The following is a 111018-nucleotide window of genomic DNA, read 5'->3' on the forward strand; positions in this document are numbered from 1 at the left end:
AGCTTCAGTTTTTCTGTGTCTCCCATCTGTCGGAATCATCTCACCCGTCTCAGGATCTATCTTTCCGATAAGAGTACGCTTGGCCCGGCTCTGCTGTTTTTCTTTGTCCCAGTATGCCTTGGATTCGTAGACATAGGTTATTCCTGTTCGTTTATCAAGTTGTTTTATTATTCCCATGGGGGTGCTCCTTTCTGTAACATCGTTACGTTTATATTATATATCATAACGATGTAAAATGCAATAGAAAAACCCAAAAAAGTTAGATTTTTTCTGGGTTTTCTCAAATTTTCATATGTATTTTTATCGTTAGGTTAGAATGTCAAGTTAGGGTCTGAACAGTAACAAGAATCAAAATAAAGTTTGAATAAATAGTCAAATACAATTGACAAGTATATATTTGTCAGATAGACTGAAGAAGTAGTAAAAATCTAAAAGAAAGCGAGGTAGTCTTAATGTTTGCGATGAAATTTCATAACGTAACTGCATATAAGATGGCGACCTCGGTTTGCGATTATTAATTCCCTATGACATAGAAGTGCATCCATGCACTTTTTGACATGTTATTTCAACCGTGGCTGTATTGTCACGGTTTTTTCTATTTTTTCACAAGACCGGGTCTCCATCATCACAGCAAGAATGGAGAATAAGACATTGAATAACAATATTATCATCAGACCGGAAACCAAAGACGACTATTACAATACTGAACTCATGACCCTGCGAGCCTTTTGGAATATCCATGGGCCTGGCTGTAATGAGCATTATCTGGTGCACAGGCTCAGGGATTCAGAGGACTATCTGCCGCATCTTAGCAGGGTGGCAGAATTGGATGGCAGGATAGTGGGAGCTATATTCTACTCCAGAGCCAGAGTGGTAGGTGAGAGTGAGCATGAAGTCCTGACCTTTGGACCATTGGCGGTGGAGCCTACATGCTTTGCCATGGGTATAGGCTCCATGCTCCTTGAGGAGACTTTGGGCCTTGCAAGAGATGAGGGCTACAAGGGGATAGTCATCTGCGGAGAGCCGGATTATTATCCCAGGCACGGCTTTAAGACCTGTGATCATTACGGGATCATCCATCCGGGCTTTGGCCAGTCACCTGCCTTTATGGCATATCCCCTTAATGATGGCTTTGAAGATATACAGGGATATTTTTATGAGGCACCTGTATTTGAAGAGTGTGAGGATGAGGAGAAGGTGAGGGAGTTTACTGCTTCTTTTCCCTATTACAGGCCTCTTAAGCTCTCATGCCAGTGGCTCCATGAAGAGAAGCTGGGCAGGATATCAGAGGTCAGGAAGGGGAGCTATCTCATACGCTTTTGGGAGGAGGATATTCCTGCCAGGCTCAAAGGATGCTTCTATGACTGCGACGCCGGCGACCTTCCTGTAGTGGGAGATTATGTGACATTCAGATATAATAGGAGAGGTGAATCCCTGATACTATCTGTATGTGAGAGGAAAGGCCTGCTCCTTAGGCCTGATCAGTCAAAGACCGGAGTGATGCAATACATGGCTGCCAATGTGGACTATGTATTTATAGTGACATCACTTAATGATGATTACAGCTACAACAGGATAGCCAGGTATGTCAGCGCCGTGATATCAGGAGGCAGCATACCTGTGATCATCCTGACCAAGTCTGACCTTTGCGACGACGTGTGGACTTATATCATGGAGGCAGAGAGCATATCTGATAAGGCAAAGGTACATGCCATTTCAGCTATATATGGGACCGGTATGGATGAGCTGCAGGCATATATGACGCCCGGCAACACCATATGCCTCATGGGATCTTCCGGCGCAGGCAAGTCTACTCTGATCAACGCCCTGTGCGGAGAGGATATCATGAAGACGTCTGCTATCAGGGAGGATGATTCCAAGGGCAGGCATACTACCACTCACAGACAGCTGATAGAGCTGGATAACGGCGTATCTATCATAGACACCCCCGGCATGAGAGAACTGGGGATGGCAGGGATGGAAGAGGGTATAGACAATACCTTTGCTGATATCATAGAATTGGAGAGCAGATGCAGGTTTAGCAACTGCAGGCATGAGACCGAGCCCGGCTGTGCTATCAAGGCTGCCATAGAAAATGGTGAACTATCCGAGGAAAGATTCAGGCTTTATAAGAATCTGGGCAGCGAAAACAGTTATAATTATGCTAAGAAAAAAGAAATATCAAAATGGGCCAAGGCCTATAAGAAGCATAATAAGAGAACCGGCTGGGATGCCTAAAAGCTAAAGTCAAAGCTAAATCCAAAGTGGATATTTCGGATACAATTTAAATAATAATTGCTGGGGGTAAAGATGAAGGGGAATGAGCGTTATGAGCAGTATGATCTGATAAGGTGTGTTGCAATGTTTTTTGTACTGGGAGTACACTCATCTCCCACTTTATTCCCTGAAGAGAGCCTTGGCGCAGAGGTGATGCATTCCATTTTGTTTGCATGCAACGGTCTCTTCTTTATGCTAAGCGGCAGATTTGCCCTGAGCAAAAAGCTGGATGGACCAAAGGATATATTGTCTTTTTATTGGAGGAGGTTTGCGTCCCTCCTTCCTGCATTTTTTGTATTTTCCTTTGTGTCATATTATGTGGATTTCATCCTGGATGATGGGCCATTTGACTATATCATGTGGATAAAGGCTTCTTTTAGAGGTATACTCAAGGATCTGTCGGGCGGGTATCTATGGTTTGTATTTTATCTGGTAGGCCTGACGCTGGTAGCTCCCTTTCTGGGCCGTATGCTTCAGGCACTATCTGACATGGAGTTGAGGCTCCTGGTCATGATCTGCATGATATGGGCAGTGCTTGTAGTATACCTGGGAAAGGGCACAGGCTATGGTTTTGGCTATTCCCAGTTTATCTTCTATGGCTGGCCATTTTATTACATCCTGGGCTATTGCGAGAGTAGGATAGGGGACAGTATATCCTCTAAGCTATGGCTTGTAGCGACTCCTCTGGCTCTGATAGTGAATATTTTGCTGGCTTATTATGGCGGGGCGCACCTTGCAAGCAATGCCCATGATCTGGCACCTATATATACTATCTATATAGTAGGACTGTATATGATCCTGAGAAATGCACCTGCCTGGAGAATGCCCATATGGATTCGCAGTGCTGTAGCCTATATAGCATCCTGCTCCTACTATGTATATCTATCTCACAGAGTACCCAAGAAGCTGATAAAATGGGATGAAGAATTAATGGGGAGAGTCCCTGCCAATCTGATGTCATTTGTTTCTATGGCAGTGATATCCCTGATGATAGCAGCTGTATGCAAGATCGTATTTGGCGCTGTCACCAGATTTCTGGTAACCCGGGATCCTTTTAGAGAGAAAATGAAAAAAAGCTAAAGTATCAATTATTTCAATATATGAAGGAGATTTCTATGAACGAGAATATCATTAAGAGAAACAAGCTGCTGGCAACTACTGTTATCAAAGGCCTGGAATCCAGGAACATGAAGGGCTACTATGCGGAAAATAAAGAAGAGGCGCTGAAAAAAGCACTGGAGCTGATTCCTGCAGGCAGCAGTGTGACCATGGGCGGCGGTATGAGCGTACATGAGATAGGACTGGTGGAAGCACTTAAAAATGGTGATTATAAGTTCATAGACAGAGACGAATGTGAGGATAAGAGGGCAGCAATGCTCATGGCATATGATGCGGACTATTTTCTCTCAAGTGCCAATGCCATGACTCAGGATGGTGTCATTGTCAATATAGACGGTAACTCCAACAGGGTATCTGCAATTGCACAGGGCCCCAAACATGTACTCTTCATCGTGGGAATGAATAAGATCTGCGATGATGTGGACGGCGCAATGAAGAGAGCCAGAAATGTGGCTGCTCCCATTAACGCCCAGAGATTTGGCCTGTCTACACCCTGCTCCAAGACCGGTACCTGCATGAACTGCAAATCTCCTGATACTATCTGCTGTCAGTTCCTGATAACCAGATTCTCCAGGCACGAAGGAAGGATATCTGTGATATTGGTAGGCGAAGAGCTGGGCTTCTAAGACGGCCATAGCAAATTATTTACCAAAGGAATAGATCTTTATTACAGAGCATGAGCACAGCTTCGGTAAAATAGTAATCGCCATAGATTATTGGGAAGTTGTGCTCTTTGTCGTGGTAGGCAGCAGAGCAGTTCTCCAAAAGCTCATCATCTTCCGGAGACCAATTGCAGCGCTTGTCTGCCAGGGTATGCAGGAGGCATATAGCTGTTTCGTGATAGATGGCAGCTTTGTTTCCTGCGGCATATTGCTCCAGCTCCAGGAGTCCGCAGGCGATAATGGCAGCAGCTGTGGAGTCCTCGTATTCGCAGGACGCATCCTGACAGAAGTCCACAGGGATGATATAGTCATCGTTTATCTGAGATATGATATGGTCTGCAACCTTTATAGCAGTTTCAAGATATTCCTTTTTACCGCTGTGACGGTAGCTAAGGCTAAATCCGTACAGAGCCCAGGACTGACCTCTGGTCCAGGAGGAGCCTTCAGCCATTCCCTGGCCTCCCAGAGTCCCTTTGAATTCTCCGCTTGCAGGGTCGAATACGGCGATATGTGCTACTGAGCCGTCCTCTCTGATAAATACCCTGCTGGCAGTATCTGCATGTATGATAGCGATCTGGGCGAATCTGGGATCATTAGTCACTTCGCCTGCCCAGTAGAGTAGTGGCAGATTCATCATACAGTCTATGATAGCCCATCCTGCCCTTTCTCCGCTTCCGTCATCATCCCATGCTCTGATAAAGCCTCCTGCAGGATTGAGGCGTCCTGCCAGATCTGATGCTGCAAGGAGAGCTCTGTTTTTGGACCTGGCGCTGCCTGTCATTTTGAAATCAGCAACAGAAGTGAGCAGCCACTTAAAGCCGCTGTCATGATCCATTCCCATGTAGTCCATAAGGACTGCGTCCAGCTTGTCTTCTATATCGCAGGCAATCTTCTTAAAGCTTTCATCGCCAAAGGCGTTGTATAGTAACCAGAGCTGTCCTGCCCAGAAACCGTTGGTCCACCAGTTGATATCAGTTGTATGATCATCCCATACGCCTTCTTTGGCAGTATAGGGGATCTTTGATCTGTTGCGAACAGCTACGACCTTTTCTTTTTCATATATTCTCTGTGCTGTTTCCAGTGCCCAGTTTGTCTCTTCGTTTATGTCCCTCAATAATCTCTCTTCCATAAATAGATTCCCTTATACTTCTTGGCGAAGCTCTTTTACAAGCTCCAGGATCTCGCTATCCTTGCAGTCAGCATAGAAGAGCTCTTCAAAATGCTTACCGCTCAGTGCTCCCTTTACCAGCTCTCTGTCTGCTTCCTTCAGGATGCTGCAGATGTCCCGGTAAGTTACCTTTTTTAGTTCATCTAATATCTTCTTGTTTCTCTTTTCGGGAACTGCTCGCTCTCTTGGGTAACCCTGGCCGCTTTCTTCGAGGAAGAGCTTCTCAAATATATATTCCAGATTTAGGTCCCCTCCCCAGCCAAAGCCTTTGGCAAAGGGAATGGCTATGGCATTGCCGTCATTGATCTGGGCAAAGGTATAGGCATCAAGGGGATCCTCTACATGTCCGCATATCACTCCAGGAAAGGAGTTGCAGGCCAGCATGGCGCCTTCACCTGTACCGCAGCCTGTGATCACATAATCACAAGCGCCGGAATTAAGGAGCACTGCTGCTAGTATACCCACCTGCACATAGGTCAGCTGCTCATCATCCTCTGCTGAGTACATACCGTAGTTGACTACTGTATGTCCCATGGGTTCTACGACTTTACGAAGGGCAGCTTCAATGATAGTATTTTTGGCTGCCTGACTGTTTTCATTTATAAGTGCTATTTTCATTATCTTCCTCCGTAGATATTTAGTGATTTTAAAAGCTGCGATATTTCTATCTGACTTAAAAGTGAGGCGTGTTATGGCTGTCTTCCTATATAGGAGAGTATCCCGCCGTCTACATATAAGATGTGTCCATTTACAAAATCAGATGCCTCTGATGCCAGGAATACAGCTGGTCCCATCAGATCCTCGGGAGTGCCCCAGCGCTCTGCAGGCGTCTTGGATATGATGAAGCTGTCAAAGGGATGGCGACTCCCATCAGGCTGTGTCTCTCTAAGGGGAGCTGTCTGAGGAGTTGCTATATATCCGGGACCTATGCCGTTGCACTGGATATTGTATTTGCCATATTCCGAAGCTATGTTTTTGGTCAGCATCTTCAGACCGCCCTTGGCAGCAGCATAGGCTGATACAGTCTCTCTGCCCAGCTCGCTCATCATGGAACAGATATTGATGATCTTGCCATGGCCCTTTTCTATCATGTTGGGGATCACCGCTTTGGATACTATAAAGGTAGCCGTCAGATCTATGTCTACTACCTGGCGAAAATCTGCGGCGCTCATCTCTGTCATGGGGATGCGCTTTATAATGCCTGCATTGTTGACCAGTATATCTATGCTGCCCAGCTCTGTCTTGATATCAGCTATCATGCCTGCTACCTGCTCTTCACTGGTCACATCGCATATATATCCTTTGGCAGATATGCCATCGGCCTCATATGCCGCGAGCGCTTCCCTTAGATGCTCACTGCTCCTGCAGTTAAATGCGATACTGGCCCCGGCGCCTGCCAGAGCCTTTGCTATGGCATAACCTATGCCGTAGGCAGCTCCCGTTACCAGAGCAACCTTGCCTTCCAGGCTGAAAATGTCTCTATGATCCATAAGCTCATACTCCTTTTGATTGTTACAGATATGTGCGGCAAGTCTAAGAGATGCCGATGGAAAATATGTAACATAATAATTATGATATATTAAAAACGTTTTTATTCCACCCGTAAGGATGACCAAAATATAACTGTAGTTTTTGGGAAGAGTGAACAGTAGTCATCTGAATCTTTTCGGAGAGACATATTTATCCTCGGTAATTCAGACGATACGGAAGTACTGTGAATGTTTTTGAATAACAGCCTCAGTTTTATATTTCTTGACCAGGATTATTTTTTTCAAAGTCGCATGCCAAGCGACCACTTCTCCTTTTAGATTATGTATTCTTATCTCGTGGACAGGAAATACTGTTATAAACAGCAATATGAGTAGAGAGGAGAATTTATATGTACGGAGCGATTCTTGGAGATATGGTTGGAGCACCCTACGAATTTGACCAGGGAGATAAGAGCAAGGATTTTGAGATGTGGAACAGCAGCGTTCATTTTACGGATGATACTGTTATGACTATTGCGATCGCAGATGGAATAATGACTGCAGGCCTTGAAGCCCAGGAGACAGAGTTAAAAGAGTCGGTGGTAAATAAGATGCAGGCTTGGGGCAGACGTTATCTCGACGCCGGATATGGTGCAAGATTCATTCACTGGCTTGTAAGTAATAGGCCAATGCCCTATGGAAGCTACGGCAATGGCTCAGCCATGAGGGTATCACCGGTAGGTTGGTTGTACGAATCTCCTGAAAAGACAAGGGAAGTAGCCAGATGGACCGCTGAAGTTACTCACAATCATCCGGAAGGGATCAAAGGAGCTGAGGCAGTAGCATCAGTCATCTTTATGGCCAGGAATGGGGCGACTAAGGAAGAGATCAAGCAGTATGTGGTTGACGAATTTAATTATGATCTTAGCCGCAATTGTGACGAGATCAGACCATTTTATTATCATGATGAGTCCTGCCAGAAAACTGTACCTGAAGCGATCACAGCTTTTCTTGAAGGTGATGATTTTGAAGATGTGATAAGGACTGCAGTTTCTCTAGGCGGAGACTGCGATACGCTGACATGTATTGCCGGAGCTATGGCGGAAGCTTTTTACGGAGTACCTGTGGTGATGGTACAAAAGACAATGGAGAGACTTGAGGATGATATGTTGGAAGTAATAAGGAGTTTTAATAAAGCCAAAAAATATCACAAATGACCAAATACGAAAATATTATTATCAGTATATGAAACCTATAATGTTAGTAGAGTTATCTTGGCATATTATGTCGAAAAATGGGGGGACTAATATTGTCAATTACCCACGGTCTAAAGACCGATGGGCTTGCAACTACCCAGTAGTTCGCTAAAAGCTCCTACCTTTGATACGGTGTAACTTCCGTGGTGTCGCATTAACAGGGTGATTGACAACACCCTTTGTATAAGAGATATGCTCTTATACAACTGTATCAGGTACTAAACTTCCCATGCCGTACAGTCGGTAATGCCTGAGTATATTTTACGCTGTCGCAGGACATTTGACAGCAACCTCATATATACTTGCCAATGTTCAAAAAGAGTGCCTTTGGTCGATATGTAACCTCACAGATACATTTGCCTAACGGTTTTCTCTATAAGAATATTATACTACTAAAGGTGTGGGTTAACAATTTACAAGGCTCCTCCCACCTGCTAAAGCAAGTGGGTTTCCGCCTACGACAACCGAAAGGATTTTATTTATGAAAAAGAAGCTGATAACGCTACTAACTACAATGATCATTTTATCTACAGCTTGCGGGTCTGGAGCGTCAGGTATTGATGAAGAGGGCTCTGCTCAGGGGATAAGCGATACATCGGAAGAAACTGTATCTGCTGAAGATGCAGATTTGGATGCTACCGGTGAAGAGGCAGAAGCGGATACCACAGACTCTGCGGACGATCTTGTCTCCAACGATGCTGCGCCAGATCAGGAAGAGACAGAAGAAACAGAAGAGCCGGAAGACGAAGCTGATGAGACTGCAGATCTTCATGGCAAGGAGATCATAGTGTATTTTCCCAACTGGAAGCTGGGACAGCCCGGGGGCAATGTGGAGGATATACCCTGGGATTGTGTGACTATGATCAATCATGCTTTCTGGGAAGTGGCACCTGCAGGAGATGAGACGGAGTCATCATGGGATAGGCGTGATGCAGGGCTGGAGGCCAGGACTAAGTGGACTGTAAGGTCAACGCTGCCGGATGCAGATGAAGAGATATTTGAGGCTTACAAGGAATATCATGAGCAATACCCTGACGTGAAGATTCTGATATCAATAGGCGGCTGGTCCAGATGCGGCTTCTTTAGCGAGATGGCTTATACAGAAGAGGGCAGGAAGAGCTTCGTGGATGCATGCGTAGAACTCTTAAAGGATAATGACTGGATATCAGGTATAGATATAGATTGGGAGTATCCTTCGGGAAGTAATGATGGTGAGCGACTGCCGGAAGATGAGTCCGAGCAGGGCTGTCCCATATTTGGCACAGCTTTGGAGGACAGGTTTAATTTTCCATATCTCCTTAGAGATCTGAAAGAGGGACTGGATAATGCATTTGGAGCAGGCGAAAAGCTCCTGACAGCCTGTGCATCATCATCTACAGGCTGGACTCTTCCCAATCAGGATTGGAAGAGCGCAGGTGAATATCTGGACTACGTCAATATCATGACATATGACATGGCAGGTGACTGGGATAAGCAGCCCGGTCATGCATCTGGAGTAGCAGGTACCAAGGGTGCTATGGCATACTTTATTATAAACGGAGTTGACAAGACCAAGCTCAATATTGGTATCCCCTACTACGGCACCGGCTTTAAGCTTGCAGAGGCTACTAAAAACCCTGTAGGTGCAGAGATTGTAGTACCAAACGGGATCAGCAAGGATTTCCTCACTGTGCCTCAGGTCAAAGAGTTTGAATCAGAACTGGTAGAAGATGAAGAAGCCGGATGGCACAGGGGCTACAATGAGCAGGCAGGAGGCGCATATCTTTGGAATGATGATCCGGATTCCGAGTATTATTGCTGGTACGTATCCTATGAATGCACCGACGCCATCGATGGCAAGTTTGCTCTGATAGAGAAATATGATCTGGCAGGAGTCTTGATCTGGGAGATCACGGAAGATACGCCGGATCATGAGTATACGAAGTATATCGCAGATACTTTGAAATAGGAGTATTCATGATAAAAGATGAGATACTGGACAGATTATATAGCCTGCAGGATATCAAATACAGGGACTTTCAAAAGGGTCTGATACCTACTGTTGATCCGGATAGAGTGATAGGTGTCAGAACACCTGACCTTAGAAAATATGCAGCAGAGCTGTCAAAGAGAGATGATATAAAAGATTTCTTGTCTGATCTTCCTCATCAATATTTTGATGAGAATCAGCTTCATGCATTTATCATTTCAAGGATCAAAGATATGGATATCTGCCTTATGGAAGTTGACAGATTTCTTCCCTATGTGGATAACTGGGCGACCTGTGACCAGCTATCGCCTGCTGTATTTCGAAAGCACAAGGATGCTCTTTTGACGAGGATCAGAGAATGGATATCGTCAGAGGATACATATACTGTGCGATTTGCCATAGGGATGCTCATGCAGCATTTCCTTGAAGATGATTATGATCCCTGCTATCCTGAGATGGTAGCTGCGCTGAGATCAGATGAATACTATATCAATATGATGATCGCGTGGTATTTTGCTACGGCGCTGGCTAAGCGATATGATGAGATTGTGCCCTATATAGAAGAGCGCCGTCTGGACATTTGGACTCACAACAAGGCTATCCAGAAGTCTGTTGAGAGCTACAGGATCACTCCGGAGCAAAAGGCATATTTGAAAAGTCTGAAGATAAAAAGCAGGTAGAAGATGTGCGGAAGATTTACATATCGCGAAAAAACATCATATGAGATAGAAAAGGAGCTGATGCTTCCCCGGGCCTTTATCAGGGCGGCCAAGGGTGATATCTGCCCCGGTATGGATGCCTTGTCCTTTATAAAAGGCAGCTCAAAGGATGACCTGGCTTTAGAATGGATGTTTTGGGGAATCAAAAATGCTGATCAAAAGCTGATCATAAATGCAAGAGCTGAGACAATAACCCAAAAGGCCTCTTTTTCCCAGAGTATGGAGCATAGAAGATGCATCCTTCCCGCAGCAGCTTTCTATGAATGGAATAGGGACAAGACGAAGTATACATTTACAGAGATCAATGATAAACCTATTTATCTGGCAGGCTTTTATGATCTAAGCGATAACAGAGATAGCTTTGTGATAATCACTACTGCAGCTAATTCATCTATGCTCCCTGTTCATGACAGGATGCCTGTTATGATTGATAAAAAGAATGTCAGGGAATATCTTTATGATCATTCATCTGCTCTGGATATGATAAGAGAACCAATGCCTGAACTAAAGAGAAGCTGTGAATATGAACAGCTAAGTTTGTTTTAAAAGAGAATTATAGATAGAGCGGCAAGTCTGTCTGATGGCTTGTCGCTATTATTTTGTTCTCTATTAAGATGACGGTATAAGTGTCATTTTTTTATGCAATTAAATAATAGAGCATATGGACAAGATGGTTTATAATGTAACGGCACTTTATACGAAGGAAGAAATAATGTTGCAGTGCAAATAATATGGATTACCCGGAGGAAAGAATGAAAAAGGAGATCATAGCTATTATGAGCCTGATAGTGACAGCAGGGATTATGACGGCGTGTGGCAAGGTGAAGTACACTGATGAGAGCATCAGTAAGATGGAGGTGTCTCTGGATACCCCATCCGGCGTCAGAGTAGAGATGACAGATAATGGACAGGAGCTGACCTGGGACAGCGTAGAAGGCGCAGGCAGCTACGTGATCTATAAGGGCAGCAGCAGACTGTCTGATGATTTTGAGATAGTGGGTCAGACCACAGATGGAGAATCCTCATATCTGATCGATAGCAAGGAGACGGACCTGTATGACTACTATAAGGTAAGGGCATGCGGAGGTAAGGCTGTCAGCGACCTGTCGTCTGCAGCTTCCTATGAAAATACTCTTTTTGGAGACAACACATATATATATTCTCCCCAGGATGATCCTGAGGAAGTCAATACAGAGCTTAAACAGCTCTTCTACAGGCAGCAGATGGCGCAGTTTGAGGACAAGAGGTTTGCAGTCATGTTCAAGCCCGGCGAATATGATGAAGCCATAGATATGGAGATGGGCTTCTACATGGATGTAATGGGACTGGGGCTGCTTCCTACAGATACTGTGCTTCCCCATTTTAACTGCAGGGCTGAGTGGCTGGGTGATGATGGCAATCACAATGCTACCTGCAACTTCTGGAGAGGTGTATCCAATCTCACAGTAAATGATGATGTTATGTGGGCTGTATCCCAGGCTACATTTATGCGCAGGATGCAGATTAATGGCAATCTGGCACTTCATGACAATTACGGCTGGGCCAGCGGCGGCTTCCTGGCAGATTCAGTGATAGACGGTATCGCTGATTCCGGCAGTCAGCAGCAGTGGCTGTCCAGAAACTGTGACTGGAAGATGTGGACAGGTGATAACTGGAATATTGTATTTGCAGGTATTGCAGATGGCAAGGCTCCTACAGAGACATGGCCTTCCAAAGCCTATACAGACGCAGGCAATGTGACTGTAGAAGCAGAGAAGCCCTATCTGTATCTGGAAGATGGAAAGTACAAGGTCATGGTACCCGATGTGATGACCGATACCAAAGGCGTATCCTGGCTGGATGGTGTAAAGGGTAAGAGCCTGCCTCTTAGTGATTTCTATATAGCTCATCCGGAGATGGATACAGCTGCTTCCATTAATGAAGCACTCATATCGGGTAAGAATATATTCTTTACTCCCGGTATATATGAGCTGGACGAGGCTATCGTAGTAGACAGAGAGGATACTATCATCCTGGGCAGCGGTCTGGCATCTCTTCGTCCTATGAAGGGCAATGTCTGCATGGAAGTGGGAGATGTGGACGGCGTGAGGATCGCCGGACTTCTATTTGATGCATGGGAAGAAAAGAGCGAGACCCTCCTGAGAGTAGGTAGTGAGCATAATGATAATGACTATTCAGCTGATCCCGTGGTATTGAGCGACCTCTTTTTTAGAGTGGGCGGTGTGAGCAATAAGGCAACATCTGTGGATAACTGTGTGATCATCAACAGTAATGATGTCCTTGGTGACAACTTCTGGGTATGGCGTGCAGATCACGGCAGCGGCGTAGCCTGGGATATGAATACAGCAGCCAACGGTATCATCATAAACGGCGACAGAGTGAAGTTCTATGCACTGATGGTAGAGCATTTCAGAGAGTACCAGACCGTGTGGAACGGTGAGGATGGACTGACAGTATTCTATCAGAGTGAGCTCCCCTATGATGTACCCAGCCAGAATGAGTGGAGGAGCCATGACGGAGCTCTGGACGGCTATGCTTCCTATTATGTAGATGGTGAAGTGGAGAGACATACAGCTATCGGTATCGGCATCTATTCCTACAACAGAGATGCCAAGGTACAGGAGGTCTGCGTCATGGAAGCACCCAAGGTGGCCGGTATGGACCTGAGAAATGTATGCGCTGTCATGATCACAGGTAATCCCGGTATCACTCATGTAATAGATAATCTTGGCGCCAATTGCTATACCGCAGGCAGCAGGGCTATCATCACCGACTTCCAAAAGGAACTGGAAAAAGAGCAGGAAAGTAAATCAAAAGAATAAGTGGTATACTAAGTGATATAGGAGTCACAATCATCAATTCTGCATGCTCGCATGCAGAGAATTGATGATTGATGACCCTAACAAATATGAGGAAAAAAGGCATTTGCAAAGCAAATGACGATTTCCGAATATTTGTAGAATTGCGAGAGCTGTGAAACAGCGGAGCAATTCGTATATCACGTAATGTTTTACTGAGTCACAATCATCAATTCTGCATGCTCGCATGCAGAGAATTGATGATTGATGACCCTAACAAATATGAGGAAAAAAGGCATTTGCAAAGCAAATGACGATTTCCGAATTGATAACACACATTATGGAGGGAACATGAAAAATACCACAGTAAGAAAACTGCTTGCAAGCATGCTTATCGCCTCTCTAAGTGTATCCACATTGTCCGCCTGTTCGGGCACTGCTGCAAATAACAAAGATGCTGCATCTGACCAGGAAGCCTCTAAGGCAGAAGATGCTGCAGATCAGTCTGCCGACAGTTCAGACGCTGATCAGGAAGCAGCAGATGGCACAGCATCTGACAGCTCGGAATCTGCATCAGAAGCTGCAGTATCTGATACTTCTCCTGACAATGCAGTTGGTGAATGGGAATATGTATACACCCTGCACCATTCCGAATATGGAACGGAAGGGGAGTCCTATGACAGCTGCTATATGGCTGATGATCCCTACGGAACAGAATCAGAGATCCATATCAGCAAGGATGGGGATGACTACCTGGCAGATTACAAGTACTCTGAGTACGAGACCAATGACCGTTTCTACGGCGCCAAGATGCTCCTGAACCAGGCCCCTGCTGCTGACTTTTGTGATAACAAGGACTGGTATATGGAGTTTGATAATCCCTTTAATGACGACTATACCAGCAGGAGATTCACTCTCATAGATGGTGATACTCTTGTTTCTGTATTCGAAAACAAAGAAGGCGAGAAGGGGACAGAGGACTATTTTTACTACTATAATACAGACTACTATCTGAGAAAAGGTTCTGAGAGATTAAAGGACAGGGAGGGCCTGCGCTATTTCAAGACCGTTACTGTCAGCACCATAGAGGACCTGGTAAATAGTCTTGATAATAATACCAAGATCATATTAAAAGCCGGTACCTACGACTTTACACTCCTGGATCAGAGTAAGGAAAACAGCGAATTCTTAAAGACCAGGGATGAGCTTGAGGATACCTACAGGACCTATACTATTCAGGGCTTGTCTAATTGCTGCATTGAAGCAGAAGAGGGTGCTGAAGTATTTATCTATACAGATGAAGCCTATGATCCTGTAATGTATTTCTCTTCTGCCACAAATGTTACCTTGAGGGGTCTTACTATTGGACACAATGTGGAGCCCGGTTACTGCTCGGGCAGCGTTGTGGGATTTGAGTATTCCAATGGTATCACTATTGATAAGTGTAATCTCTTTGGCTGTGGTACCTATGGTATAGAAGGTAATAGCATTGAGAATCTCACCGTTACAGACAGTGATATATATGAATGTACTTACGGACTTCTTAGCTTTGACGGCTTATATACAGCTAATTTTGATCGTTGTACATTCAGGGACAGCAAGGACATGTCCCTGCTGGAGATCTATTCCGGATATGAGATCAATTTTAATGATTGTGAATTCAAGAATAACTATGTAGATTCCGGCTACGATTTTCTCTATTTCGTAAATCTGGGCGAGTATGCGGAAGTATCCTTTAATAAGTGCAGCTTTGAAGGCAATCAGTACGACAGATTCTCTAACCGCAAGGTGAAGCTGATAGACTGCACCATGAATGACAACGGAGATCCGGATCTGAGCAATGTGGCTGTATCCGAAGAGGACTATGAGTCAGGCGATGTGACCTATGACAGCCTCCATACTGCTTATGATGAAGCTTTGAAGCGCCAGAAAGAGATTGATGATACCCTGGCAGGAGATTCACTGCTGGATCAGCAGTCACTTAACGATCTGGCCAGTGAAGAGTATGAGCTCTGGGATGATCTACTTAATAAGATATGGGGATTCCTTAGCATGAGTCTGGATGAGGATACCATGGCCAGCCTCACTGCAGAGCAGAAGAAGTGGATCAGTGAAAAAGAGTCTGCAGCAAAGGAAGCTGCTTCCGGCTTTGAAGGGGGAAGCGCAGAACCCATGGTCAGAAACGGCAAGGCTGCAGAACTGACGAGGAGCCGTGTTGAATACTTAATAGAGAATTATCTTCCATAAAAATCTATGATATAGAATTGTCTTTGCCAGGAAGCATGGACAATTCTATATCTATGTGAAGGTGAAGTATTATAAATAAAGGAGTCATGATGGATAAGTTAAAACCAAAGCTTTTTTCGGTAATGAAGACCTATAGCAAGGAACAGTTTGCCAAAGACGTGGTGGCAGGTATCATAGTGGCGATCATAGCCCTGCCTCTGTCGATCGCTCTTGCTATCGCATCAGGGGTGGGCCCTGAAGCAGGTATATATACTGCTATAGTAGCAGGCTTTCTTGTCGCCTTCTTTGGAGGCAGCAGAGTGCAGATAGCTGGGCCTACTGCTGCATTTGCGACTATAGTAGCGGGGATTGTGGCCAAGGATGGTACAGAGGGTCTGATGGCAGCTACCATCATTGCGGGCCTGATCCTGATACTCATGGGCTTTTTCCGATTCGGTAACCTGTTAAAATATATACCCTACACCATTACAACAGGCTTCACTGCCGGTATCGCGCTGACTCTTTTCATTGGTCAGATCAAGGACTTTACAGGTATCAGCTATTTGCACGGTGAGAAGCCTATAGAGACCCTTGAGAAGCTGCAGGCACTTGCTGCCAATATTTCTACTATCAATTTTGCAGCGGTAGGAATAGGTGCCCTTGCTCTTGCCATACTGATCATATGGCCCATCTTCTTTAAGAAGATACCGGGATCTCTCATAGCAGTAGTTGTTACAGCTGCGGTGGTAAAGATCTTTAATCTTGATGTTAATACCATTGGCAGAGCTTTTACGGATATCAAGGCCGGGCTTCCCACATTTACTGTTAATGCTTCTATCCTGTCTATAGATATGCTCAGAAGCCAGATACCCAATGCTGTGACCATAGCTCTCCTGGCAGGCATCGAGTCACTGCTCTCAGCTGTGGTAGCAGATTCCATGATAGCTTCCAAGCACCGTTCCAATATGGAGCTTATAGCTCAGGGTATCGCCAACATCGGTTCAGCCTGCTTTGGCGGTATACCTGCTACAGGCGCTATTGCAAGGACAGCAGCCAATATCAAAAACGGCGGTCGTACTCCCATATCTGGAATGGTCCACTCTGTGACACTGCTCCTTGTGGTAGTATTCCTTATGCCCCTTGCAAAGCTCATCCCCATGCCCTGCATAGCTGCTATCCTGTTCCAGGTTGCATACAACATGAGCGGCTGGAGAGGCTTTGTGAAGCTGGTGAAGTCATCACCTGCAGAGGATATCCTGGTTCTGATGGTCACCTTTATCCTTACCGTAGTCTTTGACCTGGTAGTAGCTATTGAAGTGGGCATCATACTGGCAGCTATCCTCTTCATGAAGAAGATGAGCGAAGTGACTCAGGTAGAGGGCTGGAAGGAGATAGATGATGAGAATGATCCTGACAGTATCAGCCTCAGAGTCATCCCTGACTATACTGTAGTATATGAGATCTCAGGCCCTATGTTCTTTGCGGCAGCAGGCAAGATACTGGAGATAACCTTTAAAGAAGATACCAGATTCCTGGTAATCAGGATGAGAAGCGTAAATGCCATTGATGCTACAGCTCTCCACAGCCTGGAGCAGCTCTATGAGGATTGCAGGAAGAGAAATATCACTATCATCCTTTCTCATGTAAATGAACAGCCTATGCAGGCCTTTGCAAAGGCGGGCTTTGATCAGATGATCGGCAGGGACAACTTCTGTCCTCATATCGACGATGCCCTGAGTCGTGCCAAAGAGTTGGGAGGAAGATAATCGTTATGCCACACATCCTGAGCACGTGGCTGTGGCTGACTCCAAGGTGAGACCTTATACAGCCATCAGAAGCTGTCTGGATTTTGAACTATAAGAGTATAAAACAGAGTGTAAAAGCTTTTTGATTGTTGCAGTATAGAATGAAAATATAAAAGCCCTCCTGTAGCTACGGTAGTGAATTTAACATCTACCGGCGCTGCGGGAGGGCTTTTTTAATGCTATTACATCCACAGGATTCCAGCCAGTCTGACTATGAGCGGAATGGTGATGATGCACAGCAGGGTAGAAGCTGTTACTGTCTCTACTGCATAAGTGTAGTCCTTGTTATGGAGCTGAGCGTAGACAGCGATATTGGAGCCTACAGGACATGCTGAGCATATGAGCAGTGCATATCTCAGGTCGTCGTTGACGCCGGGCAGAAGAGAGAGCATCAGCAGGCTGATGAGGGGCACCAGGACGAGCCTGACTGCAGATACCAGGTAGAGCTCTTTCTTTTTGATCATCTTTCCCAGGTTGCACTGAGCCAGGTATACACCTACTGCAAACATGGCAAGAGGGGTATTGAGTCCTGCGCAGAAGCCCAGGGTACTGGTGATGATCTCCGGAGGTGTGATACCTGAGAAGAAGATGACAAGGCCTATGAATATAGCGATCATAAAGGGTGCTGTGACTATTTTCTTTAATTTGAGTCCAGTCTTTTGGCCTGTAAGTATTGATACGCCATATGACCATTGAAGGAGATTCAGGAATGCTATAAATGAAGCTACGTAAAAGGATGCTGCTGAGGATATCAGCGCTGCGATGATTGGGATACCAAAGAAGCCCGGGTTGGAAAAGGCTCCTGCAAAGGAAGCAATAGCATCCTTTCTGAATACCAGTCTTGATACTACTATCGATATAAGAAGGATCACTGCTGCCAGCAGTGCACTGATCGCCAGGTCCTTTATCTTATCCGGTGTTCTCTCTGTGATGAAGCCGTTTATGATGACTGACGGCAGAGATATGAATATCAGTATATTACCAATGTTTTTGCTGCCTTCATCAGTGATCTTTCCTCTCTTATAAGCGATATAGCCTACTGCCCCCAGCAGGAACATGATGATGACGCGGTTTAGCAGAATGATAGTTGTTTCCATTATTTCCCCCTAAATATATGTATTTTTATGCCAGTTTCCTTTATAAACTCTTTTGCCGGGGCTGTCAATTACGAGACACCGGGGACGAAAGAAAATGAGTCATTTTAGCAAAAATGAGGCATTTTGTTACGTCCCCAGTGACTCTAAATATACTTATGTGAAAAATCACATCTGCTTGTTGACAAAATGATATATCAATAGTTATGATGTATTAAATGATATATCATTTCGCTAGGGGTACTATTTTTTCAGAAGGTATTAACCAATACTATTCAATTCTGGGGGAAATCAACATGAAAAGAAAGTTAACAAAATGGATGTCTCTGTTATGCGTAGCATCGCTGACGATGACAGGCTGTGGTGCGCTGAACCCGGGTGGGGGCTGCAAGCCTCCGGTAGTGATCCCGGATGAGCCCGACGAACCGGACAATCCGGATCTTCCCGACGATCCTGATAACCCGGACAATCCCGATAATCCGGATAATCCGGACAACCCGGATAATCCCGACAATCCCGATAATCCTGACAATCCGGACAACCCGGATGACCCCGATAATCCTGATAACCCGGACAATCCTGATAATCCCGACCTTCCCGGTGTGATCAGGATCGAAATGGAGGATTATACCGAGGGAGAGGGTGTTAAGGTTCAGGACTGTGCAGAGGATGACGGTCAGGAATTATGCGGCATTGAAAACTATGGCTATACCATGTACGCCGATGTGGACTTTGACAGCGTTCCTTTCAAGTCTGCTGTATTCCGTGCAGGTGCATGGGGGCAGGGCGGCACTATTGAACTGCGTGCAGATGCTCTTGAAGGAGAAGATAGTATTCTCCTTGCCACATGCCAGGTTACATCTACAGGTGACTGGAGCAATTATGACTCCTTTGGCTGTGTACTGTCCGAGGAGCTGACAGGCAAGCATGATCTTTATCTGGTATATAGAGGCAGTAGCTGGCTTTTTAATCTCAACTGGTTTGAACTCTATAGGGAAGGTGAAGATAAGGTGACAGATGTATCATTCTCAGAACCTCTGACCGGTGAGCTGTTAGAGGCACAGGCTATGCCTGAGGAAGCAAAGGTAATTTTTACCTGGTATGTTGATGGCAAGTCAGTAGGAAACCAGCAGACCTATCGTCCTACTATGGAAGACTTGGGCAAAGATATCGTAGTCAAGGCAACAGGTTATGGTTCATATTCGGGAGAGGTAGAAAGCGCTCCAAAGACCGTTGTTTTAAATCCTTATTCTGATCTTGACTTTGATCAGATGGCCAGGGATGCATTTACCAGCTTCAATAACAAATACTACACTGTAAAAGACGGCGCCGGTAAATATTCAGATGGCTACTTCTGGGATTTTGCAGAGGAATATGAGATCGTAATCGATGCCTATGTTCACACCGGACTTTCCGTATATCGCAATATGATCGATGAAGTATATCGCGGATTTACAGCTACCTTTGGCACAGACTGGGCATCCAATGATTACAATGATGACATTATGTGGATGACCATTGCCTGCGCAAGAGCTTATGAAGCAACAGGCGATCAGGTATATCTGGATGAGGCTGTGCAGAACTTCCAGACTGTATATGGCCGCGGCTGGAGTGATGACCTGGATGGCGGTGTATGGTGGAAGACAGACAAGCAGTGCAAGAATGCCTGCATCAACTGCCCCGCTGCTATTGCTGCCTGCCTGCTGGCAGAAGCAACCGGTGATGACAGCTATTATGACAAGGCAATGGCTATGCTTGACTGGGTAGTAGATAAGCTTTACGATCCTGAAATTGGCTGCATCTATGATAACGTAGATATCACAGGCAAGAGGACAGATTGGCTCTTTACTTATAATCAGGGGACTTTTGTAGGTGCTGCAACACTCCTTGCAAAGCATTTTGAGGAATTGGATCCTGAGCTTTCTGCCAAGTATCTTGGATATGCCCGTAAGACTGTGAACTATACCATTTATGATAAGTATCACGGCGGCGTGATGAACGACGAAGGCGGTTCCGGAGATAAGGATGATGCTCAGGGCTTTAAGGGCATCCTGACCAGGTGGTTCTATCTCTATGCAGTAGAAAATAATGAGCCTCTGGTAATGGAATGGCTGCGCATGAATGCAGCAGTAGCATACAGCAATCGCAACTCTGAGGGCATCATCTGGACCAGATGGGGCGATAAGGCTGAAGAGAAGCGCTATTATGCTTTTGGAGCATCCACTGCTGTTGCAGTACTTCAGAACGTACTGCCTGCAGGCGATCTGGTAAAAGATGTTCGTGGCGGTTTAGAGGCAGAGGACTTTAATGACTGCCGCGGAATCACACTTTCTCAGGATGGCAGCAGAGTAGGCGGTATCAGAGAAGGCTATTATACACTCTATAAGAATGTTGACTTCGGATCTGCAGACGTGATCAGAGCAAGACTCATAGCTTCTTCTGCAATGGCAGGAGGCAAGGTAGAAATCCGTCTCGACGGACCTGATGGAGACCTTATTGGTACAGCAACTGTTACAGGTACAGGAAGCTTTAACAATACTCAGGAATTTATCTGCGAGATCGCTCCTACAAATGGAGTACATGATCTGTGTCTGGTATACAGAGGAGAAGGCAGATTCCTCTTTGAGCTTGACAATATCTCCTTTACCGATGAAGCTCTGGAGATCCCGGACTATGGCGATGACGGCACAGTATCTGCTTATGATCGCATAGAGATGGAGAGCTTTAGTGAGAAGCATTCCGGCGTAGGAACAGAAGGCAATGATATCGGCGGTGTATCGCTTGCAGGTATTTCAAACGGCTATTACACATTCTATGAGGATGTGGAATTTGGTGACGTAGGACCGGCGGCTGTACTGATCAGAGCATCTGCATGGGACGGCGGCAGAGTAGAGATCAGAGACGGCGGCGTAGACGGTGATCTTCTTGCAAGCTGCGAAATCGCTTCAACAGGTGACTGGATGCAGTATCGCACATTTAAGGCAGATATCACAGAGCCTATCACCGGCAGCCACGATCTGTGCCTTGTATTTGTGGGTAATGGCGCACTGTTTAATCTTGACTGGTTTGAATTCTGTGAACAGGACAAGAACCTGATCGATGAAGTCAGACTGACTACTGAGAGCATTACCGCAGGAGACCTCCTTACAGCAGAGATCAGTCCTGAGGACGCTACTGTAAATTATGAGTGGTATGTAGGCGGAGAGCTTAGGAGCTGTGATAGCAGCTACAGGGTAGCTCCTTCTGATGTCAAGAAGACTATTCAGCTCATCGTAACAGGCTACGGCGATTATGTAGGCAGCTACAACAGCAATACCACTTCCAGAGTACTGACAAAGGGCATGCCTGCTTATGAGAGGATCGAAGCTGAGACCTATGATGAAAAGGGCGGCAATTGCGGTTCCAATGATCATGAATTAAACGGAATCTACAAGTATGGATATGCTGCATACAAGAACCTTGATTTTGGCGATGTTAGTCCGAGGAGCTTCCTGGTAAGAGCAGCTACACCTCTTGAAGGCGGTACTATAGAAGTACGTGCTGATGCCCTTGAGGGAGATGAGAGCATACTTCTTGGAACATGCACAGTTACACTTACAGGCGACTGGGCGGCATACAGAGAATTTGGCTGCGAACTTACAGGTGAGCTGACAGGTCTTCATAACATCTATCTGGTATTCAGAGGTGATGATTATCTCTTCAACATAGACTGGTTTGAGTTCTCCACAGGAGAAAACGAAGGCGGTCAGGAAGAGGAAGAAGAGAAAACAGTAGACGCTTATAACAAAATCGAGGCTGAGAGCTTTGCAGAGAGCGGCGGAGTAGGACTGGAAGCCTGCGGCGACGAAGGCGGCGGCATCCACCTTGCAGGTATCAATACTTACGGCTTTGCAAAGTATACAGCTGTAGACTTTGGTGATGAGTCGGCACTGTCTGCACAGTTCAGAGCAGCATCTGATGGAAATGGTGGAGATATCAAGATATACCTGGATGAGATCGCAGATGAGCAGCTCATCGGAGTATGCTCTGTTCCTCCTACAGGCGGCTGGGGCAACTGGCAGGATTTCTCCTGCGAGCTGACTGCAGAGGCTACTGGAGTGCACACGGTATACCTGGTATTTGAAGGAGAGGGATACCTCTACAACTTCAACTGGTTTAGATTTGTAAGATAAGCGGTTTTTGTAAAAGGTCATAAGAGCGATTTGCTCTTATGACCTTTTTCTAAACATATTCAGTTTACTTAGTTCATGACCACCTGGTTCTTGCCGCTTTGCTTGCCCTTATATAGTTTGGCATCTGCAGAACTGATCCAGGAATCTATATCCATGCCCTGCTCAAATAGTGACATACCAATGGTCACGGTCACCTTGAAGCTGGTATTGTTATATTCACGACATAGAAGTGCATCCGTGCACTTCTGATCATGTCGGCATACATCCCTGTATACAAAAAGATAGCTTTCTACGGCTCTCCTTAAGCTGTCCAGGTATTGCCTTGCATTTTCTCCTGAGCCTTCGATCTTACTGATGAAGATGAATTCCTCGCCGCCCCATCTGCAGCATAGTACTTTCTTATCCCCGGCCAAAATATTGGCCACAGTCTTTAACACATAATCCCCGCAGTTGTGTCCGTAGCTGTCATTGATCCTCTTGAAATTGTCTATATCAGCAATGGCGATCCAGTAGTCCCCTAGCTGTCCTCGCTCCCGGATCTGATTTAAATAAGATGACATGTAGTAGCGGTTTGGGAGCTCAGTTAGCTTATCATGGGACATCTGATGCTCCAGCTTGTCATTGGATTTATATACGATCAGTACAAAGAACTCCAGCATAAAAAGGGTGATCGCAAATACAATAGCCCCCAGTATGATATTCATCCAAAATTCATACTCAGGAGGAATAGAGTATTTTGGCGGATTGTAATAAACATAAACATAGGAGAACAGATACAAAAACATTCCAAATATGCCAAAGGGCAGCATCCTTGCATATCTGAGCCTGAGCATACGACCCAGGTATTCACTGTAGAAGGCCAGGATGTTGATGCCTATTATGATGGTCTGAAAGCCGCTTCCCCAGCCCGTACATATTACTGCCAGACAGGCGTGTAAGACTACCTCCACGTAGACCAGGCAGGTATATAGCTGCAGGTAACCGGTATAAGCTACAAAGCATATGACTATATAAAATGGGATGCTGAAATAATTGAAGCATACCATTGGATATATGCCGGATTGTTTGAAGGTTATCAGAAAAAATATATGTATTAACAGAAAGCATATCGCCATGGCGATGGCTACAATCTTGGTACGTTTAAGGTTCATTATCATGATCGGATACTCCTAAGCAAGCGATTACACACATGTTATCACATAACTATTAGATTATGCTTGAATAATAGCTACAAGCTGTCCAATCTAAATATCGGATAAAAATATCTATTGACAAGGGAAACCAGGATTGTTATTATAGTTTTAATTTAATCCTTTAAACCGTTGAAGCGGAGATAACGGCAGGAAAGCCTTTACAGAGAACCCGTGGTGCTGAGAATCGGGTATGATACTACTTGTCAAATGGACCGCTGAGGGCGCAGTCAAATGTGGCTATCCACAGAGTATTCTGCGACGTTGCAGGCAGACGTATAAATGCCGGGGATATGCAGGTATCCTGCTAAGAGCACGCGTCATGGCGTGAAATCAAGGTGGCACCGCGGATAAAATATTATTCGTCCTTGACAGATACTACACGTATCTGCCAAGGACGTTTTTTTATTGATATAGGCGTCGTAATCAGCAATTCTGCATGCTTGCATGCAGAGAATTGCTGATTCACGACCCTAGGTAAAATTAGGAAAAAGGAGGACATCCATGATCATCAGACCTGAGAAAGAGGAGATAAAGCGTTACGCAGACCTGGGTCAGTACAACGTACTCCCTGTCAGCTGCGAGATCCTATCAGACTGCATTACCCCCATTGAGACCATGAGGATACTTAAGAATGTGTCCAGCCACTGCTACATGCTGGAGTCGGCAGCAGCCAATGAGAAATGGGGCAGATACACCTTTATGGGTTATGACCCCAAGATGGAGATTACCTGCAGGGACGGACATATGAAGGCCGGTAACCTCACATTTGAAACAGATGATCCTTCTGCATACCTCAGGCAGATCCTGTCTGAATACAAGAGTCCCAGTTTTAGCTATCTGCCCACATTTACAGGTGGCCTGGTGGGATATTTTTCCTACGACTATGTGACCTACTCAGAGCCCACCATCAGGTGTGATGTGGAAGATAGCGAGGACTTCAAGGATGTGGACCTGATGCTCTTTGACAAGGTGATAGCCTTTGACTCTGTGAAGCAGAAGATCATCCTCATGGTGAATATCCGCCTGGATGATTATGAGCAGGAGTACAACAGGGCAGTGCTGGAGCTGAGGCAGCTTGCAGACCTGTTGCAGCACGGAGTAAGGGCAGAGGACAAGCCTGGGAGACTGACAGGTCCTGTGACACCTCTTTTTGATGAGAAGAGCTATTGCGAGATGGTAGAAGAGGCCAAGGGTCACATAAGGGAGGGGGATATCTTCCAGATAGTACTTTCCAACAGACTGTCAGCACCCTTTGAGGGGAGCCTCTTTAATACTTACAGGATGCTCAGGACTATCAATCCTTCGCCCTATATGTTCTATTTCAGCGGCACAGATGTGGAGATAGCGGGCGCTTCTCCCGAGACGCTTGTGAAGCTGGAAGGGGACGTACTCCACACCTTCCCCCTGGCAGGTACCAGGAGGAGAGGATCGACAGAGGATGAGGACCTGTCCCTGGAGCAGGAGCTACTTGCGGATGAAAAAGAGCTTGCGGAGCACAATATGCTGGTGGACCTGGGACGAAATGACCTGGGCAAGATCAGCCGCTTTGGCAGTGTGGAAGTGGAAGAGCTAAGGAGCGTGGTGAGATACTCCCATGTAATGCATATAGGCTCCACAGTAAGGGGAGTGATCAGAGATGACAAGGATGCACTGGATGCCATAGAGGCAGTGCTCCCTGCCGGTACACTCTCCGGTGCTCCAAAGATCAGAGCATGTCAGCTCATAGGCGAGCTTGAGAATAATAAGAGAGGCGTATACGGTGGTGCCATAGGTTATATAGATTTTACCGGCAACATGGATACCTGTATCGCCATCAGGATAGCTTACAAGAAGAATGGCAAGGTCTTCGTCAGGAGCGGCGCGGGGATTGTGGCAGACTCTGATCCCCATTCGGAATTTACAGAATGTATGAACAAGGCCGGAGCTGTATTAAAAGCTCTTGAAATGGCAGAGACATTATAGAAGGGAGGTAGAGCTTTGACACTGCTAGTAGATAATTATGACAGCTTCTCCTACAACCTGTATCAGATGCTGGGAGAGATAGATCCGGATATCAGAGTGATCAGAAATGATGAGATGACAGTAGATGACATCATAGCCCTGGAGCCTCAGCGCATTATCCTCTCACCCGGGCCCGGGCGTCCTGAGGATGCGGGAGTGATAGTAGAGCTTGCAAAGAGAGTACCTGATAATATCCCGCTCCTGGGCGTATGCCTTGGTCATCAGGCCATATGCATGGCGCTGGGCGGAGTGGTTGGATATGCTTCAAGACTCATGCATGGCAAGCAGTCTGATACTGAGTTTGACCTTGGCTGTCCTATATTTGCAGGCTGCAGCCCTAGGGAAAAGGTAGCCAGATACCATTCTCTTGCAGCTGATGAGAAGAGCCTTCCGGAGTGCCTGAAGGTGACTGCCAGGACAGATGACGGGGAGGTCATGGCTGTCAGCCATAAGTCTAAACCTATATATGGCCTGCAGTTCCACCCGGAGTCCATCATGACTCCTCATGGCAGGCTGATGTTGGAGAACTTTATGAAACTATCCTGAGATATAGGATTATCACACGTACTACAAATAATAAATGACTCACAAAAAGGAGAGAAGATATGATCAAAGAAGCTATTGTGAAAATAGTAAACAAAGAAGACCTGACTTATGATGAAGCCTATGCAGTAATGAACGAGATCATGAGCGGAGAGACCAGCCCTACACAGAATGCAGCATTTCTGGCTGCTCTTTCTACCAAGAGCGCAAGAGCTGAGACTACAGATGAGATCGCAGGCTGCGCAGCTGCCATGAGAGAGCATGCTACCAGAGTAGATACAGGTATGGATATATTTGAGATAGTAGGTACAGGCGGAGACAATGCGCACAGCTTTAATATCTCCACCACATCAGCTATCGTAGCTGCTGCAGGTGGTATGAAGGTGGCCAAGCATGGTAACCGTGCTGCATCTTCCAAGTGCGGTACAGCAGACTGCCTGGAAGCTCTGGGAGTGAACATAGTCCAGGAGCCTGACAAGTGCATAGAGCTCCTTAATGAAGTGGGCATCTGCTTCTTCTTTGCTCAGCAGTATCACAAGTCCATGAAATATGTAGGATCTATCCGCAAGGAACTGGGCTTTAGAACAGTATTTAATATCCTGGGACCTCTGACCAATCCTGCAAGGCCTGCAATGCAGCTCCTGGGCGTCTATGATGAATATCTGGTAGAGCCTCTGGCTCATGTACTGTCTGAGCTGGGCGTAAAGCGCGGCATGGTAGTATATGGCAATGACAAGCTGGATGAGATATCCCTAAGCTCTACTACTACAGTATGCGAGATCAAGGATGGCTGGGTCAAAAAATATGTTATCAGCCCCGAGGACTTTGGCATGGAGCTTTGCAACAAGGAAGATCTGGTAGGCGGAAGCCCCAAGGAGAATGCAGAGATCACCAAATCTATCCTCAGGGGAGAAAAGGGTCATAAGAGAAATGCAGTACTCCTTAATGCAGGTGCAGCGCTTTATATCGGCGAGAAGGCAGCCAGCTTTAAAGAAGGCGTAGAGATGGCGGCAGAGCTCATCGATTCAGGCAAGGCTATGGAAGTACTGGATAAGTTTATCGAAGTCAGCAACAGGTGATGGTAGTTATCTTAAAAAGTATCTGTCACATGACCAATCGAGGAAACTGAACATCAGATTCAAAACAGAAAAGACAGAGTGATAAGCATATGAATAACGTGAATATATTATACAGATTGTCGGAAGGAGCCAGGAAGAGATGTAATGAAGCCATGAAGGTCATGTCTCTTGAGGATATCATAGACAAGGCCATGGCTCTTCCCACAGGGGATTTTGCATTTGAAAGGGCTCTTAGGAAAGATGACATAGCATTTATCTGCGAATGCAAGAAGGCATCACCATCAAAGGGCATCATAGCTGAGGAATATCCATACAGGGAGATAGCCATGGCTTATGAAGAAGCGGGCGCTGACTGCATCTCGGTCCTGACTGAGCCTGATTATTTCCTGGGGAGCCTTGAGCATCTAAAAAAGGTATGCAGCAGCGTATCTATCCCTGTCATCAGAAAAGACTTTACAGTAAATGAGTACATGATCTATGAAGCAAGGCTCTGCGGAGCTTCTGCAGTACTCCTTATCTGTTCTATCCTGGGCGAAGAGACTATAGCCAGGTATATAGAGATATGTGACAGTCTGGGTATGTCTGCTCTGGTGGAAGCTCATGATGAGCAGGAGGTGATGATAGCCCTGAATGCAGGAGCCAGGGTGATAGGCGTCAATAACAGGAATCTTAAGGACTTTACTGTGGATACCTCCAATAGCAGGAGGCTGAGAGAGCTGGTACCTGATAACGTGCTATTCGTATCAGAGAGCGGAGTAAAGACTGCTGAAGATGTAGAGCTCCTAAGGCAGAGCCGCTGCAATGCAGCTCTTGTTGGTGAGACTCTTATGAGGGCAGAGAACAAGAGTGCCAAGCTCGCAGAACTAAAGGGCAGGATAGCGACATATGGTTAAGATCAAGATGTGCGGCCTTAGCCGCAGGGAGGATATCCTGGCAGCCAATAGGGTAAAGCCTGATTATATAGGCTTTGTATTTGCCAAAGGGAGCAGGAGATATCTGGAGCCTGAGAGGGCATCTGAATTAAAGAGTCTCCTGGATCCAGCTATCAAGGCTGTGGGCGTATTTGTAAATGAGGAGATTGCTGTAGCAGCAGATCTTGCAAATAGAGGCATCATTGATATCATACAGCTCCACGGAGATGAAGATGAGGACTATATCAGAGAACTGAGAAAGTATACAAGTGCTAATATCATCAAGGCCTTTGTCATAGATGGCCCTGGGGACCTTAAAAGGGCAGAGGCTTCATCTGCAGATCATATTCTGCTTGATTCCGGTAAGGGCAGCGGCAAGGTCTTTGACTGGGAGCTGCTTCGGGATATGAAGAGGCCTTACTTTCTCGCGGGAGGCCTTGATAAAGACAAGGCGGTCATGGCGCTCACAAAATTGCGTCCCTATGCCATTGATGTCAGCTCGGGGATAGAGACAGATGGAGTCAAGGATCCTGCCAGAATGGCAGAGTTTATGGAAAGGATAAGTATTATGGCTGATAAAAAAGGACGATTTGGTATCCACGGAGGACAGTATATTCCTGAGACACTGATGAATGCAGTGATCGAACTGGAAGAAGCCTATGAGCATTACAAGAAGGACCCGGAATTTAACAGGGAGCTCACAGAGCTCTTTAACGATTATGCAGGCAGGCCTTCAAGGCTCTACTATGCTGAGAAGATGACTAGGGACCTGGGAGGTGCCAGAATCTATCTCAAGAGAGAGGACCTCAACCATACAGGCGCTCACAAGATCAATAACGTGCTGGGACAGGCTCTTCTGGCCAGGAAGATGGGCAAGACACGTCTCATAGCTGAGACAGGCGCAGGTCAGCATGGAGTGGCTACAGCCACTGCAGCAGCCCTGATGGGTATGGAGTGCGTGGTATTCATGGGCGAAGAGGATACCAAGCGCCAGGCTCTTAATGTATACAGGATGAAGCTCCTGGGGGCATCTGTAGTACCTGTTACATCAGGCACTGCCACACTTAAGGATGCTGTATCCGAAGCTATGAGAGAGTGGACGTCCAGGATAGATGATACTCATTACTGCCTGGGTTCTGTTATGGGACCACATCCGTTCCCTACCATAGTCCGTGATTTTCAGGCAGTGATCTCCAAGGAGATCAAAGAGCAGATACTGGAAAAAGAAGGAAGGCTCCCTGATGCGGTCATTGCCTGCGTAGGCGGCGGCTCCAATGCCATAGGATCCTTCTATCATTTCATAGAGGATGAAGATGTACAGCTCATAGGCTGTGAGGCAGCAGGCAGAGGCATAGATACCTTTGAGACTGCAGCAACCATTGCTACAGGAAAGCTGGGTATCTTCCATGGTATGAAATCTTATTTCTGCCAGGACGAGTATGGTCAGATAGCACCTGTGTATTCCATATCCGCAGGCCTGGATTATCCCGGCGTAGGCCCTGAGCACGCAGACCTTCATGACAGAGGAAGGGCGCAGTATGTGCCTGTTACAGATGATGAGGCTGTGGAAGCCTTTGAATACCTGGCCCGCACTGAGGGTATCATACCTGCTATCGAATCAGCCCATGCCATAGCCTATGCCAGAAAGCTGGCTCCTACCATGGACAAGGACCAGATCATAGTAGTGACGGTATCAGGTAGGGGCGACAAGGACTGCGCTGCCATCGCCAGATACAGAGGGGAGGATATCCATGAGTAAGATAAGAGAAGCTTTTGCAAAGGGCAAAGCCTTTATAGCATTTATAACCTGCGGTGATCCGGATCTGGAGACGACTGTATCTGTAGTCAAAGAAGCGGTCAAGAACGGCGCAGACCTTATAGAACTGGGGATCCCTTTTTCAGATCCCACTGCAGAGGGTCCTGTTATCCAGGGGGCCAATCTTCGTGCCCTTACAGGGGGAGTGACTACTGACAAGATATTTGACATGGTGGTAGAGCTGAGAAAGGAAGTATCCGTGCCTATGGTATTTATGACCTATGCCAATGTGGTCTTCTCCTATGGTATGGATAGGTTTGTCCAAAGGTGCGCTGAGATTGGCATGGATGGCCTTATACTGCCGGATCTTCCCTATGAAGAAAAAGAGGAATTTGCCCCCACCTGCAGGAAATACGGCATAGACCTCATATCCCTCATAGCTCCTACCTCAGAGGGCAGGATAGCTATGATCGCCAAAGAGGCAGAGGGCTTCCTCTACATAGTATCAAGCCTGGGTGTGACCGGCTCCAGGAGCCAGATTACTACAGACCTTTCATCAATGGTGAAGCTGGTCAGGGATAATACAGATATACCCTGTGCTATAGGCTTTGGTATATCCACGCCTGAGCAGGCAGAGCAGATGAGAGCAGTAGCAGACGGCGTAATCGTTGGCTCTGCTATTGTAAAGATCATTGCTGAGCACGGACGGGATGCGGCTCCTTATGTGGGAGAGTATGTAAAATCCATGGTATGAGCACAGGGCCTTTGTAAAATGAGAAGGCTTCGCTGTTTTCTTTAAAAGAATATAGATTGGCAATAAGGGCTGATAATGCAGGTAGCTACATAAGCAGGGCCACCTGCCAGTCCTTATTTTGCAAGGGCATATTGTATTATTTCATAATGATCAAATGCAAGTGCATCAGCTGACAAAGCTGATACATCTACCCAGCTGGCATAGAGCGCATCACTGTTGGCTATGGGCTTTACCAGTGTTTCATCAAGGGTGATCATATATGCGACGCTCAGGACCCAGCCTCTGGGATCGCGGCCCCTGGTAGATGTGACCTTTACCAGATTTTCCTCAGTTATATTGGCTGAAACAGAAGTCTCTTCCAGTAGCTCTCTTGTGGCAGCATATTCCAGCGTTTCATCTGTGGGCTGGTAAAAGCCGCCGGGCAGGGCCAGCTTATTTACATAAGGATGATCAGCTCTGTTGATCATTAGTATCTTTGACTTGTCCTTGTTGAAGACCAGAAGGTCAACGGCTACAGAGGGTGCGTCATAGGCTTTTCTGTCATACTTATCCAGATAGATCTCCTCACCCTTCTTGTCATTTAGCCATCGGTCAGACATTGCAAACATCTCTTTGACGCTGCGCTCGCTGTAGAAGAGAGGGATGATGCCATATAAATGTGCTGCACCGTAATCTGTGAGCATCAGGGTATCATCATCTATGAATTCCATAAGGCCGTTCTTTTCCAGGAAGGAGATCTGCGCCCCATATACTTTTCTGAAATTCTCATTAAACCTTTTCTCATAGGCTTTCATGGATATGAATCCAAAATAGAACATTACTGAGATCGCCTTGGCACGCACTTCTTCCCTGGGCATATCTGCAATGTCATTGATGGGGAGCCTGCCTTCATCAATTGCTGCAAAATAGCTATCCAGCTTATGATCTGCACAGCCAAGGTTATAGGCAAGATAATCACCTACAAATGACTGGGCGCCAAGGCCAAAGCCCACGTAAGATGTGGCATCTATGACACGTTTTGTCAGATAGGAAGAGGTACCCATATCGCCGGGAATCCTGCTGAAGGTGTTCTTGCCATTATTGGCAATATAGTCTGCTTCCTTGAGGAGCCTGTAAGCAATATCATACTGGCGATTGATCTTGTAAAGGGTCACGCCCTGGGATTCAGCCTCCAGCTTGGTTCCCTTATAACGATTACGGTATAAGGTGATAAATTCCGGTTTAAGTGCAATGGTATATTTTATGGTATTGGCAAAATCCTCGTCTGACTGATTGAGAAAGCCGTACATAAGATCGATGTTAAGTCTGTCAAAGCCTGCCTTGCGCACGTTTTCAACAGCTTTTTCATATATCGATTTGGAGCCTTCTCTGCCAAGTGATTCCAGAAGCTTTTCTGATACTGTCTGAAAGCCCATGGATATACGGTTATAACCAAGCTCTCTTATGGCTCTTATCTTCTCAGGATCATTGGCTGCTATGACAGGTGTGGTTTCCACACTCAGGTACATACCCTCTGACAGATTAAAGCTCTTTATGGCTTCTGTTATCTTTCTTATGTTTTCGGTAGACAAAAATGATGGAGTACCACCGCCAAGATCATATCCTACAATGGGCTTATCCTTGATGATAGCGCGGTAGAACTCAATCTCGCGGAGCAGATGCTCCACATATCTGTCAGGGTCAGATTCCTCCGGCTTATCTAGTACAACATATTCACAAAATTTGCACCTGGCCTGGCAGAAGGGCACATGAACATACAGACACAGCTCGTCCTGCGCTTCGATGTTCTTCTTTACCAGCTCATATATTTCTTTATCATCGTGGAGTTCATATTGCGCCAGAGAATTGGGGCGCAGCGGATATGCGGTATTGCAATAGTGATGAAATTTGATTCCCCTGTCAAAAATATCTTCACACTTCATGGCTATCTCCTTTGGGTTTGCTATCAGTTTTCGAAGTATTATATCATATCAAAATATCTTTGTTTGAATTGTCAATTTATTGTTCATAATTTTACTTTTTCAAGTATAATAGTTAGTAGCAAGACCTATGCCATGGGAGGGCAGCACTGCGGTATTGCTAATCAGCTTATTTCTAGTAAGAAAAAAGAGGAGATCCGCAATGAACAGTTTTCGCTATAATTCAAAGAAATTCTTTAAAAGATCCATTGCAGTGTTATCAGCTGCTTTTATCGCTATGTCAGGATATCATATTGATTCCTATGCTGAGGGGGATAAGTTAGAGTGGCCTTCAGACTTTAGTGGCGAAATCAATAAAGAATACGGTGACGATACAACGTTTATTATAACCGCATCCATAAATTCTGAAAGCATTGAAGGTGATATTTCTTATTCGACTAATGATAATGGAGGCGTTGCAACAGTTGAATCTACTACGGGTGAGGTTACATTGTTGAAATGTGGAGAAGCGGTAATTACGGCCAAAATTGATGGTCAATCCACCATATCTCCAATATCATATACAATTAAATATTCGAAGAAATCCTTGTCATTCGATTGGAATGGGCAGAAAGATTATGGCCCTAATGATGAGACTCCAAAACCGTCTATAGCGAATTTGGATGGAAGAGTAGTTGGGGATAATGAATCTGATATTAATATTTCAGTTAAGTATTATCTGGGAAATACTGAACAACAAGAGCCGTTGACTACTGCAGGCGAATATGTAGCTAAGGCTGAACTTACGGGATCCAAAAGTGATTTTTATCAGATTCCGGAAAATAAAAAAGAGTATTCTTTTAAGATAACAGCAGGAAAAGCAACTGTTGACCCTGCTCCTGTTGCAGCAAGTGGTCTTGTATATAGCGGGTCAGCTCAGGCATTGCTTTCATCAGCGGGAACTGCTACCGGTGGTTCCATGAAATACAGACTGGGAGAAAATGGTGAGTGGACTGATGCTATTCCTCAGGCAACTAATGCAGGGGATTATGAAGTGTATTATAAAGCAGTCGGTGATAATACTCATTCTGACTCTGATGTTGGGGGGCCTATATCGGTTTCCATTGCCAAAATTGATCTGTCAAAATGTGATGTGACTATTGATCATACTGTATTTGTATATGACGGATCTGAGCAGGGGCCGGAAGTATCAGTATCATATAAAGATACTCCAGTTCCGGAGGCTGTATATAAAGTAGAAGGTGATAGCGGGAAATCTGCCAAAAGCTACAAACTAAAATTATCTTCTAATGATAGTACTAACTGTACTGGATCTAAATCGATTTCTTGGAAAATAGTTCCTAAAGATTCAAAGATGGGATCTGATGGAGAAATCACTACTTATCTGACTTTAGGGTCAGATGTACCATCGGGTACCAAAATAAGTAGTGTGTCATCTGATAACGGTCTCTCAGGATTGACTGCATCTGAGAAAAACCTGGTTGAAGATGAGGACTACGAGATCAACTATTTTGTGACTTTGGAAAAACTTGACAGTTCAACTGAAGGAGCGAAGAAGGTATCGGCCGAAGGCGCTACTGGAGCAGCTTATTTCAAGGTTAGTTGCACAAAAGAAATTATAATAGATGGAGAATCTCAAGGGATTACTAGTTCCAAGGTACCTTCCGGATTATCTGTTACTATGCCAATATCATCGCTCTTCCCTGCGGTACAATCTGGCTATACACGTAAATATGCGATACTCGGAATTGATAATAATGAAAAGGAAGCATTAAGTACATCATCATCAAGTAATATTACAGCAACAGTTAAATCAAAATATATGCCAACTTTTGCTATAGCTTATCAGGATACCTCCAACACCACCTACAAAGTCACCTTCAGCATGGGCGGACATGGTACCGCTCCTGCAGCGCAGACTATAGCAAAGGGTGGCAAGGTTTCAAAGCCTACAGATCCTACAGAGACAGGATACACCTTTGGCGGATGGTATACAGATAGCGCCTGCACCAAGGCTTATGATTTCAATTCAGAGGTTACAGCTAATCTCACTCTCTATGCGAAGTGGACCAAGGTGATCAGTGCAGAAGAAGCTGCAAAGGCAGCGGCGGCAAGCGCAAATGTGCCAAAGACAGGAGATGAGCTACCTCTTGAACTTATGCTTCTGGTGTTGGTTGCAGGAGTATCATTTATTGCTATGGGACTAAAGTTTAGAACCGAGGTTAGAAAGAACGACGATCAGTGATAAATGCTCTATACATGACAAACTGGCTTAAAGAATCTGAACAGCAGGATTTTTCGGAAAGATATTGGATATATGAAGAAAAAATTTTTGACCAAAGCAGAGCTCATGATCTTCGCTGGAGCTACCATGCTCCTCTCTGTGATACTGGCAGTCTCCGGGACGCTCCAACATTATAAGAGGGAGCGGGAGATGTACGAGGAGGCCAGGAGGCTCTATCTGGTAGAGAGTGCCGAAGCCAGGGACTACGCCATGGGAGAAGTGGACATCAAGAGGTATTCATATACTGATGGACCTCGCGTGGCCGGAGCTTCCAGAGAGTATGTCAAAGAGAATGCATCCGGGGATGAGGACAGTGAAGAGGCAGATATGTTCGGTGTTCCCTGGTATGACATGGTGGAAGTGGACTTTGAGGACCTGATGGGGATCAACAGGGACATCTGCGGCTGGATATATTTTGAAAATGAGAAGATCAGTTATCCTCTTCTCTATTCCAAGGACAATATGAATTATCTGCGGACTGCCTATGATGGCAGGAGCGCCAGGTCGGGCTCCATATTCCTGGACGGCGGCTGTGAAATGGATCTCACAGGCAGGAATTCCATCATATACGGTCATAATATGCGAGACCTCAGCATGTTTGGAAGGCTACGTTATTACAGGACCAAGAAGGATTATTACGAGGATCATCAGTATTTCCAGATACTTAATGAGGATCATAAATACAGGTACAGGATATTCGCTTTCTATACTGTATCTGCAGAGGATGATCAGGGCCCCTTTGTTCGGAATTTTGATAGCAAAAAAGAATTTGATAGCTTTATACAAGATTCTATAAACAGGTCCCTCACTGATACTGATGTAGAGGTGGGGACCAGTGATCATCTGGTTACCTTATCAACTTGTGTAAATGATGATAGCAAGAGATTTGTGGTTCAGGCTGTTCTTGTGGATATGGATTAACTGCTTGCGATAGCGTCCAATGTACTTGTTATCCTGCTATCATGAGCCATATAACAGCTGTGGAAGCAGCTAAAAAGGAGATATGATGAAGAAGAATGATCTGATCCGTAGGGATAACCGTATACAGAAGATTATTAAGGGTGCAGCAGCACTGGTTCTCTCGATGGCACTGCTGGCGGCCTGCTCGGGAGCCGAGAGCGGAAGTGCTGATCCTGCTACTTCAGAGGTGGTGGAGGATAGCAGTGCATCTGAAGCTTCCACAGCTGATGAGGAAGCCTTGGATATAGATGATAGTGTTGATGCAGAGGAAGAGGATAAGGAGACTGATGCTGCTGAGGAAGAGGATGCCGAAGTAGACTCAGAAGAATATGAAGAGGATGAAGCGGCAAATCCCGAAGAATACATAGCAGCATACTCAGAACTTGCAAAGCAGCTTAGCGAAAGCGGCGAAGCAGATCTCTTCAGACCTGTATATGTTGATCAGGATGATATACCTGAGCTTGCAGCTATAAGCAGCGAGGGCTCCTGGGACAAGGATCAGGTATTCCTCTATACCTATTATGATGGCGAGGCCAGGCTCCTTGTGAGTGATATAGGCCCCGGTATGGAAGGACATTCTGTCAGCTTCTTCCCTCAGTGCAATATGATCATGAAGACCGGAGCAGCAGCGGGAGAGGCATACTCATTCTATTGCATAGGCTATGGCGAAGCTGAGGAATTCATGACTTTCTCCTCTCTTGTAAACTTTGACGAAGATGATAATGAACAGATTTCATATATGATAGACGGAGAGGAAGCATCTGAAGAAGAGTTTGAAGAACAGCTCGGTGAACTCCTGGCTACTGACGACGGTATCAAGCTCTGCGAAGTCGATGATATGGCCATGATCCAGAAGACCATGAGCTATAAGGATGGCGTCTATACGGAAGAAGAGAAGGGCAGAGCAGACTATTTCGACTATGATGAGCTCTTGGATGAATTGGAGATCTATAGGTGAGTCACCGGGGACGTAGCAAAATGACTCATGGCATTTAGGGTTATAATTAAATAGTATTTCCGTATGTGAACCTCTCCGACCTTCGGCAAAAGCCTTAGAGGTCGGAGCTTCTAAAGAAAGGCGGTAAATCCGCTTTTTCTTATTTAAGAAGTTTGGTATTTAAGTCTCCACCTGAAAATTCAGGCAACCCTTATTCTTATAGGCGTGTCCACATCGCCTCTACCGTATAGGATACTAAGATCCACAACGCTACTTTTACGCATGATATTTAATGCTCCATTAACATCGGCATTAAAACTAAAGCCACTGGCAGTCTTATACATCCCACGATGTATTCTTTTGCCACTGAACTGATACTCTTTTGGATTGTCATTATTGTAAACAGGAATATCATCTTTATCCCAAAATGATGCTTTTGATGTATAGCTTTCTTCCTGTTCAACATAAGTAATTCCATTTAGCTCACAAAGGTATGACAGCTTATCTCTTAATAATCCATAAGGGATATTAACAAAATTTTGATTACTCTGTTTGCCCATATGTGAACCTCTCTGGAATGTAACATTATATCCAGCTACAAGGGTTCCTATATCATTGACAACACAGTAATCTATAACCTTACGTGCAGCTTTGCTCATATAATCATTTATCTTATTATTTCGATCACGAGCTATGGCTTTCTGACGGTTCGTAGTCTTTTTGCCAGAATGCTGTTTATCTTTAATAGACTGCAGACGAGCATTTTCCTTATTAAACCACTGGTTTATGGATTTAAGCCTTCTTCCGTCAATTATAAATGACTTCCCAGTATTTGATACTGCGGTGACGAGATTATTTACACCAAAATCAAGGGCCAGTGCATTGTTTTTATTAAGATTCCTTTGAACATATTCAGCTTCGTAAGTGTACTGAATTTCAAAGAACCTGGCATGAGCTTTTGGTATAATACGTATCTCTTTGACGTTTTTATCAAGTAGGATTGGCGGTATTTTAATCTCAACAGGCTTATGGGTTTTCTTAAAGCTGTTTGAAAACGGAAGTATTAGCTTATTTCCATTAAGCCTTACAAATCCAATAACAAGGGTAGTATATCCGTCTTTTGGAAGGTAATTTGGAAGCTTACAGTCCTTGAAAGCATACTTACCCTGCTTGGCAAGTTTAAGTAGTCCAAAAAATGACTTAAAGCTACCATCTACTTCTTTAAGGATCTGCTGTGCCATATTTGAATTTAACGTCTTGTAATTAAAGCTATTCTTTAAAAGAGCGTAATTCTTCTCGTATTTCAAGAACTTGCCCTCAGTAAAGTAATACTGCCTTACATTATAAATAGCCTCATTAGCTAAATTTTTAGCAGCATGGCACAATTCTTTTATAGAACGATAATCTTCTTTGGACAGATGCTTTACCTGTTGCTTCACCGTAAGATACATATAATATTTTCCTTTCATAAGACTCGGATTGCTCCTGTATGTATATTGTATCATATATTTTACTGAAATTATAGTAATCTAGTAAAATACAGATATATTAAAATAGACTAATTGCCAAGCTATCAGTCTCTTGTGTTTTTCTTAAGTAACGCATTCATCCCCTACCTACGCTACGCTTAGAGGTAGGGGGGGTCTGCGAAATTTTTGATAAATGTGTACTTAAGGAGATTGGATCATGATCCGGTCTCCTTCTTTTTTGAAATGTGCATTGAGCTATATAAAAGCATTTGACTGTAGCTATACATATGATCATAATGAGCTTTGGATCATAGCGAAGAACTGTAACCGAACTTGATACAATTATCCAATGACCGGGATTAATGGAGCTAATGATGAAAAGATATTATACAGCGAAGATCAATTGGCTTTCTGAGCATGAAGGAGGAAGGAAAAATCCGCCTCCTGTTGGTACAAGATATTGCCCACTAATAAAGCTAGGAAATGGCGAATTGTGGAGCTCGGATTTTATATGTTCTGATTACCCTTCATCAGATACGATAACTATATCTATGTTAGTTGAAGGTGCGCCTTTTCATATGATTTATGAGGGGGAAACATACGAGTTATATGAGGGAGAACGATTGGTTGCTGTTGTTTATATCGAATCCGAGACTGAGTCAAAATGAAACGTCCCCGTGACTCAAAACATCCCCGTGACTCACTTGCGGTAAATACCCGCAAAGTTGTATCCTTTTGGTGTAAAGAAAGAGATATTTGGGAAGGAGAAAAGATCAATATGATGAAAAAGCTATGCATACTGCTGATGGGAATTGCCTTGTCAGTGGCGCTTGTGACAGGGTGCGCAAATGCAGAAGGACCTAAGGGAGCACAGCCTGTAGCTATAAATGCCGGCGAGGAGGAGTCCTCTGCCGAGGACGCAGCGGCTGATGAAGCTGATGAGGCTAAGGAAGAGGAGCAGGCTGAGAAAGCCGAGCAGCCGGAAGCTGATAGTAGTGAGGTTGCAGGATCAGAAGAGCCAGATGAGGAAACAGATGAGACTGCAGGCGAGGAGGCAGAAGAAGGAAGCGGGGAGACTATTGAGAATCCCGGCTATGACAAGGGTATCTACTGTGTCAGAGTCAACTGGTCATATTTTGAGTCTGATGAGGGAGAGAATGATGTATATGTTGAGCTGGCAGATGGCGCTTCCACTATTGACCTTAGCTCTGTGAGAAAAGAGTCTCAGGAGATCACAGATACCTATTATGCCAAGGTCAATGGTCAGGAAGAGAAGATCTATAGCTATTGCCTCAGTGAAGATGGCTATCATCTGGAGCTCTTTCGTGATGATATCAACTATTCCATATCCTGGCAGACCCTTAGCAATATGATAGAGACTGACTGCAAAGCGGTGATCACTGATGCTCAGGGCAATACAGAAGTCAGGGATCGTAATGACTATCTGATCAGGAGCTACACAGGTGCATGGTATTTTGGCATTTGCACTATCACAAACGGTAGACTTGGAGACTACGTGGCAGCAGGTGAATAAGGCCGAGCCCAAAAGCTATGTTCACCTGTGAATATAAAGCTAGTCAAAAAGATTGAGTGTTATTCCAAAAATATGTAATGTTTTTAACCCCGGTTAATCATTGATATGATTCCCGGGGCTTTGTTTTTTTGGCATATTCTTTTGGCGTACATTTCATATATCTTTTGAATATTTTGGTATAGTAGGCAGGGCTGTTAAAGCCCATTTCTCCGGCAATATGAGTAATGCTTTCTCCACGCCTCAGGAGGGAGAGGCTGTTCTGGATACGAAGTGACATCTGGTATTCGATTATGGTAGTATTCATATATTTCTTAAAGAAGCGGCAGCACTCTTCTTTGCATATATTCACGGAGCCTGCCACATCTACTATACTGATAGGCTGATCAAAGTTTTCCTGGATATATATGAGTATATTCCTTAGTCTGTCTATATGGCGGTTGACCCTCATATTATCTCCGGGAAGAGAAGAGTAGTAGTCATATAGTATCTGCCAGATCTGCATGCATAGCAGCTGTATTCTGAGTTCATAATCCGTAGGAGGCTGCTGGGACAGCCTGTGGATCTCTTTTATTTTATCCAGTATCTCAGCGTGGCGCTGCATATTGGGATCCAGCTTGATGGAATCCCAGGAGTCGTTCTTGATGATGAAATCCACATATTTGGTCTGCAGGATGCTCCCCTCATAGCCATAAAGGAAGCGGGGGTGAAACTTGATACGAAAGTAGTAGCAATTGTTCTCACCGTTTTGAAAGCCTGCATGGAGAGCATTGCTGTTTGCAAATAGTCCTTCACCCTCTTTTAGGATATACACATGCTCATTTACCCTGTATTCCATTTCTCCGGATACAATAAGTGTCAGCTCTATTTCCGGATGCCAGTGCCATAGGAACTTGCCATTCTCGTAGTCCAGTATGGTATCCAGATTGGTATCCACAGGAAAGCTGTAGTCATTTTTGGATGAAAGCTCTAATTGATATTCATTGGTAAGTATCTGCATTTCATATTCCCCCAAAAAGATAATCTCAATATCGTTATAAAAATACTCAGTATCTTAATTGTTTGGTCTGTATTTTCTCATTATCATTTAATTATTCTACAGCAAGCAAAAAAGATTGGCTAGTAACAGATTTGCAAATGGGGGGAATATCTGATGTTGGGAACTGGCAGGGGGAGCGCGAGAATACTGGCGTGTATCATATCAGCCGGCTTATTGCTGGAGAGCAATATGGATGTATATGCTCGGGAGATAGCAGAGGATGAAGAGTTAAAGCAGTACTATACCAGGGTATATGAAAGTATAGATTATAAGGACTACCTGGAAGGCTACACAAACGTGTCCCATCCTGAGCATCATATCGTGATCCCCGGCACAGATTACAGCGCAGCTGACTGCGCGGTCAACAGCTCTGACTGGTATGAGGGCAGGGAAAATGTACTCCTTACTCCCGAGGAAGGGAGTGTAAGCTGGGAGTGTGATATCCCGGAGGGCGGTCTCTACAAGATATTCATAGATTATTATCCCACGGAAGGAAAGGGCAATACCATTGAGAGGGAGCTGTATATCAATGGACAGATACCTTTTGAAGAAGCGGGGTATCTGGAATTTGTCAGAAACTGGACTTCGGAAAATCTGCAAAAAAATATAGCTATAGAGCAGGATCCCAGAGGTAATGATATAAAGCCCAGGCAGCTTGAAGAGCCTGTATGGAGAGAGCAGTGCCTGAAAGACATTGGCGGATATGTAAGTGAAGGCTTTGATTTTTATCTTCAAAAGGGAACTAATACCATCACTCTTAATTCTGTAAGAGAACCTATGGCTATAGCATCTCTCAGCATCTGTCAGGCTGATGATATTCCCACTTATGACGAATATATCCTGAATGCGTCAGGCGCAAATGACGCACATCAGACTATCAAGCTTCAGGGAGAGGACGCCAGGTACAAATCGGAGTCGGTATTGACCCCTGTAAATGACAGGACATCACCCAAAACTGAGCCCTATGATCCTTCCAAGATCAGGATGAACGCAATAGGCGGAAGCAACTGGAGCCGTGTGGGACAGTGGATAAGCTGGGAAATAGATGTACCTGAAGACGGCCTGTATGAAATAGCTATCAAATACAAGCAGGGTATAAAGCAGGGAGCGACAGTGTGCAGGTCCCTGAGGCTGGATGATAAGCTGCCCTTTAAGGAGGCAGGCGAAATAAGCTTTCATTACAAAAATGAATGGCAGATCATGAAGCTGGGCCGTGAAGATATTGATTATAAATTCTATCTGACAAAGGGCAGGCACAGCCTGAGCCTGGAGGTGACCCTGGGGCAAAAGCTCTCGGATATCCTGGATGATGCAGACAGCTCCATAGCTGAGCTTAATACCGCATACAGGCAGCTCCTTATGGTGATAGGCACATCTCCTGATGTTATGAGGGACTATCAGCTGGAACTAAAGTGCCCTGAGGCTCTGGATACCATAAGAGAGCAGTACGGGATCATAGGTGATCTCTCAAAGAGAGTAGAGGAATATGCCTGCGGCTCCAAAGCAGGTCAGACAGCAGTTCTGGATAATCTCAGCCTGCAGCTGGGCAATATGACTAAGGATCCTCAGACCATTCCCAAATACTGGTCATCCTTTAAGGATAATATCATTGCCCTGGCCTCCTGGTCGCTTAGCATGAAGGAACAGCCTCTTATGATCGATTATCTGATGCTGATGCAGCCCGGAGATAAGCTTCCGGAGAGCGCAGCAAATATAGGAGAGAAGATAGGCCATGAGGTGAGGGCCTTTGCATCAAGCTTTAGCGAAGACTATGAAAGCATAGGAGATGTATATGAGGGCGATCCCCTGGAAGTATGGCTCCTTGCTGATCCGGGAACCGTGGCCGGTAGCTCGGGAAGCGGCCGTGATCAGGCCTCTATCCTAAAGGACCTTGTAGATAACTATTTTGTAAGTCAAAAGGATATACCTGTTAATGTCAAGTTGGTAAACAGAGATAATCTCCTCTCAGCTACCCTTGCAGGCAGAGGGCCTGACCTGGCACTTAGTGTATGGAACAGAGAGCCTGTTAATTATGCTCTTAGAAATGCTGTTGAAGATCTGAGCAGCTATCCGGACTTTGAGCAGGTCAGGGGACGTTTTATTGACGGGGCTCTTGATATGTTTACCTACGATGGTGGCGTATATGCGCTGCCATACAGTACATCTTTTCCTGTCATGTTTTACCGGGCGGATATCTTAGAGGAGCTGGGACTAGAGGTACCGCAGACCTGGGACGACTTTTATGCATGCCTTGCAGTGATCCAAAAGAGCAATATGAATGTGGGTATCCTGCCGGACTATACCTCTTATGGAATGATGCTCTATCAATATGGTGGGGCGTATTACTCAGAGGACGGCAGTGCAAGCGGACTATCTTCCGAAGAGGCAGTCAGAGCCTTTAGTCAGTGGACAGGTAATTATGCAGATTACAAGATGCCTGTTTCCTATGACTTTGCCAACAGATTCAGAACAGGCGAGATGCCCCTGGGAATTGCAGACTATACTGTTTACTCTTATCTGTCTGTATTTGCACCCGAGATCAAGGGCTTATGGGGATTTACCATAGTGCCGGGACATGAGAGAGAAGATGGTAGTGTGGATCATTCTGTGATTGCAGGACAGATGGCATGCGTAGTCCTTAAGGATTCGGATCACAAGGATGAAGCCTGGGAGTTTCTCAAATGGTGGTCTTCCTGTGACATACAGACTCAGTATGCAACAGAAATAGAAAATGTACTGGGCGTAGCAGGGCGAGTTGCCACTCCCAATATGGAAGCACTAGAGAACCTGCCCTGGTCACACAAGGACTTAAAGCAGCTCCTGGCTCAGATGGGAGAGGTACATGTAGTCCCTGAAGTACCCGGTGGATATTTTACAGAGAGACATGTGAGAAATGCCTTTTATGAAGTATATAACGACAAAGAGGATCCCAGAGAGACTCTTGAAGAGTATGTAAAGACTATAAATAACGAGATCACAAGTAAGAGGATCGAGTTTGGACTGGATATAACAAAGTAGATCTAAGGCGTTGTGCGGGGGAAAAATGGAAGCGGAAAGAAGTAAGAAAAGTCTCTTTTATCTACTATTAGAAGATATTATGAGCAGATTATCTGTCACATGGAAGGAAGTCAAAAAAGCTAAGGTCTCTTATGCGTTTATTGCTCCTTTTTGCCTGATATTTATCATCTTTTATCTGGTACCTGTCCTGGTATCCATCGGCCTTAGCTTTACCTACTATAACATCCTGGAAGCGCCCAGGTTTATAGGCTGGCAGAATTATATCAATCTCTTTTTTGCAGATGATGTATTTCTCATTGCGGTGAAGAATACCTTCTTATTTGCCGTGATCACAGGACCTTTGGGATATTTTGCAGCCCTGATGATTGCCTGGATGATAAACGAGATCAAAAACCGCTTTATAAGGGCGCTTATGACCCTTGCCTTTTATGCGCCGACTATTTCCGGTCAGGCTTTTATTATCTGGAAATTCATCTTTTCCAGTGATGGTTATGGACTGGTCAATGGCTGGCTCATGAAGCTGGGGATCACCTATGAACCTATCCTTTGGTTTGAAGATGCCGGGTATATACAGCCGATCCTCATCATTGTAGTCCTATGGATGAGTATGGGTACAGGCTTTCTCTCATTTATAGCAGGTCTTCAGAATGTGGATAACAGCCTTTATGAAGCCGGTTATATAGACGGAGTCAGGAACCGTTTTCAGGAGCTGTGGTATATCACCCTTCCATCCATGAAGCCTCAGCTGATGTTCGGCGCGGTTATGACTATTACTTCATCATTTGCTATACATGATCAGCTGGCAGCACTTGCAGGCTTTCCCAGTGTGGATTATCAGGCCCATACCGTGGTATCTCACCTCATCGATTACGGCTCCATACGTTTTGAGATGGGATATGCATCAAGTATAGCTACCTTGTTGTTCTTTACCATGATCCTGTGCAACAAGCTGGTCCAGAGATTGATCAGAAAGGTTGGAGACTAATATGGCTGCAATGAAAAAGAAGAGAAAAGGCGTAAAGCCGTCCCATTCTCTTCTGGGTAATTTCTTTAACATTTTTATACTGGTCCTTTTGGGGCTCTTTATGGTAATGCCCCTTGTCCTGGCAGTCAGCAATTCCCTTAAACCCTTGGAAGAGCTCTTTGTTTTTCCTCCAAGACTCTTTGTCAGGAATCCTACACTGGAGAATTTTCATGATGTATTTGTGCTCTTGTCAGAGTCATGGATACCTTTTTCCAGATATATATTTAACACAGTATTTATCACAGTCATCGGTACACTGGGGCATCTTATTATAGCCAGTATGTGTGCCTACGCCCTTGCCAAGCACAGATTCCCCGGCAGGGATCTGATATTTGCGGTGATAGTAATGGCCCTTATGTTTGCAGGACAGGTTACAGCCATACCCAATTATCTGATCATGAGCAGGATAGGCTGGCTGGACAGCTATATGGCACTGATAGTGCCTGCCATAGGCAAGCCCATGGGACTCTTTCTTATGAAGCAGTTTATGGAACAGATCCCTGACAGCCTTTTGGAAGCAGCAAGGATAGATGGAGCAGGTGAAGCCAGGATATTCCTCACAATAGCCATGCCTCAGGTCAAGCCTGCCTGGCTGACTCTTATGATCTTCTCATTTCAGGATCTGTGGAATATGCAGGGCTCCAACTTTATATACAGCGAAGAATTAAAGACCATGCCCTACGCATTATCCCAGATAGCAGCCGGAGGAATATCAAGGGCCGGAGCCACCGCTGCCGTGACAGTGATCATGATGATAGTACCCATTAGTATATTTGTCATCAATCAGAGCAGCATTGTGGAAACCATGGCTTCCTCGGGCATAAAGGAGTGATGAAGATGACAAGCAGGATAAGCCTTTGGCCAAAATACATTATTACAGCAATAATGGCAGCAGTTTTTTGTTTGATCAGTATCAAAGCTAATGCCTCCACAATGCCATATGTTGCCTACAGTTATGATTGGTGGGGTGATCCGGTTCCGGAACCCTCCCCATATCTGTATGGGGCGACCATAGATAAGGGCAGGATAGGGCAGGCTCTGAACAATCCTCAGGACTTATTTGAAAAAAACGGAAAACTCTACATTGCAGATACAGATAACAACAGGATCCTCATAGTCACATCTGAGGGAGATTATGTCTCAGAGATATCTGATGGCCTTATGGCTCCCAAAGGGGTATTCGTGACAGATGAAGAACATATATATGTAGCTGATTCCGGTAATGAAAGAATACTGGAATATGATGATCAGCTAAAGCTCATCAGGGATATCCCAAGGCCCGTCACCAATCTGATAGGCGCTGATAAAGCCTATATCCCCACCAGGCTGGTAGTGGATAAGGCAGGACGTATATATACCATAGCATATGGGATCAATATGGGACTCTTGGAGCTTGATCCGGATGGCAATTTTCAGGGCTTTATGGGAGCTGCCAGGGTAAATGTATCACCCTGGGAATATATATGGAAAAACTATTTCTCCACAAGTGCTCAAAAACAGAGAATGGAGACCATAGTTCCCACTGAGTACAGCAATATATTCCTGGACGATGAAGGCTTTATATATGCCAGTATCAGTAATCTGTCAAATGAAGATCATATACAGGGCAAGGATGCTCTAAGGCGCCTTAATCCAACAGGCACAGACGTACTTAGAAGACTTGGCAATTTCCCTGTTACAGGGGACCTGTACAAGTATTATGACGGTGCAGAATGGTCTGAATTTGTTGATGTGGCTGCTACCGATTATGGTTGCTATTTTGCCCTGGACAGGGCCGGGGGAAAGGTCTTTGGCTACGACGGGGACGGGAATCTCCTCTTTGTATTTGGTGCAAAGGGCAGCAGGCAGGGCATGTTCTCCAGTGCTTCGTCACTGGTCCTAAGTGATGATCAAACAAGGTTGTATGTGCTGGATTCCCAGCTGGGTGCTATACAGACCTTTGAGATCACTGATTATGGCAGGAATCTCCTGGGGGCTCTAAAGTCCCACTACTACGGCGATTCACAGGGAGCTGACAGGCAGTGGGAGAAAGTGCTTAGCTACAACTCACAAAGTGAAGAAGCCTGCATCGGCCTTGGCAAGACCAGGCTCAGAAACGGTGATTACAAAGCTGCAATGAAGTATTTCAAACTGGGGAATTGCAGAAAGTATTACTCCAAAGCCTTTTGGTTTTACAGAAAAGAATATATGCAGAAGAACTTTGCCAGATATATTCTTCTCATCATTATTCCCTGCGGCATAGCTGCTGCTGTAACTATCATCAGGAGACTTAGGAAATGGGTAGGTGAAGTGAAGTGCAAAAATATCTAGATAGTCTGCTATTTGGCTTTCATGTAATATTTCATCCCTTTGACGGATTCTGGGATCTTAAAAGAGAAAAAAGAGGGACCCTTAAAGCTGCTCTGACCTTTATTGTCCTGACTATTTGCATGTATACGATAGAAAAGCAGAATACCGGTTTTCTGTTTAATACAAACCGTCTGGAGGAAGTGAATGTATTTGTTGATATCATCACCGTGGGTCTTATGTTTGTCCTTTGGTGTGTATCCAACTGGTGCCTGACTTCTCTTATGGACGGAGAAGGCAGGATGCGGGATATAGCTATATATACCGCATATGCTGTGATTCCTCTTCTTATCATACAGTTTCCCCTGGTCGGAGTGAGCCATTTCATCACCCTGGAAGAGGGCACCTTCTATTATGTTTTTAGAAATATCAGCTATATCTGGGCTTTGGCTCTGCTCCTTGCAGGAATGAGCCAGACTCATCAGTACAGCATGAAAAAGACCTTATTTACCACTCTTTTGACCTTGCTGGGAATGATGATAATCACCTTCATAGCACTGTTATTTTTCAGCGTATTGAACCAGATATTCGTATTTGTTTTATCCGTTTATAAAGAGATCAGATTCAGATAGGGGAGTGACCGGGCAATGATAGATAAGAGAAGGAATAGGATAATGAACTGCTGCATGGCCCTGATAATAGCAGGAAGTGGCCTTTTGGCAAATGCTATAAAGGCCTGTGCAGATGAGCCCCTTGGCACTTCTGACAGGCAGCAGGCAGAGGATGTCCTGTCTGATATGTCACTTGTGGCTTCTGACTCTGAGCTGGAGCTATATATAGATCCTGTCACAACAGCTCTTGCTGTGAGAGTGAAGGCCAGTGATGACTACTGGTTTTCCAATCCACCGGATTGTGATAATGACAGCCTGGCAGGCGAATATTACAAGGGACTGATGAAGTCCCAGCTTATTATCAATTACTTTAATGACAAGGTCCAGGAACAGACCATGGACAGCTATAACGACTCTACCTTTAAGGGCCAGTTCAGTATAGAAAATATCGAGGGCGGTGTCAGGGTCTTATATGAAATAGGAGAGCTGACTGACAGGTATGTGGTCCCTGGCATTATCAGCAAGGATCGTTTTGAAAGCTATCTGTCCAAAATGGATGAAAAAGCAGCCAAAAAAACAAAACGAAATTACTATTACCTGGACCTTGATGAAATGCATAGGGAGTCAGAAAAAAAGGAATACCTGGAAAAATATCCTGTTCTAAGTGAATACCCGGTATATGTTCTCAGCGAAGGCGTAAAGGATTACAAGCTGGAAGAGCTTACAGACTATTTTGAAGCTGCAGGCTATAGCAGAGAGGATATGCAAAATGATAATGCCACTAACGGATATATAAACGAAAATGATAAAGCGTTTTTTTCTATTCCTGTTGAATACCGTATAGAAGATGGGGATTTTATTGCAGAAATAATACCGGATGAAGTGGAATATGACAGTCAAAGCTTCTATTTGACTACTATTTCCCTGCTTCCATACTTTGGCGCTGCATCATCAGGGGAAGAGGGATATATCTTTGTCCCTGACGGATCGGGAGCACTTATTGATTTTGATAATGGCAAGCTATCCGGTACTGCGCCATACCTTGGCTATTGCTATGGAGAAGACAAGACTGAGCTGGCTGATGATAACAAAAAGTCAGAGCTTGATCAGAAGCTGTCAGTCAAAATGCCTGTATTTGGGATCAAAAAAGAGGATAAGGCATTTCTGGCGATCATAGAAAAGGGAGATGCAAATGCCACTATAAAGGCGGATATCTCAGGAAGAACAGATGATCAGAATAAGTGCTATGCGCTGTTTGACTATCTGACCTATGGAAGCGTCACCATGGATGAAGTCCTTGGAGCCAACAGCTTTCAGATCTATTCAAAGCCTGTTTTTCCGGAGAATTACAAGCTAAGATATGAATTTCTCTATGGGGAAGATGCTGATTATTCCGGCATGGCAAGGTGTTACCGTGACTATCTTTTAAACAGAGATATGTTGGGCTCAAAAGTGGATAAGGATACTGTGCCTCTGTATATCAGCTTTATAGGCGGGGCTAAGAAGTGGGAATCGGTGCTGGGACTAAAGCACAAAGCGCTGAAAAAGCTGACCACCTATGAAGCTGCAAAAAAAGCTGCGCAAGGTCTGATGGATAAAGGCGTAGATAATATCAAAATATCTTATCTTGGATGGACCGGGGGCGGTTATAAGGGGAGTTCCCCTGTAGCAGCCAAGGCAGCAGGGCTCCTTGAGAGCAAGGGATTATCTATAAAAGAGTTTGGACAGCAGATGAAAGAGCTTGATATCCCGCTATTTTGGGAAAGCGACTTTCAGTATGTATACAAGGACAAAATCCTGGATGGATATCAGGCAGAAAGACATAGTCCCAGATATTACGATAATACCATAGTGAATTCATATAAATACATGATCCCCAATAATATGCGGGATAAATCTGCTCCGGAAGCCCATATGATAAGCCCCTATTATCTGGAGGAGATCACAGGGGATTACATGAAGGCTACTGCCAAATATGCTCTGGACGGGCTTGGGATAGGTTATCTGGCTTCTGATCTATACGGTGATCACTATGAAGCGCATTACGTGGACCGGCAGAGCGCGGTCTATAGAAACAGCCAGGCTCTTGAAACGCTGTCTGAACAATACGAGGGCAGGCTCCTTGGCCAGAATGCCAATGCCTATGGCTTTAAATATCTGTCAGACATATTGGAAGCTCCTATGGACAGTAACAGGTGCCTGATCATTGACGAGGTGATCCCCTTTTATGAAATGGTCATACACGGATATATAAGCTACGCAGGTGATCCCATTAATCTGTCTGATGATATAGAGGGAAGCATATTGAAAAGTGTGGAGTGCGGAGCAGGCTTGTCATATTGCCTTATTACTGAAGACAGCTCTGTACTAAAGGATTCAGGCTTTGATGAGCTCTATTCCGTCAGCTTTGACGACTGGGAAGAAAAGATGGTGGATAGCTGGAGTCGTGCAAACTCTGTGCTGGAGCGGCTGATGGACAAGAAGATCTTAAAGCATGAAAAGCTCATGGATGGTCTCTACCGTACCAGCTACGAAAACGGAGCTTGTGTGCTGGTCAATTACAACAATACAGACCTGAATATAGACGGACAGACTGTCAAGGCCCGTGATTTTATTCTCGATGAGGGAAATAACTATGAATAAGAAAATGCTAATGCCAAAGAAGGAGACCATAGCAGGATACATGTTTATCCTTCCATTCCTCATAGGATTTTTTGCCTTCTTTGTGCCCATGCTCATAAAATCTGTGATCTACAGCTTCAGCAATATGACAGTGGAAAGCGGCGGTTATGTCCTGAGCGGTGCTGCATCTAACGGATTTGAACACTATATCAGAGCTCTTTTTATCGATCCGGATTATAACAGGGATCTATTAAAGGCTGTAAAGGACATGTTTTTAAATGTGCCTTTGGTGCTTATATTCAGCTTTTTTGCAGCTAATCTCCTTAATCAGAAATTCAGGGGAAGAGGGATAGCCAGGAGTATATTTTTCTTTCCTGTGATACTCACATCAGGAATACTGATGAGCATAGAAGCTTCTGACCTTCTCATATCCACGCTGGGGCCGGAAAATGCCTTATCCGCAGATGATGCCAATACTGTATTTAACGTGTCTCGTTTTTTGATCGAATATACAGGACTTCCCACAGCCCTTGTCATGTATCTCTCAAAGTCTGTGCTGGGGATATATGACATAGTAGTGGCTTCCGGTGTGCAGATCCTCATATTTCTGGCAGGACTCCAGGGTATATCACCCAGCCTCTTTGAAGCTTCCAATATGGAAGGGGCTACTGCCTGGGAAAACTTTTGGAAGATCACCTTCCCTATGATCAGCCCGCTAATACTGGTCAATTCCATCTATACCATCATAGATTCCTTTACCAGTGCGGGGAACGAGCTTATGACTGTCATAAAGAGGACCATATTTACGGATGTGAAATTTGGCTACGGCTCCGCCATGGCCTGGATCTACTTCCTGGTGATCGCCGTCCTTATCAGCTCCATAAGCGTAGTCGTAGCACGTAAAGTATTCTACATGGATTAAGAAGGTGCATGGTTATGAATAAATACAAAGTAAGAATCAGGCTGACACTGCCTGCTATGTCGCGTTTACTCTGGTCAATCGTGAGAGCGGTCATAGTTTTTGGGATATGCTTTGTGATCTTATATCCGCTATATCTCAAATTATCCGTTTCCTTTATGGATGAAAAAGACCTATATGATGCGACGGTACATTACGTTCCCAAAAACTTTACCCTGGATAATTACAAGAGGGTATTAGCTGGCCTTGAATATGGCAGAGCCTTTATAAATACTCTTGCGCTCTCTGCGCTGGTATCAGGCCTGCAGCTGTTTGCCTGCATGCTCACAGCATACGGTTTTGCAAGGTTTTACTTCCCTGGCAAAAATCTCTTGTTTGCATGCGTGATCTTCACCTTGATAGTACCGCCTCAGATAGTGATGCTGCCTATGTTCATGAATTTCAGATTCTTTGATCTCTTTGGTCTGTTTAAGAGGGCTATGGGACACAGTCTGAATCTCATAGACACTCCCTGGCCCCTGATCATACAGGCTATGACCTGCATGGGCTTTAAGAACGGGCTCTATATCTACATGCTGCGGCAGTATTTCAAGGGCCTGCCAAAAGAGCTGGAAGAGGCTGCCTTTGTGGATGGCTGCGGAAGATTTCGCACCTTTATCCAGATCATGCTCCCCAGCAGCGTGCCTATGATGGTCACAGTCTTCCTGTTTGGATTTGTATGGCAGTGGACCGACTCTTTCTACGTGGGTATGTATCTGCCAAAGGCCTGCCTCTTCTCCAATCAGCTCAGCTCCCTGGCTCAGGTCATGGCAAGGCAGTACCAGAATATGAGCGGCAGCATGAATTTCGTCAGTCCCGGCTTTGCATCAATGGTCAATAATACCGGTTCTATACTCATCATGCTTCCTCTTATCATATTGTATCTCTTTTGCCAGAGCTACTTCGTAGAGGGAATCGAACGCTCCGGCATCGTGGGATGAGTTGAGGCGCTCCCTCCCTGGGCAGCGCAGCAGGGAAGTGATGGCAGTTTATCGGTAACTATATAACGGGAGGGATTATGAAAAAGAGAGTAACAATTGTGGGAACAGCAATGCTATGTACCCTTTTCTTGGGGGCATGTGCAGGTATAAAGGAGAATGAAGTGGAAAACGAGATCAAATACGATTACGAAAACCTGAATTATGAGCTGGTATGGTCTGATGAGTTTGATTATGAAGGCAGGCCTGATCCTGAGAAATGGGGATATGAGACCGGCTATGTCAGAAATGATGAGCTCCAGTACTACACAGAGGGAGACAATGTCAAAGTCGAAGACGGTGTTATGAAGATAGAGCTCAGAAAGGAAGAAGATGGCAAAATCACCTCTGCAAGTGTCATGAGTCAGTACAAGGGCGACTGGAAGTATTGCAAGGTAGAGGTATCTGCAAAGCTTCCTCTGGGTCTTGGTACATGGCCTGCCATATGGATGATGCCCACTGATTCTGTATATGGCGAGTGGCCAAAGTCCGGAGAAATAGACATTTGTGAACATGTAGGCTGTGATCCCGGTGTGGTAGTGAGCACAGTACATACAGGCAAATACTGCGGAGACAGCAAAAAGAGTAATTGTATCAGGAAAAAGGATGTGAGCGAGGAGTTTCATCTTTACGGCCTGGAGTGGCTTCCTGACAAGATGATCTTTACAGTGGATGGCAAGGAAGTCCTTACATTTGACCCTCTGAAATATAATGACGGACTTACAAGCGATATATGGCCCTTTGATCAGCGCTTTTATCTCATACTGAATCTGGCATACGGGGGAAGCTGGGGCGGTATGAACGGAGTGGACGATTCATATTTTCCGGCTGAATATCAGATTGAATATGTTCGGGTATATCAGAGCCCGGAACTTCAAAAAAGATAATGAAAAAGTAGGGTTTTCATTATAAATCACACAAAAGAGAAAGGAAAAGAAGGTATGAAGAAGAAAATCGTGGCACTGGTGTTGTCCACCGCGCTAACGGCTTGTGCTGTGGCTTGCGGGGGCGAGGCAAAAAAGGATGAAGCAGCAAATTCAGGGGAGGAGTCGCTTGCTGCTAATGAAGCTATAGAAGAAGAGTCTTCTGAAACTCCTCAGGCTTCAGAACCGGAAGAGGAAGAAGAGACGGAAGAGACCTATGACTTTGGGGGAAGGGTTGTAAGGATCGGTTCGTATTATGACATGACTCCCGATCCCTCTCAGAATGAGTTTTCAAGAGCTTACTCAGAGAGGATCAAATATGTAGAGGACAACTATAACTGCAAGATCGAGTTTGTAAATCTTGGAGAGGATTACGAGAAGGCCTATATCACTTCTGTACTGTCAGGTACTCCTGTGTGTGATGCGGGATATATCCTGACCTACAGGCTCCTTCCTTCTCTTATAGAGGGAGGTATTGCATATCCTATAAGTGATCTGGGCGTGATAGATTTTACAGAACCTCAGTATTCCCAGCCTGTAACAGAGGCTTGCACATACAAGGGCAAGGTATATGCTCTGGCTCAGACAAGTGCAGAATGCCGTTACGGCATCTTCTATAACAAGACTCTCTTTGAAAGGTACAATCTTCCTGACCTTTATGAGCTTTATACCAAGGGTGAATGGAATTGGGACAAGTTCAAGGAGATAGCCCTGGCAGGCAATCAGGATCTGGACGGAGATGGCGAATATGATATCCACGGTTTCAATGAGAGACTGAGTCTGGCATGGAACTATATGGCTTCCAATAATGCAGATGCTGTTAAGAGCACAGATGCAGGTATTGAGCTGGCTCTTGAGACTCCTGAAGCTATGCAGGCTCTTGAAGCCTATGCTGATTTTATGCAGAATGTGCCTCACCTTAGCGGCTGGCTGGGCGACTGGCAGAGCCAGATCTGGGACTTTAGAGATGGCAATTCCTGCATGTGTCTCGAAGAGTGGTGGATCGCTCCCGAGTATCTGGATGAAATGGAAGATGATTGGAGCTTTGTTCCCTTCCCTATTGGACCAAACGGCAGCGAATATGTTTCCTATGGTAAAGAATCATCACCCCTTATGATTCTCAACGGAATAGAAAAGCCTGAAGAAGTGGCACAGATCATAGACCTGATCTATCAGAGCTTCGAAGATGAAGAAGATTGGAATGATGCTATCGAAGCAAAGTTTGAAGCAGATGCAGATGATGCAGGTGCTGTAGAAGTAGTAATGGATCTGAAGGATAAGATACAGATCTCACCTATCCTTGGCTTTTCAGAGCTGGATTCTATGGTAAATGAGATGCTGACCACTATTGAATATGGTGAAAATACACCTGCCAATGCGCTTGAGAGCTACAGATCATCTCTTGAGGCTGCGGTAGAAGATATTAAGACCCATGATTATTCCAATGATCTTCAGGAAGAGATATCTGAAGAGGAGGCTGCGGAATCTGAAGAGGATACATCAGAGTCCGATGACTGAGAGTAAGCTGTTGTAATGACATAAATTACACTAAAGGGCTTATAAGTGGAGGGGATGGTATTTCCAGCCCCTCCGTATTTTTGAAACGAGGACGGTGCAAAAGCAAATGATAGAGGCAAAGCTCAAAGAACTAATAGAAGATATGTCGGTGGAGGAAAAAGTCGGGCAGCTCGTGATGCTGGAAGGCTCCTATTTTGAAAAAGATGCTCTGGTGACGGGGAATATCAATGAAAATAACTGCGATACAGAATCGTTAAAAGCCTTTGCCGGCAGTACTATTGGGATATCCGGAGCGGAAACGGTTCGCTCCATCCAGAAAAAGCAAATGGAAGATCAGCCTCATCACATCCCCATGCTATTTATGCTGGATGTGATACATGGCTATCGCACCGTTTTTACCTGTCCTTTGGGACAAGGTGCATCCTTTGATCCTGAAATGTCCCGGAAATGTGCAGAGATTGCTGCCAGAGAGGCCGCTGCGTCCGGGATACACATTGTCTTTTCTCCCATGGCTGACCTGGTAAGGGATTCCAGGTGGGGAAGAGTCATGGAATCTACAGGCGAAGATGTATATCTAAACGGCAGGATGGCATCTGCCATGGTAAAGGGTTATCAGGGTGATAATGCAGGCGATCCTCTTAGAGTAGGTGCATGTGTAAAGCATTTTGCAGGCTATGGAGCTCCTGTAGCCGGCAGGGAATATTACAATGTGGAGTTGTCTGAGCATACCCTTAGAGAATATTATCTGCCTGCTTACCAAAAGGCAGTGGAAAGCGGCTGCGAGATGGTAATGAGTGCTTTTAATACCTGGAACGGTATCCCCTGCTCAGGCAACAGATGGCTGATGAAAGATGTACTAAGGGACGAGATGGGCTTTGATGGTGTAGTCATATCTGATTGGGGTGCTGTTGCAGAGATGACCATGCACGGCTTTTGTAGGGATAATAGGGAAGCTGCCGGGGCTGCACTTAAGGCCGGAGTGGATATTGATATGTGCGGCAATGCTTATGCGGAGCATCTTGCAGAGCTTGTGGCTAAAGGGGATATAGACAGCTCGCTACTGGACGAGGCGGTAATGAGAGTGCTAAGGCTCAAGAATAAGCTGGGGCTTTTTGAGAACCCTTATAAAGATGCGGATATCAGGCTGGAGAGAGAGATAATACTCTCTAAGGAGCATAGAGAACTGGCCAGGGAAATGGTGAGAAAATCTATAGTTCTATTGAAAAATGATAAATATGATGACGAAAATGTCCTTCCTTTGAAAAAGGGAAAGCTGGCATTTATCGGACCGTATGTGGATAATGCTGACATGGACAGCTCCTGGGCTGTAAATGGAGATGTCCTTGATCAGATCAGTATAAAAAAGGCTGCGCTGGAATTCTGGGATAAAGGTGACCTTCTCTTTGCAGATGGCTGCACAATGCTGGATAATCACACTGTCGGTGCCAGATACTACTATGAGGATGAGGCTTTTTGCAGCAAAAATGACTCTTTGTTAAAGCAGGCAGTGGAAGCGGCCAAATGCGCGGATACGCTCGTGTTGTGCCTGGGCGAACACAGGGCTCAAAGCGGCGAAGCATCCAGCAGGGCCCGGATAAAGCTTCCAAAGGTACAGCTTAATCTCCTTAGGGAACTGGCAAGGAGCGGCAAAACGATAATAACGCTTATATTCAGCGGAAGGCCTCTGGAACTTGAAGAGATATTAAAATATTCTCATGCCGTAATGATGGTTTGGCTCCCCGGCACAGAAGGTGGGCACGGGATAATGGATGTGCTTACAGGTAAGCACAATCCATCAGCCAAGCTCCCCATTAGTATTCCCTACAACGAGGGCCAGCTTCCCATCTCTTATGATCAGTATTCAACAGGACGCCCCCGCACAGGCATTCATACGGGGGAATATACCTCGGGCTATATTGATGTGCCCAACGAGCCGCTGCTTCCTTTTGGATATGGGCTTAGCTATACAGACTTTAATATATCTAAGGTGAGTCTATCCTCTGATCATATGCTTGAAGATGGTACGATAACTGCCACTGTCAGGATCTCTAATCAGGGAGATGTGGAGGGTACAGAGACTCTCCAGTTATACCTGCAGGATGTGGCAGCGAGCAGAGTCCGTCCTATCCTTCAGCTAAAGGGCTTTAAGAAGATCAGCCTGAAAGCAGGTGAGGAGAAGCTTGTAAGCTTTTGCATCAGCAAAGAGCAATTATCTTTTATCAGGGCTGATGGCAGCTACGGCTGTGAAGAAGGGATCTTTAGACTTTGGATAGATAATAGCAGCAAGGTAAAAGAGCCTGTGACCTTTGAGCTTATAAAGAAAGGCTGATACATAATTTGCCGCAAGGCTTAAAAGCTTTTGGCCCTGGCTAATTATGTAAGTCAAAAGATCCGATATACAGTATGAGATAGGTGTAAAAGTATCCTTTGGCACCTATTCATAGTGTATTTATTTGGAGCCTTATCTGTTATTTATCTCATAAGCAGTAATAGGAGGGCTTCACGTCGAAAAGGATTTCGGCGGGCACCATCAACAAGGAGGTGGATTATATGAGTTCTATACAAGGTCTATCTGCATATCAGCAGACCGGCAGATCCTGGCAGGCTGGAAGTACAGGCAAGGCAGGAAGCACTGCTGCGTCCTCGAAAGCGGCAGAAACAGCTTCCAAGACGGCTGTGGAGACAAAGCCCTGGACGCCGCTGGATAGCGCAAGTTCCCTGGTTCCCAGACAAACTGAATATGGTAATACCATAGGCGATGTACAGCTGTCTGATAAGGCAAAGTCTTATTATGAACAGCTCAAATCCAAGTATCACAACCTGGAATTCATTGCTGTGAGTGGGGCTGTCAAGGATCAGGTGCAGAAGAATGCTGCATCCTATGGTAATGCCAATAAGATGGTAGTCCTCATTGATGAGGAAAAGCTGGAGAAAATGGCAACAGATGAAGCCTTCCGTAAGAAATACGAGGGCATCATAGCCATGTCCTCAGCCAAAATCTCCCAGCTTGGCAAAAGCCTTCAGGGTAGCGGCTCACCTGTCACAAACTTTGGAATGTCTGTGGGAAGTGACGGAAGAGAGAGCTTCTTTGCCACAGTAGACAAGAGCTTTGAGGCTCAGAACAAGATGGCCGAAAAGCGCGCTGCCAAAAAGAAGGAAGAAAAGGCTAAAGAGAAAAAGCTGGAAGAGAAGAAAACGGCAGAAAAACGTCTGGAGAAGGCAAAAGAAAAGAAAGCTGGTGAAGCCGGTGAAGCTGATGATGATACAAAGGCTGAAGGTGTAGCAGAAGAAAGGGAGTACGGCATCATAGAGGCAGGTTCTGTGGATGAGCTTTTGTCCAAGGTACAGACCTATTCCTATAACAATTCCATGAACCATGTAATGGCTGATTCTGAGCGTATGCTTGGCGGACATGTGGATTTCAAGGGCTGAGCTTTATGAGCTCTTTATCAGAGCAGGGAGAATTTAGATGAATATCTCTTTTAATAATCTAAATTCATATATACCCTATAACGGGAATAATAATATCCCGGGCTCTTTAAATGCCCGGGACAGCTCTCTGCGGCAATTTCTGCCTGCAGCAAGAGGTGAAAATGCGGATAAGCAAAATGCCTTTAGCTCCATCACAGACAGAATAAAGAATGATAAGGAAAAAAACTCCAGGCAGATGAGAAATCTCATCAGGGATATTAAGAAAAGCCCTGCGGAACAGGCTAATCCCTATTCTGCCACTATAAAGGACAAAGAAAACGGCTTCCTGCAGCTATCTGGTGCTCCCGAAGCAGAAAATGAAGATGAAAATGATGAGCCCGTAAAATACAGCAGCAGGGAAGTAGAGAGTAAGATCCAGAGAGCCAAATCTTCTACCAGCGCAGGTCTTGCAGTGATAGCAGCAAAGCGTAAGGTAAGTGAAGTGAAGCGGCAGATGGCAAGAGGCGATGGCGACCCGGAAGAACTGCAGATGGCTCTGAATCATGCAAAGGGCATGGAGAGAGTAGCAAAGAAAAAGAAGCATCATCTGGAACTGGAAGAGCTGGTTGAGAATACAGGAAAGAGAGATGAGAAGCTCAGGGGGGAAGAACAGACAGCCTCTCAGCTGGAAAACATGGTGATCTCCGCTTGTGAAGATAAGCTTGCCAAAGCTGAAGAAGAACTGGCTGCTGAGCAGGAAGAAATGATATCTGCAGCCATTGAAGAGATGAAAGAGCAGGGCGAAGAGATCACGAAGGAAGCTCTGGCAGATTTGAATGATATGGTCTCTGAAATGACTAAAGAGACTATGGATGAGCTGGAAGAAAATATGGAGATCCTGGAGCTCATGGAAGTGGTAGATCCCCACATGAGTAAGGAAGACCTGGAAGATTTAAAGAGAAAGCATAGAGCCTCTGAAGAAAAAGAAATGGTAAAGCTTGATATGGACTATCTAAAGGCTATAACCAAGCATGAGCTTGAAAAAGCAGCAGAGGGCAGATCTCCTGCGAGCGGCAGCGGCACTCATCCCATGCCCGCTATGCCTTTTGGCTCATTTACCGGTGCAGTCGCAAGCTCCGGTTTTTCAGCAGGCAGCGGTGGCGCCGTGGATGTACAGGTATGAATGACATAGAAGTGCATCCATGCACTTCTGAGCATGTCAGAATACATCCGTGTATATGACATAGAAGTGCATCCATGCACTTCTGAGCATGTCAGAATACATCCGTGTATATGACATAAAAGTGCATACGCTTGCCTCAGCGCCTGCGTCACTTATTCCTTTTGCAACAGCCTCAGCCATTGCCTGAGTATTACCACTTCCGGTCCAGTAAACAACCTTGATATTTTTCATGCTTTTATATCCTTTCTGAAAATTAATATTAGCTGAATTTAACTCTTGAAACAGATGTTAGCTTATGCTAACATTGTGATCAATAAACGGTGATGATAACTTTTATCACGCACTGGAAGACTGCAGGATGACCCGTTTGGAGACGGGTATCTTTTTTAACCGGCAGTTAGATAAGACTAATACATTAAAAGGGAGGACTAGATGAGTGATGAGCAGATCATCGAGGCACTTAGACAAAGAGGAATGCGTATAACAAAACAGAGAAGGCTGGTAGCACGCATTATCGCGGATAATGACAGAGCAAGCTGCAAGGACATATGCTGCATGGTGAGAAGTAGAGATGGATCCGTTGGCATTGCTACAGTATATCGCATGATCAAGGATCTGGAGGATCTGGGTATAATAGAGAGAATTGATATGATCAAACTTAATTACTGATAGGTCCATATTCGATCTTGTGAAAGCATGGATCGATAAAATATGACAATTAGTCATATTTTGCACATTATAACTGCATATATCGGATATTAGAAATGACTCCCTGTCTGTAAGATTATTTATGGAAACCATTATCTTACGGGCCGGGAGCTTTTTGTTTGTTTTGGGCTGACCCTCCATCCCTTGCGGAAATGCCCGCTCCCGGTCTTGCGTGCTGATTTTGAGACGAGGAGAAAGGAAGTGGAGTAAGGTGAAATATGATGTACTTGTGGCAGGTGGCGGCCCTGCAGGTGTAGCAGCAGCTATAGCCAGTGCCAGGGAAGGGGCAAGGACACTGCTCATTGAAAAGGAAGCCTGTCTGGGCGGCATGGGTACTGTGGGAGGTGTTCCTGCATACGGGCCATTCTATGATGAGGACATTGAGCTGATAGGAGGCATAGGTCAGGAACTCCTTCATAAGCTCATGGAGGATGACCTTATCCCGGAAAAGGCCAGGAACACCAGGTGGTATGCCATTGATTCCGAGAGACTAAAAAGACTCCTGGATGAAATGGTGGCAGATAACGGTGTCGATATCCTCCTGCATACATATCTGACAGGAGTGACTGGGGAAGATGGCCATCTGCTGTCTGTAGAGTGTGTTAATAAATCAGGTAAATTCAATATAGAGGCGGATATATTTATTGACTGCACGGGAGACGGAGACCTGGCTGTTATGGCAGGGGCAGGATATGAATACGGTGATGAAGAGGGCAGAGTACAGGCGGGCACGCTATGCTTTAAGATAGCAGGCTTTGATACTGATGCTTTCCTGAAATATGCACAGGAGAGCGGAGAAGATGGGAACCTTAGCCTGGCAGTGGCCAGGGCCAAAAAGGATGGTGCTTTTGTCCCTAATGAAATGAGCGTCTGCGGCATTGGTATATATGCGGACGGGGTAGCCAGCTTTAATTTTGGCCATGTATATAATATCAGGCCTCTGGATAGCGACGGACTGACAAGGGCTGAGATGGAAGCAAGGGCTGCGCTCCCAAGGCTTATGGAATTTATCCGAAGATATGTGCCCGGAGCTGAAAATGCAGTACTTGCAGCCTCCGGCCCCTGTATAGGTATCAGGGAGAGCAGGAGAATAGTAGGAAGGGACAGGGTGACTCGGGCCGATTATGATAAAAGAGCCAAACATGCTGACGGTATAGCAGCCTACAACTATCCCATAGATCTCCATCCTCCTGTTCCTGCTTTGTGGGATGAGGATAAGAATAAGAGTCTCTATGTCACATCAAGATATAAACACGGCGAGTCCTATGATATACCCTACGGTTGTCTTCTTCCCGCAGGGCTGTCCAACGTTATGGTTGCAGGCAGGTGTATCAGCAGTGACAGAGCCATGAATGCTTCTGTCAGGTTGATGCCTATATGCTTTGGTACGGGCCAGGCAGCGGGAACGGCAGCTGCCCTGTGCACAGCGGAGGGCATAAAGCCCTGGGATCTGGATACGGACAGATTAAGGGATATGCTCATTGCCAATAAATGTATCATTGGCTGAGGTGATGATATATGATGAAATAAGAGCAATGATTTGATCGTATATATTCTTACGTCAAAAACTGAACATTACAGCGTCATTTGATGAATTTACCCCCGAGGATCATTTCAATACAATGAACTCATCAAACAACAACCGCTGTATATGGGAGGGCAGTAAATGAGAAGAAAAAAATTAACAGCACTGATAATGACTGGCACAATGCTGATGGGCCTGCTGACAGGATGTGGTCAGGACAGTAGCGAGGCTCAGACAGGAACTGAGATCAAGGCTGAGGAAACAGCCAAGGCTCAGGAAGAAAAAACTGCAACTAAGGACGAGGTCAAAGAAGAGGCAAAAGAAGAGTCAACGGGAGAAAAGACCACTATCACAGTCTGGACCAAGGATCGTCACGATGCGGAGTACATGCAAAGCAAGGTTGATGAGTACAATGCCACTAACACTGACAATATCGAGGTAGTATATGAGATCTACTCAGATAACTATCCTCAGGCGGTAGATATGGTATTTCAGAACGGTGATGCTCCGGATATCTTTGTATTCCAGGAGCAGATGTTCAGAAATTATGTCAATGCCGGCAAGTATGCGGATATCACTCCTTTTATGGATGATGAGTTCAAAGAGACCTTTGGCTGTAATCTTATTGATGATTACAATGTGATCGATGGTAAATGTTATTTTGTTCCTACGGCTGCTACGGTCTGCAGACTCTTCTACAACAAAGATATCTTTAAGAGAGTGGGCATTGATAAGGCGCCTGAGACTCTGGATGAGATGGTAGAAGATGCAAGGCTGATCACATCACAGCTCTCCGGAGAAGGAATCTATGGTTTTGCGGCTAATATGAAGGGTGCTCAGTCAGCACTGTCCAGATCACTTATGAAGCAAGGCGAAAGAGAACTGGGTATCAAGTTTGGATATGACTTTGGGACAGGAAGGTATGATTTTACAGGATATGAGAATCTGGTAAGCGCCTGGAGGACACTTATGTCTCCTGAATGCGCATTCCCCGGATGTGAGTCACTGGATATCGATCCCTTAAGGACTCAGTTTGCAGATGGCAAGATCGGTATGTATATCTCCTTTACCCATGCAGAGCCCGGTGTATATGCCAATCAGTTCCCCATGGAAGAGGAATGGGGCTGCGCACAGCTTCCTGTAACAGACGGCAAGGTTGTAGGCGCAGAGCACTATCAGCCTATGAACGGCTATCTCTTTAATGCAGAGAGCACTCATCTGGAAGAGGCCTGGAAGGTATACCGTGCTATATTCACCAATGTGGATGTACTTAGGGGATATTATGAAGGCGGCTTTGGCATATCAACAGTACCTGCAGTCATAGAGGGTGCTCAGCCTGCCCAGTACTATCTGGACAATCCCGACCTTCTCATCTGTGACACCGATGCAGTATATCCTTCCACACCTCAGGAAGCCAATGTGGACGCTGTGATCGTAGAAGGCATGAACATGTATGACAGCATGGCAGAACTGATTTGGGGAAATGGCGACATCGCGGCAGGTCTTCAGGATCTGACAGACAGATATAATACAGCCCTTGATGCAGGTATTGCAGAAGGCATTGGCAGCGAGATCAGGATTGACGGATTCGATCCTATGAATCCTTGATGACAAGTATATAAGGCCAATATTCAGGGGGATGCCGCAGCAAAATCCCGGTATCTCCCTTTTAATGGCCTTTTTTAACAAGGGAAAGGACAAAGCAAATGCATCAGAGCAATATAATATCTGCTTCGAAGAGAAAAAGGATCATCCTGGATAATCTTCGTTCATACAGTATGCTCCTGCCTAATCTCATCCTCTTCTTGGCTTTCTCGGTATATCCTGTCATATGGACTCTCAGGTTTGTATTTTACAGGTATGGCGGCTACGGAGCTTCTGTTCCGAAGTTTGTAGGCTTTGATAATCTGATCCGTGTATTTGGGGATCAGATATACTGGAAAGCGGTGAGAAATACCTTTGTATATGCGGGAGCCAAGATACTATTTATCATACCTGCAGCTTTTTTTCTTGCACTATTACTTAACAGGAAAAGAAAGGGCAACGGTCAGCTCCAGAGCATCATCTTCATGCCTACCATCATGAGCTCTGCTGTTATGGGACTGGTCTTCTATCTGCTCTTTAATGTTTATAACGGGCAGATCAACAGATATCTCATGGACTGGAATATTATAAGTGGACCCATTAACTGGCTGGGTAAGGATCATGCCATGAAGACCCTGGTCATTACAGCTGTCTGGGGCGGTGTGGGCAATTATATGGTCTATTTCATAGCCGGACTTCAGCAGATATCCCAGGAGGCACTGGAAAGCGCCAGGATAGACGGCGCAGGAAGACTACAGACTCTATGGTTTGTGACCATACCCATGCTGGGACCTATACTCAAGATCATCCTGATGCTATCTATAACAGCAGCATTTTCTGATATCAATACTGTAATGGTACTTACTGAGGGCGGACCTACAAATGCCACTATGGTAATGGCTCTTTATGGTTACCAGTTCTTCTTTCCGGTGTCTGCGGGCACGTCCATTACTCCGCAGTACGGCTACGGCGCTGCAGTCAGTACGGTATCAGCCCTTATTGCAGGGATAGTCACAGTGCTGTATCTGATACTGTCCAGAAAAATGGATGATGTTTATTAGGAAGGAGCAGGGATTTGAAAAAGACTAAGAATATGATCCTGGAGGCTGTAGCGAGCATATTTATCATAGCTATGGTCATATTTACCTTATATCCTGTTACATATACAGTCATTGGATCATTTAAGACCAACAGTGAGCTGACTCTGGGCGGGAGCTTTTTGCCCAAGGTCTGGCACCCTGAGAATTATGTGCAGGCCTTTATCCAGGCTGATTTTATAAAGTATACCTGGAACAGCGTGACACTTAGTATATCAGTCATGGCTCTTGCGACACTGACTGCATCACTGGCGGGCTTTGTATTTGCCAGAAGGGATTTTGCAGGTAAGAGATTCTGGCTAACCCTCTATACCTCGCTTATGTTCATAGCCCTGGGATCCGTAACCTTGTATCCTATCTACAATCTGCTGACAACCTTTCATCTGAATAAATCCATGCTGGGTCTCATACTGGCACTTGTCAGCGGTCAGGCATCCAATGTGCTCCTTACTATGGGCTTTGTAAAAGGGATACCAAAGGAACTGGATGAAGCTGCTATCATAGATGGATGCAGTCTGTACGGTATATTCTTTCGCATCATATTGCCTCTTATCAAGCCTATCATAGCTGTGGTCGCTCTCTTTGCCTTTAGACATGCCTGGAACGACTATATCACCACGCTGGTCATGACCATATCACTTCCCAGACTCAGGACTTTGACAGTGGCTGTAGTACAGCTAAAGTACGCAGTAAATGCTGCAGCGGAATGGCATATCATGCTGGCAGGAGCATCCATTGCCATACTTCCTATCATCATCGTATATGCCTTTTGCCACAAGCAGTTTATAGGCGGTTTGACACTGGGAGCTGTAAAAGGTTAAGATTCAAAGAAGAGGCGTGTTTGCAAGCAGGTAAAGGATTATTATGAAGGTATTTGGTAATCTGCGATTTCGTACTAAGCTTATCATAGTGTCTGTGATGATCCTTATCTTTAATAGTGTCATCAGCGGCGGTTTGTATTATAACAGAGCCTACGGGGATACTCTCAGGAATTATTATTCCAGCTCTGAAGATATGGTATCGCAGATGAAGATGCAGCTCTCTGGTGAAATGAGATCCATTACCGGCAGGGTCTACGCCATTGTTAATAATCTTTCTTTTTATACCCCCATGTCCCAATATCTTCAGAATCCTGACTCTATCAGTTATGTGAAGCTGATGGGCGAGATGTCTGATGTTATATCTGAATTTTATCAGGGAGACCGTTATGTCCACTCGGTGAGTATAGAGACCGAACACGGGAGCTTTGATAATTTCACCAGGATAAGGGAGCATGATTTTCATTTCATGGAATCCTTTATGCATGATTATTTCCTGGAGAATCCGGGGGAGACTATATGCAGGTATCCTGCCATGAAGTCGCCTATCTTCAAGGGGAGTGAGCTTGTGATACCTGTGGTATACAGATTCCGTATCAGCCAGCAGGATCTCTATATCGTAGTGAGCCTGCAGCAGTCGGAGATAGAAAAGTTCCTAAAGGACACCTATGACTCCTATGACAGCATATTTATCGCAGATGCAAAAGGGGAAAATGTGCTGGGCTATGATGAGGATAAGGCTGCTATCCTTGCGGGCTTTGAAGAGCTGGATGAGGAGATGAAAGCTCTGTGCAGGGAAGTGGAGTATAATGGCGAAAACTACCTTGCCACCTTAGCTGTGATGAGCGGCAGCGGCTGGAAGATATGTGCACTTAAAAAGGCAGACTCTCTGGTAGGTGATCTAAAGCAGCTAAGAATATTCATACTGATCCTGATGCTGGTATCTGTAGCTGTGAGCATAGTCCTGATAGTGATAGTGGTGCGGGGGATGACAGCGCCTCTGGGGAGACTCAGCGAACTTATGAACAGGGCCAGCAAAAGTGAGAACTTTGATAAACGCTTTGATTATCCCTATACGGATGAGATAGGAGCTCTTGGTCAAAGCTTTAACTATATGACAGATAAGATAGACCATCTCATTGGAGAACTTGGTGCCAATATAGAAGAGCTAAGGGAGGAGAAGGAAAGGGTAAAGCTGGTTGAGCTGCAAAAGAGGAAGGCAGAGCTAAAGGCTCTGCAGGCTCAGATCAATCCCCATTTTCTCTATAATACCCTTAATGCCATAACCTGGCAGGCTACGGATTCTGAGGTACCGGAGATAGCAGTGCTATCCAACTCCCTGGGTAAGTTCTATCGTGTGAGTCTTAGCGGCGGCAGAGAAGTGATCACCATAGGCGAAGAACTTGAGCATGTGAGAAATTATCTAAGGATCCAGGGGATACGTTACAAGGACAAGCTGCAGTACGAGATGGATATAGAAGATGGCGTGGAATCATTATACACCATCAAGCTGATCATACAGCCTCTGGTGGAAAATGCTATCTATCACGGCATCAAACCTAAAGAAGGTATAGGACATATAAAGATAAGTGTCAGGAGGCTTGTGCAGGCCGGAAAGAGGTTGCTGCAGATCCTGGTGGAAGACGACGGAGAAGGCATAAAAGAGGACAGGCTTATTGTGATAAGGCGGGGACTCACATCAGGCTATGCAGGGCAGGGAGACGGCTATGGCATCTACAATGTTAATGAGAGGCTGAAACTTGGCTATGGCGACGACTATGGACTGACTATTGATAGTGTATCCCATAAGGGTACAAGAGCGATCATCCTGATGCCCATCATGACCACCGAGGAAGGATGAGAGCTTAGGATATGCAGGATGGCTGCTTGATCACCTGCGCACATTGGCCCTGGGGATATATGATGACATGGAGGTATATATGGAGCATTACGATATAGTCATAGCTGATGATGAAGCATATGTTACGGAGCTTTTGGCCAAACAGCTCAATCAGGAAGGCAGCCCCTTCCATGTGGTGGGCAGAGCCCAAAATGGCCAAGAGGCACTGGAGATAATAGAAAAAGAGAGCCCCGATATCCTCCTGACAGATATCTGCATGCCGGTCATGGATGGACTGGAATTGATAAGAGAGCTGCACAGAAAAGGGATCAGGGTAAAGCCTGTGATCATAAGCGGCTATGACGATTTTGATTATGCAAGGCAGGCTATGTCACTGGGAGTTACAGATTATCTCTTAAAGCCTTTTTCCAAAGAAGAGGTAATTGAGGTACTAGAGAAGATTGCTGCAGACATAGACCATCAGGAGATGCTGATGAACAATATCCATCAGATGGAGCTGGCGCTGGAAGACTCAAGGCAGCTATATCTGGAGCAGTTCTTCAGAAGGATACTGGATGATAAGATATCTGCCTCTGAAATAGAAAAAGAGGCTCCGGGGCTGGGTCTTAATGGGAAGATCAGCCGTGTGGCTGCGGGGATCATACGTATGAGCGCTCCCGGGGGAAAACATGAGAAAGAGCTTACAGGTCTTTTGGATTCTGTAGGGGATAATATTTTTGGCGAGAAAGTATCTGTGTATTTCCTGAATATGGGCGGCAGGCAGATAGTGGCCGTATTCCTTGGGACCTGCAGCAATGATCTGAGCTTTAAAAGGGCCATCGCAGATGGCATGGGCTCTATAAGAGAGAGCCTTGCCAGATATTATGACTATCCCTTTGGCTGCGTGGTGGGAGGCATATATGAAGATATGTCCGGTCTGTCTCGCTCCTACAGGCAGGCTATGTCCGTATGGAAGACCATGCTGGATTACGAGCCCCTGCCTATATTTTATGATGATCTGGCAGGGGAAAAGGCTGATGAACAGTCATCTGCAAAGCGCCCTACAGAAGCGGAGGGGCAGCTCCTTCGCGCTATAGAGATGGGACAGGAAGACAAGGCGGGAGAGATCCTATATGAGATACTTCGCTATTATGAGGGGATCCATGTAGACCAGGGAGAGTTTGTCAGTGTATCATTGGCTGAAATGGTCTTTGATATATCCGATGCTCTGCAGAAAGCAGGCGGAGCTGATCCTCTATGGGAGGATGAGGAGCTGGTGAAATATCTTAAAGAGCATTTTGAATATGGAAGTCTTTGGGATACTCACAGGGCGCTCCAGCAGTATATATCCAGATGCTGTAGCCGTTTTGCCATGATAAACGAGAAGCAGGGTGATCGGATTGTATATCAGGTAAAAGAACTTATAGAACATAATATATCTAACGAAGAACTGAGCCTGGAAAGCGTCTCCGGAATGCTCTACTTTTCTCCCAATTATGTGAGACAGATCTTTAAGCAGATAACCGGGGAGAGCTTTATGACTTATCTCATACGAAGGAGAATGGAGACTGCAGGAGAACTTTTGCGTAATGAAGAGGTCATGATCCAGGATGTTGCTGCTATGACGGGGTATAGCAATCAGCGCTATTTTGCAAGCTGTTTCAAAAAATATTATGGAACTACACCAACAGACTATAGGAGGGGGAAAGATGGGAAAGATGTATCCGGGGCTGCATTCAAGCAGCGTGGTAAAGAGGTTTGAGGGAGGAAGGCCTATCCTTAGCAGTAAGGACATACCCTACGAAGCAGACTGCATATTTAATGCAGGAGTTGCCAAGTATCGAGGCAGATATGTGATGCTCTTTAGAAACGACTATCAGTTTGATGGCAAGGGCGCTTTTGGAAGGACTGTGATAGGACTTGCCTTTTCGGATGATGGCATCAAATGGAAGGTGGAGGATAAGCCCTTTCTGACTCTGGAGGATATGGGGGATGAAGAGATCACCAGAGTATATGATCCAAGGCTCACTGTGATAGAGGATAAGTGCTATATCTGCTTTGCAGTAGATACCAGGCATGGCCTTAGGGGCGGTATAGGTGTTACTGAGGATTTTAAGCATATGGAGCTTTTATCAATGACTGTACCCGATAACCGCAACATGGTCCTTTTCCCTGAGAAAATCGATGGTAAATTTGTACGTCTGGAAAGGCCCTTTCCTGTATATTCCAGAGGAGGTATAGACAGGTTTGATATATGGATGTCCAGGTCCTATGATATGAAATACTGGGGAGAATCAGAGCTTCTTATGGGGGTGGAGGATGTACCCTTTGCCAATGACAAGATAGGACCCGGCGCACCTCCTATCAGGACAGATGCAGGCTGGCTGACTCTCTTTCACACTGTGGATATAGACCATTCGAGGGGGAAGAATGGCTGGGAAGAGAGGTGGCAAAAGCGCTACTGCGCAGGAGTGATGCTTCTGGACCTTGAGGACCCTTCCAGGATCATAGGCATGAGCAAAGAGCCCCTTATTGCTCCGGAGACAGCCTATGAAACAGATGAGGGCTTTAGGACCAATGTGATCTTCCCGGGAGGTCTGATTCTTGAGGATGACAAAACAGTGAAGATCTACTACGGAGCATCGGATACCGTGGAGTGCCTTGCGACTGCCAGGGTAGAGGATCTGATAGAGTTATGTCATTGAATTGAAAACTTATATTGACTGTACCTGAAACGGCAGTGCTTCTTACCTTGTTTAAAGCTTGTAAGAGCACTGCCGCTTTATTAGTCTTTATATCTGTATATCCTGCATTCAAAGGGTCTTAGAAAGCCTCTGATATGGCCTTCTTTTTCATAATTGCACAGGACGAGCCTGGCTTTTTTGCCTATATATTTGTCGGGTCTTTTGAGCTTTACAGGAAGGCGCGAGAAAGAGCATATGATCAGATAGCTCTCATTATCCAGGCACCTGTCATATACATATAGCTGCCTGTCCTTTGGGAAATACTCTTTGTATTTGCCATAAATGAGAGTGTCTGAGCTCTTCCTTAGTTTCAGGCATTTGCGGTAGAAATTCAGTATGCTGCTCTCATCCTTTTCCTCACCTGCCACATTGATCTTTTTATAATTGGGATTTACATAAAACCAGGGGCGCACGGTGGAAAAGCCTGCATATTGGGAGTCATCCCACTGAACAGGCGTGCGGGCAGAATCTCTGCTGGATAGATGTATCCTCTTTAATCTTTTATCGGGGTCTTCCTTTTTGTGATAATTGTAATAGTTATTTTTGGAGGATATGTCCATGTAATGCTCTATGGAAGGCAGGCGGATATTGGTCATGCCGATTTCCTGGCCCTGATAGATAAAGGGAGTACCCTTTAGGAAGAGGTAGCAGGCGGCCAGCATCTTGCCGCTTTCCTTCCAGTAATAGTGACTTCCATAGCGACTGATGATCCTGGGATGGTCGTGGTTTTCCATATAGAGGGCATTCCAGCCCTTGCCCTCCAGAGCATACTGCCAGCTGGAAAAGGCTTTTTTGAGCTTGGGCAATGAGAAGGGCCTGTGCATGTACTCTGTATAAAAACAGTCAGCCATCATATGGTCAAAGGAGAACATCATATCCAGTGATTTGGTGGGACCTGTGAGATAATCCATGGCTGTCTTTATGGTAGTCATGGGTCCTTCGCCTACCTGGAAGCAGTCATATTCATTGCAGACCTGTCTGAATTCTGCAAGGTACTCGTGGATATGGGGACCGTCCTTGTAATGGGGCATTCCCTTGGCAGCAGGCAAAAAAGGCAGACCGTCAGGCAGTCCTTCTTTTTTGGAAATGAAATTGATGACATCTTCTCTAAAGCCGTCAACACCCATATCCAGCCAGAAGCGCATGATGGACTTTACTTCTTCTCTGACCTTTGGATTATCCATATTTAGGTCAGGCTGCTTTTTGGCAAAGATGTGCAGATAGTACTGGCCTCTCTCGGGAACATATTCCCAGGCCTTGCCTTCAAAGAGGGAATCCCAGTTATTGGGCTTATCCCGCCAGATATAGTAGTCGCTGTAGGGATTGTCAGCTCCTTTTTTGCTCTCGATAAACCAGGGATGCTCATCGGAGGTGTGATTGATGACCAGGTCCATGATGACCTTGAGGCCCAGCTCGTGGGCTTTATCAAGGACCTTCCTGAACTGATCCAGGTCACCGTAATCGGGATGGATATCCTTGTAATCGGAGATATCATAACCATAGTCGGCATTGGGAGAGGGGTATAGGGGCGAAAACCATATACCGTCTACGCCCAGGGACTTTATATATTCCAGCTTGTCATATACGCCGTACAAGTCACCTATACCGTCTCCGTCACCATCAGCAAAGCTTCTGATCCAGATCTGGTAGAAGCTCATCTTTTTGTACCAGTCACTCTTTGTCACTGTTTGTGAATTCATCAATCTTACCTCTGAATTTTTCAAAACCATCTTTGACGTCAGTTGTCAGATCTTCAAAATTCTCTCTGATATCGCTTCGCATCTCTTTGATGTTGTCTTTGATATCAGTTCGCATTGTGTCTATGTTGTCTTTGATATCAGTTCGCATGGACTCAAGGTTGTCTCTGATGCCGTTTGTGAGATCATCAAGGTTGCCCTTAAGATTATCTGTAAACTCCTGGAAGTTGTCCCTCATGCCTTCGTATATGGTCCTGGGCTGGTCTACAAACACCTTCCTGGTACCGTTTAGTACCATGGCTGCGGAGTTTGTCAGGTACTCCAGGCTCTGATGCTTTCTGTGACCAAAGTCTCCTCTAAGAGCCATCTCATGGATCTCTTCATAGCGTTTGTAAGCTATTCCTACAGCATCCTCCCAGGAGATGTATATCTCGTCCATGGCATGCATTCCCACATCCTTCATATGATCAGGATCTGCGGCCAGCCTTGTAAGGAGCTCTGCCATGGCCTTTGGCGTTTCATCTATGATAAAGCCGTTCCTGTCATGGCTGATGCCCTCGGCAGCACAGGAATCCTTGATAAGGACGCTTGCCAGGCCGCAGGCTGCAGCTTCTCTTACCACTATGCCGTTGGTGTCATATACGGAAGGGAAGAGGAAGAGGTCTGCTCTGGTATTCCAGGCTCTTAGCTTTTCTCTGTCATGCTCCGGACCTGTGAAGATGACCTTGTTATCTATATTGTACTCCTTGGCTAGCGTCTGCATCTCTTCCAGGTCTGCACCTCCTCCCACAAATACCATGCGGAAGTCTATGCCGTTATCATGAAGGAGCTTTAGTGCATCCAGTATCAGAGGCAGCCCCTTGTATTTCATGATCCTGCCTACGAAGAGGAACAAAGGGACGCCCTTTGGCAGGTCATAACCTTCGCTTGCCGCGGCAGCCTCCTTATCACTGACTTTGCCCTTTGGGAAATCCACTCCGTTTGGCATGACACGGTATTCTCCTTCAAAGCCAAGGGATTCCAGGTTCTTGCCGGCGCCTTTAGATACTACCCATACATCGTCGCAGGCTTCAATATTTTTGACCATGGTCTTTATGGTCTCTTTGCCCAATATGCCTTCGCCTACAGCTCTTGCAATATCCACATCGAATTTGGTGTGGTAGGTAAAGATGATGGGGCGACCGGTCTCTTTTCTTAGTATCCTGGCCAGGATAGTGGAGGAAGCAGGGCAGTGGCTGTGGATGATATCAGGGGAGCCGCCCACGATCTCAGCAATCTCTCTTATGGCAAGAGGATTACCGGTCCTGTAACCCTTGATAAAATCTGTGGTATCAAAGCTTGGGTAGTCTATTACCCGGTAAGGATATGAACCGTAATCGGTATCCGGATACCTGGGTGTGGCTACTGTCACATTTGCACCGTATTTATCAGTCAATACTTCCCCGTAGTTCATGACTACATTGGCTACGCCGTCTATTACCGGCGGGAAGGAATCGTTTAGTAAGCAGATATTCATATTGTGTCTCCTGACGATCATTATCTTTTGAGCTCACTCGCTGCCGTGGTCTAACCAGCGCTGCTGCAGAAGTTATTTCCCTCGTACACTGCGTGAAATAATCTTCTGCAGCAGCGCTGGTTTGATTCATGATAGCGAGTGAGCATCGTAAAGCTTATATGTTTCTTATAATGTTGATTATGATTTGTGATATCTATATCATATTAAGTATACGACATAGCCGATTTGGATAAAATGCTTGGGAAGGAAGTTTTGGTGGTGGATAAGAACAAGCGAATTGGAAAAAAGCTACTTAACTGTCTCGCAATGATCATTCTGGTGATCGCAGGCGTAGTAGCTGCTGCAAAGATATGGAATATATATACAGAAAGCAGGGATAAGGAACGTGCAGAAAGCAATGCTCTTAGTTATATAGAAAGGAAATACGGCTTCACTCCCGTTATCGTAAGCAGCAAGCGATATATCAGGCACGATTATGATTTTGGGCTGTTCATAAGCCATACATCCAAGGCTACTGATGAATACCGCGTTGATATGATGTATGATGACCGGGCTTTTAGTGTTTTTATCCCTTATACTCATGAGACAGATGAGGGAAGGGATGATTATCAGAGCGATGAGATATGCTCTGCCATAGAGGATGGAATCGCATCGTACTTTGACGGCGAGGTCCTGGCTGTGGATAATTACCAGGATAATAAGATATTGAGCAGGTATACTGTTTCTGAATATTATGATGGAACAAATATAGATGCCTTTACCGGGGAGTACAGAGATTATTATATCTATACTACAGGGGCTGACCTTGCAGATACTGAACTTTCCAAGCTTTCAGAAGACTTGGGGGCTGATAATATATATATCTTTGACTGCAGGTCCAAAGAGGCTTTTGGAGAATTGTATGAGCAGGATCCCTTTGAAATCCTGATACCTAAGATAGCAGACATATCCATAGACAGCTGCCTGCCCTATCTGGATGAGGTCCTGATAGGGAAAGGCGGCCCGGAGAAAGAGTATCAAAAGGTCCGGCTTGGAGAATATGGCGGATTTATCTATAGCGCTGACAAGGCAAGTGATATTACAATCAGTGAGACTTTAGACCTGGACCCTGTCAAATGGGATAAAGACTGGATAAAAGAAGCTGTGACAGAAAGCTGCTCTCTTTCAGCTGACGGTAAGCTCATAATATACTATCCAAAGGCAGCAGGAGCTGATGCCGGTCAAAAACTGACCCTTCTCTATACATATATTGATAAGGATGGCGCCCGAATATATAAGACCAGTCATGACAGTTCTGTATCTGATAGCTACTACATGTTTTATATAAGCGAAGAAGAAATAAATGGTCTGGTATTTGCAATGGCAAGCTATTAAGTCAGATGATATGGAATTAATGCTTGTAAGATACCGGGCTGGGTCCGGATCATATACGGCTGATCCACATTAGACATAAAAACGCGGGGAGGACTGGCAAATGAGGAAAAACGGCTGTGTGGAAGTAGGTAATACTGATATGTATTATGCGGCTTTTGGCGAAGGGGCAAAGATACTGGTTGTATTACCCGGTTTATCAGACGGCTTTTGGACCGTAAAGGGGAAAGCATGGCTCCTTGCAGGTTCATACAGGCGTTTCTTTAAAGACTATACAGTCTATATGTTCAGCAGGAAAAATGATCTTCCAAAGAAATATACAATAAAAGAGATGGCTGATGATCAGGCGCTGGCAATGAAAAGCCTGGGGATAGATAAGGCTATGGTCATGGGAGTATCCCAGGGCGGGATGGTGGCCCAGCTCCTGGCAGCAAATTATCCGGAACTGGTGGAGAAACTGATACTGGTGGTGACAGCTCCCTATGCCAATGACACTATAAAAAGCGTAGTTTCAAAGTGGATAGATATGACAAGTTCGGATACGCATGCGGCTCTCATGCTGGATACAGCTGATAAGGTATATACCAGGGAGTATAACGAGAAGAATGGTAAATACCTTTCTCTGGTAGCCGGATTAACAAAGCCTGCAAGCTATGACCGCTTTCTATCCAATGCTAATGCGATACTTTCTTTTGACGCGAGAGAAGAGCTGCCCAAAATAACATGTCCAACCCTTATCATGTCAGGAAACAGGGATGAAACAGTTGGAAATGATGCTCCATATGAACTGAATGCAGGTATTGCAGGCAGTGAACTGATGATCTTTGATGGCCTGGGACATGGCCTTTTTGAAGAAGATAGGGAATTCTATAATAAGGTATATGATTATTGTGAGTCTTATAGATAAAATGCTCCCCGGAGAAGGCATTATATAGTCTGCTCCGGGGAGTATTTTTGAAAGGAAAGAATCATTTGTACATTGACATATATTCGCCGTGAGCTTCTATGAGTTCATCCATCATCTTCTTCATATCAGAGATTGAGAGAGCGGCAGCGCATCTGGGCTCTAGCATTATGGCGCGGAGGATATCCTCTTTTCTCCTGGTTCGGGCAGCCTCTATGGTGAGGAGCTGGGCATTTATATTGGTCATGTTCATGGCTGCAAGTACAGGCGGTAGGCTTCCTATGCGGGTAGGGTGGATACCGTATGCGTCTACCAGGCAGGGCACTTCTACGCAGGCATTCTCAGGAAAGTCTGCTATAAGGTGTCCGGTATTAAGGACATTACCGCCTATGGAGTAGGGCTTTCCCGTTACAACAGCTTCCATGATGTAGGAGGCGTACTCGCCTGAACGCTCATGGCTGAGCTTATTGTCGGAGAGGAGCTCATTGCTCCTGCTCTCCCAGTCTTTTATCTGATTTATGCAGCGCCTTGGGTACTCATCCAGAGGGATGTTGAATTCATCAATAAGCTCCGGGTATTTCTCTTTGATATAAAAAGGATTGTATTCAGCGTTGTGCTCACTGGATTCAGTACAGTAGTAGCCAAGCTTATCTATATAATCATAGCGGACCATGTCATTATGCTTTTTTGTCTTATTTTTCTCCGCGGCCCTTCTTTTGATCTCGGGATAGAGGTCATTGCCGTACTTATCCTGTATAGACAAGAGCCAGGCCATATGGTTGATGCCTGCTATGAGCTCTTTTCTCCCTTCCAGCTTGTCCTCCATGTCAAGAGCGGATAGGAGTCCGTGGGAGCAGCACTGTACGCTATGGCAGAGGCCTACTGTCTTGATGCTGCTGTAGCGGCTGACATAGCCTGTGAGCATGGCCATGGGATTGGTGTAGTTCATAAAGAGGGCATTCGGGCATACCTCCTCCATGTCACGTGTAAAATCTTCCATGACAGGGATGGTACGAAGGGCACGCATGATGCCGCCTATACCCATGGTGTCGGCGATGGTCTGACGTATGCCGTATTTCTTAGGGATCTCAAAGTCAATGATGGTGCAGGGATCATAGCCGCCTACCTGTATGGTATTGACTACAAAGGTAGCATCTCTGAGAGCATCCTTTCGTTTGTTCGGGCCCAGGTAGGAGGATATCACAGCCTTGCCGTCATTGACGTTTTTGTTGAGAGTAGTGATCAGACGGTAGCTCTCCTCCAGCCTCTTGCCATCAATATCATAGAGGGCTATCTCGCAATCCTTTAGCGCAGGAGTAGATAATACGTCTCCTGCAACATTCTTGGTAAATACAGTGCTTCCGGCACCCATAAGGGTGATCTTGAGTTTCGGGCTCATAGGATCAATTAACCTCCGTTTGTAATATGACCTTGCTTTCATGCATATTTGACGCAGCAGATTGGGCATGAAAGAAGGTTGTTGGCCTTTCTTTGGTAAAAAGATTAAATTGCTGCTATTTGTATATATTTGATTCTTATATACTATTTGCTTTAAAGCTAAATAAATCATAACATATAGATGTATCAATTCTATTGGATAATGGAATCTATATTTGGTAATAGGGAAGATGCATCAGGCGAAAGGCGGGAAGGATGAATGTAAAGAGTAAGCACATTGTAAGAGAACAGATCATGGGACAGCGCTATGCAGGGCGTAGTATATACAACGACCTGCTACCTGTCATATATGGCTACGAAGCCTGCAAGCCAGGGCACAGCTTTGGACCGGCAGTGAGATCCCATTATCTATTGCATTATGTACTTGAGGGAGAGGGCGAGTTTATTAGAAGAGGAGAGACCTACAAGGTTCATAAGGGAGATATCTTCGTGATAGAGCCTGATGAAGTGACCACCTACAGGACTGGAAATATAAAGCCTTGGGAATATTCCTGGCTGGGCTTTGAATTTTTGGGAGGGCAGCATCCTGCCTGCCTTGATAGTCCCGTGATCCATAAGGCACCTGTAAGGCAGATATTTACTCAGATCAAAGAGCACCTTTCAGATGAGGAATATAACGAGAGGATATTCATACTCTGCTGCGAGCTTATGATGACCCTCTCTGCCCGCACAGGCAGTGGCAGCAGGGACAATGATTATGCGGAGTATACCAGGAACTATCTTGACAGAGTCTATATGCAGCATGTGACCATACAGGAGATCGCAGACTCCCTTTTTATAGACAGGAGATACCTCACAGCACTCTTTCATGACAGCTTTGGGCTATCACCCAAGGAGTATCTTACAGAACTAAGGCTAAGGAAAGCTACAGAGTTTCTGGAACTGGGCTACAGCGTCAGCGAGACAGCCATGATGACAGGCTTTGGGGATATAGCCAACTTCTCCAGAAAATACAAAGCCTACCACGGTGTCTCGCCCTCAAGGACCGGGAAAGGCAGGTAAGACATGTTTGTTCACTAGCTGGGAGAAAGGATAGATGCTGCTGCATAAGTTATTATCCACGTTCGCAGTACTTCAAATGGTGTTTTACTTTATTCTTCCGCAGCCTTCCTTTTAATGCGCCACACTCGAAAAAACTCCGGGCTTTCAGCCCGTTCAGACAATTTTCTCGTGGGCGCTTTGAAGGCTGCGTATGAAGAATAAGTAAAACCTATATTCTTGGATAAAGCTTCCAAGAATATAGTCCATTTGAAGTAAAGGCTCACTTTGTATAATAACTTATGCAGCAGCGTGCTGGCATTTTATACAGTGAGTGAACTTAAGTAAGTTTTTTCTTACCTGCTTAATATTTTCTGCGTACTTGATAAGAAAATTGTACTGCCTGTATCATAGATAGAGATGATTAATAGTTATAGCAATGAACTGCAGAGTGAAATATAGATTATTGTAAATGATTGTGATTTTAGGAGATGCTATGGATCTTTCATCAAATATCAGTTTGCCATTTATAACAGTTTTTATTCAGGGGCTTATCAGCTTCTTCTCTCCCTGTGTGCTGCCTCTTATCCCTATATATCTGGGATATCTCTCAGGTGGTACGGCCTCAAGGGATGAGGATGGGAGATATCATTATGACCGCAAAAAGGTCATGGTAAATACCATCTTTTTTGTTATAGGGATCAGCTTTGCTTTCTTTCTTCTGGGTATAGCTATGACAGGTATTGGCAGGTTCTTTAGTGGGAATCAGCTGCTCTTTGCGAGGATAGGAGGCGTCATAATATTTTTCTTTGGCCTCTATCAGCTAGGATTCTTTGGAGATAGCAGGCTCCTTAGTGCTGAGTACAAGCTGCCCATCAGGCTGGACGGTATGCAGATGTCTCCAGTGACAGCGCTTATAATGGGCTTTGTATTTAGCTTTGCCTGGACTCCCTGCGTGGGCCCTACTTTGTCCAGCGTGCTGATACTGGCTTCATCAGCCTCCAGGACTGCCACGGGCTTTATGCTCATAGGGGTGTATACACTGGGATATGTGATACCCTTTATAGCTATTGGCCTATTTACTTCCCAGCTCTTGGAATATCTGAGCAGACACAGGAATATTGTGAAATATACAGTGAAGATAGGCGGAGCATTGATGCTGCTCATAGGTCTGCTCATGTTCACAGGGACCATGAATGACATCAGCGGCTATATGACCAGGATCACAGCTTCGAATAGCGCTGGTATGGATGTGAAAGATACTGACTATGACAGCAGTGATGAATCAGAAGATGTTCAGTTTGATAATGATACAGCCACTCAGTCAGAGGATGCTATAGAAGATGTAGATACATCTGATGCAGCTAATGTGGATAGATCAGCTGATGATGATGCTGATACTGTTGCGGAGGAGGAACTGATCCCTGCTCCGGATTTTACTCTTACAGATCAGTATGGTGAAACCCATAGTCTGTCTGATTACAAGGGCAAGATCGTATTCATGAATTTCTGGGCGACCTGGTGCCCGCCATGCAGAGAAGAGTTGCCATATATCCAGGAGCTCTATGAGGAATATGCTTCCCTTGAGGATAGTGACGTGGTATTTCTGGGAGTGACCTTCCCGGATCTGGGGAGTGAGACCAGTGTCAGCGGCGTGACTGAGTTTATGGATGAGAATGGATATAGCTTCCCTGTACTTATGGATACTGAGCACGAGCTTATGGCGCCTTATTACATCACGTCCTTCCCCACTACCTTTATCATAGATCCTGATGGTAAGGTGCTGGGCTACATACCAGGAGGTATGACGAAGGATATCATGGAGGATGTGATCGCTCAGGCAAGGGATATAAGCGGATCATAAAATGGAATAAATATGTTTATTTTGCTGCTCTAAGTCTTCACTAAATGGGGCGCAGTCATTATACTATACTCTCGTAGTGATCATATGGCAGCAAATGCTGCAAAGGAGAGTGTGTAAATAATAATGATTGATGCTTATGAAACTGAAAGAAGAGAAAAAATCGTAACTGTATGGAATGTGATTACGGCGTTTGTGATGCTATCCCAGGTAGGGGCAATCATCTTAAGACATACAAATGTGATCAGCCCAAAGATCATGTTCATGCTGCTGGGTACCCTGCCGTGGATCAGATTTATATATGCACTGATCTTTTCAGATATAACAGTATGGAATGAATATAACAGGAGAAAAAGTGAGCACCAGGTAAGGAAGACCAAAGAGTGGAAAAGGACTCATATATGCTTTTTCACCGGCTATGCTTTTATAGTACAGGACATCATCTTCATCTATGATATCTTTGCAATGATGATGGAGATACAGATACACAAGGGTTATAAAGTCCTGCTTATGATCTGGCTGGCAGTACTTGTGCTGATGCTGCTCATAGGATATATGCGTATAAGCGATGATGAGAAGAAGCTGCAGATGGGCTATTATGGTGTTCTTATGGCAATATTTATAGGACTGACTGTTAATACCAGCTGCTACTATCTAAGCAGTGCTCCAAGGTACGAAAAATGCTCATATCTGTCCAGGTCTTATAGCAAATCCAGGAAGGGACCGGCCACATATTATGTGACTGTAGAGCTGGCAGATGGCAGTACAGCAGAGAGCGAGGTTAGTAGTAGCCTCTATAAGGCTGCTAGTTATACCGATCTGGTAGCCAGCATAAGTGATGGCCCTTTTGGCATCGAGTATCTTAGAGTACACGAATTAACCCCGCATTATGATTGGGGCGAAGTGCTAAAGAACAGGATTGAAAGTATCAAAAACGAGTGAATTGATATATTTGTCACTTGACATCCCTAAATATCCGGATAAAATAGGAAAGGTCGAGAGGCTGTGACGGTTAGTATATAACCGCATGGTAATAACTAAATAGTAGCGGGAGCTTGTATACAGGCTGAGAGGAAGGTGTGACCTTCGACCGAGAACCTGATTTGGATAATGCCAACGTAGGGATGCCTGTTTAGAGCATAGTGAATAGGAATAACACGTACGGAGTACCCTGTCGGGTGCTCCGCTTTTTTGATGCATTTTCAGGTGTATCAGAGTTTCCTGCTGACGGGAGGAGAAATATGAGAAAGTACAATTTGCTTCGAATGGTGATGATGGGAATGCTAATTGCAATAGGCGTGGTGATATCACCGCTCCTTAGAGTGGAAGGTATGTGCCCCATGGCTCATCTGATCAACATTACTGCAGCAGTGTTTCTGGGACCTGTAGATGCCTTTGTGGTAGCGCTTTGTATAGGCGTGATCAGGATGGCAGTGATGGGGATACCACCTCTTGCTCTTACGGGAGCAGTGTTTGGGGCAGGCCTCTCCGGGATATTGTACAAGCTGTCAAAGGGCAGGATCTGGGCTGCAGTAGTGGGAGAGATCATAGGTACAGGTATCATAGGTGCTATAGTGTCATATCCTGTTATGACCTATATCTGGGGAAAGACCGGCCTGACCTGGCTCTTCTACGTTCCTTCATTTATCTGCGGTACTCTGATAGGTGGCAGTATTGCTGCAATATTTCTGTACCAACTGCAGAGAATGGGAGCTCTTAGCGTTATAAGGCAGAGACTGGGATCATATAAAGAGACAGAAAGGAGAGCTGCATGATAGTGCATGAGGATTTATCCATAGCCGGGGATCACATAAAGGATATGCGCAGAAAACCTTTGATACACATTATTACCAATCCCATTGCAATGGCAAGATCAGCCGATGCTGTACTTGCAGTGGGAGGAAGGCCTATTATGGCAGAGCATCCCGGGGAAGTATCAGAGATCACAAAGACTTGTGATGCCCTTTTGCTCAATCTGGGCAACATATCCGATGTCAGGATGAAGGCGATGACACAAGCTGCGGAAACGGCAGATGAGACAGCTATACCCGTGGTAGTGGATGCTGTGGGTGTAGCATGCTCAAAGCTTAGGCTGGACTATATGAAGGGGCTTCTAAAAAAGCACAATATCACCGTGATCAAGGGTAACTATTCCGAGATCAAAAGTCTCTATGATGAGCAGTACAGATCTTCAGGAGTGGATGCGGCACCTGACCTTACTATCGAAGAGATAAGAGGCTGCGCCATTGAAATATCTGCAAGGTATGGAACGATCGTGGTGGCAACAGGTGAATGGGACCTTGTTGCTTGGGGCGATGAATGTGTGGAGCTGGCAGGAGGCAGCAGTCAGATGGGCAGCGTGACAGGCACGGGATGCATGCTGGGAGCTGTTATAGCAGCATATCTTGGTCTGTATGATCTGCCTGACTATTCCATGCGCAGACATATGGATACTGTGATCAGAGCCTGCAGCTTTTTTAAGAATTGCGGAGAAGAGGCTGAGACCGACAAGGGCGGCGGGAGCTTTTTGACTGCTCTGGCTGATGCCCTTGGAAGAGGACATACTGTATCCTCTGAAATAAGGACGGAGAGGAGAGCCTTGGATACCAGCATGTATCTTATCACTGACAGCAGCGGCTGCAATGAAGAGGAATTTCTGGAGAAGGTGGAGGATGCTCTTAAAGGCGGAGTGACCATGCTGCAGCTAAGGGAAAAGGATAGGAGCTGCGCAGACTATATAGATCTGGCGATCAAGGTCCATGATATAGCAGCGGCATATAATGTGCCCCTTATCATAGATGACAGAGTGGACGTGATGCTGGCAAGCGGAGCTGAAGGAGTGCATCTTGGAGCTGAGGATATGCCCCTTGAAATGGCCAGGAGGATCATAGGTCCCAAAAAGATCCTGGGTGCTACTGCCAAGACTGTAGAGGCAGCAATGGCAGCTGAGAAGGCAGGGGCGGATTATCTGGGAGTAGGTGCTATCTATCCTACTACAACCAAGGTAAAGACAGTGCTCACGCCTGTGGAGACACTAAAGGATATATGCGGATCGGTATCCATACCTGTCAATGCTATAGGAGGCCTTAATGCTGATAATCTCTCTGTGCTAAAGGACAGCGGAATAGCAGGAGTATGCGCCGTATCTGCTATCATGAAGGCGCCTAGCCCAAGAGAAGCGGTATCCGTAATGAAAGGAGCTGCATGGGCAATATGCGGGTAGTCCTGACAATAGCAGGAAGTGACAGCAGCGGCGGCGCCGGAGTGCAGGCAGATCTCAAGACTATGACAGCTATAGGTGTATATGGCATGACCGCCATCACTGCCCTGACAGCTCAGAATACCATGGGGATCAGCGGGATCATGGAGGTGAGTCCTGATTTTGTCACGGATCAGATAGATACATCCATAACTGATATACCACCTGATGCAGTGAAGATAGGTATGCTTCCCAGGAGAGAGCATGTGATAAGGGTGGCAGATGCAATTAAGCGATATAGCCTTAAGAATACTGTCCTGGACCCTGTGCTCTCATCTACTTCCGGAAGGAGTCTTACTGCTGACGGTGCCTTATCAGCAATGAAAGAATATCTTTTGCCTATAGTAAGCCTGATAACTCCCAATCTGCCTGAAGCAGAGCAGCTTACCGGTATGAAGATAGAGGATAGGGATGCCATGGAGAGAGCTGGGCGTTTCCTGACAAGCAGCTATGGATGTTCTGTACTGATAAAGGGAGGGCATCTAAAGGGGGATCCTTGGGATCTGCTATTTATAGATGACAGGATCATAAGCTATCCCGGGGAGAGGATCGACAATCCCAATACCCACGGGAGCGGCTGTACCCTGTCATCAGCCATAGCTTCATATCTGGCACTGGGCTTTGATATGCCATGTGCAGTTTCAAAGGCAAAAGAATATATTACAAGAGCAATAAGTGCAGGGCTTGATCTGGGTCGGGGGAACGGCCCGATGGATCATATGCTTGGCAGCAGGAATGACATATTATCAAAATAATGATCTATATACTTGATGAATAAGTAATATAGCTTGGCTAAATAATTGATCACAGAAAGGATAAATATGAGCTATACAACACAAATGGACGCAGCAAGGCAGGGCATAATAACTCCCGAGATGAAGACTGTGGCAGAGAAGGAATACAGAAGCGAAGAAGAGATAAGGGGACTTCTGGCAGCAGGCCAGATAGCTATACCGGCAAATAAGCATCATAAGTGTATCAATCCCGAAGGCGTGGGCAGCATGCTCAGGACCAAGATCAATGTAAATCTGGGAGTATCCAGGGATTGCAAGGATCATGACATAGAGATGGAGAAGGTAAAAGCGGCTGTGGGCATGGGAGCAGAAGCTATCATGGACCTGTCCAGCCACGGAAATACACAGCCTTTTCGCCGGAAGCTGGTGGCAGAATGTCCTGCAATGATAGGTACTGTTCCTGTATATGACAGCGTGATCCATTACAAGAGGGATCTGGCCAGCCTCACAGCCAGGGACTTTATAGATGTGGTAAGGCTCCATGCGGAGGATGGCGTGGATTTTGTGACGTTGCACTGCGGCATCAGCAGGAAGACCATAGAGCAGATCAAAAAGCATAAGCGCAAGATGAACATAGTCAGCAGAGGAGGGTCACTTATTTTTGCATGGATGACCATGACAGGACAAGAAAATCCTTTCTATGAGTATTACGATGAGATACTGGAGATATGCCGTGAGCATGATGTGACTATATCTCTGGGAGATGCCTGCCGACCGGGCTGCCTTGCAGATGCATCGGATGTGTGTCAGATTGAAGAGCTGGTACGCCTGGGAGAACTGACAAAGAGAGCCTGGGACAGGGATGTACAGGTCATGGTGGAGGGACCTGGACACATGCCTATGGATGAGATAGCTGCCAATATGAAGCTGCAGCAAAAAATCTGTATGGGAGCTCCCTTCTACGTACTGGGGCCTCTGGTTACAGATATCGCTCCGGGCTATGACCATATCACATCGGCAATAGGCGGCGCCATTGCTGCGCAAAACGGAGCTGCCTTTCTCTGTTATGTGACTCCTGCAGAGCACCTGGCACTGCCAAATGTGGAGGATGTTAAGCAGGGCATCATAGCTTCCAAGATAGCTGCTCATGCTGCAGATATTGCCAAGAAGATCCCTCATGCCATAGATATTGATAATGCCATGGCTGAAGCAAGACAGTGCTTTGACTGGGAGAGGCAGTGGGACTGCGCCATAGATCCCGAGACTGCAAGGGCCATAAGGGATGACCGCGCGCCTGAGTATGATGATACATGCTCTATGTGCGGCAAGTTCTGTGCTGTGCGCAGTATGAATAAGGCATTGAACGGGGAATATATAGATATTCTTTGACAATAATATATTGACAGGAAGTATATGCTGTCATACAATAGCGACAATTGAATCAATTCTTCAGGGCAGGGTGTGATTCCCTACCGGTGGTATAGCCCACGAGCCGCAAGGCATGATTCGGTGAGATTCCGAAGCCGACAGTATAGTCTGGATGAAAGAAGATATTAGTTTATTTATGTGACTATGTAAGCTCTGAGATATTTTATCTCAGAGCTTTTTTAAAACTAAATAAACTTATTTTGCCCCGGAGTGATCCGGGGCTTTTTTATTAGATCAGGCAGTGAGTGGTAATTGCTGCGGCTGGGAGAAGCATGGACCTGATGATGAAAATGGAGGAGTAGATGAAAGATATCGATTATATGAGACGGGCTCTGGAGCTTGCAAAGATGGGCGAGGGCTTTGTAAGTCCCAATCCTATGGTAGGCGCTGTGATAGTAAGGGACGGGATGATAATAGGCGAAGGCTATCATGAGTGCTACGGCGGCCTTCATGCAGAGCGAAATGCGCTCAAAGACTGCAGGGAAAAAGGCTATGATCCGGAAGGCGCTACCATGTATGTAAGTCTGGAGCCCTGCTGTCACTACGGAAAAACGCCTCCCTGTACAGAATCCATCATAGAAAGCAGGATAGCAAGGGTGGTCATAGCCTGTCTGGATGTGAACCCGCTGGTAGCAGGCAAAGGGGCAGAGATCCTAAGGAAAAATGGCATAGAGGTAGAAGTGGGGCTCATGGAAGAGGAAAGCAGCTACCTTAACCGTGTTTTTATCAAATATATGTCCACAAAGCTCCCTTATCTGGTCATGAAATATGCCATGACAGCTGATGGCAAGATAGCAACATCAAAAGGCGAGTCAAAGTGGATAACAGGGGATAAGGCAAGAGAAAGAGTACACGGCCTTAGGAAAAGCCTGTCAGGGATCATGGTCGGGGTATCTACAGTGATCGCAGATGATCCTTCTCTTGATTGCAGATTGCAGGAGGAAGCACGTGACCCTGTGAGGATCATATGTGACAGCAATTTACGGACTCCCCTTGATGCTAAAGTGGTGACAACTGCAAGGACTATCACAACAGTTATCGCTACTGCCGCTGATGACAGAGACAGGATCGCTGAATATGAAAACAGAGGCTGCAAGGTCCTGCAGCTTCCAAGGACTGATAAAGGCGTTGATCTAAAAGTGCTAATGGCAAAGCTTGGAGAAATGGGGATTGACAGCATCCTGCTGGAAGGAGGCGCAACTATCAACTACAGTGCCTTAGAGAGCAGGATAGTGGATGAAGTGCACATCCACATTGCCCCAAAGCTTTTTGGCGGAAGCGGTAAATCTCCTGTAGAGGGGGCAGGCATATCGGATATAAATGATGCAGTCAGATTAAAGCCTGCAGCAGCATATTGGGCTGGAGAAGATCTGATCATTGAGAATGAGGTGCTTTATTGATGTTTACAGGAATTATAGAGGAGCTTGGAAAGGTCAGGGAGCTAAACAGGGGCAGCAGGCAGCAAAGACTGACAGTTGAATGCAGTAAGATCCTTGAGGATATCCACATTGGAGACAGCATTGCGGTAAATGGCGTGTGCCTTACCGTGATAGACCATGATAAGAACAGCTTCCTGGTTGATGTGATGAATGAGACCTTTGTGCGATCAAGCCTTGGAAGTCTCCAAAAAGGCAGTAGTGTAAATCTGGAGAGAGCTATGCCATCCAATGGACGCTTTGGAGGACATATAGTCTCGGGACATATAGATGGCACAGGCAGGATAAGAGCAAGGCGGGAAGATGGAAATGCTGTATGGTTTGAGATTAAGGCTGGCCCTGAGATCATGAGATATATCGTGGAAAAGGGCTCTGTAGCAATTGACGGCATCAGTCTGACTGTGGCAAAGGCCACAGCTGTGAGCTTTTGGGTATCGATCATTCCCCATACGCTTGGAAATACGGTCCTGGGTGATCGTAGAGTGGGAGATACTGTGAATCTGGAAAATGACATAGTCGCAAAATATATAAATAAAGCGCTTGAAAAGGAGATGTTATGGAAAGAGCTATCATTGAACAGGCTATAAAAGACCTGAAAGAGGGCAGGGTCATCATGGTGATGGATGACGAGGGCCGGGAAAATGAAGGGGATTTTATCTGCGCTGCAGAATTTGCCACAAGAGAAAATGTTAATCTTATGGCATCAGTTGGAAAGGGCCTTATATGCATGCCCATGAGCGAGGAAATTGCTGCAAGGCTCTCGCTTCCGCCCATGGTAAGGCACAATACGGATAATCACGAAACTGCATTTACCATATCTATTGATCATGTTGATACGACTACGGGTATTTCTGCAAAAGAACGTGCTTTTACTGCCAGGAGCTGCGTCCTGGATGATGTAAAAGCCAGTGATTTTAGAAGACCCGGACACATGTTTCCCCTTGTGGCCAAAAAAGGCGGAGTCATAGAGCGTCCGGGACATACCGAGGCTACTGTGGATCTGATGAAGCTGGCAGGACTCAAAGAATGCGGTCTATGCTGCGAGATCATGGCTGATGATGGCAATATGATGCGAGGCGATGCACTGAGAAAGCTGGCAAAGGATATGGGCATTACATTTATCACCATTCCCCAGCTTGTGGAATACCGCAAGGTTTATGACGAGCTTGTAGAGTGCGTTTCCATTGCCAAGATGCCCACAAGGTACGGCGAATTCATGGCGCACTGCTATATCAACAAGATAACCAATGAGCATCATGTTGCTCTGGTAAAGGGTGAGGTTGGAGATGGTAAGGATCTGCTCTGCCGCGTACATTCCGAATGCCTCACAGGTGATGTATTTGGTTCTATGAGATGCGACTGCGGTCAGCAGTTTGATGCAGCCATGAAGGCTATCGCCAGAAAGGGCAGGGGAGTCCTCTTATATATGCGCCAGGAAGGCAGGGGGATAGGGCTTGTAAATAAGCTTAGGGCATATAAGCTGCAGGATGAAGGTATGGATACTCTTGATGCAAACATTGCCCTTGGTTTTCCGGGAGACCTGAGAGAGTATTACACAGGAGCACAGATACTTAGAGACCTGGGTATACATTCCCTTCTGCTGCTCACCAATAACCCTGACAAGGTATATCAGCTTGAGGATTATGGAATGGAAATATCAAGAAGGCTGCCTATTGAGATGGAAGCAAATACTTATGATATCAGATATTTGAAAACCAAGAAAATACGCATGGGACATATGTTGGAGGTGTAAAGAATGAAGACTTATGAAGGAAAGCTGGTTTCATCAGACATTAAAGTAGGAATTGTAGTAGCGAGGTTCAATGAATTCATAACCTCTAAATTATTGGGAGGAGCGATTGACGGACTAAAACGTGAAAATGTAAAAGATGAGGATATCGAAGTGGCATGGGTACCCGGTGCGTTTGAGATCCCTCTTATTGCCAAAAAGATGGCAGACAGCAAAAGGTACGATGCTATCATCTGTCTTGGCGCTGTGATCCGCGGTGCAACTTCTCACTATGATTATGTATGCGCAGAGGTATCAAAGGGTATAGCCCAGGTAAGCCTTAATGCTGATATCCCTGTGATGTTTGGGGTATTAACAACTGACACAATAGAACAGGCTGTTGAACGTGCAGGCACAAAGGCAGGAAATAAAGGCTTTGAGTGTGCCCAGGGAGCAATAGAGATGGTGAATCTCATTCGTTCGTTGGGATAAAATAATTATCATTAATTCGATAATTTCTTCTATATGTGATAAAATACTGAACTATGGGTTGGGTATTTTATATTGGGGTTTTAGGGAGGAATTGTCATGCCAAGAATAATCTATTTATTTGTAATGATGATCATGACTCTGATACTGGCGGCCTGCAGTAATAAGCCGGACGGATCCGCAGATCCTGGTGCTGAGGAAGCAGCTATGGCAGAAAACGGGTCAGATGCAGCCGATGATCAGTCGGGAGCTGGCGATGAAGTGGCTGGTGAAGACGAAGTGCTTCCTGAAGCCAGAGCTCTTAATGATGGCGAGGGCATAGCTCCTGATCTTGATATCAGCGGATGCGACACTTTTACACAGATAGTGGATCGTAAGCTGGAAGACGGGATGGGCTATGATAATGTCAGGATTGGCGAGGAAGATGTGCTCCTGGTATCAAGCGGATGTTTTGACAATGACGGCAATGGTCAGATGGCAGCGATAGATTCCACTATCTATATGTATACTGATGATTCCATAGTAATGATAGGTAAGGTCACCTGCGGAGGCACAGCATATCCCCTTTGCGTAAAGGATGGATATCTGATCTGCGGTGCTAACCACTGGATCAGCAAAAGTACTATAAAGGATGGTAAGCTCCTATTGGTAGATGAGTCCTGGGCAGAATTTTCCGAAGACGGAGAAGATGCTTATTATCATTATGATGTAGAAAAAGATGAGGTATCGGTAGTCAGCGAAGAAGAGTTCTGGAAGAGCTTTGATATTTTGGAAGATGCAGAACTTATTGAATACGCGGTGGTTCATAGGGATTGATATAGACTCAAGAAATAAAATGACATTTGTGCTATGATAAAAACAGTTAGACTAAGTTAATATAAGTTGTATTATTTTTAGAAAGGAGCATATATGAAAGATTATTTTGATCTCAAGGGACAGGTTGCTGTTGTAACCGGTGCGTCCACGGGACTTGGCGTTCAGATGGCAAAGGCGCTGGCTAACCAGGGAGCGAACATAGTATGTATGGCACGTCGTCAGAATCTCATTGATGAAGTTGCATCTGAGATCAGCAAGGAATATGGAGTAGAAGCCATAGGAGTTAGATGCGATATTACTGACACTGAGGCTGTCGAAAAGGCAGTGGATACTGTTATGGAAAAGTTTGGAAGAATAGACATTCTTATCAATAATGCAGGAACAGGTGCTGTAGCACCTGCTGAGGATATCACAGATGAGCAGTTTGCCAATGAAATGAATATTGATCTGTTTGGATCGTTTAAGGTAGCACGTTCTGTTGCAAAGAAAGCGATGATCCCAGCAGGTTATGGACGCGTGATAAATATTGCATCAATGTACGGCTTGGTAGGAAATAAGATAGCCGGTTCAGCACCTTATCATGCTGCCAAGGGCGGTGTAGTTAACCTCACCAGAGCACTTGCAGCAGAGTGGGGCAAGTATGGTATAACTGTTAATTCTATTTGTCCCGGATATTTCTATACACCACTTACACAGGAAACTCTTGATTCGGACTTTTTCCAGGCAAATGCTAAAACTATGATTCCTATGGAAAGATATGGAAATGAAGGCGAACTGGATTCCGCTGCCATTTTCCTTTCTTCTCCTACATCAAGTTATGTTACCGGTGTAATGCTTCCGGTTGATGGCGGATATACATGTATGTAATATAATATCTAAGGCTGTATTGTAGTAAAGGAATATGATATCATTATAAAAAGCAAAGGTGCTTACAGAAATGTAGGAGACCTTTGCTTTTTTTCTATTTATAGAAAACAGGTAGCAGGAGGAAGTGGCCATGGCAGCATTTGAAAGAATACTCTCCGGAATACCGGAAATGGACAAGGCTCTTGATAATATCAGGCTTGGAGACAATGTAGTATTCAGAGTTTCTGACCTTTCAGAGTTTAAGCTCTTTGTAGATCCCTATTTAGAGCAGGCCAAAAAGGACAGGCGAAATATCATTTATTTCAGATTTGCCACTCATGAGCCGCTGGTTGAGGATTGCCCTGAGGTAAAGACATACAATGTGCCTCTTACCCATCGCTTTGAGACCTTTACAGTAGATATCCATAATATTATTGCCAAAGAAGGTAAAGATGCTTTCTATGTATTTGACTGCCTGTCAGAGCTGCAGATACGATGGGCTACTGACCTTATGATGGGCAATTTCTTCAGAGTGACCTGCCCCTTTCTCTTTATACTGGATACTGTAGCTTTTTTTCCCATAATCAGGGGCAAGCATTCTTTTTACGCAATAAATAAGATCCTTAATACTACGCAGCTCTTTTTGGATGTGTATTCCGATTCAAAAAATGTATATGTGCGTCCTGAGAAAGTATGGAACAGAAATTCTGAGACCATGTTCCTTCCCCATATCTACAGGAAGGACAAGGGGAGCTTTGGGCCGATCCTGGACGGAGTCCAGTCCAGCCGATTCTATCAGCTTCTTGATAATTTTCAAAGGCCCGGAGAAGATCAGTATATTGATTTTTGGGATAAGTTTTTTAATAAAGCCAGGCTGCAATATGACAATGATATGGACATGACTGACTCCTGTAATGTGATGTGCAATATCATGATGACCAGAGATGAGAAGATGAGACTTATGGTCAAAAAGCATTTTAAGCCCGAGGACTATTTTACAGTCAGAAGCCATATGATAGGAACAGGGCTCATAGGGGGTAAGGCATGCGGCATGCTGCTGGCCAGGGCGATAATCCGTAATGATAGCCCGGAGATAAATGAGGTGCTTGAACCTCATGATTCATTCTTTGTGGGCTCGGATGTTTATTATACCTATATCGTCGACAATGAATTCTGGGATCTGCGCATTCGTCAGAGAACGGAGGAAGAGTATTTTGCCCTGGCGGATGAATTTGCAGACAAGCTCAGGCAGGGTTCATTTTCCGAGGATCTTCAGACTCAGTTTAAGCGTATTCTGGAATATTATGGCCAGGATCCCTTTATAGTACGCTCAAGCAGTATTCTGGAGGATGGATTTGGTAATGCCTTTGCAGGTAAGTATGAATCAGTTTTTTGTGCTAACAGGGGTAGCTTGGAAGAAAGGCTCGATGAATTTGAGAATGCTATAAGAACTGTTTATGCAAGTACAATGAGCCTTTCTGCGCTTGATTACAGAAAGAGAAGGGGACTAGACAAAAGAGATGAGCAGATGGCACTTCTGATCCAGAGAGTGTCAGGCTCTTATTACGGGCCATACTATATGCCCTGCGCCGCAGGAGTGGGCTATTCTTATAGTCCATATAAGTTTCTGGCCGGTATAGACCAAAAAGCAGGTATGTTAAGACTGGTCATGGGACTTGGAACATCAGCTGTGGACAGGACTATGGGCTCGTATCCAAGGCTTGTGAGTCTGGACATGCCCGAGCGCACTTCCTCTGTAACTGTGACGGAGAAACACCAGTTCTCCCAGAGGGCAGTGGAGGCTATGGATGTAAGTGATCATGTGCTTAAACGCCTGGAACTAAAGGATATTGAGAGTAAGCTCCCTATGTATCTGATGAACACTCTATTGGAACATGATATTGATGTGGAGAATTCACTTAAAGAGCGGGGGATATATCGTGATATAAGATTTATTTCCTGCCGGGGACTGGTAAAGAAGCAGGTCTTAATGTCTCAGATGCAGATGCTCATGCAGATAATCCAAAAGGAATATGAGCATCCGGTGGATATTGAGTTTACCATGAATCTCTCCGAGAACGGAGAATATTCTATAAATCTCTTACAATGCAGACCCCTTCAGGTAGCAAGGGATGCAGCAAATGTATCGGTGCCCGAAAATGTCAGTGAAGAGGATATCATCCTTGAAAGCATAGGTTCTTCAATGGGACTTTCAAGAAATATGCCTGTGGATCTTATAGTGTATGTGGATCCCAAGAGATATTACAATATGCCCTATGCTGACAAATCGCGAATTGCCAAGGTCATAGGTAGGGTGAACTGGGCGTTTAGAGATCAGGGAAGGCATATGATGCTGCTGGTACCGGGACGTATCGGGACTTCGTCTCCTGAGCTTGGTGTGCCCACATGCTTCTCTGATATCAGCGAATTTGAAGCGGTATGCGAGATAGAGGAAAAGGAAGCAGGCTACAATCCGGAGCTTTCTTATGGGAGCCACATATTCCAGGATCTGGTCGAGTCAGATATTCTATACACAGCTGTATTCTCGGGAGAGAAAACAGTTCATTTTGCACCGGATAAGCTTGAGGGGGACAGAAATATAACCCTGGAATTTACCGATACCAAGGGAGACGAAGAGATTGTAAAGGTATACGACATGAAGGACTCCGAATGCGTACTTTACTATGATCTGGAAAAGAATCATCTGCTTGTAAAGAAATAAGCCTCTAAAGCTGATTCATGACAGGAAAGTTGGTTAATGAGTCATAAAGTGGAATGACGTTATATCTGAATCTAAAACACTAAAACCCAATACATCTATCCACATAGACCAGTACTGACGCCAGTCGCTAGTGGTCTATTACTTTGCCCAAAACCAGGTGCGCAGGACAGGGGAAATGGACCACAAACCCCGTCCCTAGGTAAAACTGAGGGCCTCTTTATATATGGTATGTCAAAAGCCCTATGAAAAGTGAGAGTTTTTACAAAATAGCCTTAACATGGTAATATGTATTCTGCTTTGTTAGAGCTATTTTGGTGTTTGACAGCAAGGTAGTTTTGGTGATTTTTTTATGGGCAATGTTATGATTGGTAATTTGATCAAGTACAGCAAACAATTGAATAATAATGACGTGTTTATGAATGAAGCGTTGCAGATGGAAAAAGCAGCTAGTGTCGGCAAAAGAATTCGCCTGTTTTATCCCAAATATCATGTCGAGGAATGCCTTGCTCAAATCAGAGAATGTCTTGAAATTGGCTGGACAGGCAATGGCTTTAAAACTGAACAGTTTGAAGAGGTATGGATTAAATATACAGGGCAGAATAATGCACTGTTTCTGAATTCTTGTTCAGCTGCTTTGGAACTGGCACTAGATGTACTTAAGACAGAGTACGGATGGGATGATGGCGATGAGGTTATAACTACTCCAAACACTTTTGTATCCACAAATCATGCAATACTTCATAATGGGCTGAAACCGGTTTTTGCAGATATTGACGACACAAACTGCCTTGATCCTTTAGATGTTGAACGCAAGATGAGCCAGAAAACTCGTGCTGTTCTTTTTGTCGGAATAGGCGGAAATGCAGGCAGATATCTGGATATTGCAAAGATTTGCATGGAAAATGGTCTGAAGCTTATTCTGGATGCTTCTCATATGGTTGGTACAAAGATTAGGGGAGAGGTCGCCGGAAGGGAAGCAGATGCGGTCTGCTATTCGTTTCAGTCAGTAAAGAATCTTACGACTGCTGATAGTGGTATGCTCTGTTTTAACAAGCCGGAATTAGGTAAGCAAGCCAGAAAAAAAGCCTGGCTAGGGATTAACCAAGGAACCTATGAACGTAATTCTGAAAATGCTTATCGTTGGAATTATGATGTGGAATATATAGGTTATAAGTATCAAGGCAATTCTGTTATGGCAGCTATGGCTTTAGCCCAGTTTCAATTTCTTGATCAAGATAACGCTATAAGGGATAAAGTAGCATCATATTATGATGAAAAGCTTGCGCCATACAGAAATCTTGCAATTCCTGTCCGAATCCCCAACGATTGCAAGTCTTCTCATCATCTGTATCAGATACTTGTAGATGATCGGGATCGGATGATTGATAGAATGAATGAAGCGGGTATAGAATGCGGTGTTCACTATGTTTCCAACACCAGATACAGCATGTACAGTTACGCTAGAGGAACATGCCCTAGGGCTGAATACGTGTCAGATCATGTCATTTCATTGCCTATTCACGCAGCTCTGACAGATTCAGAAATACAATACATTATAAATACCCTTATTGGGATACTAAAAGAGGAATGAAAAATGAAAATAGGATTAATAAGCGAAGCATATCCACCTATGTCCGGCGGAGTTGCAACATCTGCTCAAAGAGTAGCCAGAAATCTTGTAAAAGCAGGAAATGATGTTACTGTTTTGACATTCGAGAATACACATGAAGTGACAGAGCAGGATTTGCTTATCAGGGAAGAAGATAAGGGTGTCACTGTATATCGGATCGGGCCGTTTTTTCTAAAAAATCCCACCATTCCTGCCGGAGGTGTATCTGAGAAATATAAGGCGGTATTAAGACGAAGAGCATTTAATCAGATGATCAGAATCCTAAAAGATGATATGCCGGATATACTGTTGTCATTTTATGTTATCAATGCAGGCTTCATCGCCCAGCTTGTGGCCAATGAATTAAAACTTCCGGTAGTTGCGGGGGTTAGAGGAAATGATATAGGACGAAATATATTTGATATCACTCGTTTTGCTCCTGTGTATTGGGTCATGGACAGTGCTGATGCTATCGTATGTGTTAACAATCATTTGAGAAATCGGCTTCTTATAGCGTATCCGGATATGTATAAAAAGAGTCTTGTAATAAAGAACTCGTATGATCTTGCTAGTCTTAGAAAGACAACTGACAAAACCGGCACAAGGGCTGATCTTGTTGAAAAATACAACTGGAATAAAGAGGACCTGATTCTGAATTTCACAGGATCTTTAAGAGAGAAAAAAGGTGTTGTGACGCTCTGCCATGCACTGGACATTATCAATGCTCAAGAAGACAAAGTGCGTCTTCTGGTTATAGGACCTGATCTGGGCAATGTTGAAAGGAAACTTATAGGGGATATTTGGGACAAACTGAAGGAGAAAAATATCATACAGGTGACTGGGCAATGCGACAGAGCTGAAGTACCTCGTCTTATAGCAGCTACCGACGCAGGATGCTTCCCGAGCAGTGATGACGGAATGGCAAACGGAGTTTTGGAAAACATGGCTTTAGGTATCCCGGTGATCGGAACTGAAATATTTGGAGATGTACTGACAAATTTACATGATGGGATAATTATACCCGTTGATGATAAACAGGCTCTTGTCGAAGCTATTCTTACCCTTTATGCTGACAGAAATCTGATCAGTATTATGGGAAAGAAAGCTGAAGATACGATAGCCCATGAGTTTACACCTGAGATTGAGGCAGAAGCATATATTAGACTATTTAATAAAATATTGAAAAGAAGATAAAAAGTAATGGGTATATGTATAAAATATGCAGATATAGTAATTACTACGGTTGCGGATAAGTTCATACCGCTTTGTACCGAAACACGCAAGCAGAATAGCAAGGCTTTTTTTTCCTCTCTGGAATCTGACAGCGCTAGTGAGCAATGGATAAGGGAGCACAGGTATGACCCAACAGATACGATTCTTGCGGTTACTACTGCAGATGATCAGTTCATAGGTACAATAGGATATACCGTGAATGGTGATAGTGCAGATATAGGAAGGCTTGCAATTTATCTGCCTGCTATGAAGGAGTTCATTTATAAGTATGGGAAAGAGAGAGCCTCAGTGATCATGAGAGATGCATGCCGTGCTGTGCTCGACTATGTATTTCTCAACTTTCGTGTTTCATATATCACGGCAAGCGTTTTGGAGACCAACTCTCTGTCTCGCAAGATATGTACAGATCTGGGCTGCACGGTATGGAAACATGAGAATGAAGGAAGTGATGAGGTCATTTTCAGAATGGACAGAGAACTCTTCCTAAAATCTCTTCGCAAGTATTGCCTTTTTTATCAGCACAATATCATAGAGAACACACATTATGCTGTTTCAGATGTGCTTTTGGCTTTGATGGAAGCAGGGGTAAGGTATGATTTTGCAGCAAAGACAGTGATGAAAAACGAGATCTACGCTGCTATGGGCAATCCTGATGTTATTACTCTTGATAAATTACCTTTTTACAAGGATTTTTATAAAAAATATAATTTGATACACGTTGTTTATGATGGTGAACCGGCACTGATGCTGTGCGCAGCAGCATATGTATACGGAATCCCTTATATTCTCTCTTTTCAGGGAGGAAATGATACCAATTCCAAGATATTTCAGCCTGCTCTTACAGAGAAGACTATAAATGTTTGTGATCATGCTGCAATGGTTACGGTTGTGTGCGAAAGCGACTGTAGGATACTGACTAGTCTGGGCTTTAAAGGAAGAATTGCTGTTTTTCCTCCGACCATAAGAAAAGACCACGAAAAAAAAGGAAATAAGGATAGGTATCGTATTGCTGTTGTGGGCAGGTTTATCCCCAAAAAAGGAATAGATATCGCCATCAAGGCTCTACGTTATATGCCGGAGCAATATAAGTTGGATATAATCGGGGAAGGTGAACTGGAAAAAGATCTTAAAGTGCTTGCAGAGCAATGCAACGTAAATGATCGCATAACCTGGCATGGCTTTCTTCCAATGAACGAAATGAAAGCGGTTCTGGATGAATGTGGTATACTCTGGCATCCTGCAAGAAAAGATATCACCGGAAATGCAGAAGGTATTCCGCAGATCCTTTTGAATGCCATGCAGGCTGAAACTTGTGTTGTCACCACAGCGAGCGGTCACATAACAGATCTTATATTGGATGGCATCAATGGAATAATTGTTCCGCCAGATGATCCTGAAGCGCTTGCTCATTCTACCATGACAAATATTGCTTGTATGGAGCGTTATATAAAGACAGCTGCCTGCAGTTTGGATGAGTATGATATCAAAAATGCCAGGGTGAGATGGACAGAGCTGTATCGTAATATAAAACTTATAAATAAAGGTGAGTTTGAGGGAATATGAAAGAAAACTGGGAAGAGTTTGTGACTTCGAAAAAGAATGATCCTCTAACGCAGGAATCACTTGAAGATGCTTTGGCGGTACTCACACTCTCTGAGGCTCCTACTCTGACTGCAGCCGGAGGCCAGGGTCTTCTTTATAAGGTGGAAATCGGTCATGCTCAGTATTTCATTAAGATACCATATTATTCCAGGCATAAAAGCATAGAAGTTGCAAGGCACAACATCCTGAAAGAAGCGATCGTACTTGAAAGACTAAATGAAAACGGAGACTATGAATATGTTCCCAAACTGCTGTGCTACTCAAGGAGGGGGAATTATCTTATCCGTGAGTATATTCCGGGAGCTATCTTAAATGATTGTATAAAGCATGCGTCTTATGACGAGAGAAAGAAACTTCTTGAGCAGGAATATGTGATGGCGCAGAGTTTATTCAAGACATTTCATGATCATAAAGAAGGAAGCATGGTTATTCGTGACTTCAAACCTGCCAATATCATATCTGGGGATGATGGAGGACTTGTGATAATAGATTTCGGCAGCGTAAAAAGAGAAGATGAGTTAAATTCTCATAAGCCCCAGAATATGAACAGGTTTCTCGGAACAGGTAAATATCTCCACTGGCCGCTTGAGCAGATGGTCGACAATGGGATAGACGCAGACCGCAGAGTGGATTATTTTGCCTTCGGAGTTATGGCTTTTTATACACTATTTATTGAATCTCCGTTTGACAATAAAGAACAGGATTATGACAAAGCTGCTGCAAAGTACAGGACACAGTACCATATGGCTGGAGAGAGACTGGATTCTCTGTGCAAATCTGACCCGGAAATAGATAAATGGAAGGACATCATAATGAGTGCCCTTGAAACAGATATTGATAAAAGGAAATTTCTATAATGGAAGAAAAAACGGGAATTGATCCGGAAGTTAAAAACAGATTGTTGAAACAGCTCGAAAATGGTTCAATAGGAGAGCTCATCAAAAAAACCGCTGAACTGTACGAAGAACGTGACGCATTTCTGGTCGTGACGTCTGAACTGGATATTCAGTTTGGAGTGTCGTACCGAGATTTCTGCGAAAACATTTATAGAATCGCCGGATTTATACGTGAGCGATTTTCCTCAAATAAGCATATTGCCTTAAAGGGTGCCAACTCTTTTGAGTGGGTCTGCTTGTATTTGGGAATCATTATAAGTGGTAATATTGCTGTTCTGCTTAATAAAGATGATGAAGGAGAGACCCTGGAAAAAGAGCTGAAGAAGACAGATAGTGATATTATGCTCACATCCGGTGAAAAGAATACAGGTTCCTCAATACCGGTATATCATTTTCGGGAATTCATTACAGAAGCGGTTGCCCATGATGAATTGATACCGGACCAGAAATGTGATTCTTCCAGAATCTGTACTTTGATAGGAACTTCGGGAACAACCGGAGAAAGAAAATATTGCATGCTGACCGAAAAAGGCATACTGCAGTCAGCTCTTAACCTCTGCCATGCTGTTCCTTCAGATGTACATGGGTATGCTATTTCGATTCTTCCGTTTTTTCACAGTTATAGCCTTTCATGTGGAATCATATACCAGCTTATTGAGGGCAACACAACAGTCATTGGAGTACCTGACAGTAGTCTGATGGCGGCAATTAACCATTTTTATCCTGCCTATCTAATCTTCGTCCCAAGTCTTCTTTTTGCGCTGAGGTTTTATCTGAACAGTCTTTCTAAGGAAGAGAGCAATCTGGTCAGGAATAATATTCGGACTGTATTTTGTGGCGGAGCGCCTCTGACTGCTGAGATGGCAGAATGGTATGCAGGTAATAAGATAGAACTTATCACCGGGTACGGAATGACAGAATGCGCCCCAATAATCGCGGTTCATTCTCGGACGAATTTTGATCCCTATTCTGTAGGCTGCATCTGCAAGGCGTTTGAATACAGGATAGTAGATGGAGAGCTTGAGGTCAGAGGGCCTCAGATCATGAAGGGATATTATGGAGATGAGAAGTCTACCCAGGCGGTTTTTCATGATGGATGGTTAAGAACAGGAGATCTGGTCAGACTGGACGCTCAGAATAGACTGATCATCACTGGCAGGAGAAAGAACATCATAGTGCTTTCTAACGGGGAGAATATTAGTCCGGAAGAAATCGAAAACATTTTGATGTCGAATCCCGGTATTGGCTATTGCAGGATATGGGGAAAAGAGAATAGTATAATTGTTGATATTTATTCAGGAGTTTACAGCGATGATGAAGTTTACAGGATAGTTTTAAAGGCAAACGGTCTGCTTCCGGCTTATAAAAGCATAAAGAGAATCAATATTCTTAAGACAATGCCGGATACCGTCGAACTTGGAAAGGTAAAAAGAATTGAGTATTGATGAGATTAGAGAAAAACTGATTCTGATAATTGAAAGAGGAAGTGGCAAAGCAGGTATTAGGCCTGACATGGATTTGATCCTGGACCTGGGACTTGATTCCATAGGTTATTTTATTCTCCTTGAAAACGTGGAAAGAGAATTTTCGGTAAAGTTTTCAAATCAGGATATTTTTACTGATGTGACGACTGTCGAAGAGTTGAGCTGTAAAATAAGGGATTTGATGAATGACTGAGAGCAAAGGCAGATTGTTTCTGGCAAGACATGGGGCCACTGAATGGACATCCCAACATAGATTGACCGGGTGGGAGGATCTCCCTATTTCGGAAATAGGAAAAGAAGAATCATACAACTGTGGCGCTTATTTGAAGAAACAGGGGATTGTATTTGATAGAGCATATACTTCTGACCTGCTCAGAGCGAGTCAGACTCTTGATATAATTTTAGATATCATAGGGCAGAAGAATTTGTCGATAATATCAAATAGTGCTTTAAGAGAACAGTTTTTTGGCTCCTCCCAAGGAGCAAGCCACATGGAAAGAAGAAGCACAGGCTTTCAAATGGATCCGGCAGCCGAGACGGCGGAAGATTTTAGAGAGAGGGTTCACAAGTTCTTCTACGATGAGATAAATCCGAAACTTGAGGAGGGAGAGATTGTTCTCGTTGTGACACATCAAAGAGTTATTCGCGAAATTGTTACATGTATCAGTGGAAACAATGGTGCATCGACTCCTGATTTCGAAAAGTGGGAAACCGGAGAAGTTCGCCAGGTGAATATATAGTTCATACAAAGACCTGCAGTATTCCGTTGTGTTTGTATTGGATTATTGATCGGTACAATCATTAGCTTTTCTATAGGATAAAAAATGAAAAAGCTGCTCTTATGCTATTGGATACTATGCAAAAGAAGGTTTTGAAGTTGTCTCAGAACTGTTTATGGAAGATGGTATCCCACATGTGAAGATGGAAAGATTAGTATTATATGAAGATTCGAAAAGATTGATAGAACGTTATATTCGAATATTTTCTTGACAACAAAGCTCGTTACCCAGTATAGTTGATGAAACAAAACAAACAGACGCCCATTGCTACCGAGTAGTGGGATTAACGTCATTTCTTTACCGTTAGGTCTTAGCAGGTAAGGAAATGGCGTATTTTATTTCCGCGAGCAATGAGGAAAATTAACATGCTTGCATAGACATTTGACGAATGCCGCGAGAGTCTGAAATTTTAATTTCAGACCTATGGAGGTTTCTATGAAGTGGATATATTGTTTTATTGCAGGTGCTCTTGAAATTACGTGGGCGGTAACTATGAAAATGTCCGATGGATTTACGCTACTGATTCCATCTATAATAACCGGCATCGGGTATATAGCCAGCGCTGTATTTCTTTCGATAGCGTTGAAGCAGCTACCGCTGGGAACAGCATATGCCATGTGGACCGGTATGGGAATTGTTGGAACCACGCTGTTGGGAATATTTCTTTTCCATGAAAAGCTTACAGTTCCACAGGTGATATGTGTTATTCTGATTGTAGTTGGAATAGCAGGACTTAAGATTTTGGCGAAAGAATGAGGTTGTTAAGGATGTTTAGAGAAATGCGTAGATTTAAACAGCAAGTGTCAGAAGCTGAGTGCATTGAAATTTTAAAAAGTACCAAGAGAGGTGTCTTATCTGTAATTGGAGATGATGGTTATCCATATGGAATGCCAATCAATCATTATTATTGTGAAGCTGATGGCAAGCTTTATTTTCATGGAGCCAAGGCTGGACATAAGATTGATGCCATCAAGGCTTGTAACAAGGCAAGCTATTGCGTTTACAACGACGGTTTTCGAAAGGAAGGGGATTGGGCTTTAAATATCACTAGCGTCATCATCTTTGGTAGAATTCATCTGGTAGAAGATGATGAGGTTGCCCTTAGAATATGCTCTGAGCTAACAAAGAAATTTACAGATGATCAAGAGTATCTGGACAAAGAGATTAAGAACTCATTTCGTAACGTTCAATGTTTGGAATTTGTACCAGAGCATATGACAGGAAAGTTGGTTAATGAGTCATAAAGTGGAATGACGTTATATCTGAATCTAAAACACCAAAACCAAATACATCTATCTTGATCGGTACAATCATTATCTTTTCCATTGGAGAAAAAATATGAAAAAGTGGTATGACGAAGAATATGAATTTACAGTAGAAGTAACAGGCTTTTTGCATGGAGACCATACGGAAAGATATTGCCGTAATGGTGAAGAGATTGGGGATGTATATAAATGTACCTATGGGTGTCCTGTCAATAGGGATGGTTATGGAATCTGTTCGAAGACAATGATGATGCTATTTCCTTTGATGGAAGCCGTTAGAAGCGGCGGGGATCTTACAAAAGTCGGCGGTGATGGAAAATACTCCAAAACTGTTGTGTGTCCGGACGGATGCGTGATATTCAAACTAACGGCAAAACCATTGGGGAATGAAAACTTTCATACAGGAGGTTTCTGGGATTATCCTGATGAAACATAGACCAGTATCTTTTGTAACAAGCTATATTGAGACCAGAGGTTCTTTATGGGGAAGCGTATAGCATTAAGAATGGAGAGATTGGAGGGGTAAACCATGTTAGAAATATTAAAAGCGAGGTTTCAGGATAATAAGAATCTTCATATGGAACTGAGTTGGCTTGACGTGGAGAAACGTTTACTTGAGCATCCGGGCTCCATGGATGTTTTGAGAAGGATGGAGGAGAGCGGAGGAGAACCGGATACCATCGGCTATGATGAAAAGACGGGAAAGCTAATTTTCTGCGACTGCGCAAAGGAGTCCCCTTCTGGGCGCAGAAGCCTGTGCTATGACGAAAAGGCATTACAGGGGCGTGCTAAAAACCCGCCATCAGGCAGCGCCGAATGGAAAGCAAAAGAAATCGGCGTTTTGATCATGACGGAGGAACTCTATCGCCGACTGCAAAGTCTCGGGGAATTTGATTTGAAAACGTCAAGTTGGATCACTACGCCGGATGATATTCGCGACAAGGGCGGTGCATTGTTTTGCGAACGACGTTACGGAAGGGTTTTCACATTCCATAACGGGGCGGATTCGTACTATTCCGTGCGCGGGTTCAGAGGCTATACGCTTATATAAATTCTGATTGTAGAGCGATTAAATACAGTAAAATGTTCCACTCGCCATGGTTCGTTATAGCGCAAGAGGTTGCGGGAAAAAGCAGGAGTTTGTTAATTCGTACAAATTCAGAGTAAATGCTAATGGTAAAAGCGTAGACATTTGGCTGATCTACCGTTGCAAGAAATGCAAGCATTCCAAAAACCTCACGATTTATGAGAGGACGCATCCTGGAAGGATTCCGACGGAATTGTTTGAATGCTTTATGAATAATGACATGGAGACTGCTATGGAATATGGCAGAAATATAGACTTTTTGAAGAAAAATAATGCTGAATTTAAGTAAATGACGGCTGGACTTAGGTCCGGCAGTTTCTAATTGGAAGGTAAATCCGTCCTGACATGGTAATATATATTCGCTGTGTCAGGACTATTTTTATGTCATAATAGATAAATGGTGCCCGGCGTGGTACTCGGTACAATAAGCTGAGATAACAAATGGCTTAAATAAAGCATTTTTAAAAGGAGATACATAAAAAATGAAACTAGGCATTGCTGCTTTTTTGATGATTGCAGAAAGACCAAACAAGTAGATAAATACAATAGGTAATGGTATTATTAAATAGAAGATTATTAGAAGAGGAAGTGCTATGAGCTATCAGAGAAGATTGATAAATTATACAGTTGCATGTGTTAATGAGTTTGCTGAAGCTTTTAATTTGAATGTTAAAGAAGCATATAGATATCTTCGAGATTTCAAGGGAATAGAGTTCCTGAAGGATTTCTACGAGGAAGAGCATCTTTTATCATTTGATAATGTGGTTGAAGATTTACAAGCTCTTTGCCGGAGAAATGGAGGAACTATATGATTCTTTATCATGGTAGTAATGTTGATATACAAAATATCAGCTTGTCAGCTTGCAGACCATATAAGGATTTTGGTAGGGGATTCTATTTAACAGATATTCCGGAACAGGCTGAGCGCATGGCAGAACGAGTTGCTAGGATTTACGGTGGTGAACCTGTACTCAATATTTATGAGATAGATGATTCTTTTTTGGATTCCTCTAGTCTTAGAATCAAAAATTTTGGTGAAGAAACAACGGAAGATTGGGCTCGTTTTGTAATGAATAATAGGAATAGAGGCTTTGAGAATTATTCAGATCCATTGTGCAATTTCGATTCTAAGTATGATATCGTAATTGGACCTGTTGCGGATGATAATATGGCAATGCTGTTTAGACAATATGAAGAAGAAGTTATAGATTTTGATACGCTTCTTAAAGGCATGATATATAAAAAGACATCTTCACAGTATTCATTCCATACACCTGCAGCTATTTCATTATTGAGGAAAATTAGTCATGAATGAGAAAAAGCAACTAATAGAGTATGCTATTCAGGATATTGTTGAAATGATCTCGAAAGATCAGAACGTAGAATATGACGAGGCTATGAACTTCTTTTATGAATCAGAGGTTTTTGATAAGCTTCAAGATGTAGAAACAGGGCTTTATCGTGAAAGCTCTGCTTATATTTATGATTTATATAAAGATGAGTTGAACTTCGGGCATATCGTTCAAGCTGAAATATAATAATCGCCAGAAATTTAGAAGCTGATTTGATGGATTTCACGTTTTTACAAATCCGTCCTGACATGGTAATATATATTCGCTGTGTCAGGGCTATTTTTTGTCGTAATACATAAATGGTACTCGTCGTGGCACTCGGTATGGTACTCGATATTCGGGAGACCTAGAAAAAATATCAACATTATTTCATTTGTAACAAGCTGTATTGAGACCCAGGTTAGCAGATAGATTACACAGCATCGGATAGTCAAATGTCCGGTGCTGTTTTTTTTACGCCATGCTTCTATTAGCCAAAAACGAAAAAATATTGAAAATGGCTAATAGGTATAAGATTCCGAATTTAAATGTAAATGATTTCTTATGCGGTTTAAGAAGCATCACCTTTGTTTTCGTTCCCTTGGTGAGCAAGTGCAAAGAGAGCCTTTAATTCATCGCCGCTTTCCTGCATACCGCGTTTGATCCATTCCAGCATCCATCCGTAAATGCCATATGCCCAAAAAGATTTCATATATGCTTCAAGGTTGGGCATTTCAGGCATTATCTGAATGGTGCTAATTATGGTTTCCATCATGATGGAGGACATACCTGCGTTACAGAGAATGGTATAAAATTCTCTATGATCACGGTAAAAATCGAATAATGAGGGGAACAAACTCTCCGGCGTTGATTCGGGGTTAGACTCATATAGCCTTCCCCATTCCTTAATGAGCCGGTCCGACTCTTCTTTCAGAATATCCTCTTTATTCTGGTAGTTGCGGTAAAAAGAGACGCGTCCGATTTCGGCTTTGCTTGTTAGTTCGCTGACAGAAATATCGGAGAGAGGCTTCTCCTTCAGAAGATCAAGAAGCGCAGTTAGGATCTGCTTTTTGACATATGTATTTTTTTGTTCATTGTTCATATTCATGCGATGAAACAAACCTCCCGAATATGTATCATTTTGCTGAAACACTTGTATCGTCGCCGGGTTTATGATACATTTGTTTCAACAGCTTGTCAAGGAGGATACCATGAAAAAGGTCATGAAAATTGTCGGCATTACTATAATTGCGGTTGCGGCGATTGCAGCGATTATTGTAGGAGTGATACTTAGCAAAACTGTTTTTGTCAAACATCCGGAGCTCAAAGGCGAACCGGAGATTGGCAAGTGGTATCGTATCACCCCGGAGGGGACAATATCTTCTGACGGAAGCGAATGGCATGGACTCATCAGACTCGGATCTGAGAATAAGGTCGTGGTATACTTTTTCGGCGGTGGTGCAAGCATCAACGGTTATACTTCCGAGCACGGTAAAGAATTTTTTGCTACGACAGCAAAAGTCCAGGATTTCGTTGCTTCCGGAGGAATAGGAAGCACTTCGGAAGAGAATCCTTTCCGTGATTGGACTTTTCTTGTTCTGCCATATGCCTCCGGAGATTTTCACAGCGGAACAGGCGAGTATCATTACATGGACGGCAGCAAAGAGAGGGTGGTATATCATAACGGATATAACAATTATTCGGCTTTCATGGATGCGGCTATGCCTTATGTTGGCAATCCAGACACTTTACTGGTAACTGGTTTTTCTGCGGGCGGATTTGCGACATCTCTTTTGGCGGACGATGTGATTGACAGGTTTCCTTCTGCGGAAAATATCACGGTATGTGTGGACAGTTCACTGCTTCTCTATGACGGATGGCATGAGACGGCTGACGGATTATGGAAAACACCAACAGTAATTGCCGATCGACTGGTTAGTGATAATCTGGTACTTGATAGTCTTATCGCTTTATACAACAAACGGGGTGATACCGTTAAAATCCTGTTTGACTGCTCCTATCGTGATGATACATTGCAGGAGTATCAGGCGTATATTAGGACCGGGATGATGACAAGAAGCAAGGAAAATGGAGACCTGTTCCAGAAGGATCTTGCAGAGATGGTTGATGGATTACAGGAGAACATCCCCGGTGTTGGCATATTTATTTGGAAATATGGTGAGGATCCGGAAACGCATAATACGCAGCATACTATCATATCCAGTAATGTATTTGACAAACTCGAGGACGAAGTCAGTGTGGCAGATTGGATTTATGCAGCTGTGAACGGGAATGTTCAAAGTCATGGATTAGAGCTCCTCAAATGATAGAAAACAGTAGGAGGTCGGAATGCGAAAGATCATGAAGATTGTATTGATTTTGCTGGGTGCCATACTCATCCTGCTTATAGCTGGATTTTTTTACATTAAATCGAAGCTTCCAAATGGGGGCGGAAATAATGACATCACGGAAGGGTATTATGAGCGCTTTCAGTCTGATGAACCACTGGAGATGCGGTACGCAAATCCGGGTTCATTTGAGACAAGCTACACCGAGTTTACCTCTGATAATGAATCCATCGGAAAGGTAAGAGTCTGGTATCCGACAGAATTGGAAGGCAGTGATAAAATTTGGCCGATGATCATGGTTGTTAATGCCAGCGGAACGCCTGCTTCATCCTATGAGCCATTCTTTCTGCGTCTTGCTTCATGGGGCTTTGTAGTGGTTGGCAATGAAGACGGGCAGACCGGAAACGGTCAGACAGCATCCATTACATTAGATTTCATGCTGAATGTTCCGTCTGACAGCGTTCTTGCAAGAAAAACAGATTACCATAACATGGGAATCATCGGATACTCCCAGGGAGGAGCCGGTGCAATCTGCGCAGTGACGAAATATGAAAATGGTGCGTATTACAAAGCTATGTTTACCGGAAGTGCTGCGTATCCAACACTTGCCAGAAACATGGGCTGGGAATATGACGCCTCTAAAGTGACGATCCCTTATTTAATGGTAGCTGGAACGGGAAAGTCGGACGATTCCGGGTCTGATCCTGAAACAAGCTATGGAGGAGTTTCCCCACTTTCAGCACTTACATCGAACTACAACAGTATCTCTGATGATGTGCAAAAGGTGCGTGCAAGAGCTGTTGGCGCTGAGCATGAGCAGATGCTGATGCGTTCGGATGGATATATGACAGCATGGATGCTGTATCAGCTTGCAGGAGATGAAGAGGCGGCTGCAGTCTTTGTTGGGGAAAATGCAGAAATCCTGCATAATAATAACTGGCAGGATGTGGAGAAGAATCAATGAACGACAAAAAGAAGAAAACGATTCGGAAAATATTGATCATATTTATAGTAATACTTGCGGTTCTGGCAGGAGGGATATTGTTTGTCCTGACACATACGCAGATCATTGTTGGTATGATTCAAAAGCTATCGGCAAGTACAGTGAATACGGCCAATCTCTATGAGCCGCTTGAAGAACCTATGGAAGGCTTAAAGGACAATGGACAGTATGTCATTACAGAGGTCAAGTATTCTGAAAACTATCCGAACAGCTACCTTGATATCACCTATCCAAGCAAGGATAGGGATGCATCAAATCCGACGCTTATATACTTTCATGGTGGTGGCTTTTTCGGTGGAAGCAAAAGTGTAGGAGATCCGCTTGCTGAGAGTGATGCTACGGCGCTGTTGGATGATATTTGCGCAGAAGGGTTTAATCTTGTAAATATTGACTACGTGTTGGTGCCGGAATATCATTTCCCGGATCCCTTGGTTCAGGCAAATGAAGCATTTCGATTTTTGATGGATCATTCGGAAGAATATCATTTGGATATGGACAGGGTGGTGATTATGGGATCATCTGCCGGCGCAATCATGACAAGCCAGCTGGGAAGTGTTGTTACTAATCCAGAATACGCTTATACTTTGGGAATTACTCCTGCATTAAAGCCGGAGCAGATCAAAGCGGTTGTTCTTGATGATGCCCCTCTTGCATATAACAAGTTTTCTTTAGGAACAAAGATCCTTGTCGGAAACTATGTAAAGGGTTCAATATTCCTTAATCGTGAGGAAGTAAACAGATATAACAACATTCTTTGGGTTGATTCTAATTATCCGCCTGCTGTTCTAATGGGAAGTGAATATTACGTGGATATGCGCGATATGGATAAGGCCCTGACAGAAGCAGGAGTAGTACATGAATTGATCGATCCTCTTGCAGAAAGAAATATGGAGATGCAGCATTGCTTTGTTGCTTCGGAACGAGTGAACGATGTTGCGAGGGATGCATTTGAAAGGATGATAGCGTTCATTAAAAGTCAGAAGAATTGATTTTAAAAAAGGTCATAAAACTGACATAGCAAACAAATTGTTGAGAAAGATCGGGAAACCGGTCTTTTTCTTTTACATAAAAACCTGCTCCGGAGAATACTGAACTGCTTTCGCAGAAGCACAGGCTCGTTCTTGCCTAACTTCGCATGGAGGACAGTTAAATAACAGCATCGGATAGTCAAATGTGCGGTGCTGTTTTTTTTATGCTATGCTTCTATTAGCCAAAAATGAAAAAATATTGAAAATGGCTAATAGATATAAGATTCCGAATTTAAATGTAAATGCTTGAGTGAAGATGTGAATTCCACTGTAAAGTTAAATTCCACAGTGAAGACTAAATTCCCATAAATCGTCACAATTGTCACTACACGTTTTTACAAATCCGTCCTGACATGGTAATATATATTCGCTGTGTCAGGACTATTTTTATGTCATAATAGATAAATGGTGCCCGGCGTGGCACTCGGTATAACAAGCTGAGATAACAAATGGCTTAAATAAAGCATTTTTTAGAAGGAGATATATAGAAAATGAAACTAGGGATCGTTATTTGAACGCCTTTTTCATATATCTCCATATAAAACATTAAATCTATTCAAAACCGCATAAATACTTCATTTGCGGAAATCCCAACTCTGATATAACTTGATAAAGATTCATATATTTTATAAAAAAATGGCACTCGTGTGGCACTTGGTGGCACTCGATATGGCACTCGATGGCACTCGTTTTTGGGTAGTCCTATGAGGGAATACTTCATGCCATTTTTGGTAACTTTCTAGTTTAAAAGTCCCAAATTAGCATTTAATAAATCAATTTTGAAAAATGGTATTTTTATCTGACCGGAAATATATCGAATCCATGTTGCTGATTAGTTTAAATTATGTACGATAATAGCAACAAACATGGTAAAAACATACATAAACTTAACCCGACAAGACAACTCTATGATGATAAGTTAAAAATATGTATAGAAATGCTATGTAATAGAGTAAAATACGACAAATAATTAACATCATGGAGCGAGTATATGAACTTATATTATGAACTGTTACAATATCCAATTTTTTCCATGAAAGAGGTTAATGGTCTGTATTCAAGTGAACGGACAGCAAGGATTGCATTAGGAAAGCTTCTGAAGGAAAATATGGTGCTGAAAATTCGAAATGGGTTATATACGTGTCTTAGCGGTGAAAATGGCGGACCAGTGGCTAACAGATTTCAAATTGCCAGTGTTATCACTCCATCTTCATATGTATCACATCATACAGCGTTTGAATATTATGGAACTGCCGATCAGGTTTTCTATGAGGTTTATGTTGGCTCAGAGACACGTTTTCACGACTTTGAATTTGATGGGTACACTTATCATTATGTAAAAGAACAGATGAAGGAAGGTATAGTTTTTCCGGAATTTGGCGGCGGCGTGAGGATTACAGATAAGGAGCGGACGATAACGGACTCCATAAAGGATATGAATCTCATTGCCGGGCTGGAAGAGGTGCTTTCATGTCTCGTGTCTGCGAACAGTATTGATGAAACAAAAATGTTAAAATATCGTAAGCGGTAAACAAAACGCGTCTTTGAACAGCCTTCCAAAATCATTAGTATTCTCTTAGAGAAACTATTGGTTTTGGAGGGCTTTTATTATGGACAAATTTGTGATGGATATTAGGCTTAAGCAATGGATCCCAATCCTTGAAGCTCAAGCCAGCAGCGGACTCGACAAGCAGACTTTTTGCAAACAGCATGGGATCAGCAGAGGTCTCTTCTTTAAATGGCAGAGGATTCTCCGCGAAAAGATGGCCGAAGGGTTTGATCCTGCTTCCATCTCGCTTCCTGCTATTACTGATAATGGCACTGGAGACATCAAAAATAACGAACCCGTGTTTTATGAGCTGTCTCCTACAGCCCCCTGCAGCCTGGCAGAAAACAGCAAGCCAGTTGAAAATCTCGCATCTGATGCTGGCTTTTTAGCTCCGAAGAATGCATCTGAAGTTACCATCTCTTATGGTGGCTTTTCAATAAATCTGTCAGGTGCCGTTGAAGAAGCCTCGCTCAAATCGATTCTCAGGGCGGTGAAGCATGCTTAACTCCAATGGACTGACATTCTCCAAGATAGTATTGCTGATTGGTAAATGTGACCTTCGCAAAGGAATAGATGGATTAAATTCAATCATCAAATATAAAT

At 44.5% G+C, this 111018-nt stretch carries 93 protein-coding genes, 1 pseudogene and 2 riboswitches; of the genes and pseudogenes, 81 read left to right on the forward strand and 13 right to left on the reverse strand.

What is annotated here, in order from left to right; all coding sequences use genetic code 11:
* The first annotated feature begins 636 nt into the window (after positions 1–636).
* From rsgA to G636_RS0109370, 3 genes are all read left to right on the forward strand, one after another.
* Positions 637–2238, forward strand: coding sequence for a ribosome small subunit-dependent GTPase A (gene rsgA, locus G636_RS19555; protein ID WP_196803072.1), 1602 nt, complete (start codon positions 637–639; stop codon positions 2236–2238).
* A gap of 72 nt (positions 2239–2310) precedes the next feature.
* On the forward strand, positions 2311–3357 hold the full coding sequence (locus tag G636_RS0109365; protein WP_026507838.1) for an acyltransferase: 1047 nt from the start codon (positions 2311–2313) through the stop codon (positions 3355–3357).
* Positions 3358–3392: 35 nt separating this feature from the next.
* Positions 3393–4022 (forward strand): lactate utilization protein, encoded by a 630-nt coding sequence (locus G636_RS0109370; protein WP_026507839.1) that lies wholly within the window; start codon positions 3393–3395, stop codon positions 4020–4022.
* Between the two features lie 19 nt (positions 4023–4041).
* Here G636_RS0109370 and G636_RS0109375 read toward each other — a convergent pair whose 3' ends face one another.
* The 3 genes from G636_RS0109375 to G636_RS0109385 all read right to left on the reverse strand — a co-directional run bounded on the left by G636_RS0109375 (position 4042) and on the right by G636_RS0109385 (position 6716).
* Positions 4042–5187, reverse strand: a complete 1146-nt coding sequence (locus G636_RS0109375; protein ID WP_026507840.1) for a glycoside hydrolase family 88 protein — start codon at positions 5185–5187, stop codon at positions 4042–4044.
* Between the two features lie 12 nt (positions 5188–5199).
* On the reverse strand, positions 5200–5844 hold the full coding sequence (locus G636_RS0109380; RefSeq protein WP_026507841.1) for an RpiB/LacA/LacB family sugar-phosphate isomerase: 645 nt from the start codon (positions 5842–5844) through the stop codon (positions 5200–5202).
* A gap of 71 nt (positions 5845–5915) precedes the next feature.
* A complete protein-coding gene (locus G636_RS0109385; protein ID WP_026507842.1) occupies positions 5916–6716 on the reverse strand; it encodes a gluconate 5-dehydrogenase in 801 nt (266 codons plus the stop codon).
* Between the two features lie 389 nt (positions 6717–7105).
* Here G636_RS0109385 and G636_RS0109390 point away from each other — a divergent pair, with 389 nt between their 5' ends.
* The 7 genes from G636_RS0109390 to G636_RS0109420 all read left to right on the forward strand — a co-directional run bounded on the left by G636_RS0109390 (position 7106) and on the right by G636_RS0109420 (position 17429).
* Entirely contained in the window at positions 7106–7912 is an 807-nt protein-coding gene (locus G636_RS0109390) for an ADP-ribosylglycohydrolase family protein (RefSeq protein ID WP_026507843.1), read from the forward strand.
* Positions 7913–8432: 520 nt separating this feature from the next.
* Positions 8433–9899, forward strand: a complete 1467-nt coding sequence (locus G636_RS0109395; RefSeq protein WP_026507844.1) for a glycoside hydrolase family 18 protein — start codon at positions 8433–8435, stop codon at positions 9897–9899.
* Between the two features lie 8 nt (positions 9900–9907).
* Entirely contained in the window at positions 9908–10600 is a 693-nt protein-coding gene (locus tag G636_RS0109400) for a DNA alkylation repair protein (protein ID WP_026507845.1), read from the forward strand.
* A gap of 3 nt (positions 10601–10603) precedes the next feature.
* Complete coding sequence (locus G636_RS0109405; protein ID WP_026507846.1) at positions 10604–11185, forward strand: SOS response-associated peptidase; 582 nt, start codon at positions 10604–10606, stop codon at positions 11183–11185.
* Positions 11186–11391: 206 nt separating this feature from the next.
* Positions 11392–13461, forward strand: a complete 2070-nt coding sequence (locus tag G636_RS18025; protein ID WP_051226819.1) for a hypothetical protein — start codon at positions 11392–11394, stop codon at positions 13459–13461.
* A gap of 327 nt (positions 13462–13788) precedes the next feature.
* Complete coding sequence (locus G636_RS0109415) at positions 13789–15684, forward strand: lysozyme inhibitor LprI family protein (RefSeq protein ID WP_026507847.1); 1896 nt, start codon at positions 13789–13791, stop codon at positions 15682–15684.
* 89 nt (positions 15685–15773) lie between these two features.
* Entirely contained in the window at positions 15774–17429 is a 1656-nt protein-coding gene (locus G636_RS0109420; RefSeq protein ID WP_026507848.1) for a SulP family inorganic anion transporter, read from the forward strand.
* A 221-nt stretch (positions 17430–17650) separates the two neighbouring features.
* Here G636_RS0109420 and G636_RS0109425 read toward each other — a convergent pair whose 3' ends face one another.
* Positions 17651–18565, reverse strand: coding sequence for an AEC family transporter (locus tag G636_RS0109425; protein ID WP_026507849.1), 915 nt, complete (start codon positions 18563–18565; stop codon positions 17651–17653).
* 293 nt (positions 18566–18858) lie between these two features.
* Between G636_RS0109425 and G636_RS19560 the strand changes: the two genes are divergently transcribed.
* Positions 18859–22734, forward strand: coding sequence for a carbohydrate-binding protein (locus G636_RS19560; RefSeq protein ID WP_051226821.1), 3876 nt, complete (start codon positions 18859–18861; stop codon positions 22732–22734).
* Between the two features lie 68 nt (positions 22735–22802).
* Here the strand turns inward: G636_RS19560 and G636_RS0109435 are convergent, their stop codons facing one another.
* A complete protein-coding gene (locus tag G636_RS0109435; protein WP_196803075.1) occupies positions 22803–23684 on the reverse strand; it encodes a GGDEF domain-containing protein in 882 nt (293 codons plus the stop codon).
* Between the two features lie 744 nt (positions 23685–24428).
* Between G636_RS0109435 and G636_RS0109440 the strand changes: the two genes are divergently transcribed.
* The 7 genes and pseudogenes from G636_RS0109440 (at position 24429) to trpA (ending at position 30971) form a co-directional block, all read left to right on the forward strand.
* Positions 24429–25889 (forward strand): anthranilate synthase component I family protein, encoded by a 1461-nt coding sequence (locus G636_RS0109440; protein ID WP_026507851.1) that lies wholly within the window; start codon positions 24429–24431, stop codon positions 25887–25889.
* 15 nt (positions 25890–25904) lie between these two features.
* Positions 25905–26474 carry an anthranilate synthase component II gene (locus tag G636_RS0109445; RefSeq protein ID WP_026507852.1) on the forward strand — a complete coding sequence of 190 codons (570 nt, stop codon included), beginning with the start codon at positions 25905–25907 and terminating at the stop codon, positions 26472–26474.
* 59 nt (positions 26475–26533) lie between these two features.
* Positions 26534–27550 carry an anthranilate phosphoribosyltransferase gene (trpD, locus tag G636_RS0109450; RefSeq protein ID WP_026507853.1) on the forward strand — a complete coding sequence of 339 codons (1017 nt, stop codon included), beginning with the start codon at positions 26534–26536 and terminating at the stop codon, positions 27548–27550.
* A 98-nt stretch (positions 27551–27648) separates the two neighbouring features.
* On the forward strand, positions 27649–28443 hold the full coding sequence (gene trpC, locus G636_RS0109455; RefSeq protein WP_026507854.1) for an indole-3-glycerol phosphate synthase TrpC: 795 nt from the start codon (positions 27649–27651) through the stop codon (positions 28441–28443).
* A gap of 7 nt (positions 28444–28450) precedes the next feature.
* Positions 28451–29005 (forward strand): annotated as a pseudogene (locus tag G636_RS21185) (phosphoribosylanthranilate isomerase); the annotation flags it as partial.
* 24 nt (positions 29006–29029) lie between these two features.
* Positions 29030–30220, forward strand: coding sequence for a tryptophan synthase subunit beta (gene trpB / locus G636_RS0109460; protein ID WP_026507855.1), 1191 nt, complete (start codon positions 29030–29032; stop codon positions 30218–30220).
* A complete protein-coding gene (gene trpA, locus G636_RS0109465; RefSeq protein WP_026507856.1) occupies positions 30213–30971 on the forward strand; it encodes a tryptophan synthase subunit alpha in 759 nt (252 codons plus the stop codon). Before trpB ends, trpA begins: the two co-directional genes overlap by 8 nt.
* 113 nt (positions 30972–31084) lie before the next feature.
* Here the strand turns inward: trpA and G636_RS0109470 are convergent, their stop codons facing one another.
* A complete protein-coding gene (locus G636_RS0109470; protein WP_026507857.1) occupies positions 31085–32893 on the reverse strand; it encodes a radical SAM protein in 1809 nt (602 codons plus the stop codon).
* Between the two features lie 199 nt (positions 32894–33092).
* Here G636_RS0109470 and G636_RS20875 point away from each other — a divergent pair, with 199 nt between their 5' ends.
* From G636_RS20875 to G636_RS0109485, 3 genes are all read left to right on the forward strand, one after another.
* The gene (locus tag G636_RS20875; RefSeq protein WP_026507858.1) at positions 33093–35135 is read left to right on the forward strand and encodes an InlB B-repeat-containing protein; all 2043 of its coding nucleotides are present in this window, start codon (positions 33093–33095) and stop codon (positions 35133–35135) included.
* 72 nt (positions 35136–35207) lie between these two features.
* Positions 35208–36095, forward strand: coding sequence for a class B sortase (srtB, locus tag G636_RS18035; RefSeq protein WP_051226822.1), 888 nt, complete (start codon positions 35208–35210; stop codon positions 36093–36095).
* 85 nt (positions 36096–36180) lie between these two features.
* Positions 36181–37092, forward strand: a complete 912-nt coding sequence (locus G636_RS0109485; RefSeq protein ID WP_026507859.1) for a hypothetical protein — start codon at positions 36181–36183, stop codon at positions 37090–37092.
* A gap of 179 nt (positions 37093–37271) precedes the next feature.
* Here G636_RS0109485 and G636_RS0109490 read toward each other — a convergent pair whose 3' ends face one another.
* Positions 37272–38540, reverse strand: a complete 1269-nt coding sequence (locus tag G636_RS0109490) for an RNA-guided endonuclease InsQ/TnpB family protein (protein ID WP_330363949.1) — start codon at positions 38538–38540, stop codon at positions 37272–37274.
* Between the two features lie 374 nt (positions 38541–38914).
* Here G636_RS0109490 and G636_RS0109495 point away from each other — a divergent pair, with 374 nt between their 5' ends.
* The gene (locus G636_RS0109495) at positions 38915–39208 is read left to right on the forward strand and encodes a hypothetical protein (protein ID WP_026507861.1); all 294 of its coding nucleotides are present in this window, start codon (positions 38915–38917) and stop codon (positions 39206–39208) included.
* 110 nt (positions 39209–39318) lie between these two features.
* On the forward strand, positions 39319–40074 hold the full coding sequence (locus G636_RS0109500; protein ID WP_026507862.1) for a hypothetical protein: 756 nt from the start codon (positions 39319–39321) through the stop codon (positions 40072–40074).
* A 97-nt stretch (positions 40075–40171) separates the two neighbouring features.
* Here the strand turns inward: G636_RS0109500 and G636_RS0109505 are convergent, their stop codons facing one another.
* A complete protein-coding gene (locus G636_RS0109505; protein ID WP_026507863.1) occupies positions 40172–41071 on the reverse strand; it encodes an AraC family transcriptional regulator in 900 nt (299 codons plus the stop codon).
* 153 nt (positions 41072–41224) lie between these two features.
* Between G636_RS0109505 and G636_RS0109510 the strand changes: the two genes are divergently transcribed.
* The 13 genes from G636_RS0109510 (at position 41225) to G636_RS0109570 (ending at position 59641) form a co-directional block, all read left to right on the forward strand.
* Complete coding sequence (locus G636_RS0109510) at positions 41225–44128, forward strand: extracellular solute-binding protein (protein WP_026507864.1); 2904 nt, start codon at positions 41225–41227, stop codon at positions 44126–44128.
* A gap of 25 nt (positions 44129–44153) precedes the next feature.
* Complete coding sequence (locus G636_RS0109515; protein WP_026507865.1) at positions 44154–45113, forward strand: carbohydrate ABC transporter permease; 960 nt, start codon at positions 44154–44156, stop codon at positions 45111–45113.
* A gap of 1 nt (position 45114) precedes the next feature.
* The gene (locus G636_RS0109520) at positions 45115–45984 is read left to right on the forward strand and encodes a carbohydrate ABC transporter permease (RefSeq protein WP_026507866.1); all 870 of its coding nucleotides are present in this window, start codon (positions 45115–45117) and stop codon (positions 45982–45984) included.
* Between the two features lie 71 nt (positions 45985–46055).
* Complete coding sequence (locus tag G636_RS0109525; RefSeq protein ID WP_196803076.1) at positions 46056–47462, forward strand: hypothetical protein; 1407 nt, start codon at positions 46056–46058, stop codon at positions 47460–47462.
* Positions 47447–48070 carry a YIP1 family protein gene (locus tag G636_RS0109530; protein ID WP_051226823.1) on the forward strand — a complete coding sequence of 208 codons (624 nt, stop codon included), beginning with the start codon at positions 47447–47449 and terminating at the stop codon, positions 48068–48070. Before G636_RS0109525 ends, G636_RS0109530 begins: the two co-directional genes overlap by 16 nt.
* A 15-nt stretch (positions 48071–48085) precedes the next feature.
* Positions 48086–50692, forward strand: a complete 2607-nt coding sequence (locus G636_RS0109535; RefSeq protein ID WP_155832368.1) for a DUF5696 domain-containing protein — start codon at positions 48086–48088, stop codon at positions 50690–50692.
* Positions 50685–51593, forward strand: coding sequence for a carbohydrate ABC transporter permease (locus tag G636_RS0109540; protein WP_051226825.1), 909 nt, complete (start codon positions 50685–50687; stop codon positions 51591–51593). The genes G636_RS0109535 and G636_RS0109540 overlap by 8 nt, the downstream gene beginning before the upstream one ends.
* Positions 51594–51607: 14 nt before the next feature.
* The gene (locus G636_RS0109545; protein WP_026507871.1) at positions 51608–52570 is read left to right on the forward strand and encodes a carbohydrate ABC transporter permease; all 963 of its coding nucleotides are present in this window, start codon (positions 51608–51610) and stop codon (positions 52568–52570) included.
* A 77-nt stretch (positions 52571–52647) separates the two neighbouring features.
* Entirely contained in the window at positions 52648–53493 is an 846-nt protein-coding gene (locus G636_RS0109550; RefSeq protein WP_026507872.1) for a glycoside hydrolase family 16 protein, read from the forward strand.
* Between the two features lie 54 nt (positions 53494–53547).
* Entirely contained in the window at positions 53548–55047 is a 1500-nt protein-coding gene (locus G636_RS0109555) for an ABC transporter substrate-binding protein (RefSeq protein ID WP_026507873.1), read from the forward strand.
* Positions 55048–55153: 106 nt separating this feature from the next.
* On the forward strand, positions 55154–57376 hold the full coding sequence (locus tag G636_RS0109560; protein WP_026507874.1) for a glycoside hydrolase family 3 N-terminal domain-containing protein: 2223 nt from the start codon (positions 55154–55156) through the stop codon (positions 57374–57376).
* 221 nt (positions 57377–57597) lie between these two features.
* On the forward strand, positions 57598–58479 hold the full coding sequence (locus tag G636_RS18040; RefSeq protein WP_051226826.1) for a DUF6033 family protein: 882 nt from the start codon (positions 57598–57600) through the stop codon (positions 58477–58479).
* A gap of 37 nt (positions 58480–58516) precedes the next feature.
* Positions 58517–59641, forward strand: a complete 1125-nt coding sequence (locus G636_RS0109570; RefSeq protein ID WP_026507875.1) for a hypothetical protein — start codon at positions 58517–58519, stop codon at positions 59639–59641.
* A 36-nt stretch (positions 59642–59677) separates the two neighbouring features.
* On the opposite strand, the gene G636_RS20990 is transcribed toward G636_RS0109570, so the two are convergent.
* A complete protein-coding gene (locus G636_RS20990; protein WP_026507876.1) occupies positions 59678–59872 on the reverse strand; it encodes a flavodoxin domain-containing protein in 195 nt (64 codons plus the stop codon).
* Between the two features lie 201 nt (positions 59873–60073).
* Here G636_RS20990 and G636_RS0109580 point away from each other — a divergent pair, with 201 nt between their 5' ends.
* From G636_RS0109580 to G636_RS0109615, 8 genes are all read left to right on the forward strand, one after another.
* On the forward strand, positions 60074–60310 hold the full coding sequence (locus tag G636_RS0109580) for a Fur family transcriptional regulator (protein WP_026507877.1): 237 nt from the start codon (positions 60074–60076) through the stop codon (positions 60308–60310).
* Positions 60311–60530: 220 nt separating this feature from the next.
* Positions 60531–61856: an FAD-dependent oxidoreductase gene (locus tag G636_RS0109585; protein ID WP_026507878.1), complete on the forward strand. Its 1326-nt coding sequence runs from the start codon at positions 60531–60533 to the stop codon at positions 61854–61856.
* 159 nt (positions 61857–62015) lie between these two features.
* Entirely contained in the window at positions 62016–63482 is a 1467-nt protein-coding gene (locus tag G636_RS18045) for an ABC transporter substrate-binding protein (protein WP_051226830.1), read from the forward strand.
* Positions 63483–63580: 98 nt separating this feature from the next.
* Complete coding sequence (locus G636_RS0109595) at positions 63581–64519, forward strand: carbohydrate ABC transporter permease (RefSeq protein ID WP_035779389.1); 939 nt, start codon at positions 63581–63583, stop codon at positions 64517–64519.
* 14 nt (positions 64520–64533) lie between these two features.
* Positions 64534–65376, forward strand: a complete 843-nt coding sequence (locus G636_RS0109600) for a carbohydrate ABC transporter permease (RefSeq protein ID WP_026507880.1) — start codon at positions 64534–64536, stop codon at positions 65374–65376.
* A 43-nt stretch (positions 65377–65419) separates the two neighbouring features.
* Positions 65420–67234: a sensor histidine kinase gene (locus G636_RS19565; RefSeq protein ID WP_051226832.1), complete on the forward strand. Its 1815-nt coding sequence runs from the start codon at positions 65420–65422 to the stop codon at positions 67232–67234.
* Between the two features lie 79 nt (positions 67235–67313).
* Positions 67314–68975 carry a response regulator gene (locus tag G636_RS0109610; protein WP_196803077.1) on the forward strand — a complete coding sequence of 554 codons (1662 nt, stop codon included), beginning with the start codon at positions 67314–67316 and terminating at the stop codon, positions 68973–68975.
* Positions 68923–69918, forward strand: a complete 996-nt coding sequence (locus G636_RS0109615; RefSeq protein WP_026507882.1) for a glycoside hydrolase family 130 protein — start codon at positions 68923–68925, stop codon at positions 69916–69918. Before G636_RS0109610 ends, G636_RS0109615 begins: the two co-directional genes overlap by 53 nt.
* Positions 69919–69998: 80 nt before the next feature.
* Here G636_RS0109615 and G636_RS0109620 read toward each other — a convergent pair whose 3' ends face one another.
* A complete protein-coding gene (locus G636_RS0109620) occupies positions 69999–71657 on the reverse strand; it encodes an alpha-glucosidase (RefSeq protein ID WP_026507883.1) in 1659 nt (552 codons plus the stop codon).
* Positions 71629–73170 (reverse strand): glycosyltransferase, encoded by a 1542-nt coding sequence (locus tag G636_RS18055; protein WP_051226834.1) that lies wholly within the window; start codon positions 73168–73170, stop codon positions 71629–71631. The genes G636_RS0109620 and G636_RS18055 overlap by 29 nt, the downstream gene beginning before the upstream one ends.
* 234 nt (positions 73171–73404) lie before the next feature.
* Here G636_RS18055 and G636_RS0109630 point away from each other — a divergent pair, with 234 nt between their 5' ends.
* The gene (locus G636_RS0109630; RefSeq protein ID WP_196803078.1) at positions 73405–74544 is read left to right on the forward strand and encodes a hypothetical protein; all 1140 of its coding nucleotides are present in this window, start codon (positions 73405–73407) and stop codon (positions 74542–74544) included.
* Positions 74545–74644: 100 nt separating this feature from the next.
* Positions 74645–75448, forward strand: coding sequence for an alpha/beta fold hydrolase (locus tag G636_RS0109635; protein ID WP_026507885.1), 804 nt, complete (start codon positions 74645–74647; stop codon positions 75446–75448).
* Positions 75449–75509: 61 nt separating this feature from the next.
* Here G636_RS0109635 and G636_RS0109640 read toward each other — a convergent pair whose 3' ends face one another.
* Entirely contained in the window at positions 75510–76844 is a 1335-nt protein-coding gene (locus tag G636_RS0109640) for an alpha-glucosidase/alpha-galactosidase (RefSeq protein ID WP_035779392.1), read from the reverse strand.
* 254 nt (positions 76845–77098) lie between these two features.
* Between G636_RS0109640 and G636_RS18060 the strand changes: the two genes are divergently transcribed.
* From G636_RS18060 to G636_RS0109790, 30 genes are all read left to right on the forward strand, one after another.
* The gene (locus G636_RS18060) at positions 77099–77905 is read left to right on the forward strand and encodes an AraC family ligand binding domain-containing protein (protein WP_035779394.1); all 807 of its coding nucleotides are present in this window, start codon (positions 77099–77101) and stop codon (positions 77903–77905) included.
* 472 nt (positions 77906–78377) lie between these two features.
* A complete protein-coding gene (locus tag G636_RS0109650) occupies positions 78378–79745 on the forward strand; it encodes a redoxin domain-containing protein (protein WP_026507887.1) in 1368 nt (455 codons plus the stop codon).
* 123 nt (positions 79746–79868) lie between these two features.
* Complete coding sequence (locus tag G636_RS0109655; RefSeq protein WP_026507888.1) at positions 79869–80684, forward strand: hypothetical protein; 816 nt, start codon at positions 79869–79871, stop codon at positions 80682–80684.
* 95 nt (positions 80685–80779) lie between these two features.
* A riboswitch (TPP riboswitch) is annotated at positions 80780–80884 on the forward strand.
* A gap of 99 nt (positions 80885–80983) precedes the next feature.
* A complete protein-coding gene (gene thiW, locus G636_RS0109660) occupies positions 80984–81517 on the forward strand; it encodes an energy coupling factor transporter S component ThiW (protein WP_026507889.1) in 534 nt (177 codons plus the stop codon).
* A complete protein-coding gene (gene thiM, locus G636_RS21080; RefSeq protein WP_081668356.1) occupies positions 81514–82965 on the forward strand; it encodes a hydroxyethylthiazole kinase in 1452 nt (483 codons plus the stop codon). Before thiW ends, thiM begins: the two co-directional genes overlap by 4 nt.
* On the forward strand, positions 82956–83756 hold the full coding sequence (gene thiD / locus G636_RS0109670; RefSeq protein WP_026507891.1) for a bifunctional hydroxymethylpyrimidine kinase/phosphomethylpyrimidine kinase: 801 nt from the start codon (positions 82956–82958) through the stop codon (positions 83754–83756). The genes thiM and thiD overlap by 10 nt, the downstream gene beginning before the upstream one ends.
* A gap of 66 nt (positions 83757–83822) precedes the next feature.
* Positions 83823–85124: a phosphomethylpyrimidine synthase ThiC gene (thiC, locus tag G636_RS0109675; protein ID WP_051226836.1), complete on the forward strand. Its 1302-nt coding sequence runs from the start codon at positions 83823–83825 to the stop codon at positions 85122–85124.
* Between the two features lie 52 nt (positions 85125–85176).
* Positions 85177–85291: riboswitch (FMN riboswitch) on the forward strand.
* Positions 85292–85465: 174 nt separating this feature from the next.
* Complete coding sequence (gene ribD, locus G636_RS0109680; RefSeq protein ID WP_026507893.1) at positions 85466–86563, forward strand: bifunctional diaminohydroxyphosphoribosylaminopyrimidine deaminase/5-amino-6-(5-phosphoribosylamino)uracil reductase RibD; 1098 nt, start codon at positions 85466–85468, stop codon at positions 86561–86563.
* Positions 86563–87186 (forward strand): riboflavin synthase, encoded by a 624-nt coding sequence (gene ribE, locus G636_RS18065; protein ID WP_035779396.1) that lies wholly within the window; start codon positions 86563–86565, stop codon positions 87184–87186. Before ribD ends, ribE begins: the two co-directional genes overlap by 1 nt.
* Positions 87156–88352, forward strand: a complete 1197-nt coding sequence (locus G636_RS0109690) for a bifunctional 3,4-dihydroxy-2-butanone-4-phosphate synthase/GTP cyclohydrolase II (protein ID WP_026507894.1) — start codon at positions 87156–87158, stop codon at positions 88350–88352. Before ribE ends, G636_RS0109690 begins: the two co-directional genes overlap by 31 nt.
* A 3-nt stretch (positions 88353–88355) precedes the next feature.
* On the forward strand, positions 88356–88820 hold the full coding sequence (ribH, locus tag G636_RS0109695; protein WP_026507895.1) for a 6,7-dimethyl-8-ribityllumazine synthase: 465 nt from the start codon (positions 88356–88358) through the stop codon (positions 88818–88820).
* 96 nt (positions 88821–88916) lie between these two features.
* Entirely contained in the window at positions 88917–89633 is a 717-nt protein-coding gene (locus G636_RS0109700; protein WP_026507896.1) for a hypothetical protein, read from the forward strand.
* A 93-nt stretch (positions 89634–89726) separates the two neighbouring features.
* Positions 89727–90500, forward strand: coding sequence for an SDR family NAD(P)-dependent oxidoreductase (locus G636_RS0109705; protein WP_026507897.1), 774 nt, complete (start codon positions 89727–89729; stop codon positions 90498–90500).
* Between the two features lie 130 nt (positions 90501–90630).
* Complete coding sequence (locus G636_RS0109710) at positions 90631–93201, forward strand: PEP/pyruvate-binding domain-containing protein (RefSeq protein ID WP_026507898.1); 2571 nt, start codon at positions 90631–90633, stop codon at positions 93199–93201.
* Between the two features lie 349 nt (positions 93202–93550).
* Entirely contained in the window at positions 93551–94792 is a 1242-nt protein-coding gene (locus G636_RS0109715) for a DegT/DnrJ/EryC1/StrS family aminotransferase (protein WP_242826951.1), read from the forward strand.
* Between the two features lie 3 nt (positions 94793–94795).
* Positions 94796–96004: a glycosyltransferase family 4 protein gene (locus G636_RS0109720; RefSeq protein ID WP_026507900.1), complete on the forward strand. Its 1209-nt coding sequence runs from the start codon at positions 94796–94798 to the stop codon at positions 96002–96004.
* 6 nt (positions 96005–96010) lie between these two features.
* Positions 96011–97606: a GNAT family N-acetyltransferase gene (locus G636_RS19570; protein WP_026507901.1), complete on the forward strand. Its 1596-nt coding sequence runs from the start codon at positions 96011–96013 to the stop codon at positions 97604–97606.
* Positions 97603–98502 (forward strand): protein kinase domain-containing protein, encoded by a 900-nt coding sequence (locus G636_RS0109730; RefSeq protein ID WP_026507902.1) that lies wholly within the window; start codon positions 97603–97605, stop codon positions 98500–98502. Before G636_RS19570 ends, G636_RS0109730 begins: the two co-directional genes overlap by 4 nt.
* Positions 98502–99986 (forward strand): AMP-binding protein, encoded by a 1485-nt coding sequence (locus G636_RS0109735; RefSeq protein WP_026507903.1) that lies wholly within the window; start codon positions 98502–98504, stop codon positions 99984–99986. Before G636_RS0109730 ends, G636_RS0109735 begins: the two co-directional genes overlap by 1 nt.
* Positions 99976–100218, forward strand: coding sequence for an acyl carrier protein (locus G636_RS0109740; protein WP_026507904.1), 243 nt, complete (start codon positions 99976–99978; stop codon positions 100216–100218). Before G636_RS0109735 ends, G636_RS0109740 begins: the two co-directional genes overlap by 11 nt.
* Entirely contained in the window at positions 100211–100765 is a 555-nt protein-coding gene (locus G636_RS19575; protein ID WP_051226838.1) for a histidine phosphatase family protein, read from the forward strand. Before G636_RS0109740 ends, G636_RS19575 begins: the two co-directional genes overlap by 8 nt.
* 106 nt (positions 100766–100871) lie before the next feature.
* Complete coding sequence (locus tag G636_RS21280) at positions 100872–101015, forward strand: hypothetical protein (protein ID WP_081668357.1); 144 nt, start codon at positions 100872–100874, stop codon at positions 101013–101015.
* A gap of 224 nt (positions 101016–101239) precedes the next feature.
* Positions 101240–101560, forward strand: coding sequence for a DMT family transporter (locus G636_RS0109750; protein WP_026507905.1), 321 nt, complete (start codon positions 101240–101242; stop codon positions 101558–101560).
* Between the two features lie 11 nt (positions 101561–101571).
* Positions 101572–102048: a pyridoxamine 5'-phosphate oxidase family protein gene (locus G636_RS0109755; protein ID WP_026507906.1), complete on the forward strand. Its 477-nt coding sequence runs from the start codon at positions 101572–101574 to the stop codon at positions 102046–102048.
* A 94-nt stretch (positions 102049–102142) separates the two neighbouring features.
* The gene (locus tag G636_RS0109760) at positions 102143–102505 is read left to right on the forward strand and encodes a TIGR04076 family protein (RefSeq protein ID WP_026507907.1); all 363 of its coding nucleotides are present in this window, start codon (positions 102143–102145) and stop codon (positions 102503–102505) included.
* A 93-nt stretch (positions 102506–102598) separates the two neighbouring features.
* A complete protein-coding gene (locus G636_RS0109765; RefSeq protein ID WP_026507908.1) occupies positions 102599–103120 on the forward strand; it encodes a DUF4256 domain-containing protein in 522 nt (173 codons plus the stop codon).
* Between the two features lie 46 nt (positions 103121–103166).
* Positions 103167–103445 carry a DUF1062 domain-containing protein gene (locus tag G636_RS19975; RefSeq protein ID WP_081668358.1) on the forward strand — a complete coding sequence of 93 codons (279 nt, stop codon included), beginning with the start codon at positions 103167–103169 and terminating at the stop codon, positions 103443–103445.
* A 304-nt stretch (positions 103446–103749) separates the two neighbouring features.
* Complete coding sequence (locus G636_RS0109780) at positions 103750–103968, forward strand: DUF3791 domain-containing protein (protein ID WP_026490284.1); 219 nt, start codon at positions 103750–103752, stop codon at positions 103966–103968.
* The gene (locus G636_RS0109785) at positions 103965–104471 is read left to right on the forward strand and encodes a DUF3990 domain-containing protein (protein WP_026507910.1); all 507 of its coding nucleotides are present in this window, start codon (positions 103965–103967) and stop codon (positions 104469–104471) included. The genes G636_RS0109780 and G636_RS0109785 overlap by 4 nt, the downstream gene beginning before the upstream one ends.
* Positions 104464–104694, forward strand: coding sequence for a hypothetical protein (locus G636_RS0109790; RefSeq protein WP_026490285.1), 231 nt, complete (start codon positions 104464–104466; stop codon positions 104692–104694). Before G636_RS0109785 ends, G636_RS0109790 begins: the two co-directional genes overlap by 8 nt.
* Positions 104695–105058: 364 nt before the next feature.
* Here the strand turns inward: G636_RS0109790 and G636_RS0109795 are convergent, their stop codons facing one another.
* The gene (locus G636_RS0109795; protein ID WP_026507911.1) at positions 105059–105589 is read right to left on the reverse strand and encodes a TetR/AcrR family transcriptional regulator; all 531 of its coding nucleotides are present in this window, start codon (positions 105587–105589) and stop codon (positions 105059–105061) included.
* 109 nt (positions 105590–105698) lie between these two features.
* Here G636_RS0109795 and G636_RS0109800 point away from each other — a divergent pair, with 109 nt between their 5' ends.
* From G636_RS0109800 to tnpA, 5 genes are all read left to right on the forward strand, one after another.
* Positions 105699–106814, forward strand: a complete 1116-nt coding sequence (locus G636_RS0109800; RefSeq protein ID WP_026507912.1) for a pectin acetylesterase-family hydrolase — start codon at positions 105699–105701, stop codon at positions 106812–106814.
* A 22-nt stretch (positions 106815–106836) separates the two neighbouring features.
* Positions 106837–107799, forward strand: a complete 963-nt coding sequence (locus G636_RS0109805) for a poly(ethylene terephthalate) hydrolase family protein (protein ID WP_026507913.1) — start codon at positions 106837–106839, stop codon at positions 107797–107799.
* Positions 107796–108827 carry an alpha/beta hydrolase gene (locus G636_RS0109810; protein ID WP_035779399.1) on the forward strand — a complete coding sequence of 344 codons (1032 nt, stop codon included), beginning with the start codon at positions 107796–107798 and terminating at the stop codon, positions 108825–108827. The genes G636_RS0109805 and G636_RS0109810 overlap by 4 nt, the downstream gene beginning before the upstream one ends.
* A gap of 1030 nt (positions 108828–109857) precedes the next feature.
* Positions 109858–110397 carry a type IV toxin-antitoxin system AbiEi family antitoxin domain-containing protein gene (locus tag G636_RS18080; RefSeq protein WP_242826952.1) on the forward strand — a complete coding sequence of 180 codons (540 nt, stop codon included), beginning with the start codon at positions 109858–109860 and terminating at the stop codon, positions 110395–110397.
* Positions 110398–110476: 79 nt separating this feature from the next.
* Positions 110477–110920, forward strand: a complete 444-nt coding sequence (gene tnpA, locus G636_RS19580; RefSeq protein WP_051226842.1) for an IS66 family insertion sequence element accessory protein TnpA — start codon at positions 110477–110479, stop codon at positions 110918–110920.
* The last annotated feature ends 98 nt before the right edge of the window (positions 110921–111018 follow it).

Source organism: Butyrivibrio sp. MC2013 (assembly GCF_000424585.1).
Lineage (GTDB): Bacteria > Bacillota > Clostridia > Lachnospirales > Lachnospiraceae > Butyrivibrio.

What these genes read in the sequence shown, in the direction of transcription:
- G636_RS19975 (WP_081668358.1), top strand. Translation starts at nt 103,167, where the DNA reads ATGGTTCGTTATAGCGCAAGAGGTTGCGGGAAAAAGCAGGAGTTTGTT.
- G636_RS0109545 (WP_026507871.1), top strand. Translation starts at nt 51,608, where the DNA reads ATGAATAAATACAAAGTAAGAATCAGGCTGACACTGCCTGCTATGTCG.
- G636_RS0109650 (WP_026507887.1), top strand. Translation starts at nt 78,378, where the DNA reads ATGGATCTTTCATCAAATATCAGTTTGCCATTTATAACAGTTTTTATT.
- G636_RS0109655 (WP_026507888.1), top strand. Translation starts at nt 79,869, where the DNA reads ATGATTGATGCTTATGAAACTGAAAGAAGAGAAAAAATCGTAACTGTA.
- G636_RS18080 (WP_242826952.1), top strand. Translation starts at nt 109,858, where the DNA reads ATGAACTTATATTATGAACTGTTACAATATCCAATTTTTTCCATGAAA.
- G636_RS0109755 (WP_026507906.1), top strand. Translation starts at nt 101,572, where the DNA reads ATGTTTAGAGAAATGCGTAGATTTAAACAGCAAGTGTCAGAAGCTGAG.
- trpD (WP_026507853.1), top strand. Translation starts at nt 26,534, where the DNA reads ATGATCAAAGAAGCTATTGTGAAAATAGTAAACAAAGAAGACCTGACT.
- G636_RS0109485 (WP_026507859.1), top strand. Translation starts at nt 36,181, where the DNA reads ATGAAGAAGAATGATCTGATCCGTAGGGATAACCGTATACAGAAGATT.
- G636_RS0109535 (WP_155832368.1), top strand. Translation starts at nt 48,086, where the DNA reads ATGATAGATAAGAGAAGGAATAGGATAATGAACTGCTGCATGGCCCTG.
- G636_RS0109640 (WP_035779392.1), bottom strand. Translation starts at nt 76,844, where the DNA reads ATGAGCCCGAAACTCAAGATCACCCTTATGGGTGCCGGAAGCACTGTA.
- G636_RS0109400 (WP_026507845.1), top strand. Translation starts at nt 9,908, where the DNA reads ATGATAAAAGATGAGATACTGGACAGATTATATAGCCTGCAGGATATC.
- thiC (WP_051226836.1), top strand. Translation starts at nt 83,823, where the DNA reads ATGAGCTATACAACACAAATGGACGCAGCAAGGCAGGGCATAATAACT.
- G636_RS0109580 (WP_026507877.1), top strand. Translation starts at nt 60,074, where the DNA reads ATGAGTGATGAGCAGATCATCGAGGCACTTAGACAAAGAGGAATGCGT.
- G636_RS0109570 (WP_026507875.1), top strand. Translation starts at nt 58,517, where the DNA reads ATGAATATCTCTTTTAATAATCTAAATTCATATATACCCTATAACGGG.
- G636_RS0109785 (WP_026507910.1), top strand. Translation starts at nt 103,965, where the DNA reads ATGATTCTTTATCATGGTAGTAATGTTGATATACAAAATATCAGCTTG.
- G636_RS0109795 (WP_026507911.1), bottom strand. Translation starts at nt 105,589, where the DNA reads ATGAACAATGAACAAAAAAATACATATGTCAAAAAGCAGATCCTAACT.
- thiM (WP_081668356.1), top strand. Translation starts at nt 81,514, where the DNA reads ATGATAGTGCATGAGGATTTATCCATAGCCGGGGATCACATAAAGGAT.
- thiW (WP_026507889.1), top strand. Translation starts at nt 80,984, where the DNA reads ATGAGAAAGTACAATTTGCTTCGAATGGTGATGATGGGAATGCTAATT.
- G636_RS0109710 (WP_026507898.1), top strand. Translation starts at nt 90,631, where the DNA reads ATGGCAGCATTTGAAAGAATACTCTCCGGAATACCGGAAATGGACAAG.
- G636_RS0109415 (WP_026507847.1), top strand. Translation starts at nt 13,789, where the DNA reads ATGAAAAATACCACAGTAAGAAAACTGCTTGCAAGCATGCTTATCGCC.
- G636_RS0109700 (WP_026507896.1), top strand. Translation starts at nt 88,917, where the DNA reads ATGCCAAGAATAATCTATTTATTTGTAATGATGATCATGACTCTGATA.
- G636_RS0109505 (WP_026507863.1), bottom strand. Translation starts at nt 41,071, where the DNA reads ATGCAGATACTTACCAATGAATATCAATTAGAGCTTTCATCCAAAAAT.
- G636_RS0109800 (WP_026507912.1), top strand. Translation starts at nt 105,699, where the DNA reads ATGAAAAAGGTCATGAAAATTGTCGGCATTACTATAATTGCGGTTGCG.
- G636_RS20990 (WP_026507876.1), bottom strand. Translation starts at nt 59,872, where the DNA reads ATGAAAAATATCAAGGTTGTTTACTGGACCGGAAGTGGTAATACTCAG.
- G636_RS0109560 (WP_026507874.1), top strand. Translation starts at nt 55,154, where the DNA reads ATGATAGAGGCAAAGCTCAAAGAACTAATAGAAGATATGTCGGTGGAG.
- G636_RS0109595 (WP_035779389.1), top strand. Translation starts at nt 63,581, where the DNA reads ATGCATCAGAGCAATATAATATCTGCTTCGAAGAGAAAAAGGATCATC.
- G636_RS0109765 (WP_026507908.1), top strand. Translation starts at nt 102,599, where the DNA reads ATGTTAGAAATATTAAAAGCGAGGTTTCAGGATAATAAGAATCTTCAT.
- G636_RS0109635 (WP_026507885.1), top strand. Translation starts at nt 74,645, where the DNA reads ATGAGGAAAAACGGCTGTGTGGAAGTAGGTAATACTGATATGTATTAT.
- G636_RS0109405 (WP_026507846.1), top strand. Translation starts at nt 10,604, where the DNA reads ATGTGCGGAAGATTTACATATCGCGAAAAAACATCATATGAGATAGAA.
- G636_RS0109500 (WP_026507862.1), top strand. Translation starts at nt 39,319, where the DNA reads ATGATGAAAAAGCTATGCATACTGCTGATGGGAATTGCCTTGTCAGTG.
- G636_RS19565 (WP_051226832.1), top strand. Translation starts at nt 65,420, where the DNA reads ATGAAGGTATTTGGTAATCTGCGATTTCGTACTAAGCTTATCATAGTG.
- G636_RS0109720 (WP_026507900.1), top strand. Translation starts at nt 94,796, where the DNA reads ATGAAAATAGGATTAATAAGCGAAGCATATCCACCTATGTCCGGCGGA.
- G636_RS0109810 (WP_035779399.1), top strand. Translation starts at nt 107,796, where the DNA reads ATGAACGACAAAAAGAAGAAAACGATTCGGAAAATATTGATCATATTT.
- G636_RS19570 (WP_026507901.1), top strand. Translation starts at nt 96,011, where the DNA reads ATGGGTATATGTATAAAATATGCAGATATAGTAATTACTACGGTTGCG.
- tnpA (WP_051226842.1), top strand. Translation starts at nt 110,477, where the DNA reads ATGGACAAATTTGTGATGGATATTAGGCTTAAGCAATGGATCCCAATC.
- G636_RS0109610 (WP_196803077.1), top strand. Translation starts at nt 67,314, where the DNA reads ATGGAGCATTACGATATAGTCATAGCTGATGATGAAGCATATGTTACG.
- G636_RS0109760 (WP_026507907.1), top strand. Translation starts at nt 102,143, where the DNA reads ATGAAAAAGTGGTATGACGAAGAATATGAATTTACAGTAGAAGTAACA.
- G636_RS0109555 (WP_026507873.1), top strand. Translation starts at nt 53,548, where the DNA reads ATGAAGAAGAAAATCGTGGCACTGGTGTTGTCCACCGCGCTAACGGCT.
- G636_RS0109550 (WP_026507872.1), top strand. Translation starts at nt 52,648, where the DNA reads ATGAAAAAGAGAGTAACAATTGTGGGAACAGCAATGCTATGTACCCTT.
- G636_RS0109490 (WP_330363949.1), bottom strand. Translation starts at nt 38,540, where the DNA reads ATGAAAGGAAAATATTATATGTATCTTACGGTGAAGCAACAGGTAAAG.
- thiD (WP_026507891.1), top strand. Translation starts at nt 82,956, where the DNA reads ATGCGGGTAGTCCTGACAATAGCAGGAAGTGACAGCAGCGGCGGCGCC.
- G636_RS20875 (WP_026507858.1), top strand. Translation starts at nt 33,093, where the DNA reads ATGAACAGTTTTCGCTATAATTCAAAGAAATTCTTTAAAAGATCCATT.
- G636_RS0109780 (WP_026490284.1), top strand. Translation starts at nt 103,750, where the DNA reads ATGAGCTATCAGAGAAGATTGATAAATTATACAGTTGCATGTGTTAAT.
- G636_RS0109620 (WP_026507883.1), bottom strand. Translation starts at nt 71,657, where the DNA reads ATGAATTCACAAACAGTGACAAAGAGTGACTGGTACAAAAAGATGAGC.
- G636_RS0109540 (WP_051226825.1), top strand. Translation starts at nt 50,685, where the DNA reads ATGAATAAGAAAATGCTAATGCCAAAGAAGGAGACCATAGCAGGATAC.
- G636_RS19560 (WP_051226821.1), top strand. Translation starts at nt 18,859, where the DNA reads ATGAAAAGAAAGTTAACAAAATGGATGTCTCTGTTATGCGTAGCATCG.
- G636_RS0109735 (WP_026507903.1), top strand. Translation starts at nt 98,502, where the DNA reads ATGGAAGAAAAAACGGGAATTGATCCGGAAGTTAAAAACAGATTGTTG.
- G636_RS18045 (WP_051226830.1), top strand. Translation starts at nt 62,016, where the DNA reads ATGAGAAGAAAAAAATTAACAGCACTGATAATGACTGGCACAATGCTG.
- G636_RS18025 (WP_051226819.1), top strand. Translation starts at nt 11,392, where the DNA reads ATGAAAAAGGAGATCATAGCTATTATGAGCCTGATAGTGACAGCAGGG.
- G636_RS0109790 (WP_026490285.1), top strand. Translation starts at nt 104,464, where the DNA reads ATGAATGAGAAAAAGCAACTAATAGAGTATGCTATTCAGGATATTGTT.
- G636_RS0109420 (WP_026507848.1), top strand. Translation starts at nt 15,774, where the DNA reads ATGGATAAGTTAAAACCAAAGCTTTTTTCGGTAATGAAGACCTATAGC.
- G636_RS0109425 (WP_026507849.1), bottom strand. Translation starts at nt 18,565, where the DNA reads ATGGAAACAACTATCATTCTGCTAAACCGCGTCATCATCATGTTCCTG.
- rsgA (WP_196803072.1), top strand. Translation starts at nt 637, where the DNA reads ATGGAGAATAAGACATTGAATAACAATATTATCATCAGACCGGAAACC.
- G636_RS0109615 (WP_026507882.1), top strand. Translation starts at nt 68,923, where the DNA reads ATGGGAAAGATGTATCCGGGGCTGCATTCAAGCAGCGTGGTAAAGAGG.
- G636_RS0109395 (WP_026507844.1), top strand. Translation starts at nt 8,433, where the DNA reads ATGAAAAAGAAGCTGATAACGCTACTAACTACAATGATCATTTTATCT.
- ribE (WP_035779396.1), top strand. Translation starts at nt 86,563, where the DNA reads ATGTTTACAGGAATTATAGAGGAGCTTGGAAAGGTCAGGGAGCTAAAC.
- G636_RS0109470 (WP_026507857.1), bottom strand. Translation starts at nt 32,893, where the DNA reads ATGAAGTGTGAAGATATTTTTGACAGGGGAATCAAATTTCATCACTAT.
- G636_RS0109370 (WP_026507839.1), top strand. Translation starts at nt 3,393, where the DNA reads ATGAACGAGAATATCATTAAGAGAAACAAGCTGCTGGCAACTACTGTT.
- G636_RS0109380 (WP_026507841.1), bottom strand. Translation starts at nt 5,844, where the DNA reads ATGAAAATAGCACTTATAAATGAAAACAGTCAGGCAGCCAAAAATACT.
- G636_RS0109805 (WP_026507913.1), top strand. Translation starts at nt 106,837, where the DNA reads ATGCGAAAGATCATGAAGATTGTATTGATTTTGCTGGGTGCCATACTC.
- ribD (WP_026507893.1), top strand. Translation starts at nt 85,466, where the DNA reads ATGAAAGATATCGATTATATGAGACGGGCTCTGGAGCTTGCAAAGATG.
- G636_RS18060 (WP_035779394.1), top strand. Translation starts at nt 77,099, where the DNA reads ATGAATGTAAAGAGTAAGCACATTGTAAGAGAACAGATCATGGGACAG.
- G636_RS0109730 (WP_026507902.1), top strand. Translation starts at nt 97,603, where the DNA reads ATGAAAGAAAACTGGGAAGAGTTTGTGACTTCGAAAAAGAATGATCCT.
- G636_RS0109375 (WP_026507840.1), bottom strand. Translation starts at nt 5,187, where the DNA reads ATGGAAGAGAGATTATTGAGGGACATAAACGAAGAGACAAACTGGGCA.
- G636_RS18040 (WP_051226826.1), top strand. Translation starts at nt 57,598, where the DNA reads ATGAGTTCTATACAAGGTCTATCTGCATATCAGCAGACCGGCAGATCC.
- G636_RS0109515 (WP_026507865.1), top strand. Translation starts at nt 44,154, where the DNA reads ATGGAAGCGGAAAGAAGTAAGAAAAGTCTCTTTTATCTACTATTAGAA.
- G636_RS0109385 (WP_026507842.1), bottom strand. Translation starts at nt 6,716, where the DNA reads ATGGATCATAGAGACATTTTCAGCCTGGAAGGCAAGGTTGCTCTGGTA.
- G636_RS18055 (WP_051226834.1), bottom strand. Translation starts at nt 73,170, where the DNA reads ATGAATATCTGCTTACTAAACGATTCCTTCCCGCCGGTAATAGACGGC.
- G636_RS0109520 (WP_026507866.1), top strand. Translation starts at nt 45,115, where the DNA reads ATGGCTGCAATGAAAAAGAAGAGAAAAGGCGTAAAGCCGTCCCATTCT.
- G636_RS0109365 (WP_026507838.1), top strand. Translation starts at nt 2,311, where the DNA reads ATGAAGGGGAATGAGCGTTATGAGCAGTATGATCTGATAAGGTGTGTT.
- trpA (WP_026507856.1), top strand. Translation starts at nt 30,213, where the DNA reads ATGAGTAAGATAAGAGAAGCTTTTGCAAAGGGCAAAGCCTTTATAGCA.
- G636_RS0109715 (WP_242826951.1), top strand. Translation starts at nt 93,551, where the DNA reads ATGGGCAATGTTATGATTGGTAATTTGATCAAGTACAGCAAACAATTG.
- G636_RS0109630 (WP_196803078.1), top strand. Translation starts at nt 73,405, where the DNA reads ATGCTTGGGAAGGAAGTTTTGGTGGTGGATAAGAACAAGCGAATTGGA.
- G636_RS0109440 (WP_026507851.1), top strand. Translation starts at nt 24,429, where the DNA reads ATGATCATCAGACCTGAGAAAGAGGAGATAAAGCGTTACGCAGACCTG.
- G636_RS0109390 (WP_026507843.1), top strand. Translation starts at nt 7,106, where the DNA reads ATGTACGGAGCGATTCTTGGAGATATGGTTGGAGCACCCTACGAATTT.
- G636_RS0109705 (WP_026507897.1), top strand. Translation starts at nt 89,727, where the DNA reads ATGAAAGATTATTTTGATCTCAAGGGACAGGTTGCTGTTGTAACCGGT.
- G636_RS0109690 (WP_026507894.1), top strand. Translation starts at nt 87,156, where the DNA reads ATGGAAAGAGCTATCATTGAACAGGCTATAAAAGACCTGAAAGAGGGC.
- G636_RS0109750 (WP_026507905.1), top strand. Translation starts at nt 101,240, where the DNA reads ATGAAGTGGATATATTGTTTTATTGCAGGTGCTCTTGAAATTACGTGG.
- G636_RS0109495 (WP_026507861.1), top strand. Translation starts at nt 38,915, where the DNA reads ATGAAAAGATATTATACAGCGAAGATCAATTGGCTTTCTGAGCATGAA.
- srtB (WP_051226822.1), top strand. Translation starts at nt 35,208, where the DNA reads ATGAAGAAAAAATTTTTGACCAAAGCAGAGCTCATGATCTTCGCTGGA.
- trpB (WP_026507855.1), top strand. Translation starts at nt 29,030, where the DNA reads ATGGCTGATAAAAAAGGACGATTTGGTATCCACGGAGGACAGTATATT.
- ribH (WP_026507895.1), top strand. Translation starts at nt 88,356, where the DNA reads ATGAAGACTTATGAAGGAAAGCTGGTTTCATCAGACATTAAAGTAGGA.
- G636_RS0109510 (WP_026507864.1), top strand. Translation starts at nt 41,225, where the DNA reads ATGTTGGGAACTGGCAGGGGGAGCGCGAGAATACTGGCGTGTATCATA.
- G636_RS19575 (WP_051226838.1), top strand. Translation starts at nt 100,211, where the DNA reads ATGACTGAGAGCAAAGGCAGATTGTTTCTGGCAAGACATGGGGCCACT.